97 protein-coding genes, 1 tRNA gene and 1 pseudogene are annotated in these 92,387 nt (G+C 63.6%); 32 read left to right on the plus strand and 67 right to left on the minus strand.

The annotated features are described in order from the left end of the window. Positions 1-243: 243 nt before the first annotated feature. Together IVB31_RS18440 and IVB31_RS18445 are read right to left on the minus strand one after the other, a co-directional pair. A complete protein-coding gene (locus IVB31_RS18440; RefSeq protein ID WP_247324901.1) occupies positions 244-522 on the minus strand; it encodes a twin-arginine translocation signal domain-containing protein in 279 nt (92 codons plus the stop codon). A gap of 127 nt (positions 523-649) precedes the next feature. Beyond that, positions 650-967 (minus strand): annotated as a pseudogene (locus IVB31_RS18445) (hypothetical protein). A 129-nt stretch (positions 968-1,096) separates the two neighbouring features. On the opposite strand from IVB31_RS18445, the gene IVB31_RS18450 reads away from it, so the two are divergent. Beyond that, positions 1,097-1,747 carry a glutathione S-transferase family protein gene (locus IVB31_RS18450; protein ID WP_247324903.1) on the plus strand — a complete coding sequence of 217 codons (651 nt, stop codon included), beginning with the start codon at positions 1,097-1,099 and terminating at the stop codon, positions 1,745-1,747. A gap of 94 nt (positions 1,748-1,841) precedes the next feature. Then, positions 1,842-2,009 carry a hypothetical protein gene (locus IVB31_RS18455; protein ID WP_247324905.1) on the plus strand — a complete coding sequence of 56 codons (168 nt, stop codon included), beginning with the start codon at positions 1,842-1,844 and terminating at the stop codon, positions 2,007-2,009. A gap of 16 nt (positions 2,010-2,025) precedes the next feature. On the opposite strand, the gene IVB31_RS18460 is transcribed toward IVB31_RS18455, so the two are convergent. Together IVB31_RS18460 and IVB31_RS18465 are read right to left on the minus strand one after the other, a co-directional pair. Then, positions 2,026-2,370 (minus strand): hypothetical protein, encoded by a 345-nt coding sequence (locus IVB31_RS18460; RefSeq protein WP_247324907.1) that lies wholly within the window; start codon positions 2,368-2,370, stop codon positions 2,026-2,028. A gap of 139 nt (positions 2,371-2,509) precedes the next feature. Then, positions 2,510-4,042, minus strand: coding sequence for an acyl-CoA carboxylase subunit beta (locus tag IVB31_RS18465; RefSeq protein WP_247324909.1), 1,533 nt, complete (start codon positions 4,040-4,042; stop codon positions 2,510-2,512). A 149-nt stretch (positions 4,043-4,191) separates the two neighbouring features. Here IVB31_RS18465 and IVB31_RS18470 point away from each other — a divergent pair, with 149 nt between their 5' ends. The 3 genes from IVB31_RS18470 (at position 4,192) to IVB31_RS18480 (ending at position 6,402) form a co-directional block, all read left to right on the plus strand. Then, a complete protein-coding gene (locus IVB31_RS18470; RefSeq protein WP_247324911.1) occupies positions 4,192-4,596 on the plus strand; it encodes a DUF4260 domain-containing protein in 405 nt (134 codons plus the stop codon). Between the two features lie 141 nt (positions 4,597-4,737). Further along, positions 4,738-5,331 carry a hypothetical protein gene (locus IVB31_RS18475; RefSeq protein ID WP_247324912.1) on the plus strand — a complete coding sequence of 198 codons (594 nt, stop codon included), beginning with the start codon at positions 4,738-4,740 and terminating at the stop codon, positions 5,329-5,331. A gap of 78 nt (positions 5,332-5,409) precedes the next feature. Beyond that, positions 5,410-6,402, plus strand: coding sequence for a dienelactone hydrolase family protein (locus tag IVB31_RS18480; RefSeq protein WP_247324915.1), 993 nt, complete (start codon positions 5,410-5,412; stop codon positions 6,400-6,402). A 149-nt stretch (positions 6,403-6,551) separates the two neighbouring features. On the opposite strand, the gene IVB31_RS18485 is transcribed toward IVB31_RS18480, so the two are convergent. The 5 genes from IVB31_RS18485 to IVB31_RS18505 form a co-directional block, all read right to left on the minus strand. Continuing rightward, the gene (locus IVB31_RS18485; protein ID WP_247324916.1) at positions 6,552-7,208 is read right to left on the minus strand and encodes a carboxymuconolactone decarboxylase family protein; all 657 of its coding nucleotides are present in this window, start codon (positions 7,206-7,208) and stop codon (positions 6,552-6,554) included. Positions 7,209-7,269: 61 nt separating this feature from the next. Continuing rightward, positions 7,270-8,088, minus strand: coding sequence for a class D beta-lactamase (blaOXA, locus tag IVB31_RS18490; protein WP_247324917.1), 819 nt, complete (start codon positions 8,086-8,088; stop codon positions 7,270-7,272). Positions 8,089-8,160: 72 nt separating this feature from the next. Next, the gene (locus IVB31_RS18495; RefSeq protein ID WP_247324918.1) at positions 8,161-8,421 is read right to left on the minus strand and encodes an EscU/YscU/HrcU family type III secretion system export apparatus switch protein; all 261 of its coding nucleotides are present in this window, start codon (positions 8,419-8,421) and stop codon (positions 8,161-8,163) included. Next, positions 8,418-10,025 carry a flagellar hook-length control protein FliK gene (locus tag IVB31_RS18500; RefSeq protein WP_247324919.1) on the minus strand — a complete coding sequence of 536 codons (1,608 nt, stop codon included), beginning with the start codon at positions 10,023-10,025 and terminating at the stop codon, positions 8,418-8,420. Before IVB31_RS18500 ends, IVB31_RS18495 begins: the two co-directional genes overlap by 4 nt. Before the next feature lie 55 nt (positions 10,026-10,080). After that, the gene (locus IVB31_RS18505; RefSeq protein ID WP_247324920.1) at positions 10,081-10,875 is read right to left on the minus strand and encodes an ATP12 family protein; all 795 of its coding nucleotides are present in this window, start codon (positions 10,873-10,875) and stop codon (positions 10,081-10,083) included. Between the two features lie 74 nt (positions 10,876-10,949). Between IVB31_RS18505 and IVB31_RS18510 the strand changes: the two genes are divergently transcribed. After that, the gene (locus IVB31_RS18510) at positions 10,950-11,396 is read left to right on the plus strand and encodes a hypothetical protein (RefSeq protein ID WP_247324921.1); all 447 of its coding nucleotides are present in this window, start codon (positions 10,950-10,952) and stop codon (positions 11,394-11,396) included. A 46-nt stretch (positions 11,397-11,442) separates the two neighbouring features. On the opposite strand, the gene IVB31_RS18515 is transcribed toward IVB31_RS18510, so the two are convergent. The 4 genes from IVB31_RS18515 to IVB31_RS18530 all read right to left on the minus strand — a co-directional run bounded on the left by IVB31_RS18515 (position 11,443) and on the right by IVB31_RS18530 (position 15,785). After that, positions 11,443-12,657, minus strand: coding sequence for an RluA family pseudouridine synthase (locus IVB31_RS18515; RefSeq protein WP_247324922.1), 1,215 nt, complete (start codon positions 12,655-12,657; stop codon positions 11,443-11,445). Beyond that, positions 12,654-12,971 carry a HigA family addiction module antitoxin gene (locus tag IVB31_RS18520; protein ID WP_247324924.1) on the minus strand — a complete coding sequence of 106 codons (318 nt, stop codon included), beginning with the start codon at positions 12,969-12,971 and terminating at the stop codon, positions 12,654-12,656. Before IVB31_RS18520 ends, IVB31_RS18515 begins: the two co-directional genes overlap by 4 nt. Before the next feature lie 76 nt (positions 12,972-13,047). Further along, on the minus strand, positions 13,048-14,382 hold the full coding sequence (locus IVB31_RS18525) for a replication-associated recombination protein A (RefSeq protein WP_247324927.1): 1,335 nt from the start codon (positions 14,380-14,382) through the stop codon (positions 13,048-13,050). After that, the gene (locus IVB31_RS18530) at positions 14,379-15,785 is read right to left on the minus strand and encodes a DegQ family serine endoprotease (protein ID WP_247324930.1); all 1,407 of its coding nucleotides are present in this window, start codon (positions 15,783-15,785) and stop codon (positions 14,379-14,381) included. Before IVB31_RS18530 ends, IVB31_RS18525 begins: the two co-directional genes overlap by 4 nt. A 312-nt stretch (positions 15,786-16,097) precedes the next feature. On the opposite strand from IVB31_RS18530, the gene IVB31_RS18535 reads away from it, so the two are divergent. Continuing rightward, positions 16,098-17,699: an OprO/OprP family phosphate-selective porin gene (locus IVB31_RS18535; protein WP_247324932.1), complete on the plus strand. Its 1,602-nt coding sequence runs from the start codon at positions 16,098-16,100 to the stop codon at positions 17,697-17,699. 41 nt (positions 17,700-17,740) lie between these two features. Here IVB31_RS18535 and IVB31_RS18540 read toward each other — a convergent pair whose 3' ends face one another. Further along, positions 17,741-18,118, minus strand: coding sequence for a helix-turn-helix domain-containing protein (locus tag IVB31_RS18540; RefSeq protein ID WP_247324934.1), 378 nt, complete (start codon positions 18,116-18,118; stop codon positions 17,741-17,743). Between the two features lie 121 nt (positions 18,119-18,239). Here IVB31_RS18540 and IVB31_RS18545 point away from each other — a divergent pair, with 121 nt between their 5' ends. After that, the gene (locus IVB31_RS18545; protein WP_247324936.1) at positions 18,240-19,253 is read left to right on the plus strand and encodes a zinc-binding alcohol dehydrogenase family protein; all 1,014 of its coding nucleotides are present in this window, start codon (positions 18,240-18,242) and stop codon (positions 19,251-19,253) included. 47 nt (positions 19,254-19,300) lie between these two features. On the opposite strand, the gene IVB31_RS18550 is transcribed toward IVB31_RS18545, so the two are convergent. The 35 genes from IVB31_RS18550 to rpsL all read right to left on the minus strand — a co-directional run bounded on the left by IVB31_RS18550 (position 19,301) and on the right by rpsL (position 41,739). Continuing rightward, positions 19,301-19,606: a DUF1330 domain-containing protein gene (locus tag IVB31_RS18550; RefSeq protein ID WP_247324938.1), complete on the minus strand. Its 306-nt coding sequence runs from the start codon at positions 19,604-19,606 to the stop codon at positions 19,301-19,303. A 9-nt stretch (positions 19,607-19,615) separates the two neighbouring features. Then, a complete protein-coding gene (locus tag IVB31_RS18555; protein WP_247324941.1) occupies positions 19,616-20,404 on the minus strand; it encodes an SDR family oxidoreductase in 789 nt (262 codons plus the stop codon). 80 nt (positions 20,405-20,484) lie between these two features. Then, positions 20,485-21,321: a c-type cytochrome gene (locus IVB31_RS18560; protein ID WP_247324943.1), complete on the minus strand. Its 837-nt coding sequence runs from the start codon at positions 21,319-21,321 to the stop codon at positions 20,485-20,487. Between the two features lie 122 nt (positions 21,322-21,443). Continuing rightward, the gene (rplQ, locus tag IVB31_RS18565; RefSeq protein WP_247324945.1) at positions 21,444-21,860 is read right to left on the minus strand and encodes a 50S ribosomal protein L17; all 417 of its coding nucleotides are present in this window, start codon (positions 21,858-21,860) and stop codon (positions 21,444-21,446) included. Positions 21,861-22,060: 200 nt separating this feature from the next. Beyond that, complete coding sequence (locus tag IVB31_RS18570) at positions 22,061-23,092, minus strand: DNA-directed RNA polymerase subunit alpha (RefSeq protein ID WP_247324948.1); 1,032 nt, start codon at positions 23,090-23,092, stop codon at positions 22,061-22,063. A gap of 111 nt (positions 23,093-23,203) precedes the next feature. After that, on the minus strand, positions 23,204-23,593 hold the full coding sequence (gene rpsK / locus IVB31_RS18575; protein ID WP_007603045.1) for a 30S ribosomal protein S11: 390 nt from the start codon (positions 23,591-23,593) through the stop codon (positions 23,204-23,206). A gap of 121 nt (positions 23,594-23,714) precedes the next feature. Beyond that, the gene (rpsM, locus tag IVB31_RS18580) at positions 23,715-24,083 is read right to left on the minus strand and encodes a 30S ribosomal protein S13 (RefSeq protein WP_092034909.1); all 369 of its coding nucleotides are present in this window, start codon (positions 24,081-24,083) and stop codon (positions 23,715-23,717) included. Between the two features lie 187 nt (positions 24,084-24,270). Next, positions 24,271-25,161: an adenylate kinase gene (locus tag IVB31_RS18585; protein ID WP_247324951.1), complete on the minus strand. Its 891-nt coding sequence runs from the start codon at positions 25,159-25,161 to the stop codon at positions 24,271-24,273. Then, positions 25,158-26,369: a preprotein translocase subunit SecY gene (locus tag IVB31_RS18590; protein WP_247324952.1), complete on the minus strand. Its 1,212-nt coding sequence runs from the start codon at positions 26,367-26,369 to the stop codon at positions 25,158-25,160. Before IVB31_RS18590 ends, IVB31_RS18585 begins: the two co-directional genes overlap by 4 nt. Beyond that, positions 26,366-27,697, minus strand: coding sequence for a preprotein translocase subunit SecY (gene secY, locus IVB31_RS18595; RefSeq protein ID WP_247324954.1), 1,332 nt, complete (start codon positions 27,695-27,697; stop codon positions 26,366-26,368). Before secY ends, IVB31_RS18590 begins: the two co-directional genes overlap by 4 nt. A gap of 152 nt (positions 27,698-27,849) precedes the next feature. Further along, positions 27,850-28,335, minus strand: a complete 486-nt coding sequence (gene rplO, locus IVB31_RS18600) for a 50S ribosomal protein L15 (protein ID WP_247324958.1) — start codon at positions 28,333-28,335, stop codon at positions 27,850-27,852. A 73-nt stretch (positions 28,336-28,408) separates the two neighbouring features. Continuing rightward, entirely contained in the window at positions 28,409-28,603 is a 195-nt protein-coding gene (gene rpmD, locus IVB31_RS18605) for a 50S ribosomal protein L30 (RefSeq protein ID WP_247324961.1), read from the minus strand. Positions 28,604-28,628: 25 nt separating this feature from the next. Next, positions 28,629-29,219, minus strand: a complete 591-nt coding sequence (rpsE, locus tag IVB31_RS18610; protein WP_247324964.1) for a 30S ribosomal protein S5 — start codon at positions 29,217-29,219, stop codon at positions 28,629-28,631. 47 nt (positions 29,220-29,266) lie between these two features. Next, on the minus strand, positions 29,267-29,629 hold the full coding sequence (rplR, locus tag IVB31_RS18615; RefSeq protein WP_007603036.1) for a 50S ribosomal protein L18: 363 nt from the start codon (positions 29,627-29,629) through the stop codon (positions 29,267-29,269). A gap of 11 nt (positions 29,630-29,640) precedes the next feature. Further along, positions 29,641-30,174, minus strand: a complete 534-nt coding sequence (gene rplF / locus IVB31_RS18620) for a 50S ribosomal protein L6 (protein ID WP_247324966.1) — start codon at positions 30,172-30,174, stop codon at positions 29,641-29,643. A gap of 16 nt (positions 30,175-30,190) precedes the next feature. Beyond that, on the minus strand, positions 30,191-30,589 hold the full coding sequence (gene rpsH / locus IVB31_RS18625) for a 30S ribosomal protein S8 (RefSeq protein ID WP_247324968.1): 399 nt from the start codon (positions 30,587-30,589) through the stop codon (positions 30,191-30,193). Between the two features lie 14 nt (positions 30,590-30,603). Beyond that, positions 30,604-30,909: a 30S ribosomal protein S14 gene (gene rpsN, locus IVB31_RS18630; RefSeq protein ID WP_247324970.1), complete on the minus strand. Its 306-nt coding sequence runs from the start codon at positions 30,907-30,909 to the stop codon at positions 30,604-30,606. Positions 30,910-30,955: 46 nt separating this feature from the next. Continuing rightward, entirely contained in the window at positions 30,956-31,513 is a 558-nt protein-coding gene (gene rplE / locus IVB31_RS18635) for a 50S ribosomal protein L5 (RefSeq protein ID WP_247324973.1), read from the minus strand. Then, entirely contained in the window at positions 31,506-31,820 is a 315-nt protein-coding gene (rplX, locus tag IVB31_RS18640) for a 50S ribosomal protein L24 (RefSeq protein ID WP_247324975.1), read from the minus strand. The genes rplE and rplX overlap by 8 nt, the downstream gene beginning before the upstream one ends. After that, a complete protein-coding gene (gene rplN / locus IVB31_RS18645; RefSeq protein WP_007603030.1) occupies positions 31,820-32,188 on the minus strand; it encodes a 50S ribosomal protein L14 in 369 nt (122 codons plus the stop codon). Before rplN ends, rplX begins: the two co-directional genes overlap by 1 nt. Positions 32,189-32,271: 83 nt before the next feature. Next, the gene (rpsQ, locus tag IVB31_RS18650; RefSeq protein ID WP_247324977.1) at positions 32,272-32,520 is read right to left on the minus strand and encodes a 30S ribosomal protein S17; all 249 of its coding nucleotides are present in this window, start codon (positions 32,518-32,520) and stop codon (positions 32,272-32,274) included. A 13-nt stretch (positions 32,521-32,533) separates the two neighbouring features. Further along, positions 32,534-32,740, minus strand: coding sequence for a 50S ribosomal protein L29 (rpmC, locus tag IVB31_RS18655; RefSeq protein ID WP_007603026.1), 207 nt, complete (start codon positions 32,738-32,740; stop codon positions 32,534-32,536). Between the two features lie 5 nt (positions 32,741-32,745). Beyond that, positions 32,746-33,159, minus strand: coding sequence for a 50S ribosomal protein L16 (rplP, locus tag IVB31_RS18660; protein WP_247324978.1), 414 nt, complete (start codon positions 33,157-33,159; stop codon positions 32,746-32,748). Between the two features lie 31 nt (positions 33,160-33,190). Continuing rightward, a complete protein-coding gene (gene rpsC / locus IVB31_RS18665; protein ID WP_247324980.1) occupies positions 33,191-33,910 on the minus strand; it encodes a 30S ribosomal protein S3 in 720 nt (239 codons plus the stop codon). An 18-nt stretch (positions 33,911-33,928) separates the two neighbouring features. Next, the gene (gene rplV / locus IVB31_RS18670) at positions 33,929-34,315 is read right to left on the minus strand and encodes a 50S ribosomal protein L22 (RefSeq protein ID WP_092034894.1); all 387 of its coding nucleotides are present in this window, start codon (positions 34,313-34,315) and stop codon (positions 33,929-33,931) included. A 10-nt stretch (positions 34,316-34,325) separates the two neighbouring features. Then, on the minus strand, positions 34,326-34,604 hold the full coding sequence (gene rpsS / locus IVB31_RS18675; protein ID WP_008136357.1) for a 30S ribosomal protein S19: 279 nt from the start codon (positions 34,602-34,604) through the stop codon (positions 34,326-34,328). 12 nt (positions 34,605-34,616) lie between these two features. Then, positions 34,617-35,450 (minus strand): 50S ribosomal protein L2, encoded by an 834-nt coding sequence (rplB, locus tag IVB31_RS18680; RefSeq protein WP_247324981.1) that lies wholly within the window; start codon positions 35,448-35,450, stop codon positions 34,617-34,619. Between the two features lie 12 nt (positions 35,451-35,462). Next, complete coding sequence (locus IVB31_RS18685) at positions 35,463-35,765, minus strand: 50S ribosomal protein L23 (RefSeq protein ID WP_007603019.1); 303 nt, start codon at positions 35,763-35,765, stop codon at positions 35,463-35,465. Continuing rightward, the gene (gene rplD, locus IVB31_RS18690; RefSeq protein ID WP_211399436.1) at positions 35,762-36,382 is read right to left on the minus strand and encodes a 50S ribosomal protein L4; all 621 of its coding nucleotides are present in this window, start codon (positions 36,380-36,382) and stop codon (positions 35,762-35,764) included. The genes IVB31_RS18685 and rplD overlap by 4 nt, the downstream gene beginning before the upstream one ends. Position 36,383: 1 nt before the next feature. Then, positions 36,384-37,100: a 50S ribosomal protein L3 gene (gene rplC / locus IVB31_RS18695; RefSeq protein ID WP_247324983.1), complete on the minus strand. Its 717-nt coding sequence runs from the start codon at positions 37,098-37,100 to the stop codon at positions 36,384-36,386. 53 nt (positions 37,101-37,153) lie between these two features. After that, positions 37,154-37,462 (minus strand): 30S ribosomal protein S10, encoded by a 309-nt coding sequence (rpsJ, locus tag IVB31_RS18700; RefSeq protein ID WP_002712302.1) that lies wholly within the window; start codon positions 37,460-37,462, stop codon positions 37,154-37,156. Positions 37,463-37,547: 85 nt separating this feature from the next. Then, on the minus strand, positions 37,548-38,738 hold the full coding sequence (gene tuf / locus IVB31_RS18705; RefSeq protein ID WP_247324985.1) for an elongation factor Tu: 1,191 nt from the start codon (positions 38,736-38,738) through the stop codon (positions 37,548-37,550). 40 nt (positions 38,739-38,778) lie between these two features. After that, positions 38,779-40,851: an elongation factor G gene (gene fusA, locus IVB31_RS18710; protein WP_247324987.1), complete on the minus strand. Its 2,073-nt coding sequence runs from the start codon at positions 40,849-40,851 to the stop codon at positions 38,779-38,781. Between the two features lie 30 nt (positions 40,852-40,881). Further along, complete coding sequence (rpsG, locus tag IVB31_RS18715) at positions 40,882-41,352, minus strand: 30S ribosomal protein S7 (RefSeq protein WP_247324988.1); 471 nt, start codon at positions 41,350-41,352, stop codon at positions 40,882-40,884. A gap of 15 nt (positions 41,353-41,367) precedes the next feature. Then, positions 41,368-41,739: a 30S ribosomal protein S12 gene (rpsL, locus tag IVB31_RS18720; RefSeq protein ID WP_007603006.1), complete on the minus strand. Its 372-nt coding sequence runs from the start codon at positions 41,737-41,739 to the stop codon at positions 41,368-41,370. Positions 41,740-42,403: 664 nt separating this feature from the next. Here rpsL and IVB31_RS18725 point away from each other — a divergent pair. Continuing rightward, positions 42,404-43,651: an NAD(P)/FAD-dependent oxidoreductase gene (locus IVB31_RS18725; RefSeq protein ID WP_247324989.1), complete on the plus strand. Its 1,248-nt coding sequence runs from the start codon at positions 42,404-42,406 to the stop codon at positions 43,649-43,651. Here the strand turns inward: IVB31_RS18725 and IVB31_RS18730 are convergent. From IVB31_RS18730 to IVB31_RS18795, 14 genes are all read right to left on the minus strand, one after another. Next, positions 43,570-45,603, minus strand: a complete 2,034-nt coding sequence (locus IVB31_RS18730) for an ABC transporter ATP-binding protein (protein ID WP_247324990.1) — start codon at positions 45,601-45,603, stop codon at positions 43,570-43,572. The two genes, IVB31_RS18725 and IVB31_RS18730, sit on opposite strands and share 82 nt — an antisense overlap. 133 nt (positions 45,604-45,736) lie before the next feature. Continuing rightward, positions 45,737-47,803 (minus strand): FAD-dependent oxidoreductase, encoded by a 2,067-nt coding sequence (locus IVB31_RS18735; RefSeq protein WP_247324991.1) that lies wholly within the window; start codon positions 47,801-47,803, stop codon positions 45,737-45,739. Positions 47,804-47,996: 193 nt separating this feature from the next. Beyond that, positions 47,997-52,193: a DNA-directed RNA polymerase subunit beta' gene (rpoC, locus tag IVB31_RS18740; RefSeq protein ID WP_247324992.1), complete on the minus strand. Its 4,197-nt coding sequence runs from the start codon at positions 52,191-52,193 to the stop codon at positions 47,997-47,999. 129 nt (positions 52,194-52,322) lie between these two features. Continuing rightward, positions 52,323-56,438, minus strand: coding sequence for a DNA-directed RNA polymerase subunit beta (rpoB, locus tag IVB31_RS18745; RefSeq protein WP_247324995.1), 4,116 nt, complete (start codon positions 56,436-56,438; stop codon positions 52,323-52,325). 482 nt (positions 56,439-56,920) lie between these two features. After that, complete coding sequence (gene rplL / locus IVB31_RS18750) at positions 56,921-57,298, minus strand: 50S ribosomal protein L7/L12 (RefSeq protein WP_007602994.1); 378 nt, start codon at positions 57,296-57,298, stop codon at positions 56,921-56,923. Positions 57,299-57,352: 54 nt separating this feature from the next. Further along, positions 57,353-57,871 carry a 50S ribosomal protein L10 gene (gene rplJ / locus IVB31_RS18755; protein WP_247324996.1) on the minus strand — a complete coding sequence of 173 codons (519 nt, stop codon included), beginning with the start codon at positions 57,869-57,871 and terminating at the stop codon, positions 57,353-57,355. A 580-nt stretch (positions 57,872-58,451) separates the two neighbouring features. Continuing rightward, positions 58,452-59,408 (minus strand): 2-hydroxyacid dehydrogenase, encoded by a 957-nt coding sequence (locus tag IVB31_RS18760; protein ID WP_247324997.1) that lies wholly within the window; start codon positions 59,406-59,408, stop codon positions 58,452-58,454. 89 nt (positions 59,409-59,497) lie between these two features. Continuing rightward, on the minus strand, positions 59,498-60,190 hold the full coding sequence (gene rplA / locus IVB31_RS18765) for a 50S ribosomal protein L1 (protein WP_151649641.1): 693 nt from the start codon (positions 60,188-60,190) through the stop codon (positions 59,498-59,500). A 6-nt stretch (positions 60,191-60,196) separates the two neighbouring features. Next, positions 60,197-60,625: a 50S ribosomal protein L11 gene (rplK, locus tag IVB31_RS18770; RefSeq protein ID WP_007602986.1), complete on the minus strand. Its 429-nt coding sequence runs from the start codon at positions 60,623-60,625 to the stop codon at positions 60,197-60,199. Between the two features lie 131 nt (positions 60,626-60,756). After that, positions 60,757-61,317 (minus strand): transcription termination/antitermination protein NusG, encoded by a 561-nt coding sequence (gene nusG, locus IVB31_RS18775; RefSeq protein WP_014494486.1) that lies wholly within the window; start codon positions 61,315-61,317, stop codon positions 60,757-60,759. Continuing rightward, the gene (secE, locus tag IVB31_RS18780) at positions 61,317-61,508 is read right to left on the minus strand and encodes a preprotein translocase subunit SecE (protein WP_045008229.1); all 192 of its coding nucleotides are present in this window, start codon (positions 61,506-61,508) and stop codon (positions 61,317-61,319) included. The genes nusG and secE overlap by 1 nt, the downstream gene beginning before the upstream one ends. Positions 61,509-61,887: 379 nt before the next feature. Further along, positions 61,888-63,156 carry a class I SAM-dependent methyltransferase gene (locus IVB31_RS18785; RefSeq protein WP_256464328.1) on the minus strand — a complete coding sequence of 423 codons (1,269 nt, stop codon included), beginning with the start codon at positions 63,154-63,156 and terminating at the stop codon, positions 61,888-61,890. Between the two features lie 84 nt (positions 63,157-63,240). After that, positions 63,241-64,227 (minus strand): lysylphosphatidylglycerol synthase transmembrane domain-containing protein, encoded by a 987-nt coding sequence (locus tag IVB31_RS18790; RefSeq protein ID WP_247325000.1) that lies wholly within the window; start codon positions 64,225-64,227, stop codon positions 63,241-63,243. Positions 64,228-64,276: 49 nt separating this feature from the next. Next, complete coding sequence (locus IVB31_RS18795; protein WP_247325001.1) at positions 64,277-64,864, minus strand: SIS domain-containing protein; 588 nt, start codon at positions 64,862-64,864, stop codon at positions 64,277-64,279. Between the two features lie 161 nt (positions 64,865-65,025). Here IVB31_RS18795 and IVB31_RS18800 point away from each other — a divergent pair, with 161 nt between their 5' ends. The 18 genes from IVB31_RS18800 (at position 65,026) to IVB31_RS18885 (ending at position 83,821) form a co-directional block, all read left to right on the plus strand. Then, positions 65,026-66,051, plus strand: a complete 1,026-nt coding sequence (locus tag IVB31_RS18800; protein WP_247325003.1) for an SDR family oxidoreductase — start codon at positions 65,026-65,028, stop codon at positions 66,049-66,051. Positions 66,052-66,134: 83 nt separating this feature from the next. Next, positions 66,135-67,706 (plus strand): PfkB family carbohydrate kinase, encoded by a 1,572-nt coding sequence (locus IVB31_RS18805; protein WP_247325005.1) that lies wholly within the window; start codon positions 66,135-66,137, stop codon positions 67,704-67,706. Between the two features lie 22 nt (positions 67,707-67,728). Then, on the plus strand, positions 67,729-68,730 hold the full coding sequence (locus IVB31_RS18810; protein ID WP_247325006.1) for an SDR family oxidoreductase: 1,002 nt from the start codon (positions 67,729-67,731) through the stop codon (positions 68,728-68,730). A 5-nt stretch (positions 68,731-68,735) separates the two neighbouring features. Next, the gene (locus tag IVB31_RS18815) at positions 68,736-69,347 is read left to right on the plus strand and encodes a hypothetical protein (RefSeq protein WP_247325007.1); all 612 of its coding nucleotides are present in this window, start codon (positions 68,736-68,738) and stop codon (positions 69,345-69,347) included. After that, positions 69,344-70,372, plus strand: a complete 1,029-nt coding sequence (locus IVB31_RS18820; protein WP_247325008.1) for an aminoglycoside phosphotransferase family protein — start codon at positions 69,344-69,346, stop codon at positions 70,370-70,372. The genes IVB31_RS18815 and IVB31_RS18820 overlap by 4 nt, the downstream gene beginning before the upstream one ends. Then, entirely contained in the window at positions 70,369-71,217 is an 849-nt protein-coding gene (locus IVB31_RS18825) for a transketolase (RefSeq protein WP_247325010.1), read from the plus strand. Before IVB31_RS18820 ends, IVB31_RS18825 begins: the two co-directional genes overlap by 4 nt. A gap of 10 nt (positions 71,218-71,227) precedes the next feature. Then, a complete protein-coding gene (locus IVB31_RS18830) occupies positions 71,228-72,187 on the plus strand; it encodes a transketolase C-terminal domain-containing protein (protein ID WP_247325011.1) in 960 nt (319 codons plus the stop codon). 8 nt (positions 72,188-72,195) lie between these two features. Continuing rightward, entirely contained in the window at positions 72,196-73,302 is a 1,107-nt protein-coding gene (locus tag IVB31_RS18835; protein ID WP_247325012.1) for a DegT/DnrJ/EryC1/StrS family aminotransferase, read from the plus strand. Beyond that, positions 73,292-74,410 (plus strand): DegT/DnrJ/EryC1/StrS family aminotransferase, encoded by a 1,119-nt coding sequence (locus IVB31_RS18840; protein WP_247325013.1) that lies wholly within the window; start codon positions 73,292-73,294, stop codon positions 74,408-74,410. The genes IVB31_RS18835 and IVB31_RS18840 overlap by 11 nt, the downstream gene beginning before the upstream one ends. Next, positions 74,407-75,213, plus strand: coding sequence for a sporadic carbohydrate cluster 2OG-Fe(II) oxygenase (locus IVB31_RS18845; protein WP_247325014.1), 807 nt, complete (start codon positions 74,407-74,409; stop codon positions 75,211-75,213). The genes IVB31_RS18840 and IVB31_RS18845 overlap by 4 nt, the downstream gene beginning before the upstream one ends. Beyond that, the gene (locus tag IVB31_RS18850; protein WP_247325015.1) at positions 75,206-75,598 is read left to right on the plus strand and encodes an LIC12192 family sporadic carbohydrate cluster protein; all 393 of its coding nucleotides are present in this window, start codon (positions 75,206-75,208) and stop codon (positions 75,596-75,598) included. Before IVB31_RS18845 ends, IVB31_RS18850 begins: the two co-directional genes overlap by 8 nt. Before the next feature lie 25 nt (positions 75,599-75,623). Further along, positions 75,624-76,289, plus strand: a complete 666-nt coding sequence (locus IVB31_RS18855; protein ID WP_247325016.1) for a class I SAM-dependent methyltransferase — start codon at positions 75,624-75,626, stop codon at positions 76,287-76,289. After that, positions 76,267-76,845 carry a WbuC family cupin fold metalloprotein gene (locus IVB31_RS18860; protein ID WP_247325017.1) on the plus strand — a complete coding sequence of 193 codons (579 nt, stop codon included), beginning with the start codon at positions 76,267-76,269 and terminating at the stop codon, positions 76,843-76,845. Before IVB31_RS18855 ends, IVB31_RS18860 begins: the two co-directional genes overlap by 23 nt. 59 nt (positions 76,846-76,904) lie before the next feature. Continuing rightward, positions 76,905-77,888: a lysylphosphatidylglycerol synthase transmembrane domain-containing protein gene (locus tag IVB31_RS18865; protein WP_256464329.1), complete on the plus strand. Its 984-nt coding sequence runs from the start codon at positions 76,905-76,907 to the stop codon at positions 77,886-77,888. A gap of 2 nt (positions 77,889-77,890) precedes the next feature. Continuing rightward, positions 77,891-80,179, plus strand: coding sequence for a hypothetical protein (locus IVB31_RS18870; RefSeq protein ID WP_247325018.1), 2,289 nt, complete (start codon positions 77,891-77,893; stop codon positions 80,177-80,179). 188 nt (positions 80,180-80,367) lie between these two features. Further along, complete coding sequence (locus tag IVB31_RS18875) at positions 80,368-81,585, plus strand: class I SAM-dependent methyltransferase (RefSeq protein ID WP_247325019.1); 1,218 nt, start codon at positions 80,368-80,370, stop codon at positions 81,583-81,585. Beyond that, on the plus strand, positions 81,578-82,783 hold the full coding sequence (locus tag IVB31_RS18880) for a class I SAM-dependent methyltransferase (RefSeq protein ID WP_247325020.1): 1,206 nt from the start codon (positions 81,578-81,580) through the stop codon (positions 82,781-82,783). The genes IVB31_RS18875 and IVB31_RS18880 overlap by 8 nt, the downstream gene beginning before the upstream one ends. A 3-nt stretch (positions 82,784-82,786) precedes the next feature. Further along, complete coding sequence (locus IVB31_RS18885) at positions 82,787-83,821, plus strand: Gfo/Idh/MocA family oxidoreductase (protein WP_247325021.1); 1,035 nt, start codon at positions 82,787-82,789, stop codon at positions 83,819-83,821. Here IVB31_RS18885 and IVB31_RS18890 read toward each other — a convergent pair. Next, complete coding sequence (locus tag IVB31_RS18890; protein ID WP_247325023.1) at positions 83,811-85,460, minus strand: hypothetical protein; 1,650 nt, start codon at positions 85,458-85,460, stop codon at positions 83,811-83,813. The genes IVB31_RS18885 and IVB31_RS18890 overlap by 11 nt on opposite strands. Before the next feature lie 178 nt (positions 85,461-85,638). Here IVB31_RS18890 and IVB31_RS18895 point away from each other — a divergent pair, with 178 nt between their 5' ends. The 3 genes from IVB31_RS18895 (at position 85,639) to IVB31_RS18905 (ending at position 87,560) form a co-directional block, all read left to right on the plus strand. After that, positions 85,639-86,145, plus strand: coding sequence for a hypothetical protein (locus IVB31_RS18895; RefSeq protein ID WP_247325027.1), 507 nt, complete (start codon positions 85,639-85,641; stop codon positions 86,143-86,145). A gap of 8 nt (positions 86,146-86,153) precedes the next feature. Then, on the plus strand, positions 86,154-86,660 hold the full coding sequence (locus IVB31_RS18900; protein ID WP_247325029.1) for a hypothetical protein: 507 nt from the start codon (positions 86,154-86,156) through the stop codon (positions 86,658-86,660). Positions 86,661-86,798: 138 nt separating this feature from the next. Continuing rightward, on the plus strand, positions 86,799-87,560 hold the full coding sequence (locus IVB31_RS18905) for a glycosyltransferase family 2 protein (RefSeq protein WP_247325032.1): 762 nt from the start codon (positions 86,799-86,801) through the stop codon (positions 87,558-87,560). A 97-nt stretch (positions 87,561-87,657) separates the two neighbouring features. Here IVB31_RS18905 and IVB31_RS18910 read toward each other — a convergent pair. Then, positions 87,658-87,733, minus strand: a tRNA-Trp gene (locus tag IVB31_RS18910). A 163-nt stretch (positions 87,734-87,896) separates the two neighbouring features. Here IVB31_RS18910 and IVB31_RS18915 point away from each other — a divergent pair. Continuing rightward, complete coding sequence (locus tag IVB31_RS18915) at positions 87,897-89,144, plus strand: serine hydrolase domain-containing protein (protein ID WP_247325035.1); 1,248 nt, start codon at positions 87,897-87,899, stop codon at positions 89,142-89,144. A 196-nt stretch (positions 89,145-89,340) separates the two neighbouring features. Here the strand turns inward: IVB31_RS18915 and IVB31_RS18920 are convergent, their stop codons facing one another. Together IVB31_RS18920 and IVB31_RS18925 are read right to left on the minus strand one after the other, a co-directional pair. Continuing rightward, positions 89,341-90,108 (minus strand): SDR family oxidoreductase, encoded by a 768-nt coding sequence (locus IVB31_RS18920; RefSeq protein ID WP_247325037.1) that lies wholly within the window; start codon positions 90,106-90,108, stop codon positions 89,341-89,343. 69 nt (positions 90,109-90,177) lie between these two features. Continuing rightward, on the minus strand, positions 90,178-90,876 hold the full coding sequence (locus IVB31_RS18925; protein WP_247325038.1) for a histidine phosphatase family protein: 699 nt from the start codon (positions 90,874-90,876) through the stop codon (positions 90,178-90,180). Positions 90,877-91,010: 134 nt separating this feature from the next. Here IVB31_RS18925 and IVB31_RS18930 point away from each other — a divergent pair, with 134 nt between their 5' ends. Continuing rightward, positions 91,011-91,796 (plus strand): SDR family oxidoreductase, encoded by a 786-nt coding sequence (locus tag IVB31_RS18930; RefSeq protein ID WP_247325040.1) that lies wholly within the window; start codon positions 91,011-91,013, stop codon positions 91,794-91,796. The last annotated feature ends 591 nt before the right edge of the window (positions 91,797-92,387 follow it).

The raw sequence follows: 92,387 nt of genomic DNA on the forward strand, positions 1-92,387 counted from the left end.
TCGTTGTGGCGCCCGCTCCTGCCCCGGTCGTCGTGGTGCGTCCGCGCGTGTGCCCCTATGGCTTCCGCTGGTACGCCGGCCGCTGCCGCCCGTACTGATCTCTTTTTTTCGCAACGAAGTGGCCGCGCGGCGAAAGCCTGCGCGGCCATTTTCTTTTTGGACGCCTGACGTCGCACCGGGATGTTTCGAATCAGAACGGGGACCGCGATCGCGGTCCCCGCTCAAAGCTGGCTTGCGCGAAGCTTACCAATGGCGGCGGTGCCATCGCCGGCGATGCCAGCCCCAGTGACGGCGCCGCCAACCCCAATGACGGTGGTGGCCGTGCCAGTGCACCTGCTCCGGCTTCAACTGCGCCGCCTCTTCGCTGCTGGTGACTGCGGGATGAGCATCGGGATTGCCTTGCGGCATGCGGGGATCACCGAGCGGCTGCGGCGCCAGTGGCGCAGCCTTCGCGGTGGTCGTGAACGCGGCAGCTCCGGCCGCGACACCGATTGCAAATTTTAAAAAGTTCCGGCGCTCCATGACTCTTTCCTCTTGGATGGTCGTGCCAGTGATGCAGAGGAAGTGTCGCGGTGACGATATGAACCGAAGCTGAATCGCGCGTTCAGGTTCGTTGCGACTCTAACAATGACGGCCCGTCGTCCGGGCGCTACTTGCCGAACTCCTGCGCCAGCACCAGCAACTCGCGCGTGCGCGTGATGTCGGGCCAATCGCGGTTGAAATCAGCCACCAGTTGCGTCAGCGCGTGGCCCTTCAGCATGGCGTGCAGCGCAGCCTCGTTTCTCGAACGGATACATGGCCTGATGCAGCGAGGGATCGTCGAGGCTCCAGAACTGCCAGGCTTTGCTCACGCCGAACGCGCCTTCACCGCCTCGGGCACATGTTCCGTCTCGTACCCCCTGTCGAAGGCGGCGCGCTTGCCGGCATCAGTGACAATGGCGCGGACGACGAAGAACGCTGACGGCATCGGATTTCCTCCTGTTGTTTGGCGTGAGAATAGCCGGTTACGTCCGGACGACAAAAAAGAGTGGCACCGGTGTCGGAATGTGCGCCCTTCGCTCGTCCTTTGCTTCGAACCAAGACACGGAGACAGCGAATGGCCGACCTCACGCTCACCACCTTCGATTGGGTTCCCGAGCCCCCGCGCGGTTTCGTCCGCGACCTCCGGGTGCGCTGGGCGCTCGAAGAAGCAGCCCTGCCCTATCGCGTTGCGAGAGTGTCCGGCGACAAGGGCCCCGCGCATCTCGCGCATCAACCGTTCGGTCAGGTGCCGTGGCTCACCGACGGCGGCCTCTCGATCTTCGAAAGCGGCGCGATCCTGCTGCATCTGGGCGGGCTCAGCGCGAAGCTGATGCCAACAGATCCGCGCGGCCGCAGTGAAGCGACGGAATGGGTGTTTGCCGCACTCAATTCGGTGGAGATGGCGAGCCTGCCCTGGGGAATGTCGAAGTTCATGGGCCATCCGACCGATACGGCGGCGTGGAAATTCGTGGACGACTTCCTCAAGCTTCGCCTCAAGCATCTCGAGCCAGTGTTGGCCGGTCGCGAATGGCTGGCGGGGTCGTTCTCCGTCGCCGATATCCTGATGTCGGACGTGCTGCGCGTCGTCGATAGCTTCGACGGGCTGGCGGACAGTCCCGCCTGCCGCGCCTACGTCGCGCGCGCCATAGGCCGCCCAGCGTTCGCGAAAGCCCACGCAGACCAGATGGCGCATTTCGCCGCGGCAGATAAGGCACGATCTGCGTGAGGCGCCTCACATAACCGACCCGACATCTGCCATACGCTCATGGCCATCGAAGCGAAGCAGATGGCTTCAGTTTATCAGGGCGGAAAGGTGAAACATGGCCCGCATCGAATATCTCAAAGACCAGCTCGCCCGCGCCGAACGACTGGCAAAGGCGATCCTCGACCGGCAGACCGCCGAACGCCTTCAGGCGTTCGCAGCCGAATGCCGCACGGAGTTGCAGGTGCTGACGCACAGGTCTGCCGCGCACAGGCCTGCCGCGTAAAGCGTGCGTCGCGCGGTTACACCAGCTTCATCGGCGTATCGGCGACCACGCGAAGGTCGAAGCTCCCGATCAACGCCGAACGGCGCGCCTCCGCTGCACTGATCGCATCATCCGTCTGCCGCAACGTGCTGACATTCGAGCCGAGCGACACGATCCCGCCCAGCACCAGCGCGATCGACCCGAGCGCAGCAGTCTGACCAAATCCAAACAGGCCGAGGATCGTGATCAACAACAGCGCGGCGCCGCCGCCGATGGCGATCTTGGACGCCAGGATGTACTTCCGGCATCGCTCAGCGATCGCGGCGAGCCGCTCGATCCGGGCTTCGATGTCGGAGATTTCGTCGGTCGGATCGTCGGTCATGGGAATCAGATCGAACCCGTAGGGTGGGTTAGCCCCGCAGATGCGAAGCGCATCGCTCGGCGTAATCCACCAAGATCGTGACGCGTGGTCGGTTCAGCCGGTGGGTTACGGCTTCGCCTAACCCACTCTACAACTCTCTCTACAACGGCAAATTGTCGTGCTTCTTCGCCGGCATCTCGACCTTCTTGTCCTTCAGCATCGCCAGCGCCCGCGCGATCCGCTTCCTTGTCGAGTGCGGCATGATGACGTCGTCGATGTAGCCGCGCTCGGCGGCGATGAAGGGCGACAGGAAGCGGTCTTCGTATTCCTTGGTGCGCGCGGCGATCTTATCGGGGTCACCGATGTCCGAGCGGAAGATGATCTCGACTGCACCCTTGGCGCCCATCACCGCGATCTGGGCGGTCGGCCAAGCGTAGTTCATGTCGGCGCCGATTTCCTTCGAAGCCATGACGTCGAAGGCGCCGCCATAGGCCTTGCGGGTGATGATGGTCACCAGCGGCACGGTGCACTGCGAATACGCGAACAGCAGTTTTGCGCCGTGCTTGATCAGGCCGCCATATTCCTGCGCGGTACCGGGCAGGAAGCCCGGCACGTCGACGAAGGTGACGATCGGGATGTTGAAGGCGTCGCAGAAGCGGACGAAGCGCGCCGCTTTCCGCGAGGCATCGCTGTCGAGCACGCCGGCCAGCACCATCGGCTGGTTGGCGACGAAGCCGACGGTGCGCCCGGCGATGCGGCCGAAGCCGGTGACGATGTTCTTGGCGAACAGGTCGGCGATCTCGAAGAAGTCGCCCTCGTCGACGACCTTCAGGATCAATTCCTTCATGTCGTAAGGCTTGTTTGGATTGTCGGGGATCAGCGTGTCGAGCGACATGTCGAGGCGGCCGATGTCGTCAAAACTCGGCCATTCCGGCACGCCGTCGGTGTTGTTGGACGGCAGGAAGTCGATCAGGCGCCGCATCTGCAACAGCGTCTCGACGTCGTTCTCGAAGGCGCCATCGGCGATCGAGGAGCGCGTGGCGTGCACCGAGGCACCGCCGAGTTCTTCCGCGGTGACGACCTCGTTGGTGACGGTCTTCACCACGTCGGGGCCGGTGACGAACATGTAGCTGGTGTTCTTCACCATGAAGATGAAGTCGGTCATGGCCGGCGAATAGACGTCGCCGCCGGCGCAGGGGCCCATGATGACGGAGATCTGCGGGATCACGCCGGAGGCGAGCACGTTGCGGCGGAACACGTAGGAATAGCCGGCGAGCGCGGCGACGCCCTCCTGGATGCGGGCGCCGCCCGCGTCATAGAGGCCGATGATGGGCGCCCTCGCCTTCATCGCCATATCCTGGAGTTTCGTAATTTTCAGCGCGTGCGTTTCCGAGAGCGAGCCGCCGAACACGGTAAAATCCTTGGCGAACACAAAGGTCTTGCGGCCGTTGACGGTGCCCCAGCCGGTGACGACGCCGTCGCCGGGGACCTTGTTCTTCTCCATGCCGAACTCGGTGGAGCGGTGCTCGACGAACATGTCGAATTCCTCGAACGATCCCTTGTCGAGCAGCAGCTCGATACGCTCGCGGGCGGTCAGCTTGCCGCGGGCGTGCTGCGCCTCGATGCGCTTCTCCCCGCCGCCGAGCTTGGCGCCGGCGCGACGGTCTTCGAGGGCGTCCAGGATATTCTTCATTTGCTCCCGCCAGTTCTTAGCCTAAATGCGATTGCCGGGGGTTCTAACACGCCATTTTACGGGCCGGGAAGCGGCTTTCGGCGTCGCAAGGCTGCCTTGCCGCAGCGCCAAAGCGCAAGGAATTACAAAGTATTGACCGGGAGGCGAGCATGACCGAAGGAACGGCCGAGACGGGCGCTGCGACCGGCGGCGTCAACATCCTGCTGCGGCTGGAGGGCCTGACCCTGTTTGCGGGGATGGTGATGCTCTACTGGACCTGGGACGGCTCCTGGCTGGTGTTCGCCCTGCTCTTCTTCGTGCCCGATTTGAGCTTTCTGGCCTACCTCGCCGACGCCAGATTCGGCGCATTGGTCTACAACGCCGTCCACAGCTACATGGCCCCCGTGACGCTGCTGACGCTGGGTTTTGGTCTCGCCTCCCCCCTTACCTTGTCCATCGCCATGATCTGGCTCGCCCATATCGGCTTCGACCGGGCGCTGGGCTATGGTCTGAAATATTCGGCCGGGTTCGGCTTCACCCATCTCGGCCGGATCGGCCGGCAGAAGGACGGCTGACACAGCCGCAAATCTGGTCCTGCCCGGTTGACCCGGCCTGCCGATTCAGGCTTGCTCCAGGCTTACGATCAGGCGCCGAATGTTGCGTGAGCCCAGTCGGTACGGCGGCGGTCCATCACGTCTGGCTGCAAGCATCACCTCATGTCCGCGACGGTCGTCCCCCTGCCGCCGAGCTCGTCGTCCGAAACCGTCGATTTCCTGCGGCGAATGGCCAGCATGGTGTCGGGGCGGAACGGCGAGATGCTGCTGCGCGCGGCCGCGCTGATCGAGTCGCTGGCGCAGCGGGCGATGTCGGCGGAGCGCCTCTATCACAGGGAGCACGAAGAGAACACACGCAACACCGAGCTGCGCGAGGCCGGTGAGATGGCGTCCGACGCCATGGTCAAGCAAATTGACGGCCTGCGCAGCCAGCTTGCCGAGGTCACCGCGGCCGCGGCCGCCGAGCGCGCGGCGTTCGACGCCGAGCGCGGCAAGCTGCTCGGCCTGATGGAGCATGCGGAGGGCCATATCGGTAAGCTCACGAGCGAGCTGGAGACGCTGCAAGCCTCCGTCGACAGTTTCAACGAGACCGTCGTCTCCGTGCCGATCGAGGTGCTGCGGCTGGCCCGCACCCAGTTCGATTTCCTCTCCGCCGGCTTCGCCCGCAAGGGCGACGTGATCTCGCAGGCGATGAGCGAGATCGGCGGCTTTGCGATCGACCAGGCGCTGACGGTGAAGAAGACCGATCGAGCCTGAGGCGGGCTGCTTGCCGTGTCAAATTGACAGGGCACGGGCCTGTTGCTCTACTCTGCAAAAATCATAGGGGAGGATCCCATGCCGGCGGCATTCCGCGTCGCTATGGCGCTCATTGCGCTTTGCGTTTCAACCGTGCTTGCCAACGCACAATCCCTTCCAAGGGAAGTCGCCACCCGCGCCGAAATCTACCCAATCCCTTCGCTGACCCTCTCCGACCAGCAATTCCTCAGCGGCGACGCCGCGGCCGGCAAGCCGGTGACGGTCGCGGGCGAATTCCGCGTCGCGCAAGGCAGCGGCAAGCTGCCCGTCGTGGTGCTGATGCACGGCTCCAGCGGCGTCGGCGCCACCACGGAAGCCTGGGTGCATGCGTTCAACGCCATGGGCATCTCGACCTTCGTGATCGACGGTTTTACCGGCCGCGGGCTGACGGTGGTCGGACCGAACCAGGCCCTGCTCGGCCGGCTCAACCTGATCGTCGACATCTACCGCTCGCTGGAGATTCTTGCGAAGCACCCGCGCGTCGACCCTGAACGTATCGTGTTGATGGGCTTTTCACGCGGCGGACAGGCGACGCTCTATGCCAGCCTGGAGCGCTTCAACAAGCTCTGGAACAAGTCCGGCGTCCAGTTCGCCGCCTACATTCCGTTCTATCCGGATTGCTCGACGACCTATCAGAAGGACACGGACATCGCCGCGCGCCCAATCCGCATCTTCCACGGCACGCCCGACGACTACAATCCTGTGAAGAGCTGCAAGGCCTTCGTCGAGCAGCTCAAGACGGCCGGTCGCGACGTGGTGTTGACCGAATACCCCGACAGCGCGCACGGCTTTGACAGCGGCCTGCTCGGCGTCAACATTGTCTCCGTCTCCACGGGCGCGCAGACCGTGCGCAACTGCCAGATTAGAGAAGGCGACGGCGGCGTGTTGATGAATGGCGAGACGAAAGCGCCGTTTACCTACCAGGATGCTTGCGTCGAGCTGAACCCGCATGTCGGCGGCAATCCAGCGACAGCCGCCGAGTCGCGCAAGGCCGTGCAAGAGTTTTTGCAGGCGTTGTTCAAGCTGGGTTGAGAAGCAGCGCGGCCTGCATGGTTCGAGACGCCCGCTTTGCGGGCTCCTCACCATGAGGGTCTGACTTCTCTCCGCGCAGCAAGACCTCATCCTGAGCAGACCTCCGAAAGCGGGCGCGTCGAAGGATGGCCGCAAAAAAGCTGCGCGCCCTACGGCTCGCCGGGCTTGAACGGCTCCTGCTTGTCCGGCGGCACGGTCTCCTCCGCCATTGCCAGCAGCATCGCGACCATCACGTAATTGCCGGCGACCGCAGTGAGGTCGACGATCTGCTGGTCGTTGAACACCTTCTTCGCGCGCGCATAGGTTTCGTCGCCGACCTTCTTGGCCGTGGTGAGCTCGGTGACGAAATCGTAGACCACGGCCTCGTCCTCGGCCATCTTCGACGGCCGCTTATTGGCCTTCAGCTCCGCGATAATGTCGGGCGACAGGCCCGCCTTCGCCGCGAGCGGCGCATGGGCGTACCACTCGACCTGCGAGCGCCATTGCCGCCCGATGATCAGGATCGCGAACTCGTTGAGTTTTGTCGGGACTGAGCTCTCCCAGCGCAGATAGTGGAACAGGTCGAACAGGCGCTGGCCGAGCACGGGGCTGCGGATCATCGGATTGTAGGGACCGCCGATGCCGACGCTCGACACCTTCATGATCTGCTCGCCGAGCGGCTTTTGCTTCGCGTCGAGCTGGTCCATCGTGAGCTGCGGAAAGCGCGGCTCCTTGCTGGTGGCGGGACCGGCAAACATGGTCGCGGCAAGCCAGCCGCCCGCTGCGGCCAACGTGAGCGACGACAGCCAGAGTGGCGTTGAATTCATCGTGTCCTCCCGGTTTCCCTTGGCCGGGGAATGCTAGTCGAGCGGCACCAGCGCCGTCACGCTAGATCGCGCCGATCTCGGCAAGGCAGGCTTGCGTCAGCGGCATGCGCTCCCCGACCAGACGCTGTTCCTTGCAGTCCATGTTGAGCGCGAACACGGTGTGCGCCTCGCCCTTCTCGGCCCAGCCCACCATCCAGCCAAGCGACGGCTCGCCGCGCTCGGCGCCAAGCAGCCCGGACTTGGCGCGAATGACGCTGTCGCCGACCTTGGTCACCGGCAGGATGTCAGCGACGAGATCCTGGCTGCGCTTCGAAATCGGCAGCGTGCGGCGGCGCAGCCGGTCGACGAAATCGACCTGCTCGACCGGGTCGATGCGCAAGGCGCCCGTCAGCCAGAACTGGTCGATGCCGCCGCCGATGTCGCGATTGCCGTAGTCGAACAGATCGACATATTTCTGCATGCGCTCCTGCCCGATCCGGCGCGCGATCTCCTGATAGACCGGCACGGCACTGACAGCGATCGCGCTACGCAGCGTGTGGTCCTTGTTCCAGGCCTCGATCGGTCGCTTCACACCGTCCCACGGAAATACGTCCTTGTCGGGATCGACGACGACGCCGGTCTCCAGCGCAATCAGCGAGTTCGGAATCTTGAACGTGGAGGCCGGCAGCTTGGCCTCGCCCGACCGCTCCTTGTCGCTCGCGACGATCAGATAATCCTCGACCTTGTAGCCGACGAAGGTGCCTGATGTGCCGAGATCGGTGAAACGTTTGGCGAGGCTGTCGCGGATCTCATTGCGCGGAGGCGCGACATGGGCGAACGCACGCGACGGCATGGTGACGGCTGCGGCGAGAAGACCGAGGGTGGAACGGCGGGTCAGCAAGGGCGATGTCCGTTGTGCGATGAGGTCGCGGCGACCATGCAGCCGCTATCGTGGTGAAACGATGACAGCGCGCTATCGCCGCCCCGACAGCCGCAGCACGAACACCAGGACTTCCGCGACGGCCTTGTAGAGGTCCGGCGGGATCTCCTCGCCGAGCTCGACCTTGGAGAGCGCGCCGGCCAGGATCTCGTTTTCCTCGATCGGGATGTCGTTGGCCTTGGCGATCTCGACGATCTTTTCGCCGATCGTACCCTTGCCCTTGGCGACGACGACAGGCGCGCCAGAGCCCTTCTCGTAATGCAGCGCAATTGCGAGCTTGGATGGATCGCTCATGTGGCGCGATCCAGGAAGTGGCCGGCGCGGGCCGGTGCGGGCTGTGGCGGGGTGCCGTCGCGGACCAGGATATCGCCGGGCTTGAGTTCGGCCCTGGTCAGCGCCTGGTTGAGCTCACCGATTCCGGCGCGGAGCTGCTGCGCCGTCGCTGGCCGCTCCGCCCACATCCGCACAAAAGTCTTGTCGCCGTTCAGAGTGATCAAGGCGTGCACGGGGCCGGCCGGCTCGACATTGAGCGTGAACCGCGCGCGCCAGGCGCGCTTGGCGGGATCGGCGGATTCGTTGCCGCCGTCGCGCGAGATCTCGAACTGCGCCATTGCGGTGCCCTGCGGCGTTGCAAAGGGGATCTCGAAATTCCACTGCGGCGTGGTCTGATCGATCCTGTGACCGCTGGCATCGACTCGATCGGGGAGCGAAGCGACCTGGAGCAAGGTCTGGCGCGCGATCGCGGCATCGGTGTCGTCGAGCAGGCGATGCACGGTCGCAGCGAGCGGCGTATCCGGTGCGAGTGACGGCGAGGCGATGGATTGCGGCGAGGGCAACGCGCCGCGAACCGGCGGTGGCGTCGCGTGCGCGGCAGCTTCGAAAATATGTCCGTCGGGCACGGCCTTGTTCGAGCCCGGCAAATTGCCCATCATGCGCGGCAGGTTTTGCGTGATCTCTTGCAGTAGGCTCGCGGCAAGGCCTGCGGTCATCGTCCTCGGCATCGCGGCCTGCGGAGCACCGCCAGCGATGTCCGCCAACACAGAGGCCGCGAGATTGGCGCTGCGCGGCATTTGCGGCGGTTGGGCGATCTCGGGGTCGGTTGACAGCAATGCGCCCTGGGCAGCCTGCGTCTGCGCGGCAGCGACCTGCGGTGCCGCCACGGTACCAGCTGGAAGGGCGGCACCTTGCACCTGTGGCGCGGCGGCCTCAAGCGTCGTCAGCGTCTGCCGCAGCACCAGCAGCGCGGCTTTCAAATCCGGCATCGTTCCGGAGGACGGCGGCGCGCCTGCGGCGAGCGAGGCTTCGAGGAGCAGCCCGGACTTCTGAAAGGCGGATTCGATGTCGCCGCCATCGAGTCCGGCGTTGAGCGGCGTCTGTTGCGCCAGCACGCCCAGCATCGCCTGCTTCAGCCCTGCCGGAAGATCGCTGCCGGTGACCACCGCGGCCAGATTGGCGAACAGCGGCGCCTGGCTGCCCTGTTTCGTCGCGGCCTCGGCAGAGGCCGTCGCGACGGCAGCCTGTTCGGACGGAGTCAGGGTATTGCGCGCCGTGCCCGCTGACGGCGCAATCGGTGGGCTATCCACCAGGGAGGCTGCAGCTGGCGTCAGCGTGACCTGATCGGCAGCCGCCTCACCTGCCCCGCCCATGACGGCGAGCCGGATGGTGCCGCCGTTCTGCGACACCGCAAGCTGGAGATTTTGGCCTGGTGTCAGCGCCACCTCGGACATCACATCCATCGAGAGGTTGGCGATCGCGATCCGCACCAGATTATCGGCGAGCAGGCTGACCACTCTGGCGTCGACCACGTTGCCGGCCTGCAGCACAAGATCGGGCGTCGCCGCGTCAGCAACAGGGCTGGCGGCACTGACGGGGAGAATCGAGCTTATCGGCGTCGGCATCGCGAGGGGCCCCAGGAGCACGGGCCACCCTAACGCCTGCGTCGTAAACCTCTCGTTAAGGACCTTCGGCCGAGGGCGGCTTTACCGCCGCCAGGACCTGGACCGCAGCCTTGAAATCCCTCAGTCGGGCGGCGCGGCGCGCGGCCGCTTCTTCGTCCTCGCCCCATTTCTCGGCGTTCCAGTCCTCATCGACATAGGCTGCCGCCCAGACCTGGTCGGCGTCGCGCACGCCATGGGCAAGCGCCAGCGCCAGCAGCGCCGAGCCGGTCAGGGTGGTGATCACGTGGAGGGCGGCGACCGACCAGGCATCCTCCGGCAGTGCCGCACGCGCGGCTCGGACAGCCTCATCCGGCTGCTTCACATGCATGATGCCCTCGGACAGGATGAAATGCGCCCCCAGCGTCTGCGCGGCCCAGAACAGCACGGGGTCCCAATGCGCGGCTTCTCGGGCAACCAGCCCCTCTGGATCACCGGCGCGATAGAACAGCATGTCAGTCTGGAAGTATTTTGCCAGGTCCTCGCTGACGAGATCGACGCGCTCCACGACGCCCTCGACCACACTGTTGGCGATCCGCGTCAGCGGCATGGTCATGGGATTGATCGTCTCGCCTTGGGCCGCCCATTCCGCGGCCACTGCGTCGGCTAGCGCGCGCGAAGGGATGACCACCTGGCGCCTGGACGGCGTGCGGATCGGCTTGCCATCGAGGTTGATGGCGAAGCCACCTTCGGCCTCGGCGACCCCCACCTCCTTGTAGAAGCGCTTGCGCAACGGCACGCGCGAGGCCTGCCGGACCGCCTCCTGCGGATCGAGCGGAGACTTCCCCGCCATCTCATCGAACAATTCGCGCATCTGGTTTTCGGCCCCGATCACTCAATGCTAGGCTTGTAAGGTAAGACCGGCGGCCGATAAAGCGAGCGGGAGGCATGAGGGAACTTGCGGGCATCGTGGCCCTGCTCGCCGGGTTTGGGCCGGGCCCGGCGGAGGCCGACTTTCGCACCCCGGAATCGCTGGTCCGCAACGTCTATGCCCATTACGGCCAGGGCGCGCCGGAGCTTTCAAAGGGCCTGCCGCGGGATGCCGCCACCGCCCGGCAATTCTTCGACCCCTCCTTACGCAAGATGTGGTCCGCGCCGCGGGTCGAGCCCTACGATTTCCTGGTGCAGAGCCCGAGCTGGAAGCTCGGCCCCGTCGCCATCGCGGTCATTCGCAGGCAGTACGACAAGACCTACGTCGCGGCAAATTTCGACAACCGCGGCCGGCGGGTCACGTTGAGCTTCATCCTGGTCAACGGGCCGGAGGGCTGGCTGATCACGGACATCGAGAGCCCGCATGACAGCTTGCGGATGTTTCTGGAGCAGTTTCGGAATTGAAGCGGCGACCGCCGCTGCCTCGCCGCCGTCATTGCTGCGCTCGCCGCTACTCCTCCGGTGCATTCTCGATCGGATCAAACCGGCTTGCATCGAGCCCGAGCAAATTCCACGACTGCTGCATGTGCTGCGGCAACGGCGCGGTGGCATCAATGACGCCGCCGCGCGGATGCGGGATGACGATGCGGCGCGCCAGAAGGTGCAGCCGGTTTTGCAGGCCGCCCGGCAGTTGCCAGTTCTCGATGTTGAAATATTTGGGATCGCCGACGATGGGGTGGCCGATGTGCTCCATGTGAGCGCGGAGCTGGTGGGTGCGCCCCGTCACCGGCTTCAGCGACACCCAGGTCAGCTTGTTGCCGGCGGTCTCGACCACCGCGTAATAGGTCACCGCGTGGCTCGCGCCCTCGTCGCCATGCTGGGCGATCCGCATGATGGTGTCGTCCTCGCTCTCCTCCTTGGCGAGGAAGGTCGAGATGCGGCCCTGCTTCGGCTTCGGCAGTCCCGGCACCAGCGCCCAATAGGTTTTTCGCGCCGACCGCGAGCGGAACGCGCCGGTCAGATGCGAGGCGGCAAAGCGGGTCTTCGCGACCAGGAGACAGCCGGACGTGTCCTTGTCAATCCGGTGCACCAGCCGCGGCTTCTGCCCCTTGGAATCGCGCATCACCTCCAGCATCTGGTCGATGTGTCGCGTCGTGCCTGAGCCGCCCTGCACGGCAAGCCCGAACGGCTTGTTCAGCACGAGAACGTCATCGTCCTCGTAGATCGTCATCTCTTTCAGCGCGGCAAGCGTCTTTTCCGCGGCCTCCGAGAGCGGGCTGGCCGCCTTCGGCGTGTCGAGCTTCAGCGGCGGAATGCGGACGCTCTGGCCTTCCTCCAGCCGATCCTTGCTGTCGACGCGCTTGCCGTCGACGCGCAGCTCGCCTTTGCGCACGACGCGCTGGATGTGGGAGAACGACAGGCCGGGAAAACGCGCCTCGAGGAAACGATCGACGCGCATGTTGTTCTCGTCGGCGGTCACCTTGACGGTCTCCACCTTGGTCGGGAGCAGCACCTCGACGGGCTTTGCCGGCGCAACCTTTTCCAGCGCAGGTTCTGGCGCACGCCGCTCGGCGCGTTCGGCAGCAAAGCGCGGCGGCCTGCCGCCCAGCTTGGCGCCGGGACGCGACCCTGCCTTCTTCGCACCGCCCGCCTTGAACGGACGTGCCTCCTTGCGCTCATCGCGCTCACGGGGCTTTGGGTTCATTCTCTTGATGCGGCGGCTCATGCGGTTTTTCCAAGCTTTCGTGTCGACTGCGCGCTGGCACGGCGGGGCAGCGACGCAACCTGCGCGCCGATCTCCTTCTCCGCCAGCCGCAGCTCATATTGCTGTTGCAGGTTCATCCAGAATTGCGGACTGGTGCCAAACCAATGGCCAAGGCGTAGCGCCGTATCGGCGGTAATGCCGCGCTGCCCGTTGATGATGCCGGTGATGCGATTGACCGGCACGTCGATCTGACGCGACAGCTCCGCGGCCGTGATGCCGAGCTCTCGCAATTCTTCGGCAAGCTGTTCGCCGGGATGTGTGGGTGCGTGGGGCATGGGAATTCCTCCGCCGAGTAGCAAGATTTACGGGTTACGTAAACCGTAAAAGTACTCACGCGGTGGGTCAAAAGCCCTACTTCCCGTCCCGCTCCTTCCGCAGCTTGGCCCAGTAATCCAGCCGCTTCCTGATCTCCCGCTCGAAACCGCGCTCGGGCGGGTCGTAGAAGGTCTGGCGGCCGAGCGCCTCCGGAAAGTAGTCCTGGCCGGAGAAGGCCTCTGGGGTGTCGTGGTCGTATTCGTAAGCTGCGCCGTAGCCTTCCGACTTCATCAGCTTGGTCGGGGAATTGAGGATGTGTTTTGGCGGCAGCAGTGAGCCGGCCTGTTTGGCGACCCGCATTGCCGTGCCGAAGGCGGTGTAGACCGCGTTCGATTTCGGCGCGGTGGCGAGATAGACCACGGCCTGCGCGATGGCGAGCTCGCCCTCGGGATGGCCGAGGAAGTCGAAGGCGTCTTTCGCCGCATTGGCAATGACGAGCGCCTGCGGATCGGCAAGTCCGATGTCCTCCACCGCCATGCGCACGACGCGACGGGCCAGGAACAGCGGGTCCTCACCGGCATCCAGCATGCGCGCGAGGTAATACAGCGCGGCATCGGGATCGGAGCCGCGCACCGATTTATGCAACGCCGAGATCAAATTGTAGTGGCCGTCGGCCGACTTGTCGTAGATGGGCGCACGGCGCTGCAAAATCTCCTGCAACTGCGCGGCGTCGAAAATCTCGTCCTTGCGTGCAGCGCGCCAGACCTCCTCGACGAGCGTCAGCGAGGCGCGGCCATCGCCATCGGCCATGCGTACCAGCACCGCGCGCGCCTCCTCATCGAGCGGTAGCTTGCGGCCCTCGACATCCTCGGCATGCGCGAACAGCTTTTCGATCGCGGCGGCATCGAGCGAGCGAAACACCAGCACGCGCGCGCGAGACAGGAGCGCCGCGTTGAGCTCGAAGGACGGATTTTCGGTGGTGGCGCCGACCATGACCACCGTGCCGTCTTCCATCACGGGGAGAAACGAGTCCTGCTGGGCACGGTTGAAACGATGCACCTCGTCGACGAAGAGCAGCGTGCCCTTGCCCATCTCGCGGCGCCCGCGCGCGGCCTCAAAGGCTTTCTTCAGGTCGGCGACGCCGGAGAACACTGCGGAGATCTGCTCGAAATGCAGATCCGTCGCATCCGCAAGCAGCCGCGCCACGGTCGTCTTGCCGGTGCCGGGCGGTCCCCAGAACACCAGCGAGCCGAGCGTGCGCGTCTCCAGCATGCGCGTGAGTGCGCCGTCCGGGCCCAGGATATGATCCTGGCCGACGACCTCCGAGAGGCTGCGCGGGCGCAAACGATCCGGCAGCGGATGCGGAGCCTCGTGCTCCAGCCCCGCCGCGGCGAAGAGCGATTGTGACTCCTGTGGCCGCTTCGGACTCATCCGCCCAGCGTGACGTTGATTTGCTGGCCGCCGCGCACCAGCGTGATACGCCAGACCCGCGGGCGCTCGCCCGTGGCCTTTTCGAGGTCCGCTGTCTTGGCGATCTTCTGGCTGTTGACCGTCTGAATGATGTCGCCCTTCTGGAACCCGACATTCGCGGCGGCGCTGTCGTCACCGAGATCGGTGATCACGACGCCTTCGGTGTCGGCGTCCAGATGCAGCTCGTCGGCGACCGCCGGCGTGATGGTCGAGACCTTCGCGCCCTGGAACGGCGAGCGCGCGGTGACGACGAGCTCGTTGCGGCCGTTGTCCGGCGCTGTTTCCAGCGCCACTGTCAGCTTGACCGGCTTGCCGCCGCGCTGCACGTCGATCTGCGCCGTGCCACCGAGCGGGCGGGTCGCGAAGCGATAGTCGAACGCGTTGGGATCGTCCACGGTCTGGCCGTCGATCCCGATGATGAGATCGGAGGATTTCAAACCGGCCTTCGCCGCGGGGCCGTTCGACACCACGCTCGCGACCAGCGCGCCGGTCGGCGAACGCAGGCCGAGGCTCTCCGCGATCTCGGGCGTCACCGCCTGCAATTTGGCGCCGAGCCACGGCCGCTTCACGGCCTTGCCGCCGCCCTTGGCAGACGCGACGACGACGCGCACCATATTGGCGGGGATCGCGAAGCCGATGCCCTGCGAACCGCCGGAGCGCGAATAGATCGCGGTGTTGATGCCGGCGAGTTTGCCACCCATGTCGACCAGCGCGCCGCCGGAATTGCCAGGATTGATCGCGGCATCGGTCTGGATGAAGAACTGGTAGTCGGTGATGCCGACCTGCGTGCGCGCCAGCGCCGAGATGATGCCGTGAGTCACGGTCTGGCCGACGCCGAAGGGATTGCCGATCGCCATCACGACGTCGCCCACCATCAGCTCGTCCGAATTGGTGAACTCGAGAGCCGGAAACTTCTCTTTGGTGTCCTTCAGGCGTAGCACTGCGAGATCGCTGCGAGAGTCCTTCAGGACGATCTCGGCCTCAAACTCGCGCTTGTCCGACAGCGACACCTTGACCTGGTCGGCGCCTTCGATGACATGGACGTTGGTGACGACGAGCCCGGATGCATCGACGATCACGCCCGAACCAAGCGAGCGTTGCACCTGCTCCTGCTGCTGGCCGGGCACGCCGAAGAAGCGGCGGAAGATCGGATCATCGAGCAGCGGATTGCGGTTCTGCACCACCTTGGCGGCATAGACATTGACGACCGCCGGCTGCACCCGCTGCACGATCGGCGCATAGGACAGCCGCAGCTCGGCCGGCGAGGACGGCACACGACGATCCTGAGCGCCGGCCGCATTGAAGTGGGCTGAAAACGCTATGCACAATGCCGTGGCGACGGCGGTCCGGGTCGATCGAAACATTCCTACCTCTCGGAAAAGACGCCGGAATATAGGCGCGTTCGCCTCCCAATAGAAGGGCGCCGAGCGGCATTATTCGACCCCGTTTGGTGTGTCCGGCATGCACGCCCCGCGTGCGAAATCGCGATTTGCTGGGCCGGTGGATTGGCATGATACGCATCATCTTGCATTGTGGTGGCGAGCGGATTCGGTTGCGACGAATTTGCATCAATGGGAACCCACGCAACCGGGCGCAGCGTCGCGGGACAGTCATCGATCATACCTAGGCTCTCTCGTAGCGACTTGGGGAAGTTGGTCAAACGATGGAGTCATGACGTGAGCAGGACAAGAATTGCAGCCACGGCGATTGGTCTCGCCGGCGCGCTGGTGGCCTCGCAGGCCCAGGCCCAATCGACGAGCAGCAGCGAGCAGGAGATCGCGCTCCTGAAGCAGCAGTTGAAGATGCTGGAACAGAAGCTCGACAAGATCCAGAGCCAAACCGCCGCGAATACCGCGGCCGCGGCGAAGGCCAGGACCGAAGCGAAGGCGGAGGCGCGTTCCGAAGCGAAGGCCGTTGTCGCCAATGCCAATGCGGCGATCCCGCTCAAGGGTCCCGCGCCGGCATCCGGCGTCGTCGTGACCATGCCGAACAATCGGCCCACCATCTGCACCGCCGACCAGGCGAACTGCGTCGCCATCACCGGCCGTGTGCATTGGGATGTCGGCGGCTACGACTATCGTCCCAACACGGCGGCGACCGTGCCGCAAAAGCTCGACAGCGGCGAGAACGTCCGCCGCGCGCGCATTGGTCTGGCCGGCAAGTTCTTCAACGATTGGAATTTCGCCCTGGTCTACGACTTCGGCGGCTCATCCGACGGATTTGGTGGGGCAGCACCGGGATCGCTGCCCGGTGGCGGCCTGTCGGGCCTGGAGAACGCCTATCTGAGCTACACGGGGTTGAAGCCGTTCGGCGGCAAGATGGCCATCGAAGGCGGCATCATGGACCTGCCCTACACGCTCGATGAAGCCACGAGCTCCAATGACATCATGTTCATGGAGCGCGCCTCTGCGGGCATCGTTGCCACCAACATCGCCGCCGGCGACTTCCGCTCGGCCGTCGGCACGCGCTGGTACAACGACGTGTTCTGGGCCGGCGCCTATGTGACCGGTCCGGCCACGGGTGCAATCCACTCGGCGTCGAGCGTAGCGCCGAACGGCGCGACCGAGCAGTATGGCGCGGTCGCCCGCGTTGCCGGCCAAGTCGTCAGCGGCAAGGATTATTCGGTCCATCTCGGCGGAAACGCCGAATGGCTGATCCAGCCGTCGCGCAATATGGTGACGGGTGCGCAGACGGTCACGCTCAGCGACCGCCCCGAGCTGCGCATCGATCCGACGGTACTGACTACGACCGGCGCGATCGCCAATGCCTCCGGCGCGCAGGTCTACAGCGTCGAAGCGGCCGCCACCTACGGACCGCTGATCCTGCAGGGCGAATATTTCTGGTACAACATCGATCGGGGCGCCAACACTGGCCTACCGCCGCTGGGGGCGCCGAGCCTCAAATTCCAGGGCGGCTATGCGCAGGCCGGCTACGTGCTGACGGGCGAGGGCCGCAGCTACAACGCGGCGAACGCGGCCTATGGCGGCGTCAAGCCGGCGCACCCGTTCTCGCTCGAGGGTGGCGGCTGGGGTGCGTGGGAAATCGCGGGGCGCTTCTCGACGCTCGACCTCAACGATCAGTTCGGGACCGCCACCGGCATCGCAGGCGGCCGGCAGACCGTCTACACGGCGGCGCTGAACTGGTACGTCAACGGCAACGTCCGTTTCATGTTGGACTATTTGCATGGCACGGTGTCGAGGCAGGCCTCGCCGGTCTCGACCGCCGATGTCGGCTCGAAGTTCGACGCGGTCGCGATGCGTACGCAGTTCGCGTTCTGAGGTGATCTCTTCCGGGAGCGGCACGGTCCGCTCCCGGATATCTATGCAGCGCGCTTCGGTTTCCTGACGACGACCGGGGGCGGCGCGCAGGATAGCCGCTGCTGATGGCTCTCGCCCCAGGCCTTCAGGATGTCGATCACCGGCCGCAGGCTCTCGCCGAGTTCGGAGAGGCGATACTCGACGCGCGGCGGCACCTCGGCATAGACCTTGCGGATGACGAGCTTGTCCTCCTCCAGCGCGCGAAGCTGTTTTGTGAGCATGCGCTGGGTGATGCTGGGCATCCGGCGACGCAATTCGCCGAAACGCTGGGTGCCGCCCTGGAGGTGGTACAGGATCACGCCTTTCCACTTGCCGTCGATCAGGTCTAGCGTCGCCTCGACCGAGCAGCCGGGACGATGGGCAAAATTGCGCCGTTTCATACGTGTTTTCCCAATAGTATCCAAACAGGGACTATATCCCCGAATTTACAGTACTTGCCAAATCGGAGCCGTGGCGACAGTTAGGACGGCAGGCGAGCACGCCATCTGATGGAGACAAGCCATGAAGGCCGTCGGCTACAAAAAATCGCTTCCGATCGAGGATCAGAACGCGCTGATCGATTTCGAGACCGCAAAGCTGGATCCCAGCGGACGCGACATCCGCGTCGCCGTGAAGGCGATCTCGGCCAATCCGGTCGACTACAAGGTGCGCAAGCGCGCCGCGCCCCCCGAGGGCGAGATGAAGATTTTGGGCTATGACGCGGCCGGCGTAGTCGATGCCGTCGGCCCTGATGTCACGCTGTTCAAGCCGGGCGACGAGGTGTTCTACGCCGGCTCGATCCTGCGCCAGGGCACCAATGCCGAATTCCATCTGGTCGACGAGCGTATCGTGGGCAACAAGCCGAACAGCCTGTCGTTCGCGCAAGCCACCGCCCTTCCCCTCACCTCCATCACCGCCTGGGAATTGCTGTTCGACCGGCTCGGCGCGGTGCCGGGCAAGAGCGTCGATCCGCGCACGCTGCTGATCACGGGCGGCGCCGGCGGCGTGGGCTCGATCCTGATTCAGCTCGCCCGCCGCCTCACCGGGCTGACGGTGCTCGCGACCGCGACACGTCCGGAGTCGCAAAAATGGTGTCTCGATCTCGGCGCGCACGCGGTGATCGACCACGGCAAGCCGATGAAAGAGCAGATCGAGAAGCTGAAGCTGCCGCCGGTCGCGCTGGTGGCGAGCCTCACTTTCACCGACCAGCACTACAAGGCGATCGCCGAATTCATGGCGCCGCAGGGCCGGTTCGGCCTGATCGACGATCCCCCGGAGTTCACCATGAGCACGTTCAAGGGCAAGGCGATCTCGGTGCACTGGGAATCGATGTTCACGCGCTCCTCGTTCCAGACGCCCGACATGATCGCGCAGCATCATCTGCTCAACGACGTCGCCGACCTCATCGACAAGGGCGTGCTGCGCACCACGCTGGACCAGACATTTGGGACGATTAACGCAGCCAACCTCAAGCGCGCGCATGCGCTGCTCGAGAGCGGGAAGTCACGCGGAAAGATTGTGCTGGAGGGGTGGTAGCGGCATCGTTGCTGCGTAGGGTGGATTAGCCGAAGGCGTAACCCACCCTACGATTCCGCGACCGGCGCCACGCCCTCGACGAACAACAGCCGCCGCTCCAGCGCCGTCTGCCGCAGCTTCAGCGCCTCGGCATATTCCGCCGAGGAATACCACTCGCGTGCCCGCGCCATCGAGGGAAACTCCACGATGATGATGGTCTTCGCCGGCGAGCCGCCTTCCACCACTTCGGCGGCGCCGCCGCGCACGAGATAGCGCCCCCCATATTGCACGATGGTTTGTGCGGCCAGCGTGCGGTAGGCCTCCATCGCGGCTTGATCGCGCACCTCGACCTCGGAGATCACATAGGCCGGCATGCACAGGCCTCAGGCGATGGTGTTGACGATGCCGCCCTCGGCGCGCAACGCCGCGCCATTGGTCGCGGACGCCTCTTTCGATGCGACGTAAACCACCATGTTCGCGATTTCGTCGACACTCGCAAAGCGCTGGATCAGCGAGCTCGGGCGGTGCTGCTTGACGAAATTGGCCGCGGCCTCGTCGAGCGATTGGCCGTTCTGCCTGGCGAGATCCTTCACGAACGTCTCGACACCTTCGGACATGGTCGGTCCCGGCAGCACGGAGTTGACGGTCACGCCGGTGCCGCGTGTGAGCTGCGCAAGGCCGCGCGCGACCGAAAGCTGCGCGGTCTTGCTCATGCCGTAGTGGATCATCTCGACAGGAATGTTGAGCCCGGACTCCGAGGAGATGAAGACGACGCGGCCCCAGTTACGCTTCAGCATGCCCTTCAGATACGCGCGCGAGAGACGCACGCCGCTCATGACGTTGACCTCGAAGAAGCGGCTCCAGTCCTCGTCCGGTATGTCGAAGAAGTCTTTCGGCTCAAAGATGCCGGCATTGTTGATGAGGATGTCGACGTCTGGTAGCGCCGCGACCAGCGCCTTGCAGCCCGCAGCGGTCGAGACGTCGGCTGCAATGCCGCGGACCTTGGCCCCCGCCGTCTCCAGCTTGCGCACGGCGGCATCGACCTTGTCCTGGCCGCGGCCGTTGATCACGACGCTCGCACCCGAGCCGGCAAGGCCCCTGGCGATGGCGTGGCCGATGCCGGCGGTCGAGCCGGTCACTAGGGCGGTCGTTCCGGAAAGGTCGATGTTCATGCGATATCTCCATTGATGTTGGCGGAGATATCGTGCGCTGCATGAGCGGGTGCAATCACCGCTCACCGACGCGTGAGAATTCAGTTGCGCGGCGGCAGCGTCCTGAGAAAGGCGACGATGGCGTCGAGGTCCTGCGCCGTCATCGTCGCATAAGCAGCATAGGCCATCGGCGGCTTGAGCTTGAGGCCGTCGCGCGCGATGCCTTGCGTAATCGCACGTTTGATTTCGTCGTCGCTCCATCCGCCGATGCCGACGGCAGGATCCGCGGTGATGTTGGCGGAGACGGATTCGCCCCACGGCCCCTTGAACGTCCGTCCCCCCTTGCCGCTCGCTGCTGCGAAATCGTGTACGGCGGACGCGCCTTCCGGCGTGTGGCATTCCAGGCAATGAGCGATGGTCAGGAGATAGCGCCCGCGCGCGAGCTTGTCGGTTAGTTCCTGCTCGCTCGCCTGCTTGCCAGCATAGGTCGGTGCTTCCGGCTTCAGCGCGATCTTGTATTCCGCCGCCGGCGTCTCGTGGCGCACCGGCGGCACGGAGCGCAGATAAGCCACGAGCGCGTCGAGATCGCGGGCCGTGAGCACGGTGTAGAACTCGGTCGGCATGATCGGCGCGACCTTGGTCCCGTTCGGTCTGTTGCCGCTGACCAGAAACCGCTTCAGCTCGGCATCGCTCCAGTTGCCGATCCCGGTGTCCTTGTCCGGCGTGATGTTGGAGCCCGTGACCTTGAATGCGGGTTCGTCAAACGTCTGTCCGCCCGACAGCGCGCGAGAGAGATCGAGGCCCTGCGGTCCGCGCGGCGTGTGGCAGTTGTGGCAAACCATCACGCTGTTGACGAGATAGGCCCCGCGCTCGACCGGCGTCTCGCCAGAGGCCGCCGACATCAGCAGCGCCAGCGCAAACCCAAACACTGTCCTCATCTAGAGCCCCTCGGCCGGAATCGCGCTCAAACAAAACGATGCGCGGCGTGAGAAATCGCCGCGCCATACAAAAAAGCGGCGCCCAAGGGGGCGCCGCTTTCTCAAATTCAGTACCGGTCGGCTTACGCCGCCTCGGCTTCCTTTTCCTGCACCGGACCGGAGTCCAGGCCCTTGGCATCGACGTCGCGATCGACGAACTCGATCACGGCCATCGCGGCGTTGTCGCCGTAGCGGAAGCCGGCCTTGATGATGCGGGTGTAGCCGCCCTGGCGGTCCTTGTAGCGGGCCGCCAATACGTCGAACAGCTTCCTGACCTGATCCTTGTCGCGCATCTCGGAGATCGCCTGGCGACGCATGGCCAGCCCGCCCTTCTTGCCGAGGGTGACGAGCTTCTCGACGATCGGGCGAAGCTCCTTGGCCTTGGGCAGCGTGGTGACGATCTGCTCGTGCTTGATCAGCGCGGCGCACATGTTGGCGAACATCGCGCGGCGATGCTCGGCGGTGCGGTTGAGCTTGCGATGAACCTTGCCGTGACGCATTTTTCTATTCCTTGAATTTCATTCGTCGCGACGGTTCGTCGGACATTTGCTCAGGTGGGCTGCCTGCGTTCGCCCGCGGAAGCGCGATGCGCTTTCGCTTCTTGGTTCGAGCATGATCTGATCGGAAAACCGCTTCGCACTTTTCCGGATCATGCTTGAAAATCGTGGCCGGAAATCTCCGGCCACGACAGTGAAGTAGATCAGTAGTGATCCTCGAAACGCTTGGCGAGCTCGTCGATGTTCTCCGGCGGCCAGCCCGGCACTTCCATGCCAAGGTGCAGACCCATCTGGGCCAGCACTTCCTTGATCTCGTTCAACGACTTGCGACCGAAGTTCGGTGTGCGGAGCATTTCGGCTTCCGACTTCTGCACGAGGTCGCCGATATAGACGATGTTGTCGTTCTTCAAGCAGTTGGCCGAACGCACCGACAACTCGAGCTCGTCCACCTTCTTGAGGAAGGCCGGGTTGAAGGCGAGGTCCGGGATGATCTCCTGGGCGACTTCCTTGCGCGGCTCTTCGAAGTTGACGAACACGTTGAGCTGGTCTTGCAGGATGCGCGCGGCGTAGGCCACGGAATCATCCGGCGTCAGCGCGCCGTTGGTCTCGATCGTCATGGTCAGCTTGTCGTAGTCGAGGATCTGGCCCTCACGGGTGTTCTCGACCTTGTAGGAGACCTTGCGGACCGGCGAGTACAGGCTGTCGACCGGGATCAGGCCGATCGGCGCGTCCTCGGGACGGTTGCGCTCGGCGGGCACGTAGCCCTTGCCGGTGGCGACCGTGAACTCCATGCGGATCTCGGCGCCCTCGTCGAGGGTGCAGATCTGCAAATCCGGGTTGAGCACGACGACGTCGCCGACAGTCTGAATGTCGCCGGCGGTGACGACGCCCGGGCCGGACTTCTTGACGACCATGCGCTTGGGGCCTTCGCCCTGCATCCTGATCGAGATGTCCTTGATGTTGAGGACGATGTCGGTAACGTCCTCACGAACGCCCGCGATCGAGGAGAACTCGTGCAGCACGCCGTCGATGTGCACCGACTGCACCGCCGCGCCCTGGAGCGAGGACAGCAGGATGCGGCGCAGCGCGTTGCCGAGCGTCTGGCCGAATCCGCGCTCGAGCGGCTCGGCGACGATGGTCGCGAAACGGGTCGAATCGCTGCCGGGCTGTACCTGCAGCTTGTTCGGCCGAATCAGTTCTTGCCAATTTTTCTGGATCGTCACTGTTTCACCCATACCGGCCAGTCAAACTGCTGCTGCAGACACTGGCGTTGGAGAAAGGCCGCAGATCATTCCCACGGCTTTGCAAAAAGTCATCGCGGGCGCCAGTGCGCCCGCAACTTCGTATCAAACGCGCCGACGCTTGCGGGGACGGCAACCGTTGTGCGGGATCGTGGTCACGTCGCGGATGGAGGTGACGGTGAAGCCCGCGGCCTGCAGCGCGCGGAGCGCCGATTCGCGACCCGAACCGGGACCGGCAACTTCGACTTCCAGCGTGCGCATGCCGTGCTCCTGCGCCTTCTTGGACACGTCCTCGGCGGCAACCTGCGCGGCATACGGGGTCGACTTGCGCGAGCCCTTGAAGCCCATCGTGCCGGCGGAAGACCAGGCAATCGTGTTGCCCTGCGCGTCGGTGATGGTGATGGTCGTGTTGTTGAACGACGAGTTCACATGCGCGACGCCGGAGGCGATGTTCTTGCGCTCACGACGACGAACGCGGGTGGCTTCCTTGCCCATTGAATACCTTTCCTGAAGATCTCAAACGCCGCCGTAATGCCAGCGGCTACACCTGTGGAACGAAAGGCGTGTGGCGAACGGGTCATCCCCTTTCGCCACACGCCGCGATTGGATTCGAAACTTACTTCTTCTTGCCGGCGATGGCCTTGGCCGGACCCTTGCGCGTGCGCGCATTGGTGTGGGTGCGCTGGCCGCGCACCGGCAGGCCGCGACGATGACGTAGGCCGCGATAGCAGCCGAGGTCCATCAGACGCTTGATGTTGATGCCGACCTCACGACGCAGGTCGCCCTCGACGAGATAGTCGCGGTCGATCACTTCGCGGATCTGGAGCACCTCGGCGTCGCTGAGCTGGTTGACCCGACGATCCTCGGGGATCTTCACCTTCTCGATGATCTCACCGGCGATCTTCTGGCCGATGCCATGGATATACTGAAGCGCGATCAGCACGCGCTTGTTGGTCGGAATGTTCACGCCGGCAATACGGGCCACGGCCTTCTCTCCTGTCGCCGATCCCTCGTCAGGAATCCGGCTTTAAGTGCTTGGTTTCTCGGGCAGGTGTTCACAAACGCGAACACGACGCCCACCCCTGGTCTTCCTGGGGCCCGGCATCGTTTGAAACTATCCGACTTGGATGCTGGGCTTATTAGGGGATTCAGGGGGCTTTCGTCAACCGCCGCTAACGCTTGGCTCGCTTTTTCGTGACCTTTTTTGGTCCCTTCTTCGAACCTTTTTTGACAGCCTTCTTGGCGATCGTTTTGGCTGCCTTTTTGACCATTTTCCTGGTCGCCTTCTTGGCAACCTTCACGGCTTTCCTGGCGGCCTTTTTAGCGGTTTTAGCCGATTTGGCGGGCTTTTTTACCACTTTTGCCGGTTTTTTAGCCGACTTCTTCGCCGCCTTCTTAGTTCCCTTGTTAGTTCCCTTGGCCTTTTTGGCCGGGCCCGCCTTGGCCGCGCTCCGCGCGCGGGTCTTGGGCTCGACCGCCCCAAGCGCCAGGAGCAGGCGATGGATGGCGCGGGTGACCTCGTCGATGGCCATCATGCCGTCGATTGTCGAGAGCTTCCGTCGCTCGGAATAGTAGTGAATCAGCGGTTCCGTCTGGTTGCGGTAGCTGGCGAGTCGCTTGGTCAGGACCTCCGGGGTATCGTCGAGCCGGACCTCCTCCCCGCGCTCCCGCATCTGGGCGACGCGAGTCTCGACACGGTTCAGGAGCGCGCTCTCGTTGACGCGGAGCTCGATCACGGCATCCAGCTTGAGGTGCTTGTGCTTGAGCAGCCCGTCCAGCGCCTCGGCCTGCGGCACGGTCCGCGGGAAACCGTCGAGGATGAAACCGTTTCTGGCGTCCGGCTGATCGATCCGGTCGGAGATGATTCCGACCACGACGTCGTCGGGCACGAGGCCGCCGCTGGCCATGATCTCCTTGGCCTTGAGCCCGACCGGCGTTCCGGCCGCCACGGCCGCACGCAACATCTCGCCGGTCGAGAGCTGGACGATGCCATAGCGTTGCACCAGCAGCTGTGCCTGGGTCCCCTTGCCCGATCCCGGCGGTCCCAGAAGTATAATTCTCATCGGCGTACGCCCCCCGGATTGGTGAGCGATACGTCGCGCACCTGTGTTTTGATATCAAGAGCGGTACACACCACGACCAGCGCCGCACCACCATTGATGATCATATTATAAGGCAGCCCGATCCCGTAAAGCTCGAAGACCTCCGGAATCAACTGCAATGCCGTCAGGTAGACGGCTCCGACGACCGTCGTCAATGACACGACGCGATCGAGATGGTCGGCGGTCGCCTCGCCGGGAGCAACACCCGGAATGACGCCACCGTGCCGGGCGAGCGATTCGGCGGCGTGCTCGGGGTCGACGACATGAGCCGTGTAGACGAAGGCGAGTATCAGCACGGCGATCGACACGAGGACGACGTGCGCCGGTTGCCCCAGTTGGAGATGCCGGTAGGCCGCGGCGACCAGGGGGTGATCGCCGCCCAGAATGAGCCCCGCAAAGGCGAGTGGCAGAAAGAATATCCACGCCGCCACGGTGACTGGAATCAGAAACCCGGCGCTGTTGAGCTTGATCGGCAGTACGCCCGCGCGCACTGGCAGCTGCCGGGCGCCGACATAGAGCGCGCCAAATTCGACCTGAATATTTCGCCGCGCACCTTCGACCAGCACGATCACCGCGACGGTCACGACCCAGAAAACGGCACAGGCGAGCACGAGATTGCTCGAGACGGCGCCTGTCCGCATGAGCTCCAAAATGCCGGCGACGTCGCGCGGAATGGAGACGAGCATGCCGACGCTCAAGATCAGCGCCAGACCGTTGCCGATGCCGTGGCGGGTTATCTGTTCGCTCAGCCACACCAGCACGCAGACCCCGCCGACCATCGTGGCGGTGGCCGTTAACACAAACCAGCCGTCAGGATCTCTGACGATGCCCGGGATGGTGGTCAGCGCGGAGGCGATGCCATAGGCCTGAAAGGCCGCCAGACCCAGCGTGAGTCCGAGCGTGGCACGGGCGACCTTGCGCCGACCGCCCTCGCCCGACCGTTCGAGCGAATTCAGGCCGCGCCACACCACGGACAGGAGCCGAATGAGGATCGCGGCGGTGAGATAGGGAATCAGGCCAAGGGCAAAGAGCGAGAGGCGGCCGATGACGTGCGACGTCGGCGGGAGGCTCGAAATGTTCAGTCCCGCGATCGGGATCTGAGTGCCGAGCCTGAAAAGGAGCAGCGCGCCAATCGTGAAAGCGATCCGGCGCGCGAGCTCCCCGCTCATCTACGGCGGCCGCGCAACTTCGACTTCCGGATCAGGCCCTCATACTGATGCGCCAGCAGATAGCCCTGCACCTGCGCCACCGTATCCATGGTGACGCTGACGACGATCAGCAACGAGGTGCCGCCGAAGTAGAACGGCACCGAAGCGTAGGAGATCAGGATTTCCGGGATCAAGCAGACGATCGCCAGATAGATCGCGCCGAGCACGGTGATGCGCGACAGCACGTAGTCGATATATTCCGCGGTCCGCTCGCCGGGACGAATGCCCGGAATGAAGCCGCCGTGCTTCTTCAGATTGTCCGCGGTCTCGGTCGGATTGAACACGATCGCGGTATAGAAGAAGGCGAAGAACACGATCAGCGCCAGATACATGATCAGGAACAGCGGACGGCCGTGGCCGAGCTGCGTGGTGATCCACTGGAACCATTCGGGCCCGCTGCCGGCGTTAAAGTTCGCAACCGTGGTCGGCAGCAGCAGCAGCGAGGACGCGAAGATCGGCGGGATCACGCCCGAGGTGTTGAGCTTGAGCGGCAGATGCGAGGACTGGCCTTCGAACATCTTGTTGCCGACCTGGCGCTTCGGATACTGGATCAGCAGCCGGCGCTGGGCGCGCTCGACGAACACGATGAAGGCGATCACGGCAACCGCCATGATGATGACGACCAGGATCAGGCCGGTTGACATCGCACCCTGACGGCCGAGCTCGAGCATGTTGGCGAGCGCCGCGGGCAGCTCGGCGACGATACCGGAGAGAATGATCAGCGAGATGCCGTTGCCGATACCGCGCGAGGTGATCTGCTCGCCGAGCCACATCAGGAACATGGTGCCGCCGGTCAGCGTGATCGCCGTGGACAGGCGGAAGAACATGCCGGGGTCGCTGACGACGTTGCCGGCGCCTTCGAGGCCCACCGCGATGCCATAGGACTGGAACGCGGCCAGGATCACCGTGAGATAGCGGGTGTACTGGTTCAGAAGCTTGCGGCCGGACTCGCCCTCCTTCTTCAGCGCCTCGAGCTGCGGCGAGACGGTGGTTAGGAGCTGGATGATGATCGAGGCCGAGATGTACGGCATGATGTTCAGCGCGAAGATCGCCATGCGGTGGATGCCACCGCCGGCGAACATGTTGAACATGCCGAGGATGCCCCCCGCCTGGGAACGGAACACCTGCTCCCAGATATTGGGATCGATGCCGGGCAGCGGGATGTAGGTCCCGAGCCGATAAACGAGCAGCGCACCCAGGGTGAACCAGATGCGCTTCTTCAGTTCGTCAGCCTTGGCGAACGCACCGAAATTGAGATTGGCTGCCAGTTGTTCCGCTGCAGAGGCCATCTTGGACTTTCTCCCGCCGCCTTTTGCGCCGTCATGCCCGCGGCCGGGCTACATTATACCGGACACCGGACATTATCTGGGGCTACGGCTTCGATAAGTCCATCGTCCCGCATGCGTAAAGGCCCGCGAGGCGCGGGCCAATGACGCAGTTGTTACGCCGCCTCGCCTTCTTCCTTGGCAGGCGCGAGGATCTTCACCGAACCGCCGGCCTTCTCGACCGCTTCGATCGCGGTCTTGGTGGCGCCGTGGACTTCGATGTTGAGCTTCGACTTGAGCTCGCCGCGGCCGAGAAGCCGCAGGCCGCCCTTGGGGCGGCGCAGCACGCCGGCCTTCACCAGCGATTCGACGTTCACGACGCTACCCGCGTCGATCTTCTTGGCATCGACCGCGTCCTGGAGCCGATCGAGATTGATCTCGGCGAACTCGACGCGGAAGATGTTGTTGAAGCCGCGCTTGGGCAGCCGGCGATGCAACGGCATCTGGCCGCCTTCGAAACCCTTGATGCGCACGCCCGAGCGCGCGGTCTGGCCCTTGCCGCCGCGGCCAGCCTGCTTGCCCTTGCCCGAACCGATGCCACGACCGACGCGCATACGCTTCTTGCGCGAGCCGGCGTTGTCGGCGATATCGCTGAGCTTCATCGCCCTGCTCCTTGTTTCTTGCGCATGACCTTCACCGAAAACGGGTTCCGCTTTCGGGATCGTGCGCCTTTGCTTACTTCTCGTCGACGATGCGAACGAGATGGTGAACTTTCAAGATCATGCCGCGGACCGCCGGGGTGTCCGGCAGTTCGCTGGTGCGGCCGATCTTGTTGAGCTTGAGCCCGATCAGCGTCGAACGCTGCGAGTGATGACGGCGGATCGCGCTGCCGGTCTGCTCGAGCTTGATCGTCTTTGCGGCCTTGGCCATCGTGGTCTACTCCGAAAAGCTTCCGTTATTCGGCAACCGCCTCGGCGTCACCACCGATACGGCGGGACTGGAGGGTGGACACCTTGATATTGCGGCGGGCTGCGACCGAACGCGGCGAATCCTGATGCTTCAGCGCGTCAAAGGTCGCGCGAACCATGTTGTACGGGTTCGACGAGCCAATCGACTTCGCGACCACGTCCTGGACGCCGAGCGTCTCGAACACGGCGCGCATCGGGCCGCCGGCGATGATACCGGTACCGGCCGGAGCTGCACGCAGGTAGACACGGCCCGCGCCATGACGGCCGGCGATGTCGTGATGGAGCGTGCGGCCCTCGCGCAGCGAGACGCGGGTCAGGTTGCGCTTGGCGGACTCGGTTGCCTTGCGGATCGCCTCGGGCACTTCGCGCGCCTTGCCGTGACCGAAGCCGGCGCGGCCCTTCTGGTCGCCGATCACGACCAGCGCTGCGAAACCAAAGCGCTTGCCGCCCTTGACGACCTTGGCCACGCGATTGATGTGGACGAGCTTGTCGACGAACTCGCTGTCGCGCTCCTCCCGGCGGTCACGTCCGCCGCCGCCGCGTTGATCGCGTCCACCACGTTGTTCGCGTTCTGCCATGGTTTTTCCAATCCTTCAGAGGCTTACGCCTCAATCCTCAAATTCTGTTAGAAGCTCAGCCCGCTCTCACGCGCTGCGTCGGCAAGAGCCTTGACGCGACCGTGATAGAGGTAGCTGCCGCGATCGAACACGACTTCCTTGACACCCTTCTCGGCGGCGCGCTCGGCCAGCAGCTTGCCGACCGCCTTCGCCGCATCGATGTCGGCGCCGGTCTTGCCGCCGTCGCGCATCGACTTCTCGAGCGAGGAGGCAGAGGCCAGCGTCTCGCCCTTCAGGTCATCAATGACCTGGGCGTAGATGTGCTTGGACGAGCGGAACACCGACAGGCGCGGACGGCCGCCACCGGAACGGCGCAGCTTCAGCCGTACACTGCGCTTGCGCCGGGCATTCGTAACCTTGGCTTTCGACATGACCGGCTCCGTTACTTCTTCTTGCCTTCCTTGCGGAAGATGAATTCGCCAACATACTTCACACCCTTGCCCTTGTAGGGCTCCGGCGGACGATAGGAGCGAATCTCGGCGGCGACCTGGCCGACGCGCTGGATGTCGCTGCCGGTCACCGTGATCTCGGTCGGCTTCGGCACGGTGATCGTGATCCCTTCCGGGATCGCGTAGACCACGTCGTGGCTGTAGCCGAGCGCGAGCTGCAGGTTCTTGCCCTGCATCGCGGCGCGGTAACCGACGCCGGTAATCTCGAGCTTCTTCTCGAAGCCCTTGGTGACGCCTTCGACCAGATTCGCGACCTGGGCGCGAGCGGTACCGTACAGCGCGCGTGCGCGGTTGGTCTCGACCCGCGGGTTCACCTTGACCTGGCCGTTCTCGAGCTTCACCTCGACGTCGCTATGGACGACGAACTGAAGCTGGCCTTTCGGCCCCTTCATCTTGACGGTCTGACCGTCGACGGTCGCGGTAACGCCCGAGGGCACCGCTACCGGCCTTTTGCCAACACGTGACATGGATCAAAAATCCTTCTCAGAACACCGTGAAGAGAACTTCACCGCCCACGTTCGCTTCACGCGCACTGTGGTCGGCCATGATCCCCTTCGGGGTCGACAACACCGAAATACCAAGCCCGTTATTAACCCGCGGCAGAGCCTTCACCGAGGCGTAGACACGACGCCCGGGCTTGGAGACCCGTTCGATCTCGCGGATGACGGGCTCGCCGTCGAAATACTTCAGCTCGATCTCGATCTCGCTACGGCCCGAAGAGTGCTCGAGCGTGGCGTAACCGCGGATGTAGCCTTCGGACTTCAGGACCTCGAGCACGTTCTCGCGCATCTTCGAGCCAGGCGTGGAGACCTTGCTCTTCGAGCGCATCTGCGCGTTGCGGATACGGGTGATCAGATCGCTGATTGGATCGTGCGTAGACATCTAACCGACCCTCCTTACCAGCTCGACTTCACGAGGCCCGGGACCAAGCCCTTGGAGCCAAGGTCGCGCATCGCGATGCGGGACAGTTTGGTCAAGCGATAGTTCGAGCGCGAACGGCCCGACAGCTCGCAACGCAGACGGATGCGGGTGGCCGAGGAGTTGCGCGGCATTTCCGCCAGCTTCAACGTCGCGGCGAAGCGCTCCTCCATCGGCAGCGTCTTGTCGGCGATGATTGCCTTCAACCGCTCGCGCTTCGGGGCGGCGTTCTTCGCCATCCGCTTGCGCCGGTTGTTCTTCTCGATTGAACTCTTCTTTGCCATGCTTGGCTCCTGGGTATCCGCGTTTGAGAGGCTTTAGGTCAGCGTCTCACTGCCGGAACGGGAAATTGAAAGCGGTCAACAAGGCCCTCGCCTCGTCGTCGGTCTTGGCCGTGGTGCAGACGGTGATGTCCATACCGCGGGCTTCCGTGACCTTGTCGAAGTCGATCTCGGGGAAAATGATGTGTTCCTTGAGGCCGAGCGAGTAGTTACCGCGGCCGTCGAAGCTCTTCGGGTTCAGGCCGCGGAAGTCGCGGACGCGCGGCAGCGCGACCGTCACCAGGCGATCGATGAACTCATACATGCGAGCCTTGCGCAGCGTGACCTTGCAGCCGATCGGCTGGTTCTCACGCAGCTTGAAGGTCGCGATCGCGACACGCGAGTAGGTCACGATCGCCTTCTGGCCGGCGATCTGGGTCAGCTCGGCGGCGGCGTTCTCGGCCTTCTTGCGGTCGTTGACGGAATCGCCAACGCCCATGTTCAGCACGACCTTGTCCAGGCGAGGAACCTGCATCACGTTGTCATAACCGAACTTCTCGGTCATCTCCGTGCGGATCTTCGCGTCGTATTCCGCGCGCAGGCGCGGCGTGTAAGCGGCCTCAGCCATCGATCTCAGCTCCCGAGCTCTTGGCGATGCGGACCTTCTTGCCGTCCGCCAGAATCTTGAATCCTACGCGGGTCGGCTTTCCGTCCTTGCCGGCATACGCGATGTTGGACAGTTGGATCGGCGACTCCTTGGAGATGATGCCGCCCTCCTGGGCCTGCGTCTGCTTCTGGTGACGCTTGACCATGTTGATGCCGCGCACGAGCGCCGTACCGGCATCGGGACGCACTTCGAACACCTCGCCGGTGCGGCCCTTGTCGCGGCCGGTCAGCACGACGACCTTGTCGCCCTTGCGGATCTTCGCAGCCATCACAGCACCTCCGGCGCGAGCGAGATGATCTTCATGTGGTTCTTGGCGCGCAGCTCGCGCGGTACGGGCCCGAAGATACGGGTGCCAACCGGCTCGGACTGATTGTTGATCAGAACGGCGGCGTTGCGGTCGAAGCGGATGACCGAACCGTCGGCGCGGCGGATGTCCTTGCGGACGCGCACCACGACGGCCTTCATCACGTCGCCCTTCTTCACCTTGCCACGCGGAATCGCTTCCTTGATCGAGACGACGATGATGTCGCCGATCGTGGCGTAGCGGCGCTTGGAGCCTCCGAGCACCTTGATACACATGACACGGCGTGCGCCAGAATTATCGGCCACGTCGAGGTTGGTCTGCATCTGAATCATTGATGCACCTCGTCCTCTTCTATTTGCGCCAGCCCAGCCGGCGCTCAACATTTCCCTGAAGTCAGTCGGCTAAAGCCGGCAGATCAGGCGCTTTTCTTGTGTTCGCCCCGGATCACGACCCAGCGCTTCAACTTTGAAATCGGCTTCGATTCCTCGATCCACACCATGTCGCCCGGCTTGAACTCGTTGCTCTCGTCGTGCGCGTGGTAGTTCTTCGAACGGCGGATCGTCTTCTTGTAGATCGGGTGCGTGAAGCGGCGGTCGACGCGCACCACGACGGTCTTGGCTTGCTTGTCGCTGACGACCACGCCCTGCAAAGTACGTTTCGGCATCTTCGTAAGCCTCTTACTTCTTCTTCGCGCGCGTCTGCGCGGCGACGGTCTTGATCCGGGCGATGTCACGGCGGGCCTCGCGCAGGCGCGAGGTGTTCTCGAGCTGCCCGGTGGCGCGCTGGAAGCGCAGGTTGAAGCGCTCCTTCTTCAGGTTCAGGATGGCGTCATCCTGCTGATCGGGGCTCAACGCGCGGATGTCTTCGATTTTCATCTGGGCCATGGCCATTACTCCGCAATGCGCTCGACGAAGCGCGTCTTGATCGGCAGCTTGGCTGCCGCCAGGGTCAGCGCTTCACGCGCGGTCTGGGTGGTGACGCCGTCGATCTCGAACAGCACCCGGCCCGGCTTGACGCGCGCGACCCACAATTCCGGCGCGCCCTTGCCGGAGCCCATGCGGACTTCGGCAGGCTTCTTCGACACCGGAACGTCGGGGAACACGCGGATCCAGACGCGGCCGGCACGCTTCATGTGGCGGGTCAGCGCGCGGCGAGCGGCTTCGATCTGGCGCGCGGTGACGCGCTCAGGCTCGGTCGCCTTCAGGCCGAACTGGCCGAACGCCAACGTCGCGCCCGAAGACGCAACGCCGTGGATGCGGCCCTTATGCGCCTTCCGGAACTTCGTTTTCTTAGGTTGCATCATGGCTTCAAGCCCTCAAATTCTATGTGCTGGCTCAGGCCGCGTCACGGCGCTGACGGCCGCCGCGATCACCACTGCCACCCGTCTCGCCTTCGGCCATTCTCTTGTCCTGGGCCATCGGATCGTGCTCAAGGATCTCGCCCTTGAAGATCCAGACCTTGACGCCGCAGGTGCCGAAAGTCGTGAACGCGGTCGCAACGCCGTAGTCGATGTCGGCGCGCAGCGTGTGCAGCGGCACGCGACCTTCGCGGTACCACTCCATGCGCGCGATTTCCGCACCGCCCAGACGACCCGAGCAGTTGATGCGGATGCCTTCCGCGCCGAGACGCATCGCCGACTGCACGGCGCGCTTCATGGCGCGACGGAAGGCCACGCGGCGCTCCAGCTGCTGCGCGATCGACTCGGCCACCAGCGTCGCATCGAGCTCCGGCTTGCGGATCTCGACGATGTTGATGACGACGTCGGACGAGGTGATGTCCGCGACCCTCTTGCGAAGCTTGTCGATGTCGGCGCCCTTCTTGCCGATCACCACGCCCGGACGAGCCGAATGGATGGTGACGCGGCACTTCTTGTGCGGACGCTCGATCACGATGCGGGCGACGGCCGCCTGCTTGAGCTCCTTGTGCAGGATCTCGCGGATCTTGACGTCCTCGTGCAGGAGCTTGCCGTATTCCTGCTTGCCGGCGAACCAGCGGGAATCCCAGGTCCGGTTGATGCCGAGACGCAGACCGATCGGATTGATCTTTTGACCCATCGTGTTCTCCTGCGTCCCTTAAGCCGCTGCTTCGGCTTCGACCTGACGAACAATGATCGTCAGCTGCGAAAATGGTTTGTAGACACGACCCGAGCGGCCACGGCCGCGGGCGGCAAAGCGCTTCATCACGAGGCCGTTGCCGACGAAGGCCTGCGCCACGACGAGATCGTCAACGTCGAGGTCGTGGTTGTTCTCGGCATTCGCGATAGCCGATTCCAGGCACTTCTTCACGTCGACCGCGATCCGCTTGCGCGAAAACTGCAGATCGGCGAGCGCAGAAGCCGCCTTGCGGCCGCGAATGAGCTGGGCGACCAGGTTGAGCTTCTGCGGGCTCACCCGCAGCATCCGGGCGACCGCCTTGGCCTCGTTCTCGGCGAGGCTCCGTTCGCGCTTAGGTTTGCTCATCGTTTAATCCTCAAGCCTTCTTGGCTTTCTTGTCGCCGGAGTGGCCATGGAAGGTCCGGGTCGGCGAGAACTCGCCGAACTTGTGACCGACCATTTCCTCGTTGACCGCTACCGGGACGTGCTTCTGACCGTTGTAGACGCCGAAGGTCAGGCCGACGAACTGCGGCAGGATGGTCGAGCGACGGCTCCAGATCTTGATGACGTCGTGACGGCCGGACGCGCGGGCGGCATCTGCCTTCTTGAGCAGAGAACCCTCGACGAACGGGCCTTTCCAGACTGAACGAACCATGTCCGGCGTTCCTTACTTCTTCCGCTTGTGGCGGCTTAGGAGAATGAATTTGTTGGTCGACTTGTTGGTGCGGGTCTTCTTGCCCTTGGTCGGCTTGCCCCACGGGGTGACCGGGTGGCGACCGCCCGAGGTACGACCCTCACCACCGCCATGCGGATGGTCGATCGGGTTCATCGAAACGCCGCGGTTGTGCGGCTTGCGGCCCAGCCAGCGGTTGCGGCCGGCCTTGCCGATCGAGGTATTCATGTGATCCGGGTTCGACACCGCGCCAATCGTGCCGCGGCAGCGGCCGTGCACAAGGCGCTGCTCGCCCGAATTCAGGCGGACGATCACGTAGTCATGGTCGCGACCGACGAGCTGGGCATAGGTGCCCGCGGAACGGGCGAGCTGGCCGCCCTTCCCGATCTTGAGCTCAATGTTGTGGATGATCGTGCCGACCGGCATGTTACCGAGCGGCATGACGTTGCCCGGCTTCACGTCGACGTAGTTGCCGGCGATGATGGTGTCGCCCACGGCCAGGCGCTGCGGCGCCAGGATGTAGGCCTGTTCGCCGTCCTGATACTTGATCAGCGCAATGAAGCCGCTGCGGTTCGGATCGTATTCCAGCCGCTCGACGGTCGCGGGAACGTCGATCTTCTCACGCTTGAAATCGACAGTGCGCAGCGTCCGCTTGTGACCACCGCCACGGAAGCGCACGGTGATGCGACCGGTGTTGTTGCGGCCGCCCGAGGAATGCTTGCCTTCGGTGAGCGCCTTGACCGGCTTGCCCTTGTAGAGCGCCGAACGATCGACCATGACCAGCTGGCGCTGGCCCGGCGTCGTGGGATTGAATGTCTTCAGTGCCATCGTCGTACGACCTTACAGACCGGTGGTCACGTCGATCCGGTGACCCTCTTCGAGAGTCACGATCGCGCGCTTGGAGTTCGACTGCGAGCCGAGATTGCCGCGGAAGATCTTGGTCTTGCCCTTGCGGACCAGCGTGTTGACGCTCTTGACCTTGACGTCGAACAGCTTCTCGATCGCTTCCTTGATCTGAGGCTTGGTCGCCTTCGCGGCCACCTTGAACAGCACCTTGTTGTGCTCCGAGGCGATCGTCGCCTTTTCGGTCACGACCGGCGACAGGATCACGTCGTAATGGCGAGGCTCGATGTTCTTCGTCATTTGAAGCGCGCCTCCAGCGCATCGATGGCGGCCTTGGTCAGAACAAGCTTCCGACGGCGCAGGATGTCATAGACGTTGATGCCCTGGATCGGCAGCACGTCCATGTTCGGGATGTTGCGGGCCGCAGCGGCGAAGCCGTTGTTGAGCTCGGCACCGTCGATGATCAGCGCGTTGGTCAAGCCCAGGCCGGAGAAGTGGCCGAGCAGCGCCTTGGTCTTGGCAGCCTCCAGCGCGGCCTTGTCGATCACGACGAGATCGCCGTCCTTGGCCTTGGCCGAGAGCGCATGCTTGAGAGCGAGCGCACGGACCTTCTTCGGCAGGTCGGTGGCGTGCGAACGCACCACCGGACCGAAGGCACGGCCGCCGCCGCGGAACTGCGGCACGCGGGCCGAGCCGTGACGAGCACCGCCGGTGCCCTTCTGCTTGTACATCTTCTTGCCGGTGCGCCAGATCTCGGCGCGACCCTTGGCCTTGTGCGTACCGGCCTGACGCTTGTTGAGCTGCCACTGCACGCAACGTGCAATGATGTCCTGGCGCGGCTCAAGGCCGAAAATGGTGTCGGAAAGCTGGACCGAGCCGGCTTCCTTACCCTCGAGGGTGGTGACCTTCAGTTCCATCTCACGCACCCTCTTGCTGGGCCGCAGCCTCGGCTTCGCCGCCCGCAACCTTGAACTTGCCGGGCTTCGGAGCTTCCTTCGGCAGCGGCTTCTTGACGGCGTCGCGCACGCGAATCCAGCCGCCCTTGGAGCCGGGAACGGCGCCTTCGACGAGGATCAGGCCGCGCTCGACATCGAGCTGAACGACGCGAAGGTTGAGCGTGGTGATGCGGTCGACACCCATGTGGCCGGGCATCTTCTTGTTCTTCCAGGTCTTGCCGGGGTCCTGACGGCCACCGGTCGAACCGATCGAGCGGTGCGAGACCGACACGCCGTGGGTGGCGCGCAGACCGCCGAAGTTCCAGCGCTTCATACCGCCGGCAAAACCCTTACCGACCGAGGTACCGGTGACATCGACGAACTGGCCGACGACAAAGTGGTCGGCCAGGATCTCGGCACCGACGGGGATCATCTGATCCGCGGAGACGCGGAATTCCTCGACCTGCCGCTTCGGCTCGACCTTGGCGACCGCGAACTGGCCGCGCTCCGCCTTGGGCATGTACACGGTCTTGCGGCTGCCAGAACCAAGCTGGAGCGCGACATAACCGTTCTTCTCTTCGGTGCGGTGGCCTAAGACCTGGCAATTGCCGAGCTTCAGCACGGTCACGGGGATATGTTCGCCGGCCTCTGTAAAGACCCGCGTCATCCCGACCTTTTGTGCGATCACTCCGGAGCGCATCGGCGTGCTTCCTGTTCTTTCTGTCCGCTAGGTGCGAACGTGATCCAAAAATCTTAGAGCTTGATCTCGACGTCGACACCGGCGGCCAGGTCGAGCTTCATCAAAGCATCGACGGTCTGCGGGGTCGGATCGACGATGTCGAGCAGGCGCTTGTGGGTGCGCATCTCGAACTGCTCGCGGCTCTTCTTGTCGACGTGCGGCGAACGGTTGACGGTGAACTTCTCGATGCGGGTGGGCAGCGGAATGGGTCCGCGGACCTGCGCACCGGTGCGCTTCGCCGTGTTCACGATCTCGCGGGTCGACGTATCGAGGATACGATGGTCGAACGCCTTGAGACGGATACGTATGTTTTGGCCGTTCATTGCCGTGTCTTTCTTAGTGAGTGGCGAGTAGCGAATAGCGAATGGTTTCTAGTCCACTCGCTACTCGCCATTCCCTATTCGCTTGTTACTCGATGATCGAGGCGACGACGCCGGCACCGACGGTGCGGCCGCCTTCGCGGATCGCGAAGCGCAGATTGTCTTCCATCGCGATCGGCACGATCAGGTGCACTTCCATCGAGATGTTGTCGCCCGGCATCACCATTTCGGTGCCTTCCGGCAGATGCACGACACCGGTCACGTCGGTGGTGCGGAAGTAGAACTGCGGACGGTAGTTGGTGAAGAACGGGGTGTGACGACCGCCCTCTTCCTTGGTCAGGATGTAAGCCTGAGCCTTGAACTTGGTGTGCGGCTTGACCGAACCCGGCTTGCAGAGCACCTGACCGCGCTCGACGTCCTCGCGCTTGGTACCGCGGAGCAGCGCGCCGATGTTGTCGCCGGCCTGGCCCTGGTCGAGCAGCTTGCGGAACATCTCGACGCCCGTGACCGTGGTCTTCTGCGTGGCGCGCAGACCGACGATCTCGATTTCCTCGCCGACCTTGACGATGCCGCGCTCGACACGACCGGTCACGACGGTGCCGCGGCCCGAGATCGAGAACACGTCTTCAACCGGCATCAGGAACGGCAGGTCGATCGGACGCTCCGGCTGCGGAATGTACTCGTCGACGTTCTTCATCAGCTCGAGGATGGCTTCGTGGCCGAGCTTCTTGTCGGAATCTTCGAGAGCGGCGAGCGCCGAGCCCTTGATGATCGGAATCTTGTCGCCCGGGAAGTCGTACTTCGAAAGCAGTTCGCGGACTTCCAGCTCGACGAGCTCGAGCAGTTCCGGATCGTCGACCATGTCGCACTTGTTGAGGAACACGACCAGCGCGGGAACGCCGACCTGGCGGGCGAGCAGGATGTGCTCGCGGGTCTGCGGCATCGGACCGTCAGCGGCCGACACGACCAGGATCGCACCGTCCATCTGGGCGGCGCCGGTGATCATGTTCTTCACGTAGTCGGCGTGGCCGGGGCAGTCGACGTGCGCGTAGTGGCGGTTCTTGGTCTCGTACTCGACGTGCGCCGTCGAGATCGTGATACCGCGCGCCTTCTCTTCCGGCGCCTTGTCGATCTGGTCGTACGCGGTGAACGTCGCGCCGCCGGTTTCGGCGAGAACCTTGGTGATCGCCGCGGTCAACGACGTCTTGCCATGGTCGACGTGACCGATGGTGCCGATGTTGCAGTGCGGCTTGTTACGTTCAAACTTTGCTTTGGCCATTTGACTCTCCGTTCAATCGTCAGTTCAAGACCGACGACAATCAGGCAAACTTCTTCTGGACTTCTGCCGACACGTTGGCCGGCGCTTCTGCGTAGTGGTCGAACTGCATGGTGAAGGTCGCGCGACCCTGGCTCATCGAGCGCAGGTTATTCACGTAACCGAACATGTTCATGAGCGGCACCATCGCGTTGATGACGTTGGCGTTGCCGCGCATGTCCTGACCCTGAATCTGACCGCGCCGGGAATTCAGATCGCCGATGACCGAGCCGGTGTAGTCTTCCGGGGTCACCACTTCGACCTTCATGATCGGCTCGAGCAGGACGGACTTGCCCTTCTGCAAGGCCTCGCGAAATGCAGCACGCGAAGCGATTTCGAAGGCGAGCGCCGACGAGTCGACGTCGTGATACTTACCATCGACCAGCGTCACCTTGACGTCCACCACCGGGAAGCCGGCGACCACGCCCGAACCCATCACGCTGTTGAGGCCCTTTTCGACGCCGGGGATGTATTCCTTCGGCACCGAACCGCCAACGACCTTGGATTCGAACTCATAGCCCTTGCCGGGCTCGTTCGGCTCGACCACGATCGACACTTCAGCGAACTGACCGGTACCGCCGGTCTGCTTCTTGTGTGTGTACTTGACTTCGGCCTTCTTGGTGACGCGCTCCCGGAACGCAACCTGCGGCGCACCGATGTTCGCGTCGACCTTGTAGGTACGACGGAGGATGTCGACCTTGATGTCGAGATGGAGCTCGCCCATGCCCTTGAGGATGGTCTGGCCAGACTCCTGGTCGGTCGACACGCGGAAGGACGGATCCTCCGCGGCGAGCTTCGCCAGCGCCACGCCCAGCTTTTCCTGGTCGGCCTTCGACTTCGGCTCGATCGCGATCTCGATGACCGGCTCGGGGAATTCCATCTTTTCGAGGATCACCTGCTTGTCGGGATCGCACAGCGTGTCACCGGTGCGCGCTTCCTTCAGGCCCGCCAGCGCGACGATGTCGCCGGCATAGGCTTCCTTGATGTCTTCGCGGTTGTTCGCATGCATCAGCAGCATGCGCCCGATGCGCTCCTTCTTCTCGCGCGTCGAGTTCACGACACCGGTGCCGCTCTGCAGGACGCCCGAGTAGATGCGGCAGAAGGTGATGGTGCCGACGAACGGATCGTCCATGATCTTGAACGCGAGCAGCGCGAGCGGCTCCTTGTCGTCGGCCTTGCGCAGGACCTCGTTGCCACGGTCGTCGGTACCCTTGATCGCGGGCACGTCGACCGGCGACGGCAGATAGTCGACGACGGCGTCGAGCAGCGGCTGCACGCCCTTGTTCTTGAAGGCCGAGCCGCACAGCACGGGATAGAACGCACCGGTGAGCACCGCCTTGCGGATCAGCCGCTTCAGCGTCGCCTCGTCCGGCTCGTTGCCGTCGAGGAAGGCGGCCAATGCGTCGTCGTCGAGTTCGACGGCGGCTTCCACCATCTTCTCGCGATATTCCTTGGCCTGCTCGACCATGTCTTCCGGAATGTCGACATAGTCGAACTTCGCACCGAGCGATTCATCGTTCCAGATGATGCCCTGCATCTTCACGAGGTCGACGAGACCCTTGAAGTTGTTCTCGGCACCGATCGGAAGCTGGATCGCGATCGGCTTGGCACCGAGGCGGTCGACGATGTCGGCCAGGCACTTGAAGAAGTCGGCGCCGGTCTTGTCCATCTTGTTGGCGAAGACGATGCGCGGAACCTTGTACTTGTCGCCCTGGCGCCAGACCGTCTCGGTCTGGGGCTCGACGCCTTGGTTCGAGTCGAGCACGCAGACGGCGCCGTCGAGCACGCGCAAGCTGCGCTCAACTTCGATGGTGAAGTCGACGTGACCGGGCGTGTCGATGATGTTCAGACGCTTGCCGGCCCAGAACGCGGTGGTCGCGGCCGAGGTGATCGTGATGCCGCGCTCCTGCTCCTGCTCCATCCAGTCCATCGTCGCGGCACCTTCGTGCACTTCGCCGATCTTATGGCTCTTGCCGGTGTAATAGAGGATGCGCTCGGTGGTCGTCGTCTTGCCGGCATCGATATGCGCCATGATACCGAAGTTGCGGTAATTCTCTATGGCATGAACGCGGGGCATGAGGTGTTCCTTAGATTCCGTGTGTCGCCGTTACCAGCGATAGTGCGAGAAGGCGCGGTTGGCTTCCGCCATCCGGTGCACGTCTTCACGCTTCTTGACGGCGTTCCCGCGATTGTTCGACGCGTCCAGGAGCTCGGCAGAGAGCCGCTCGGTCATCGTCTTCTCGTTGCGGTCGCGCGCAGCCGAGATCAGCCAACGAATGCCCAGCGCCTGACGGCGCACCGAGCGAACTTCGACCGGAACCTGGTAGGTTGCGCCACCGACGCGGCGGGAGCGCACTTCGATCGTCGGCATGACGTTCTCGAGTGCCTGCTCGAACACGCCGAGCGGGCTCTGCTTGGTCTTGCTTTCGATGAGGCCGAACGCACCGTAAACGATGCCTTCGGCGACCGACTTCTTGCCGGCATACATCACCGAGTTCATGAACTTCGTGACGATGATGTTCCCGAACTTCGGATCGGGAAGGACTTCACGCTTTTCAGCAGAATGGCGACGAGACATGGACCTGTTTCCCGCTTACTTCGGACGCTTGGCGCCGTACTTCGAACGACGCTGCTTACGGTTCTTGACGCCCTGGGTATCCAGAACGCCGCGGAGGATGTGGTAGCGCACGCCGGGCAAGTCCTTGACGCGACCGCCGCGGATCATGACCACCGAGTGCTCCTGGAGGTTATGGCCCTCGCCGGGGATGTAGCCGATCACCTCGAAGCCGTTGGTCAGGCGCACCTTGGCGACCTTACGAAGCGCCGAGTTCGGCTTCTTCGGGGTCGTGGTGTAAACGCGCGTGCAAACGCCGCGCTTCTGCGGCGACTGCTGCAGCGCCGGCACCTTCTTGCGCGACTTCTGCACTTCCCGCGGTTGAGCGATCAGCTGGTTGATCGTCGGCATCCTGGCCTTACCCTTTGTGTTCGCGGCCCCTTTCGGGTCCGCTGTCTTGCCGCGGCCCGTCGCCGGGTCCGCAATTCTTTCGAGCTACCCACCCGACGAGGCCGCCTTGCGCGGACAAACCGCACAAAGCGAAATCGCGCCAACCACTCATCACTGAGCGGAAAGCGCTTCGACGCCACAGAGGACCGCGATATTTGAACCGGTCAGCTTGAAGCTGCGGCCCGCGCACCGAGGTCATGCATCCGAATTCGATCTCAAGAGAACAGGCTCAAGAGACCTAAAATCGCACTGGCATTGCCTAGCTATAATCGACAGCGTTTGAGCGGCATTCGTCGAGGTTGGTGCCCGTCTTGGTGACCCCCTGGGGGATCAAACGGGTGGCCCGTTCCGACGCTGGCGATGCTCACCGCCTGTCGTTAAGTGGCCGCTTTCTATAAGTGGGTGTCGGTCAAGTCAAGGCGAAACGACAGTCAGAAGCGCTTCCCGCGCCTGTCGAAATCGCTTCCGGGCCGCCTCGCTGTGCCCTAACCGAGGCGGGAGCGACTGCATGTGCCGCTATCCTAACCTTTATTTATATCCGGGTGAAATATACTTTTATAACCATCGCTAAGGCTTTTTTTCCTGTTGGGGCGTCAATGTGCCGCCTTCGGCAGAGATTGGCGCCATGCGGTACACCGACATTGCCATCATCGGCGGGGGATTGTCCGGCTCGACCGCCGCCGCGATGCTCGGCCGTGCCGGCATTTCGACCGTCCTGATCGATCCGCATGAGAGCTATTCGGCGGACTTCCGAGTCGAAAAAATCAGCGGTCACACCCAAGTCGAACGATTCTTGCGGACTGGAATCGCCGAATCGGTGCTGCGCCGCGCGACTTTCGTAGGTGAGAACTGGATCGCGCGATTCGGCCGCCTCCTCGACAAAGCGCCAAGCCGGCAGTTCAACATCCTTTACGATTCCCTCGTCAACGCCGTCCGTGACGAAATCCCTGCCGGGGTCGAGCGCATCTGCGCCAAGGCCGTCTCGGTCGAGACGAGCGCGGAGCGGCAGAAGGTCACTCTCTCCAACGACGAGATGGTCTCCGCCCGGCTGGTCGTGCTCGCCAACGGTCTCAATGTCGGCCTGCGCCATCAGCTGGGAATCGCGCGAAAAATCGTCAGCGCCTGCCATTCGATTTCGATCGGGTTCGACGTGGTGCCGGCGGGACGGAATGCGTTCGACTTCCCGGCGCTGACCTATTTCTCGGAACGGCCGAGCGACCGCATCCCCTACCTCACGCTGTTTCCGATCGGGACGCGGATGCGCGCCAATCTGTTCGTCTATCGCGGCTTCGACGATCCCTGGCTGGGTGAGATGCGCCGCGCGCCAGCCGAGACGCTGAACGCCGCGCTGCCACGGCTCAAGCGCATCACGGGCCCATTCGACATCCCCGGTGAGTTGAAGATCCGCCCGGTCGATCTCTACGTGAATGATGCAAGCGGCCAGCCCGGCCTCGTGCTGGTGGGCGATGCCTTCGCGACCTCCTGCCCCGCCGCCGGCACCGGCTGCGACAAGGTCTTCACCGACGTCGAGCGGCTCTGCAACGCCTACATCCCGCAGTGGCTGGCCTCCGACGGCATGGGCGCGAGCAAGATCGCCGCCTTCTACGCGGATCCGGTCAAGCGGGCCTGCGATGAATGGTCGGCGGCGAAGGCGTTCGACTTCCGCTCGGTCTCGATTGCGACGAGCCCCTACTGGACGGCGCAGCGCTGGGCACGCTTTATCGCCTGGTCGGTTCAGGGACTATTGCGGCCGCTCGGAGGAGCCGTCCATCTGGAGCCGAACTTCCTCGGTCACTCCTCGTCGTCGTCCTCATCATCCTCGTCGAGGTCGTCTTCATCCTCGTCGCCATCGTCGCTGTCGTCATCGACGTGAGCCGCCGCGGCATGCGGCTGGTGAGTCTGATCGTTCCACAGCTTGCGGTAGGTGCCGTTCTTGGCAAGCAGCTCGGCATGCGAGCCGCGCTCGATCGCCCTGCCTCCTGAAATCACGATGATCTCATCCATCTCGACCACCGAGGACAGGCGGTGGGTCGACCAGATCATGGTGCGGCCCTTGGCGACCTTCAGCAGCGTGCGGTTGATCGCGGCTTCCGTGGTCTGGTCGAGTGCCGAGGTGGCTTCGTCCAGCAGCAGCACGGAGGGGTTGCGGATGACCGCGCGGGCGATCGCGATGCGCTGGCGCTGGCCGCCCGACAAGGTATCGCCGCGCTCGCCCACCGGCGTGTCGTATCGCTGCGGCAGGCTCATGATGTAGCGGTGGATCTCGGCCTTCTTGGCCGCCTCCACCACCTCCTCGTCGCTCGCGCCCTCCTTGCCGAGCCGGATGTTCTCGCGGATCGACATGTTGAACAGCATGTTCTCCTGGAACACCACGGCCATGCTCCGGCGCAGCGAATCCAGCGTCACCTTGCGGACGTCGACGCCGTCGATGGTGACGCGCCCCTCGTCCGGCACGTAGAGCCGCAGGATCAAATTGAGCAGCGTGCTCTTGCCGGAGCCCGAGGGGCCGACGATGGCGATGCGCTTGCCGACATTGAGCTTGAGGCTGAGATTGTCCAGCACCGGCGTCTGGCTGCCTTCGTACTGGAACGTCACGTGGTCGAAGGTGATGTCGTTGGTGATGCGCGGCAGGTCGGGCGCGCCAGGGCGATCGGCGCTGCGCGTGGGCTCGTCGAGCAGCTCCTGCATGTGGCGGATTGCGGCTGCCGCGGAGATCGACACGGGAATGAAATGCATTACATGGGCGATATTGTAGGACACCTCCCAGAACGCGCTTTCGAAAGTGACGAAGGTGCCGATGGTGATCTGCCCCTTGGTCGCCAGATACGCGCCGATCGCGAGCACGACGAGATGCAAGAGCAGCACCGAGATGGTGACCGTTCGCTCCACCATGGTCGACAGGAACGCCGCCGAAGCCATCCTGTTTCGCGTCTCGTCGTTGCGAAAGGTGAAGAAGCCGAACATCCTGCGTTGCAGGCTGAACGCCTTGATCACGGCCTGGGCCGCCACGTTTTCCTGGACCATGCCGAGCAGCGCGGACTCATTGAGCTTCTGCTCGTAATTCGCCTGCACGGCCTTCGGCGTGAGCATGCGCGGACCGATCAGCGTGATCGGAAACACGAGCAGCGCAACCGCCGCGAGTTGCCAGTTCAGGAACACCATCAGGATGATGCCGGCGATCAACTCCAGAAATGGCAGTGCCGCGCTGTTGGCAAAGGTCTTGACCGAGCCCTCGAAGGCCGCGAGGTCGACGGAAAAGCGCGACAGGATCTCGCCGCGCTTGGTGCGGCCGAAATAGGCCGCCGGCAGGTCCTGGACGTGCTCGAACAGCCGTTTGCGGACGTCGGAGATGATGCAGGCGGCAAGCCTCGCATCCCAGCGCTCGTACCAGACCGCGACGATCGAGGTGAAGATGCCGGCGACCGCGAGCACGCCGAGGATCTTGTACAGCGCCTGGAAATCCTCCTCGCCGAGCGCGTCGTCGATCAGGAACTTCAGGCTGAGCGGCATGATGACGTTGAACAACGTCTCGACGAAGACGCCGAACGCCACGAATGACAGCATCCGCTTGTAGTTCGTCAGGAATGGTTTGACGAAACCCAGGATGGTCGCGAGCGCACCGGCGGCTTCGCGCGCGGTAAAGACGACGAGATCCTCGTCCTCATCGTCGTCATCGAGCTCCAGCTCGTCATCCTCCTCGTCGGTATCTTCGTCCTCGTCTCCTTCGAGGTCCGGCTTGGCCGTGGAAGCGAGCTTGTCGTCGAGCCCGGCCGCGTCTTCCGCGGCGAGCTTCGGGTCGTTGGGCGAGAGAGGCTTGGACGCCATGAAACCAACCGATGCTGACGGCCGGCATGACCGCAGAGAAAGCAGGAAATAGCGACAACCGCTATTGCATCGATTCTATGCGATCAAGATGAATTCGGCAAAACAATTGGCGAAGGGCGCCCGCTTCAAGCGGCTAGTCGTCTTCCTCTTCGTCGTCCTCGACCTTATCGAAAAAGGAATAGCGCAAGGAGTCGGCGTCGGCGTACCACTGGCCCGGACCCTTGTTGGCGGCGAGCGTCGCCTCCCAGAGCGCGTCGGTGCAGTCCTTGCGGTGCATCGACAGGTCGAAGCCGTTGCCGAAGAACAGTTCGGACCATTCCCACCAGGTGCCGAGCTTCTTGACCCCGCGCAAGAGATCGTAGCGGTCGATCACCGCTGAAGCCATGTCCGAGGTGATCGAGCCGAACACGAGACCGGTCTTGACCACGCGATTGAACTCGCGGATCGCACGGACCACCTGTTTCGGGGAAACATGGCAGAGGCTGGTCTCGAACACGAAGTCGAACGCGCCGTCCTTGAACGGCATATCGGTGATCGAGCCGAGCTTGTTGTACTTCTTGAGCGCCTTCGGCGTCTTGGCGTGGATGGCACGGTTGTTCTCGATGCCGAAGGCGTCGATGCCGCGATCGCGCAGCGCACCGACCAGCTCGCCGCTGGCCGAACCCGCGACCAGTAGCTTCGCGCCCTTGGCCTTGCCCCAGACGATGCCGATCAGCTTGGCGAGGTAATCGGGATCGGTGAAGTGACGCCACGCCTCGCTATAGGGGCCGAGGCCGCGGTAGTTCGCGAAATAGTCACGGTCGATCTTGTCGGAAACCGGCTTGTCGTCCTGCGCGCGCTCGCGGCGCAGGCGCATCATCTCGGTCAGGATGATGTCGGTCGCGGCGTCGGACGAATCGAGCAGACCATTCAGCGTCGAGTCGAACAGATAGTCGCCGACCACCACGATGCCCGGATGCTCCTTCGGTTCGGGCCGGTGATTGGTCATGACGTCGCGGACGGGCAGACCGCCCGGAATCGCGTTCACCGACGACAGCCAGCGGTGGATCTTGCCTTCCTTGAAATGCGCGCGGGCATCGCCGAGCGAGGCCGGCAGCGATTTCAGCGCGGCTTCGATCAGCTCCTGGTCCGACAGATTGGCGAAGGCCAGGGCATCGGAGCCGGGAATCAGCCAGTTCAAGACGCCGTGCTTGCCGACGTCGTGGCGTGCGCCCTCGTTATAGACACAGCAGCCGCCGAAGGCCTCCGACATGAACCAGGCGCCGGAAATCTTCTCGCCCCAGAACGGCGTGTCGAACAGGATCGAGACGCGCAGATAGTGCGCGGGACGGTCGAAGTAGGAGACGTGCTTGACCATCGACTTGCGGAGCTGCTCGCCCTCCCAGCCGACGGTGGAAAGCCAGGAATGCGGCAGGCACATCAGCACGAGATCGAAGTCCCGCGTCTCGGGTCCCTTGCCGTTCATCATCTTGAGCTGGTAGCGGCCGGTCGGCGCCTTGCCCACGGTGAGCACGCGGTGATTGAGCTGGATGTCGGCGTTGACCTCCGACTGGAGGCATTCGATCAGCTGCTCGTTGCCGTTCTGGATGGAATAGAGGCCGATATAGCCTTCGACATCCATCAGATAGTTCTTGAGCGCGTTGAGGCCGTTGGTGTTGTGGCTCTCGGTGGCGAGGTCGGAGCGCGCCATCACCTTGAAAAAACGCTTTGCCGTTTCGTCCTCGACCTCCTCGTCGAGCACCTGCTCGGCGGTCTTGTAGGCCCAGGGGTTCTCGTTGTCGTGGGCGCCGACGCCCTCGTAATATTCGATCGGCGACATCGCCTCTGCGCAACGCTCGCGGAACGCCTCGATCGCGGCCGCGGTCTTAGCGCCGTATTTGCGACGCATGCCGGCCACGTCGTCGAGGAGCTCGCCGCCGAACTGCACCTGTTCGGCGTCCATCGGAATCGTCTGAAGTCCGAAATGCTGGATCAGCTCGCGCAGCGGATCGGGCCCGGTCATCGAGTAGTCGTAGATCTCGGCGACGCCGGCCTCGTACATCGCGGGCGCCGAATCGAATTTGCGCGTGACGATCTTGCCGCCCAATCGGTCAGACGCCTCGTAGATAGTGATGCGGCAAAGGTCGCCGAGCTTACGCTTCAGGTACCAAGCACTCATCAGCCCGCCGGGGCCGCCGCCTACGATTGCGAGATCAAGCATGTCAGATCCGTGGTCTCCGGCCCTGCCCCCGTCACGGGACCCACCGGTCTAAACTCCCCTAGCAGAAGCGCTTTTGCGGCTGAAGGAAAGATGAACAAAGGTTGATCCTGCACCGCAACAGGCAAACAAAGCAGCAAAAAGGCCGGCTTACGCCGGCCTTTTCATTGTCCTCGGTATTCCTACGGATGATCGATCATTCCGCGGGCGGGAGCGCAGGAAGCTCAGCTTCCGGCGCGGGCGACACGACGGCCGCCTGCTTCTCGCGCTCGTCGAGGATCATCTTGTCGCGCTTCACGGCGACTTCCCGGATCTTGGCCATGGAGGCGCCGGTGCCCGCCGGGATCAGCCGGCCGACGATGACGTTCTCCTTGAGGCCTTCGAGCGGATCGACCTTGCCGTTGACCGCCGCTTCCGTGAGGACGCGGGTGGTCTCCTGGAATGAGGCCGCCGAGAAGAAGGAGCGGGTCTGGAGGCTCGCCTTGGTGATGCCGAGCAGAACCGGCGTCCCAGTAGCGATCTTCTTGCCCTCTTCCTTGGCCTTCTCGTTGATCTGGTCGAACTCGATCTTGTCGATCTGCTCGCCCGAGATCATGTCCGTGTCGCCCTGGTCGGTGACTTCCACCTTCTGGAGCATCTGACGGACGATCACCTCGATGTGCTTGTCGTTGATGAGCACGCCCTGGAGCCGGTAGACCTCCTGGATCTCGTTGACCAGATAGGCCGCGAGCTCCTCGATGCCCTTGACCGCCAGAATGTCGTGCGGCGCCGGATTGCCTTCCACGATGAAGTCGCCCTTTTCGACGACGTCGCCGTCCTGAAGGTGGATGTGCTTGCCCTTCGGGATCAGGTACTCGCGTGCCTCCTCGGTCTTGTCCATCGGCTCAATCGAGATGCGACGCTTGTTCTTGTAGTCGCGCCCGAACCGGATGGTGCCCGCGATCTCGGCGATGATCGCCGCATCCTTCGGACGCCGAGCCTCGAACAGTTCCGCCACCCGCGGCAGACCGCCGGTGATGTCACGCGTCTTGGCGCTTTCGGTCGAGACACGGGCGAGGATGTCGCCCGCCTGGACCTTGGCTCCGATATCGACCGACAGAATGCCGTCGACCGACAACATGTAGCGAGCATCGCCGCCACGAGCGAGCTTGAGCACCTTGCCGTCCTTGCCCTTGATCACGATGGCCGGACGCAGGTCCCCGCCGCCGCGCATCGAGCGCCAGTCGATGACCACGCGCTTGGCGATACCGGTGGCTTCGTCCAGCGTTTCCGAGATCGACTGTCCTTCGACCAGATCCTCGAAGCCGATGGTGCCCTCCACCTCGGTGAGAAGCGGACGGGTGTAGGGATCCCACTCGACGATACGCTGGCCGCGCTTGACGGTGTCGCCTTCGTCGACGTGCAGGCGCGAACCGTACTGAATACGGTGCGTCGCACGCTCGGTGCCGTCGGCATCGACGATCGCGATCACCATGTTGCGGACCATCGCGACAAGGTGGCCTTCGCTGTTGCGGGCGATGGCCTTGTTCCTGATCGCGATCTTGCCGTCGAAGTTGGATTCGACGAACGACTGCTCGTTGAGCTGCGCCGCACCACCGATGTGGAAGGTGCGCATGGTCAGCTGGGTGCCCGGCTCTCCGATCGACTGCGCCGCAATGACGCCGACGGCTTCACCGTGGTTGACCGGCGTGCCGCGGGCGAGGTCGCGGCCGTAGCACATGCCGCAGATGCCGTTGACGAGTTCGCAGGTCAGAGCCGAACGGATCTTCACCTCCTGCACGCCACCCTGATGGATGGCGTCCAGATGGCTCTCCTCCATCAGCGTACCGCGCTTGATGATCACCTTGCCCGAGCTGTCACGCACGTCTTCGCAGGCCGTGCGGCCCAGGATGCGCGAGCCGAGCGAGGCGACCACGGTGCCGGCATCGACGATGGCGCGCATCTTGATGCCGAGCTTGGTGCCGCAGTCGTTCTGCGTGATGATGCAGTCCTGCGCCACGTCGACGAGACGACGGGTCAGGTAGCCCGAGTTCGCGGTCTTCAACGCGGTGTCCGCGAGGCCCTTGCGGGCGCCGTGGGTCGAGTTGAAGTACTCGAGCACCGAGAGGCCTTCCTTGAAGTTCGAGATGATCGGCGTCTCGATGATCTCACCCGACGGCTTGGCCATCAGGCCGCGCATGCCGGCGAGCTGGCGCATCTGGGCCGGCGAACCGCGGGCACCGGAGTGAGCCATCATGTAGATCGAGTTGATGTCGGCGTCGGCTCCACTCGCCGTCTTCTTGGTGGAGGAGATCTCCTTCATCATCGCCTTGGCGATTTCTTCCGTGGCCTTCGACCAGGCGTCGACGACCTTGTTGTACTTCTCACCATGGGTGATCAGGCCGTCGTTGTACTGCTGCTCGAAATCCTTCGCCAGCGTACGGGTGGTGTCGACGATCTTCCACTTGGAGTGCGGCACGACCATATCGTCCTTGCCGAACGAAATACCGGCCTTGAACGCGTTGTAGAAGCCGAGCGCCATGATGCGGTCGCAGAAGATCACCGTCTCCTTCTGGCCGCAGTGACGGTAGACCTGGTCGATGACGCCGGAGATCTCGCGCTTGGTCATCAGCTTGTTGATGATCTCGAACGGAACCCGCGGATTCTTCGGCAGCAAATTGCCCAGCATGACGCGGCCAGCAGTGGTCTCGATCCAGCGCTTGGTGATCTTGCCGGTCTCGTCGATGCCTTCCCACCGATACTTGATCTTGGTGTGGAGGTGGATGACCTTCGCGTGCAGCGCGTGCTCGAGCTCTGCCATCTCGCCGAAGATCTTGCCCTCGCCGGGCAGGCCTTCGCGCATGATGGAGACGTAGTAGAGACCGAGCACGATGTCCTGCGACGGCACGATGATCGGCTGGCCGTTCGCCGGATGCAGGATGTTGTTGGTCGACATCATCAGGACGCGCGCTTCCAGCTGCGCTTCGAGCGACAGCGGAACGTGCACGGCCATCTGGTCGCCGTCGAAGTCGGCGTTGAACGCGGCGCAGACCAGCGGGTGGAGCTGGATCGCCTTGCCTTCGATCAGCACGGGCTCGAACGCCTGGATGCCGAGGCGATGCAGCGTCGGTGCGCGGTTGAGCAGCACCGGATGCTCGCGGATGACCTCGTCCAGGATGTCCCAGACCTCGGGCCGCTCCTTCTCGACCAGCTTCTTCGCCTGCTTCACCGTGGTGGACAGGCCCTTGGCGTCAAGCCGCGAATAGATGAACGGCTTGAACAGCTCGAGCGCCATCTTCTTCGGCAGGCCGCACTGATGCAGGCGCAGTTCGGGACCGACCACGATCACCGAACGGCCCGAATAGTCGACGCGCTTGCCGAGCAGGTTCTGACGGAAGCGGCCCTGCTTGCCCTTGAGCATGTCGGCGAGCGACTTCAGCGGGCGCTTGTTGGCACCGGTGATGACGCGGCCGCGGCGGCCGTTGTCGAACAGCGCATCGACCGCTTCCTGAAGCATGCGCTTCTCGTTGCGGATGATGATGTCAGGCGCGCGCAGCTCCATCAGCCGCTTCAAGCGGTTGTTGCGGTTGATGACGCGGCGGTAGAGGTCGTTGAGGTCCGAGGTCGCGAAGCGGCCGCCGTCCAGCGGCACCAGCGGACGCAGGTCCGGCGGAATCACCGGGACCACGGTCATGATCATCCATTCCGGCTTGTTGCCGGAGTGGCGGAACGCTTCGACGATCTTCAGGCGCTTGGCGAGCTTCTTGTGCTTGATGTCGGAGTCGGTCTCCTGCATCTCCGCGCGCAAGGACAATTCGAGCTTCTCGAGGTCCATGCCCTTGAGCAGCTCGCGGATCGCCTCCGCGCCGATCATGGCGGTGAAGGAATCCTGGCCGTATTCGTCCTGCGCCTTCAGATATTCGTCTTCCGACAGCAGCTGACGGTCCTTGAGCGCGGTGAGGCCCGGCTCGAGCACGACGTAATATTCGAAGTAGAGGATCCGCTCGAGATCCTTCAGCGTCATGTCCAGCAGAAGGCCGATGCGCGAGGGCAGCGACTTCAGGAACCAGATGTGGGCGACGGGGGCTGCCAGCTCGATATGGCCCATGCGCTCGCGCCGGACGCGCGACAGCGTGACCTCGACCGAGCACTTCTCGCAGATGATGCCCTTGTACTTCATGCGCTTGTACTTGCCGCACAAGCACTCGTAATCCTTGATCGGCCCGAAGATGCGGGCGCAGAACAGGCCGTCGCGCTCGGGCTTGAAGGTGCGGTAGTTGATGGTCTCCGGCTTCTTGATCTCGCCGTAGGACCAGGACAGAATCTTCTCTGGAGACGCGATCGAAATCCGGATCTGGTCGAAGACCTGAGCCGGCGTCGTCGGGTTAAAGAGATTCATAATTTCTTGGTTCATCGTCTTCTCCTCGCGTACCGGTCGCCTCCGGCAGCAAATTCGAAAATCACTCGAGCGGGGCGCCCTGCCCTCAAGGCCTCGGGAGGGGCGCCAATGCCCGGCCGTGAAGGCCGGGCATGAAAGGTCGTATTACTCGGCCGCTTCCGCCGTCCCCGGCCCGACCTTGGAATTGTGCAAGTCGACATTGAGGCCGAGCGAACGCATTTCCTTGACCAGCACGTTGAACGATTCCGGAATACCGGCCTCGAACGTGTCGTCGCCGCGCACGATCGCCTCGTACACCTTGGTGCGGCCGGCGACGTCGTCCGACTTCACCGTCAGCATCTCCTGGAGCGTGTACGCCGCGCCGTAAGCCTCGAGCGCCCACACTTCCATTTCGCCGAAGCGCTGGCCGCCGAACTGCGCCTTGCCGCCCAGCGGCTGCTGGGTGACGAGCGAGTACGGACCGATCGAACGCGCGTGGATCTTGTCGTCCACGAGATGGTGCAGCTTGAGCATGTAGATGTAGCCCACTGTCACCTTGCGATCGAAGGCATCGCCGGTGCGGCCGTCATAGACGGTCGACTGACCCGAAGCGTCGAGACCGGCAAGCTTCAGCATCTCCTCGATGTCGGCTTCCTTGGCCCCGTCGAACACCGGCGTCGCGATCGGCACGCCGCGGCTCAGATTGTGGCCGAGCTCGATCAACTCGTTGTCGTTGAGCGACTTGATCGTCTCGTCCTCGCCGTAGACCTTCTTCAAGGTTTCCTTCAGCGGCCTGATGTCCTGCTTCGACAGATAGGCATCGACCGTCTGGCCGATACGCTTGCCGAGGCCGGCGCAGGCCCAGCCGAGATGGGTCTCGAGGATCTGTCCGACGTTCATGCGCGAGGGCACGCCGAGCGGATTGAGCACGATGTCGGCGTGCGTACCGTCTTCGAGGAACGGCATGTCCTCGATCGGCACGATCTTCGACACCACGCCCTTGTTGCCGTGGCGGCCGGCCATCTTGTCGCCGGGCTGGATCTTGCGCTTCACCGCGACGAAGACCTTGACCATCTTCATCACGCCGGGCGGCAATTCGTCGCCGCGCTGAAGCTTCTCGACCTTATCGAGGAAGCGCTGTTCCAGCCCCTTCTTCGACTCGTCGTACTGCTTCCGCATGGCCTCGATCTCGGCCATCAGCTTGTCGTTCGGCGAAGCGAACAGCCACCACTGCGACTTCGGGTACTCCTCGAGCACCGCACGGGTGATCTTGGTGTCCTTCTTGAAGCCCTTCGGACCGGCAATGCCCTGTCGTCCCTCGAGCAGCTCGGCAAGACGGTTGTAGACGTTGCGGTCCAGGATCGCCTGCTCGTCGTCGCGGTCCTTGGCCAGACGCTCGATCTCCTCCCGCTCGATCGCCAGCGCACGCTCGTCCTTGTCGACGCCGTGACGGTTGAACACGCGGACTTCCACGATCGTGCCCTGCACGCCCGGGGGAACGCGCAGCGAGGTGTCGCGAACGTCGGAGGCCTTCTCGCCGAAGATGGCGCGCAGAAGCTTTTCTTCCGGCGTCATCGGGCTTTCGCCCTTCGGCGTGATCTTGCCGACCAGGATGTCGCCGGCGCGCACTTCCGCACCGATGTAGACGATACCGGCTTCGTCGAGGTTCTTCAGCGCTTCTTCCGAGACGTTCGGAATGTCGCGGGTGATTTCCTCGGGCCCGAGCTTGGTGTCGCGGGCCATCACCTCGAACTCCTCGATGTGGATCGAGGTGAACACGTCTTCCTTCACGATCCGCTCGGAGAGCAGGATCGAGTCTTCGAAGTTGTAGCCGTTCCACGGCATGAACGCGACGAGCACGTTGCGCCCCAGAGCGAGCTCACCGAGATCGGTCGACGGACCGTCGGCGATGATGTCGCCCTTCTTGACGATGTCGCCGACCTTCACCAGCGGACGCTGGTTGATGCAGGTCGACTGGTTGGAGCGCTGGTACTTCATCAGCCGGTAGATATCGACGCCCGACTTGGTCGGATCGAGATCTTCGGTGGCGCGGATGACGACGCGGGTGGCGTCGATCTGGTCGATCACGCCCGAACGGCGCGCCGCGATCGCGGCACCCGAGTCACGCGCAACCACACCTTCCATGCCGGTGCCGACGAACGGCGCCTCGGCGCGAACCAGCGGCACCGCCTGGCGCTGCATGTTCGAGCCCATCAGCGCGCGGTTGGCGTCGTCGTTCTCGAGGAACGGGATCAGCGCCGCGGCAACCGAAACGAGCTGCTTCGGTGACACGTCCATGTAATCCACCTTGTCCGGGGTCACCGGCAAGACTTCGCCGGCGTGACGGCAGACCACGAGATCTTCGGTGAAGCGGCCCTTCGGGTCGAGCGGCACGTTGGCCTGCGCGACCGTGTAGCGGCCCTCTTCCATCGCCGAGAGGTACACGACCTCGTCGGTGACGCGGCCGTCCTTGACCTTGCGGTAAGGTGTCTCGACGAAGCCGTACTTGTTCACGCGCGCGAAGGTCGCGAGCGAGTTGATCAGGCCGATGTTCGGACCTTCCGGCGTCTCGATCGGGCAGATGCGGCCGTAATGCGTGGGATGCACGTCGCGCACCTCGAAGCCGGCGCGCTCGCGGGTCAGACCGCCCGGTCCAAGCGCCGAGAGGCGGCGCTTGTGGGTGATCTCCGACAGCGGGTTGGTCTGGTCCATGAACTGCGAGAGCTGCGAGGAGCCGAAGAACTCGCGCACGGCGGCAGCCGCCGGCTTGGCGTTGATCAGGTCCTGCGGCATGACCGTGTCGATGTCGACCGAGGACATGCGCTCCTTGATCGCGCGCTCCATGCGCAGGAGGCCGATGCGGTACTGGTTCTCCATGAGCTCGCCGACCGAGCGCACACGGCGGTTGCCGAGATGGTCGATGTCGTCGATCTCGCCCTTGCCGTCGCGCAAATCCACCAGCGTCTTGATGACGGAGAGGATGTCTTCCTTGCGCAGCGTGCGCTGGGTGTCGGGCGCATCGAGGTCGAGGCGCATGTTCATCTTGACGCGGCCGACCGCGGAGAGGTCGTAGCGCTCGGCGTCGAAGAACAGCGACTGGAACATCGCCTGCGCCGAATCCAGCGTCGGCGGCTCGCCCGGACGCATCACGCGGTAGATGTCGAACAGCGCGTCTTCACGCGTCATGTTCTTGTCGGCCGAGAGCGTGTTGCGGATGTAGGCGCCGACATTGACGTGGTCGATGTCGAGCAGCGGCAGGTCCTTGTAGCCGTGCTCGTTGAGGGCCTTCATCGACTTGTCGGTGATCTCCTCACCGGCTTCCGCGTGGATTTCGCCGGTCTTGGGGTTGACGAGGTCCTCGGCGATGTAGTTGCCGACGAGTTCCGCATCCGACAGGCGCAGCGCCTTCAGCCCCTTCTCCTGCATCTGACGCGCACCGCGAACGGTGAGCTTCTTGCCGGCCTCGAGCACGACCTTGCCGGTGTCGGCGTCGATCAAATCGTTGATGGTCGAGTAGCCGCGGAAACGGTTGGCGTCGAACGGAACGCGCCAACCTTCCTTGGTCCGCTTGTAGAGGATCTTCTTGTAGAACGTGCTGAGGATCGCCTCGCCGTCGAGGCCGAGCGCGAACATCAGCGACGTTACGGGAAGCTTGCGGCGACGGTCGATACGCGCATAGACGATGTCCTTGGCATCAAACTCGATGTCGAGCCAGGAGCCGCGATACGGGATGACGCGGGCGGCGAACAGCAGCTTGCCCGACGAATGGGTCTTGCCCTTGTCGTGGTCGAAGAACACGCCGGGCGAACGGTGCATCTGCGAGACGATGACGCGCTCAGTGCCGTTGACGATGAAGGTGCCGTTCATCGTCATGAGCGGGATATCGCCCATATAGACGTCCTGCTCCTTGATGTCCTTGACCGACTTCGCGCCGGTTTCCTCGTCGATATCGAACACGATGAGGCGCAGCGTCACCTTGAGGGGGGCGGCGAAAGTCATGCCGCGCTGGCGGCACTCGTCGACGTCGTATTTCGGCGGCTCGAACTCGTAGCGGACGAATTCCAGCATCGAGGTGCCCGAGAAATCGGAGATCGGGAACACCGAGCGGAACACCGCCTGCAAGCCCTCATCGGACCGCCCGCCCTGGGGTTCGTCGACCATCAGGAACTGGTCATAGGACGCCTTCTGAACCTCGATGAGGTTCGGCATCTCGGCAACTTCCTTGATGTGTCCGAAGAACTTGCGAACGCGTTTGCGACCGGTGAATGTCTGCTGCGCCATCGTGGCCTCTCATTTCGGCACCCTCTCCGGGCGCACCATCCGGGACTCGGCTGCCGCCGCTCCCCGGGTTGAATTTTTCGAGTTCGCTTTGGGGACCGGAAGTCCAGTTTCAGGCCGTCATGTCCTGAATCCGTTCTTCAGACCTTCAAAACGCAAAACGACGCGCGGGGCGCATGGGCACGCCCGCCCGTCACAACCATCCTCTTCACGGACTGCAAAAGCCCGAAATAGCCTGCTCTCCCAACGGCTTACAGGGAAATCGCGCATCCCTGCCCACCGCGCTTTCGTGCTGTCGACCCGATATGGGGCAACAGTAGTGCAGATTCGAGGGGTAAACCCTCCAATCCCCACACTTTTTCGTGTTCGGCCTGCGTCGGAAGGTTCCGTCGCACGCCTTTTGCATCTGGCCCACCCTCGCTGTGAGTGGACCGAGATCCCGGTTTCGCTGATGCGCACCGGGATCTCACGCCAGCAAGCGTTGCTTACTTGAGCTCGACCTTGGCGCCAGCCTTCTCGAGCTGGGCCTTGAGCTTCTCGGCCTCGTCCTTGTTCACGCCTTCCTTGACAGGCTTCGGCGCGCCCTCGACGAGGTCCTTTGCTTCCTTCAGGCCCAGGCCGGTGATGGCGCGGACTTCCTTGATGACCTCGATCTTCTTGTCGCCGGCGGCGGCAAGAACGACCGTGAACTCGGTCTTCTCTTCGGCCGGAGCGGCGGCAGCGCCACCACCAGCCGGGCCGGCGACGGCGACGGCCGCGGCAGCCGAAACGCCCCACTTCTCTTCGAGGAGCTTCGCGAGTTCGGCAGCTTCGAGCACGGTGAGGCTCGAGAGGTCGTCAACGATCTTCTGCAAGTCAGCCATTGTTCAGTTTCCTTGAATGTAAGTCTGGTTCGGGTTTGAGTTTTGCGAAGGGCGTCAGGCCGCTTCGCCCTTTGAGGCATAAGCCTGGATGACGCGCGCGAGCTTGCCCGCGGGCGCGTTGGCGAGCTGAGCGATCTTGGTCGCCGGGGCCACAAGCAGGCCGACGATCTTGGCGCGCAGTTCGTCAAGCGACGGCAGCGAGGCAAGTGCCTTCACGCCGTCGACATTCAGGACGGTCGTTCCCATCGAGCCGCCAATGATGACGAACTTTTCATTCGCCTTGGCAAATTCGACGGCGACCTTTGGCGCCGCTACCGGATCGTCCGAAGTGGCGATCACGGTCGGTCCCTTCAACATGGAACCGATGGCAACGACGTCAGTGCCTTCAAGAGCAATTTTGGCGAGACGGTTCTTCGAGACCTTCACGGAGGCACCAGCCTGCTTCATCTGCATGCGCAGCTTCTGCATCTGGGCAACGGTCAGGCCGGAATATTGGGCAACGATCGCGACGCTCGTGGCCTTGAAGACCCCATTGAGCTGTTCGACCGCTTCCTTTTTTGCCGCTCGTTCCACAGCAAGCTCTTTCCGGTTGGCGGTCATCGCAAAAAGCGGGACCGCCGGGTTGCACCCATCGCCCCACCCAAAACCTGAACCTCGGGGTCAAAACCCTTCGGACACGCGCCGGGCGAGACGACAATTCAAAGCCTGCCCTCCGGGAGCCCGCTAGAGCCCACGGCGTGTCGAGGTCCGAACCAAACCCATTCCGCGACCGACCCTAAGGCGGCACGAAGTGAAATCCGGTCTTCACCCGTCTATGCAGGCCATGCGATTAAGCCGTTGAGAAATCGAAATTCCCCGCGGGCGCCTGCAGTCTTGGACAGGACAAGGTCAGCCGGCGAACCGCCCGACCTCTGCCCGCATTCCTCCAACAGACGGGTTTTCCTTCCTTTTCCGGCAATCCTCACGGACGTCCTGAAAGGGAATGATCTCCTGTCTTGTCGGGTTTTCTGAATGCGTGCACGAACGCGCCAGCCGAGGCCGGCACGTCCGGAGGCGGTTCTTTAACCGCTCGGGGCCTGCTTGCCAAGAGCAAAATTCACACCAGTTCCAATCCGTTGCGGTGAGGGCGTGACCCGGCCCGACAAGGACCGATTCAGGCCGATTTGACCCCGTAGGGCAGCGGCTTGCCCGCGAAGAACGACGTCAGATTGTCCAGCACACAGTTCTGCATGGCGACGTGCGATTCGAGGGTATGGCCGCCGATATGGGGGGCGAACACCACATTGGGGAGCGCCGTCAGCGCGTCGGGGGCGTGCGGCTCCTTCTCGAAGACGTCGAGGCCAGCGCCGGCGATGGCCTTGTCGGTCAGCGCCGCGACCAGGGCCTTCTCGTCAATCACCGAGCCCCGCGAAATGTTGACGACATAGCCGTCCGCGCCGAGGCGCTTGAGGATATCGGCATTGACCGCGTGCTGGGTCTCGGCCCCTGCCCGGACCGCGATCATCAGCACGCTGCACCAGTCGGCGAGCGCCTCAAGCGACGGGAAATATTGATAGGGCGGAATGTCGTATCTGGTGCGGCTGAAATAGCCGACCTCCGCCTCAAAAGCCGCGCAGCGCGCGGCAATCTTGCGGCCGATCTCGCCCATCCCGTAGACGCCGATGCGGCGGCCGGGCATGCCGGCCTGCGGACGCATCATCGGCGATTGCTTTGAAGCCGCCCAGTCGCCGCTGCGGACATATTGGTCGGCGATCAGGATCCGCCGCGTCGTCGCCAGCATCAGGGTCATCGCGATGTCGGCGACCGAGGCCGCATTGGCGCCGGGGCTGTGGCCGACCGCGATGTTGCGGCTGGCTGCCGCCTTCAGGTCGACGCCGTCATAGCCGGTGCCGTAGCAGACGACGGCGCCGAGCTTCGGAAAGAGGTCCATGGCTTCCGCATCGAGGGGCGAGCCGCCCGCAGTCAGCATGGCGCGGACGCCGCCGAGCTCCTCGGCCGAAAACACCTCCCGCGGCGGCTTACCGCCAGTGTCGAGCAGTTCGAACCGTTCAGCGAAGCGCGCCATCATCGTCTTGGGAAAACGCGAGTAGATCAGGACCTTGTCAGTCATTGTTCTTGTTTCCAGTGAACGCCGCCACAAACGACGAGGGGCGGAATCGGTTGCCCAATTCCGCCCCTCGCCTCATGCAAATTCCAACCTCAGCCGAGAATGGTGCCCGGCTCGACCTTCACGCCGGGACCCATCGTCGAGGACACCGCAACGCGCTGGATGTAGGTGCCCTTGGAACCAGCGGGCTTCGCCTTCGAGACAGCATCGGCCAAGGCCTTGATGTTCTCGACCAGCTTCTCCTCGGTGAACGAGGCCTTGCCGACGCCGGCCTGCAGGATGCCGGCCTTCTCGACACGGAACTCGACCGAGCCGCCCTTGGCACCCTTCACCGCGCCGGTGACGTCCATGGTCACAGTGCCGATCTTCGGGTTCGGCATCAGGCCGCGCGGGCCGAGCACCTTACCAAGACGGCCGACTAGCGGCATCATGTCGGGGGTCGCAATACAACGGTCGAAATCGATCGTTCCGTTCTGCACCTTCTCGACCAGGTCTTCGGCGCCGACGACGTCGGCACCTGCAGCCTTGGCCTCGTCGGCCTTGGCACCGCGGGCGAACACGCCGACGCGGAGCGTACGGCCGGTGCCATTCGGCAGGGTCACGACGCCACGGACCATCTGGTCGGCGTGACGGGGATCGACGCCGAGATTGATCGCGACCTCGATGGTCTCGTCGAACTTCGCCTTCGCGCGTTCCTTGACCATCTTGATGGCGTCCGCGAGCGGGTAAAGCTTTTCGCGATCAACGCCTTCGCGGGCTTTGTTCAAACGCTTTCCGATTGCCATGAGCCCTTACCCCGCCACTTCCAGACCCATCGAACGGGCAGAGCCCTCGACCATCTTCATGGCCGATTCGATCGAATCGCAATTGAGATCCTTCATCTTCTTCTCGGCGATCTCGCGCACCTGCGCCTTGGTCACCGCGCCGGCCTTGTCACGGCCCGGCGCCTTCGAGCCGGACTGGATCTTCGCAGCCTGCTTGAGGAAGAAGGACATCGGGGGCGTCTTCATCTCGAACGTGAACGAACGATCGGCATAGATCGTGATCACGACGGGAATCGGGGTGTTCTTCTCTTCCTTCTGGGTCTGGGCGTTGAACGCCTTGCAGAACTCCATGATGTTGAGACCGCGCTGACCAAGCGCGGGACCGATCGGGGGCGAAGGATTCGCCGCACCGGCCGGGACCTGAAGCTTCAGGTATCCGGTCACTTTCTTTGCCATGTATCACTCCTGTTGTGCCGGCAGCGCCGGCGGTTTCAGGTTCCGTGGTTGGGATCGAGCGCGGCTGGCGACCGCCCTCTTCCTCCCACGGCCTCTTGTCGCGTGAGACCTGAGGCCTCACGCTCGTCCGGTCAGACCTTCTCGACCTGACCGAATTCCAGTTCGACCGGCGTGGCGCGGCCGAAGATCGACACCGCGACCTTCACGCGCGAACGCGCCTCGTCGATTTCCTCGACCACACCCGAGAACGAGGCGAACGGGCCGTCGGCCACGCGCACGTTCTCGCCGATCTCGAACGACACCGACGCCTTCGGCCGCTCCACGCCCTCCTGCACCTGGTGCAGGATGCGCATGGCCTCGGCTTCCGAGATCGGCATCGGCTTGTTCTCGGCGCCGAGGAATCCGGTCACTTTCGGCGTGTTCTTGATCAGATGAAACGCCTCGTCGGTCAGCTTCATCTTCACCAGCACGTAGCCCGGGAAGAACTTGCGCTCGGCGTCGATCTTGCGGCCGCGGCGCACTTCCGTGACCTTCTCGGTCGGAACCAGCACCAGCTCGAACAGCTCCTCGAGCCCGCGCTGCTTGGCCTGCTCGCGGATCGATTCGGCGACCTTCTTCTCGAAGTTCGAATAAGCGTGGACGATGTACCAGCGCTTGTCGGACGATTGGGTTGCAGCGGCTGCTGTTGCCATCAGTGAATGCCCAGAAGGAAGGTAATGAGGTAGCGGATGACCTGGTCGGCGGCGAAGAAGAAGATCGAGGCCACGGCGACCATGACGAACACCATGATGGTGGTGATGGTGGTCTCGCGGCGGGTCGGCCAGGTGACCTTGGCGGTCTCCGAGCGTACTTCCTGCAAGAACTTGAACGGGCTGACTGCCATCGTTTGATGTCCAACGTCCGTCGACAGACGCGAATGAATTTCAGGGATCCGAACAGCCGCCGTTGGCCCAGCCCTCTGTCTCGAAGGATGAGCCGGAAACCGGACTCGATTGTTCGGGGATTTCAAAGCCGCGCCGGATATCCGCGTTTAACGGGCCGGCAGCGAGTGCCGGGTATCTACTGCGGATGGGGCCAAAGGTCAAGATAGAGCGGGTTCGCGCGGGCAACCCGGCCTCCCCGGGCGACAGAGCAGAGCCTCGGTCGATCAAGGGCTTATACGCCGCTGCAAAGCGCGGTCCCAGGGCTTCAGCCGGATTCCTGCGAAACGATACCAACCGGGGCGCCCCCTCGCCTGCGCCCCCTTCAGCGACCTCGCCCGGTCAGTCGGCCCGCTCGACCATCGAAATGCCCGGCAACGGCACAACGAATTTTCCGCCCTCGGCGAAATAGCGGGCATGCTTGGCCCGGATCGGGTCCACGTAGCGCCAGGCGAAGACGACGACGAACGCCGGCTTGCGCTCGTAAAGGGCGGCCGGCGGCAGGATCGGAATGTCGTAGCCCGGGCCGGCCATCACGTTCCCCTTCTTGAGGTCGTCGTCCACCAGGAAGTCGATCTTGTTCTCCAGGCCGAACTGCGGCAGCAGGGTCGTGGTGCCGACAGAGACGCCGTAGCCGGCCACGAGTTGACCGCGCGCATGGGCGGCATCGGCCATCGCGACCAACTCGTCGCGGATGGCGGCGATCCTCTTCGCATAGGGCGCATAGTAGGCCGACTGGTCCACGCCGAGCCGGTCCTCCTCGGCGATGAAGCGCGCGACCTCCGCTGACGGCTTCTTCGCGCCGCCGGCACGCTGCACTGTCACGCGAATCGAGCCGCCTTTGGTCTCGATGTGCTGGACGTCGATCACTTCCATGCCGAGGCGCGCGAAGAAGCGCGTCAGCGGCTTGATGTTAAAATACGACAGATGCTCGTGATAGACGGTGTCGAGAAGGTTCTTCTCGGTGACGTCGACGCCGTACTGCGTTTCGAAAACGAACAGCCCGTCCGGCGCAAGCACGTCGCGAACCCCGATCACCAGCGGATCGAGATTGTCGACATTGGCGATCATGTTGTTGGCGATCACGACGCTGGCCGCACCATGGCTTTGCAGGATGCGGTGACCGATGGCATCGGTGAAGAAATCGCCGATGGTCTCGATTCCCGCTGCCGTCGCACGCCGGGCGATGTCGACCGCGGGATCGACACCCAGCACCCGCATGCCGCGCTCTTTGAAGAAGCCGAGCAGCGATCCGTCATTGCTGCCGAGCTCGACGACCAGCGAGCCCGGCGCGATTCCGAATCGGCTGACGACGTCGTTGGCATAGCCTGCGAAATGCTCCCGCAGGCCGAGCGAGAGCGAGGTGGTGTAGACGTAGTTTCGGTACTGGATCTCCGGATTGCCGACATGGAGAATCTGCAGGTGGCCGCAATCTGCACACAGGTGCAGCGCCATCGGCACCGCGGCCCGAAAGACGGGATCGTCGACGCTGGCGTCCGGTACCTGGAAATTTGGCGTGCCGATGGGCATGCCTGCCATCGGGACGACCAGCTCTTGCTTGTCCGAATGACAAAGGCGGCAGGTTTGGCGGACGTAGAACAGGTTTTTCATCGTGGAACCGGAAAACGGAGAGATGCGGGCGGGTGAGGCAATCTCACCCCGTGAAGATCAGATCGACGGCAATGGTCAAGAGAGTCAAGGGTGGCTCGATGCCTCCCCGGCCTTCGCCAGCCCGTAGTTCGGCGATTCATCCGCTGCCTTTGCCGCCTTGTCCGCTGAATACAAGCCGCGCTCCGGACTGACCAGCCAGATCACGCCCCCTGCGAGACCGACGATCACGCTGACGGCCCCCAGCAGGAGCGAGACCGACAGCGCCTCCTCGGAAGGAACGCCGGCGAGGCCCAGACAGCCGACCATCGCCCCCTCACGGACGCCCCAACCGCTGATCGAGATCGGAACAGCCGTCAACAGCACCACCGGCGGAATCAGGATGCCGGCATCCAGCAGGGAGAGCTGCGCCCCCACGCCGCGCGCCAGGGCGTAACAGGCCACCGCCGTCACGAGATGGATGAGGAGCGCCGATCCGAACAGCAAACCGCGTCGCTCGGATTGCAGGAGAAGAAACCTGACGAGCGTTCCGAACCGGACGAAGCTTGCGATCGCGGGAAGCGCGATGAGGCGTTTGGGCAAACGATCGAGCGTCAACAAGACCACGGTACCGGCGACGCCCGCCAGCGTCAGCCCGCCGATGGCCAGGATCGCGGCCTGATTCGACACGCGTGACATCAGGAACGGCAATCCGGCCACCATCAGCACGATCAAGCCGATCAAAGCCGTGAAACGGTCTGCCGCAACGCCCTTGACCGCGTCCGGCCACTGCACGCCACGCTGGCGCAGCAGCCACATCCGCACCGCGTCGCCCCCGACCGACGACGGCAGCACCTGGTTGAACCAGAGGCTGATCATGAGTATCCGCCAGCCGGCGAGCCAGTCCAGCGACACGCCGAGCGCGCGCATGATCAGCTCCCACCGGCCGTTGAGCACGAAGGTCTGAAAGAAGATCAGTGCCAGCGCGAGACCAAACATGACGGGATCGACGGAAACGAGATGGGTCCGCAACTGGCGAAGGTCGAGACCGCGCGCGATGTAGACCAGCACGGCGATCGAGAGCAGCAGCTTCACCGAAAACAGGGCCGCCTGCTTGAACCGCGACTGCATCGGATGCCCCGCCTCAGGACGCAGGATATTCCGCGCGACCAATGACGAGGTCGATCGCGGCCATCATCCAGAACTGGTGCGTGGTCTCGACAATGTTGTAGCTGCGGCTGTCGGCGTAATAATTGACGTCGCCGAGATTGCGCAGCGGATTGTCCTCGTTCATGCCCGACAGCGTGATCACATCGAGCTTCATCGTCCGCGCCTGCGCGACCGCATTGAGAATGTTCTTCGAGCGCCCCGACGAACTGATCGCGACCAGGCAGTCGCCGGCGCGGGCGCTCAGCCGTACGGCATGCGCGAGCCAGTCCTCGAAACCGTAATCATTGGCGAGGCACGACATCATGCTGGCATCGCTGAAGCAGAGGGCGGGCACGGATGCGTTCTTCGCCAAGTCGATCGCGAGGTGCGAGGCGATGCCGGCCGAACCGCCATTGCCGATGAAGATGACGCGACCACCCTGCTCGCGCGCGCGCAACCACATCGCGCGGGTCGCGGAAATTCTGGCGAAAACCCCGTCGTCGATCGCGGTCGCGCGATGAAGACGCCCCACATAATCGTCGAGGAAAGCCTTGTGATCGCGATCGACGGACTCGGCAGGCATGGGTTCGCGGCTCGACTGCAACATGACGCCGTCATACCGACTGTTACTAGGGATTGCAAAGGTATATTGCTTGCAAAACCCACGAACCACTGTTAGTCGGCGTCAGGGTTTCACTCAACATTGGCGACGCCCGCAGGGCATTCGCGCTACGGATGTTCCCTATGAAATGCATCGTTACTGGCGGCGCCGGCTTCATCGGCAGCCACCTCGTCGACCGCCTCCTCGACGACGGCCACGAGGTGATTGCGCTCGATAATTTCGTCATCGGGCGCCCCGAAAATCTGGCCGCGCGCGCCGATTCAGGGCGACTGAAGATTGTGCGAGCCGACGTCACCGACCTCGAATCGATTAGGCCGTATTTCCACGGTATCGACTGGGTCTTCCATCTCGCGGCGCTGGCCGACATCGTTCCCTCGATCGAGTCCCCGATCCCGTATCACCGCGCCAATGTCGACGGCACGGTCAACGTCCTCGAGGCCGCTCGGCAGGCGGGCGTCCGCCGCTTCGTCTACGCCGCGTCGTCATCCTGCTACGGAATTCCCGACGCCTATCCGACGCCGGAGAGCGCCGAAATCCGGCCGATGTATCCCTATGCGCTCACCAAGAATCTCGGCGAGCAGTGCGTCATGCACTGGGGCCAAGTCTACAAGCTGCCCGCTGTCGCGCTGCGCCTGTTCAACGTGTACGGGCCGCGCCATCGCACCACAGGCACCTACGGCGCCGTGTTCGGCGTGTTCATGGCGCAGAAGCTCGCCGGCAAGCCCTTCACGGTGGTCGGCGACGGCGAGCAGACCCGCGACTTCACCTTCGTTAGCGATGTCGCCGACGCCTTCGTGACCGCTGCAAGCTCCGAGGTCTCGAACGAAATTTTCAACGTCGGCTCCGACAACACCTATAGTGTCAACCGGCTGGTCGAGCTTCTCGGGGGCGACAAGGTCCACATTCCCAAGCGCCCCGGCGAGCCCGATTGCACCTATGCCGACATCACCAAGATCAAGCGGGTCCTGAAATGGGCGCCCAAGGTGAAATTCGAAGACGGCGTCGCGACGATGCTGACGTCGATGGACCAGTACAAGGACGCACCGCTGTGGACGGTGGACAAGATCGCGGACGCCACGAAGGACTGGTTCAAGTATCTTGGTGACGACAACGACGCGTCGGGCACGCCGCGTAACGCAAGCTATTGAACAGGTTCGCCAGATAACGTCGCCGCGAATCGATCAATTTCGGGCCGGCCGGCTAAGGCGGACCGGCGCTTTGGATAATACACATGGGTAATTTTCCGACCGACAATCCGGCGTCGACCGACCAACTGGCGACGCATGAAAAGATCAAGACAATCGAGGAACTGGGCGAGATCGCGCGGTCCGCGCAAGCGCAAGGCCGGACGGTTGCGCTCTGCCACGGCGTCTTCGACCTCGTGCATCTCGGCCATATCAGGCACATCCAGGCGGCGCGTAACGAAGGCGACGTCGTCATGGTGACGATCACCTCCGACCGTTACGTCAACAAGGGGCCGGGCCGGCCGATCTTCCCCGAAAACATGCGGGCCGAGATGCTGGCCTCCCTCGCGAACGTCGATTGGGTCGGCATCAATCACACCTCCAGTGCCGAGCCGATCCTGGATACGGTGCGGCCGGACATCTACGTGAAAGGCTCCGACTACGAGAACCCCGAAGACGACGTGACCGGCAAGATCCGGACCGAGCGCGACGCCGTCGAGCGTCACGGCGGACGCATCGTGTTCACGCGCGACGTGACCTTCAGCTCCTCGTCGCTGGTGAACCGCTACTTCGACATCTACGATCCTCCACTGCGCGACTATCTGCAGAAGGTCCGAGAAGGTGGCGGCGCCGAGCGCCTGCTGAAACTGATCGACAAGGTGCAGGACATGCACGTCGTGCTGGTCGGCGACACCATCATCGACGAATACCAGTACGTCACCGCGCTCGGAAAGGCCTCGAAGGAAAACATCGTCGCCACGCTGTTCAAGAACGGCGAGCAGTTTGCCGGCGGCGTCATCGCCGCGGCGAACCATGTCGCGAGCTTCTGCAAGTCGGTGGAGATCGTGACGACGCTGGGTGGCAACGACTACCCCGAAGAGTTCATCCGCGCGCATGTCCGCCCGAATGTCACGTTGACGCCGATCCGCCTTCAGGGACGTCCGACGACCCGCAAATTGCGCTACGTCGAGCTGGGCTATCTGCACAAGCTTTTCGAAGTCTACACCATGGACGACACGCCGCTCGACGAGGCCGCGCGGAAGGAGATCGACCGCGTCACCGCAGAACGGGTTCGCGGCGGGGACGTGGTCATCGTCACCGATTTCGGTCACGGCATGATCGCCCCGAGCACAATCGATGCCCTGAACGCAAATGCCAAGTTCCTGGCGGTCAATGCCCAGAGCAACAGCGGCAATCACGGCTACAATCTCATCACGAAATATCCGCGCGCCGATTACATCTGCATCGACGCGCCGGAGGCGCGTCTTGCGGCAACCGACAAGTTCAGCGACATCGCGTCCGTGATCGAGGCCGGCCTGCACAGCAAAATCGACTGTGACAACATGATCATCACGCACGGCTCCTTCGGCTGCTACCCCTTCTCGTCGAAGACCGGCGTCGCGCGCGTTCCCGCCTTCACCAAGACCGTGGTCGACACCGTCGGCGCGGGGGACGCCTTCCTCACCATCACCGCGCCGCTGGTCGCCGCCGGTGGCAATATCGAGGACGTCGCCTTCATCGGCAACGCCGCCGGCGCGATCAAGGTCGGGATTGTCGGCCACCGCAGCTCGGTCGAAAAGGTGCCGCTGGTCAAGTTCGTCACTGCGTTGTTGAAGTAACGGCAAATACTGGAGAACGACAGTGATTGATCAAAAATGGAATGTGATGGTCACCGGTGGTGCCGGCTATGTCGGCAGCGTGCTGGTTCCCCATTTGCTCGCGGCCGGACACAAGGTCACCGTGCTCGACCTGTTCATGTATGGCGAGGGCGTCTTCGATGCCGTCCGCAACAATCCCAATCTGCGCCTGATCAAGGGCGACATCCGCGATGAAGCCGCGATCAACGAGGCCCTGCGCGGCAACAACGCCGTGATCCACCTCGCCTGCATCTCCAACGACCCGTCGTTCGAGCTGGATCCGGGACTCGGCAAATCCATCAATTACGACTGCTTCCGCCCGATGGTACGCGCCGCCAAGAAGGCGGGCATCAAGCGCTTCATCTACGCCTCCTCGTCCAGCGTCTACGGCATCAAGGACGAGGCCGAGGTGACTGAGGAGCTGTCCTGCGAGCCGCTCACGGACTACTCGAAGTTCAAGGCGATGTGCGAGACCGACCTTGCCGAGGAGGCCGCGTCCGGGTTCGTCGCCTGCACGGTTCGTCCCGCCACCGTCTGCGGCTACGCGCCGCGGCAGCGGCTCGACGTCGTCGTCAACATCCTGACCAATCTCGCGGTCAACACCGGCCGCATCCGCGTGTTCGGGGGAACGCAGCGCCGGCCCAATCTGCACATCGAGGACATGTCCGCAGCCTATCTGTTCCTGCTGCAGCAGGAGGACGCGAAGATCGACGGCAAGACCTACAATATCGGCTACGAGAACCACTCGCTGATGAAGATCGCCGACATCGTCAAGTCGGTGGTCGGCAGCAATGTCGATGTCGTCGTCGAGCCGACCGACGATCTCCGCTCCTACCACGTCTCTTCGGAGAAGATCCGCCGCGAGCTCGGCTTCGCGCCGACCCACACGATCGAGCAGGCCGTGTCCGGCCTCGTGGACGCCTTCAAGGGCGGCCGCCTGCCGAACTCGCTCAACGACCCCCGGTACTTCAACATCAAGATGATGCAGAACATCAGCCTGAAGTGAGCGGCGTGCGGATCGGCATCGATTTCGACAACACGATCGTCTGTTACGACAAGGTCTTTGCCGCCGTGGCACGTCAGCGTGGGCTGGTGCCGGAGGGGTGGGAAGGGCTGAAGACGGACGTGCGGGACCATCTCCGGTCCCGCGCGGGCGGCGAGCTTGCCTGGCAAGGGCTGCAAGGCTTCGTCTACGGCAAGGGAATTGGCGGCGCCGAAATCTATCCGGGGGTGCGGGAATTCCTGGCGGCGTGCAGGCAGGCCGGCGCGAAGGTCTCCATCGTCAGCCACAAGACTCGTTTCGGCCATCAGGACCCCGACCGCACCGACCTGCGTGACGCCGCGCGCGGCTGGCTGCGGGGAGCGCGCCTGATCGACGCTGCGGATGCGGCGCTGGCCATCGGCGACGTCTATTTCGAGGACACGCTTGCCGCCAAGGTCGAGAGACTTGCGAGCCTGGAGCTCGATATCTTCATCGACGATCTCGTCGACGTCTTCGAGCAACCGCATTTTCCGAAGGCCACGCGATCGATCCTGTTCACGCGGACGCAGCCTCCCCACCCCGACCATTGCAAGCCGATGGCGACATGGGCCGATATCCGCCGCGAGGTGTTTGCGGCATGAGCGGGACCGACATCAGCGCGCCGGATGCGATGGCGATCGGCAGCCGCCTGGCCGGGGCGCGGGTCGCGGCCGTCCAGCCGGCACGGTCGGGCGGCAACAACAGGGTGTTTCGACTGGAGATGGCGGAGGGACCGCCCCTCGCCCTCAAGCATTATCCGTCCGACGGACGCGACCGTCTGGGACAGGAATATGACGCGCTCTTGTTTCTTTCGCACCACGGCATCATGTCGACGCCGCGGGCGGTCGCGAAGGACGCGGATGCGTACTGCGCGCTATACCAATGGTTCGACGGCGAGGCCGCGGTGCTGCGTCCCCAGGCCGACGATGCCGACCAACTCGCCGATTTCCTGATCGAGCTGCAGAAGCTGCGCAACGCCGAAGGCGCGCAGAATTTGCGGAACGCCTCAGCCAGCATCTTTTCGCCCGAAGCCGCCATCGCCCAGTACGAGCAGCGCCTGGACGGACTGAGGCAGGCCTCGGATGATCATCCCGACCTGCGCGCGTTCATGGAAGGCAGCCTGGTTCCAAGCACTGCTGCGGCGATTGGGCAGCTCCGCCGCCGCTACGCGGAACTGGGGCGGGATCCCGCGGCGGATCTGGCGCCCGCCCATCGCGCGCTAAGTCCGTCCGATTTCGGACTACACAACGCGCTGCGCGGCGAAGACGGCCGGCTGCGATTCATCGACTTCGAATATTTCGGCTGGGACGATCCGGTCAAGCTCGTGTCCGACACCGCTATTCACCCCGGCAGCGATCTGCCCGAGGCGAGCGCGAATCGATTGATCGAACGGCTGTCGCGGACCTTCGAAGCGAGCGATGACGCGTTTGCGATCCGCCGTGACGTACTGTATCCTCTGTTTGCGGCGATTTGGTGCCTGATCGTGCTGAATGCCTATTTGCCGGAAAGCCGCTCCCGGCGCGCAATGGCTGCGCAAGGTAGCGATCTTACAATCCGCCTTGCCGGTCAGCTCGACAAAGCCCGCCGGCTCCATCAAACGATTTGCACAAGCGATTCGCCGACGTGATCCAGATCTCGCCCCACGCTGAAGCCGCCCTCACCTGCACGCTCGACGAGCGCAGTCTTTATCTGCGCCGCCTTGTCCTGGGCTCTGTCCGCTCCGCGGGACGCGGACATGTCGGTCCGGCCTTGTCGCTGATCGAGATGGTCCGCGTACTCTACGACGACGTGCTGCGAATCGATCCGAAGAATCCGCGCCACCCCGAGCGCGACCGCGCCATCCTCAGCAAGGGCCATGGCTGCCTCGCGCTCTATGCGCTGCTGGCCGACCGCGGCTTCTTCCCACTGTCGGAGCTTGACGGTTTCTGCGGCCCCGACAGCATTTTGGGCGGACATCCCGAATACGGCATGGTGCCGGGCGTCGAGGCGTCGACCGGCGCGCTCGGACACGGCCTGTCGATCGGCGTCGGCCTTGCGCTCGCCGCACGCATGCGCGAGCGCTCCTACCGCACCTTCGTTCTGCTCGGCGACGGCGAGATCAACGAGGGATCGGTGTGGGAAGCCGCCATGGGCGCGGCCAAGCACGGGCTCGACAATCTGGTCGCGTTGATCGACTACAACAAGCTGCAGAGTTACGGGCCTACCGACTACGTCCTGCCGCTGGAGCCGCTCGCGGACAAATGGCGCAGCTTCGGCTTCGCCGTGCAGGAACTCAACGGCCACGACGTCGGCGCGCTGCGCACCGTCCTGAAGCAGGTCCCGGCCGTTCCTGGAAAACCCACCGCGATCATCTGCCATACCGTCAAGGGCAAGGGTCTGCCGGCCGCGGAATCCAACGCCGATTGGCATCACAAGAACAAGCTGACCGACAGCGAGCTCGACGCCATCCGCGTCGCCGTCGGCGATTTTTGATCGGCTCCCCATGCGCAACACCGCGATGAACATGGTCCACAAGCTCGCCACGCGCGACGAGCGGGTGCTTTACATCGGCTCCGATCCAGGCGCCGGCACGCTGCGCGCGATGAGCAAGGAGTTTCCCAAGCGCCATCTGATCGAAGGCATTTCGGAAGCGCACATCATCGGCATGTCGGCCGGCCTCGCGATGGAGGGCTTCGTGCCCTACGTCAACACCATCGCGACATTCCTCACCCGCCGCTGCTACGAGCAGGTGGCGGTCGATCTCTGCCTGCACAATCTGCCGGTGCGGCTGATTGCCAATGGCGGCGGGCTCGTCTACGCGCCGCTCGGCCCCACCCACCAGGCGATCGAGGACATCGCCATCATGCGGGCGCTGCCGAACATGACGGTGATCTGCCCCTGCGATGCCGACGAGGCGGCGCGGCTGATGGAGCAGACGCTCGACTGGACCGGGCCGATCTACATTCGGCTCGGCAAGGGCGGCGACGCCGTCGTCTCGAAGGCCGAGCACGGATTTGAGATCGGCAAGGCCATCCTCATGCGGCCGCCCGGCGATGTCGTCATGGTCACGACAGGCATCATGCTCCAGCGCGCACTCGCTGCGGCCGACCTGCTGGCCGCGCAGGGCATTCGCGCCGGCATCCTGCACATGCATACGGTCAAGCCGCTGGATACCGAAGCCTTGCTGCAGGCGGCGCGCGCCACCCGTCTGCTGGTGACACTGGAAGAGCATGTGCCCTCCGGCGGCCTCGGCAGCGCGGTCGCGGAGACGCTGATCGACAAGCTCGGATCAGGTCTGCCCGCAATGCTGCGGTTGTCGCTGCCGGACCGCTTCATGCACAATTACGGCTCGCAGGACTCGCTGCTGAAGAAGCACGGACTTTCCGCCGACGCCATTGCGACCTCGATCGAGCGCACGCTCGCGGCGTCGCACACCTCCTCTCCTCAACTTCATTCCACCTGATGGGCCCCATGCACGACGTTCGATATTCCTATCTGCTCGAGCAATTCTCCGACCCGGCACCGATCCTGGCCGAGATCGGCCGACTGGTGGCGACCGGTGACTTCACCCTGGGCAAGCCGGTCGCCGAATTCGAACGGCGCTTTGCCGAACTGATCGGCGTGCGTCACGCCATCGGCGTCGGATCGGGTACCGATGCGCTCAAGCTGCCGCTCAAGGCGCTCGGCATCGGCCATGGCGACGAGGTCATCACCGCCGCCAACACGTTCATCGCCACCGTCGGCGCCATCGCGGAAACCGGCGCGACGCCGGTGCTGGTCGACTGCGACGATTCCTTCTGCATGAACGTCGATTACGTCGAAGCCGCGATCACGGCGAAGACCAAGGCCATCATGCCGGTGCAGTTGACCGGCGAGGTCGTCGACATGGGCAAGCTGATGGCGATCGCCCAGCGCCACAACATCCCCGTCGTCGAGGATTCCTGCCAGGGCATCCTGTCGGAGTTTGCCGGAAAGCGGTCCGGCACCCACGGCATCGCGGCCGGCTTCTCCCTGCATCCGCTCAAGAACCTCAACGTCTGGGGCGACGCTGGCGTCGTCGTCACCAATGACGACGGGATGAACGAGAAGCTGCGCCTGATCCGCAACCACGGCATGAAGAATCGCGACGAGATCGCGATCCTCGGCTGCAATTCGCGGCTCGATTCCCTCCAGGCCGTGGTCGGCAACTGGCTGATCGGCCAGACCAGCGAGATCACCCGGCGCCGGATCGAGAACGCGGCCTATTACGACGCGGGCCTTGCCGGCCTGCCCGGCCTGCGCGTGCCGCCGCGCCGGCCCAACGTGAAGCACGTCTACCATCTCTATATGGTGTTCGCCGAGCGCCGCGACGAGCTCTACAAATACTGCCTGGACAATGGCATCGAAGCGAAGATCCACTACCCCATCCCGCTGTATCAGCAGGAAGGCCTCAAGCATCTCGGCTACGCGCCGGGTACCTTCCCCGTCACCGACCGCCACGCCACGGAAGTCATCAGCTTCCCCGTCGACCAGCATCTGACGCGCGCCCAGCAGGACCGCGTCATCGAGACCGTTCGGAAGTTCTGCCATGGACGCTGACACCGGCCGCCGGCGCATCGGTTACGTCAATCTTCCCGCGCAGTTCGAGGAAGAGCGCGGCGAGATCATGCAGGCGGTCGAGGGCGTGTTCCAGCGCGGCGATTTCATCGGCGGCGCGGCCGTCGCGAAGCTCGAAGAGGAGCTCACCACCTATCTCGGTTCACCGCATGTCGTGACGCTGAATTCCGGCACCGACGCACTGATCCTCGCCTTGAGGGCGCTCAACATCGGTCCCGGCGACGAGGTGATCACCCCGCCGAATTCGTTCGTGGCGTCAACCGCCGCGATCATCACCGTCGGCGCCACGCCCGTGTTTGCGGACGTGCTGCCGGACCAGAATATCGATCCCGCCGCGGTCGAGGCTGCCGTTACCCCGCGGACCAGGGCGATCATGCCGGTGCACCTGACCGGACGCATGGCCGACATGAGCCCGCTGATGGCGATTGCCGAAAAGCACGCTCTCGCCGTGATCGAGGATAGCGCGCAGGCGGTCGGCTCGACCTATGACGGTCGGATGAGCGGGACCATCGGAACGTTCGGCTGCTTCTCCGCCCACCCGCTGAAGAACCTCAATGCCGCGGGCGACGCCGGCTTCGTCGTCACCGCCGACGCCGAGCTTGCCGCGAGAATTCGCCGCCTGCGCAATCACGGCCTGATCAATCGCAGTGACGTCCAGGAATGGGGCATCGTGTCACGCCTCGACACGGTCCAGGCCGAGGTGCTTCGCATTCGCCTGCGTCACCTGCCCTCTGTCATCGAACGCCGGCGTCGCAACGCCGCCCAATACCGCGCCGAACTCGCCGGCCTGCCCCTGTTCATTCCGCCCTGCCGCAACATCGAGTTCAACACCTTCCACACCTTCGTCGTGCAGACGGACCGTCGCGACGACTTCCAGAAATATCTTGCCGGCAAGGGCATCGAGACCGCGATCCACTATCCGGTCCCGATCCACCTCCAGGAGGCGGCGGCGCATCTGGGTCACGGTCGCGGCGCGTTCCCGGTGACCGAGCGGCAGGCGGATCAGATCCTCACGCTCCCCATCAACCAGTTCCTCTCGGCCTCCGATATCAGCTATGTTTGCGCGACCTCCCGGGAGTATTTTGCATGAGCGACACGGCTTTCCTCGGAGCCGACGAGCAGGCGCTGGCGCAACGCTTCATCGACGACGGCTTCGTCACCACACCGGCCGACGATCGCGCCGGGCTCGACCGGATCCAGCGGCGCGCCGCCGAGCTCGCGGCGGACTATCTGAAGCTGCCGCACGGCAACGATCCCTACGAGATGCTCGACACCGTCCACACGCGGGTGGGCGTGGATGATCTCAACGGCCTGCGGCTGCACGTCTTCAACGGCCTCAACGCCGAACCCTGGTTCCGGCCGACCTATTTCCGCCTGGCGCGCTCGACGATCGAGACCATCGTCGGCAACGAGCTCTGCATGCAGCGCCGCGTCAATCTCAGTATCCAGCTCCCCGGCGACGACTCGTCCCTGCTCGCCACCCATTCCGACGTCTGGTCGGGCGACTCGCCGTTCGAGGTCGTGGTGTGGGTACCCCTGGTCGACGTCCACCGTAGCAAATCGATGTATCTGCTGCCGCCGTCCCTGAACGGCGACATGCAGGACCGGATGGCAAGCCTACGCAGCGCCGAGGAGCTGTACAAGACCATCAAACCGCACGCGACCTTCATCGAGATTCCCTACGGTCACGTGATGCTGTTCAACCAGACCCTGATGCACGGCAATCGAGTTAACGAAGAAGCCGGCACGCGCTGGAGCATGAACTGCCGCTTCAAGAGCATCATGTCGCCCTACGCGGACAAGCGATTCGGCGAGTTCTTCGAACCGATCCTGCTGCGCCCGGCCACGCGCGTCGGCATGCAATACAAGCTGCCGGGAGGCTTCCATGGCTGAGCGAGCCGGCCATCGCGGCTATATCGGCGCCCGGCCGCTGAACGGCAGCCGCACCCCGCAGCACGTCCAGAACATCGTGATTCGCGACTACGCGCGGCGCAAAAACCTGCACTATCTGCTCAGCGCTGCCGAGCACACCATGCCAGGCAGCTACATGGTGCTCGAGGACATCCTGGACGAGCTGCCGCGGTTACACGGCCTGATTCTCTACAGCATCTTCATGCTGCCGCCCGACGAGGCACGGCGGCGGGAGATCTACGACCGCGTGCTGCGCGAGGGCTGCGACCTGCACGCGGCCGTCGAGGAGATCACGCTGTCGTCGCGGGACGGCATCCAAGCCGTCGAGGACATCCTGCTCGTCAACAAATTCGCGACCATCCTGTGACGATGCCGCGGACCGGCTGGGGACAATGACCGAGATCAACCTGCTCCAGCCGATGCACGCATCGACCAAGCGGAACTACGTTCAGCGCGTGGTCGAGCACGACAAGGCGGAATCCGCCACCGTCGCGCGGCAATGGGGACACGACTACTGGGACGGCGACCGCCGCTATGGCTATGGCGGCTACCGCTACGATGGACGCTGGCGCCCGCTCGCCCAGACCCTGATCGATCGCTACGGCATCAAGCCCGGCATGAGCGTGCTCGATGTCGGCTGCGGCAAGGGCTATTTGCTTTATGAGTTCACCCAGCTCGTGCCCGGCCTCACGGTCGCCGGCATCGACATCTCCGACTATGGCATCGCCAATGCCAAGGAGGAGGTGCGGTCGCAGTTGAAGGTCGGCAGCGCCGTCGATCTCCCCTACCCCGACCACAGTTTCGATCTCGTGGTGTCGCTCGGCGTGCTCCACAATCTTCCGCTCGAGGACGTCTTCCGCGCGGTGTCGGAGATCGAGCGGGTCGGGCGCGGCGCCTCGAAATACCTGATGGTGGAATCGTTCCGCGACGAGCGCGAGAAGGCAAACCTGCTCTACTGGCAGCTGACTTGCCTGAGTTTCCACGGTCCGGAAACCTGGGCCTGGATCTACGACAAATGCGGGTACCGGGGCGACCATGGGTTCATCTTCTTCGAATGAAGCAACGGGCCTGCGCCGGCCGAGCTCACTGCGCGCGCAAAATCCGGAAGTGTATTATTCGGACGACGCCATCGTCACGGCCGATGACGCCACGATCGCCGAACTGAAGCGCATCGCCGCCGGCAACCCGCGCCTGCGCAGCCGGCTGTGCACGCATCCCGATCCTTCGTCCGGCCTGCACGAGATGCTGATCGTGCATCATCGCGAGGCCTATGTGCGGCCGCACAAGCATTTTGGTAAACCGGAATCCTTCCACGTCATTGAGGGCACCGCGCAGGTCGTGATCTTCGAAGATGACGGTCAAATTCGCGACGTGCTCGAAATGGCGCCTTACGGCCAAGCCAAGCGCTGCTACTACCGGATGCCCGAACAGGTGTTTCACTCGATCCTGATCACCTCGGAGTGGCTGGTGTTTCACGAAACCACCGCCGGCCCGTTCGATCCCTCCCGCACGGCATTTCCCGATTGGGCTCCCGACGGCAGCGATGCTGCTGCTGTCCGGGACTATGTCGGGAACGTTGGTGCGCTTGCCACGGAGAGGCTGGCGAGACAATAATTTCGGCGACCATCACTGCTCGACTATCCCGCCTTGAACGTTCGAGGACGACCTAGCCGATGAAGCTGCCTGGTACGAAAGCACTGGTTACCCTGCTCAAGTTCATCGTCTCGATCGGCATCCTCGTGTTGATCATGCGTGGCCAGAACTTCTGGTCGCTGAAGGCCGATCTTCTCGCCGTCGATGTGACCATGCTGGCGCTGTCAGTACTGCTGCTGTTCGCCCAAACCTTCATGCTCTGCCACCGATGGATCCTGATTCTCCGGGCGATGGGGGTCTCGCTGGATTGGCTGGCGGGATGGCGCATCCTCATCATCAGCACCTTCTTCAACCAGGTGATGCCCGCGGGCGGTGATGCCGTACGCATCTGGCTGCTGCGGCGGCACGGAGAGCAATGGTCGCAGACGATCAGCAGCATCGTTGCCGATCGTTTCCTCGCGATGCTGGCTCTCGTCGTCATCATCCTGGCGGGAATGCCGTTCCTGCTCCCGCGCGTCAGCGACAGTTCACTGCTTTTCGCCATCATGGCCGTACTTGCCTTCGCATGTCTCGGCGTGATCACCCTGGTTACGCTGAGCTGGTGGCCGCCTCGCGTGGTCGCGGCACTGCCGGCCAAGATCGTGCAATTCGTGATGCTGGTCAGAGCTCCGTTGCTGGCGAGTGAAGGGCGGATGACATTGATCGCGTCCGCCATCGTCATCCATCTGATGACGGTCACAGCCTGTTACGTCCTTGGGATCGGACTGGGCGCGCAGCTGTCCGCACTTGACGCATTCGTCCTCGTCCCGCTGGTCATTCTGTCGTCGGCGGTCCCGATCTCGATTGGAGGATGGGGAGTCCGTGAAGGCGCGATGGTTGCGGCGCTCGGCCTGGCGGGCATCGCGTCCGACAAGGCACTCGCGATATCGGTTCTCCTCGGACTCGGCGGCCTGATCGTTGGATTGTTCGGCGGCCTGGTGTGGCTCGTCGCACCGGAGCGCGCCAACTTCAGCTCGGACAAGGTGCAGGCGGTTGCGGAACCGGCCGACGCCGCGCCGGTTTAGCAATGAGCAGCAGCGGACAAGATCAAGCCATCGGAATTTCGCGCCTCCACTCCCTCATTGGAGCGTTGTGGTGGCGCGTTCTCATCCTTGCGCCGGCCGCGCTGTCCATCTGGTGCTTGAACCGGAGCGGCACTTACCGGGCCCTGATTTTCGACGGTGGCTGGACGACGCGATTTTACATTGTCGCCTGGATTGCGCTGACGCCCTATCTCGGGTGGATCGTGATGGCCACCGGGCGCGTGACGTATTCGCTGATCAAGCACGTGGCCGCCCGGCGGATCGATGAATTCTTCGTCGGCGCGTCGACCCTCATCCTGGCCGGCCTGACATTCGGTGCATTGTCGATCCTGTATGCGCAGCTCGTTCTCGGCGCGATGCTGGCAATCCTGCTGTGGGACACGCGCAGCTTCAGAATGCCGTCGCAGATCGTGACGAACTATGCATTGTGGTTGGTCTCGCTAGTCGGCCTCGCAGTCCTGGCGATGGTATTTCTCGATCGCGCTGCAATGCCTGACGTCATCTCGACCGACGTCCAGCAGCTCTACGCGCCCTATCTCGCGGAAGTCGCGCGGAACCACAGCATCTGGCTCGCCCCCGACAATCCCATCTTCTCCGATTTCGAGATTGGCCACGGCAACGGCCTGCACCTGCTGCTGGCGACATTCCTGCCTCCTCAGCTGACCCAGATCGTTTCGTTTCTCTACTATGCCGCAATCGGGTGGGTCATCCTTGAGCTCTGCCGGATGCTGGTGCCCTTGGAGACGTTCGGACCTCAATGGGACCGCGCAGCAGCGCCAGTCGCGGTCGGCATCGCCGTCCTCGGCCTCGCCTGGGACCCCGGTCTCCACATCATGGAGTTTGGGAAATACCACCTCCAGACGGCGGCATTCTTCTTCTACGCGTTGCTCGTCGTCAGCGGACCTTCCAAGGGCCGCGATGGTCTCGGCGCTGGGATCTGTGGCTTGGCCCTGGCTGTTACCTATCCGCTCTATGCGGCGTTCATGGGCCTGATCGCCGCGCTGGGCGCATTCACCAAAATGCTCCAGCGCGATCGATCCGGTTTCATCACGAGCGTCATGCTCGGGCTGGGAGCGACCGCCGGGTGCATCCTGATCTTTGCCGTCAATTATTTCTACCTCGGAATTCCCGCGACCAATCCATACTCGATCTTCCGGCACGTCGTATCGGAGAGCCGTTTTTCACAGTTCGGCAGCCTCGACATCCTCGATTACTTTGTGCTGTCTCAATCGCTGGGCGTGAGCGACTTCTCCATGAAAGTTGGATGGGGCGCTGCGGTCGTGCTGGTGAAGACAATCGTCAAATCCGCCGTACTTCTTGCAACGATCCTTCTCGTTGTCGCGTTCGTGGACGCGAGGCTGTTTCCCACGCGCTCCTTTGCTTCGAGGCCCGCACCGAAGGGTTTGACGGCGGGGGTCTTTATCCTGGTCGCTTATCTCGCCAGCGTTCGATTCCTCGACTCGACCCTGCAGATTCCGAGCCTGATCAGGTTGTCGATTCATATGAACGCACTTATCCCCATTGCGACCATTGCCATCGCCTTTTGGGGACTGACGGTCGCGTGGCGATTGCTGCCAACCTCGTTCACTGGACGTGCCGCTCCCCACATTGCGGTCCTGACGATCGTCTTGGCCTGCGCTTCGGTCGTTCACGCGGTTCCCTGGCAGAGTTTCGTTGGCGACGGGACCGTAGCTTTTGTACGCGGAAGCCCGCTCGAGCAAATGCCTCGTGTGCGCCTCGACTGGCGTCGGTGCGACGAACTGCAGCAGGCGACGGGTACTGATCGCATTCTCGCCCTCAACGGTTATCGAGCGATGGTGCCCTGCTATTTCTCGTCGCTGCTCACGCGAGGCAAGATCATTCATACTTATCAGAGCGACGTGGCGCGCAACTTTAAGAGCATCGCACTGGGGAGCGCCGATGCTGCGGAAGCCACACTCCGATCGCTGGGCGTGAAGCTGTTCTATGTCCAGAAGGGGAATTGCGACTTCTGGCTCAACGGCTTCTCCGATCTGTTTCAAGCGGACGAGTTGGCGAAACGCTTTGCCGTCTATCGCGAGACCCCCGACTACTGGATGTTGACGTGGAGGAACGGGGATCAATTGGTGAGCCCGGAAGCTACGACGGGAATCGCAACGCTCAGGTTGAGATCGAAGGAGATCTACCGGGAAGCCTATGGCGAGGAGCCATTTGAGGTGGTCAAGCACCGCCTGCCCCAGAACGGCAAGCGGGGAGATCTCGCGGTCCTCGAATATCTGGGCCAGTGCCACTAAGGCTGACGCCCATGGCATTGTGCTCGAGATTGACGAATCGACGCCTTGGGTTGATGCCTTGGATTGAGGCTTGGCAACGCAACTTAAGAATTGTGGCACAGCCTCTAGCGCGATATAGGCTTCAACTACGCCGCGCATCACTCCCGGGGCGTCGATTTCCCTCGCTTTTCCTGCAAAGAGCCAGACCCGTGACCGACCATTGCCGCCTCTGCCATTCGTCCAACCTGCGTCCGGTTATCGACCTCGGACAGATGCCGATTGCACATCGGCTCCGGCACAGCCGGGACGAGCAGGACGAACGCTATCCGTTCGAGGTGCTGGCCTGTGGCGAGTGCGGCCTGCCCCAGATCGTCAAGCCGATCGACCCCGACATCCTGTACCGGCAGTTCAACTACAATTTCAGCAGCTGGAAGCCGGAGCCGCACCAGGTCGACGAGCTCGATACCATCGCCAAATTCTCGAGCCATCAATCCGTGTTCGAGATCGGATGCAACGACGGCCTGTTCATGGACAAGCTTCGTGAACGGGGCGCGAAGGTTTTGGTGGGCGTGGAGCCCAACCCGGTGTCGGGCAAGATCGCCCGCGAGCGCGGCATCAAGGTCTATGCCGACATGATCAGCCCGGCGCTGTGTCACGACGCGGTCGCCGAGGCCGGCAAATTCGACCTCGTCGTCTCGCGCCAGGTGCTGGAGCACATCGTCGATTTCGAGAACTTTTTCGACTGCGTGAAGATCGCACTCAGCGAGGACGGGCTGCTGTTCATCGACGTGCCTGATTTCGCACCCGGCTCGACGGCGGGCGACCTCTCGGTTCTGTGGGAGGAGCACGTCAGCTACTTCACCGAGCCGACGCTGCTCGCGCTGCTGGCGCGCCACGGCTTCGAGGCGGTGTCGGTGAAGAAATACAATTTCAGCGGCGGCAGCCTCGCAATCGCGGCGCGCCGCGCGACGCGTGAGGTGACGCCGCCGCCCGCGCCGTCCGGCGTCGGCGAGAAATTCGGTCGGCTCGCACGGGAGTACGGCGCGCGGCTCCGCCCGATCCTCGCCAAGGCCCGCGCCGACGGCGCCGAGATCGCCATCTACGGCGCCGGCTGCCGCGCCTGCACCTTCACTAACGCCCACGAACTCGCGGATCTCGTCGATCTCTCGGTCGACGACCAGAAGGAGCGCCAGGGGTTGTTCCTGCCCGGCACCGGCATTCCGATCCGCTCCCCGGAGGACCTCGCCGGCAAGTCGGATCCGCTCGTCTGCCTTCTGGCCGTGAACCAGGAGAACGAAGACAAGGTCAGCAGCCGGCTGCGCGAGAACGTGAAGCGTCCGCTCCACATCGTTTCGATCTTCGCGCCCTCGGACATCTGGAGCGAGCTCGATCGTCTCGAGGCGGCCGCAGGGTCGCGGCATGGCTGAGGACAAGCTCTTCAACTATTACGAACGTCAGGACGTCCTGCCCACGTTCGGGAATTTCAAATCCGCCGCCGAACTGGGCGCCTATGCCGGCCTGCGGCGCGAGTTGTTTTCGGACAAGCTGGTGTTGCCGCCGCGATTGTTCCGCGACGCCGATGTGCTCGAATTCGGCCCTGATTCCGGCGAGAACGCGCTGGTGTTCGCGGGCTGGGGAGCGAACATGACGCTCGCCGAGCCGAACCGGCATGCGCACGCGAAAATCCAGGCTTACTTCGCGCATTTCAGCCAAGCACAGCGTCTGCGTGAACTCGTATCGTCCGATGTCGAAGGATTTCGCAGCGATCGTCGCTTCGACATCATCGATGCCGAGGGATTCATCTACACGGTGCAGCCGACTGAAAATTGGCTCGGTATCTTTCACCGGCTGCTCAATCCGGACGGTTACGCCGTCGTTTCCTATTACGAGCGCTACGGCGGCTTCTTCGAGCTCGCACTCAAGGCGATTCATGCGGCCGGCAAGGCGCTGACGGGCCGTCCCGGGCTCGAAACGGCGAAGATGCTTTTCGACGCGAAATGGAACAGCATTCCGCACACGCGCAGCTTCGAATCCTGGCTGATGGACGTGCTTGAAAATCCGTTCGTCCGCTACCGCTACTTCCTCGACGCGGGAGCCTTGTGTACGGCGGCGCACGAGCAGGGATTCGATATCCATTCGGCGTGGCCAGCCTATCGCGACGGCCTGGACGTCTACTGGCACAAGAAGGTCCTGTCCGACGACGAGAAGCTGCGGCGAGCGACGCGCCACCTCGGCCGCAGCCGTTTGAGCTTTCTCGGCGGACGGAAGCTCTATCTGGCCGGCAGGACCGAAGCGGTCGACGCGATCTCGGCTTCGATCGAGGCACTGGTTCTCGATGTCGATGGGATGATCGACGATCCCATCGGCGACAGCCTGCCCCGTGTGATCGCGAGCCTCGCGTCGCTGCGTGAGACGATACGGACGACGGATATCCTCGCCGACGATGCTTCCGACATCGACGCCATCATTGCGACCCTCGACAGTTTCCATCGTATCTTTGGCGCGATCGGGCGAAGGGATGCGTCCGCAGTCACCGCCCTCACCCAATCCGACCAGGCGTTCATCAACACCTGGGGACAGCCGGCGCATTTCCTCGTCATCCGGAAGCGCTTCGAGGGATCCTAGCAAGTGAGGCCAGGCATTGGCATCATCGGAACGGGCATGGTCGGCCAGATGTGCCACCTCGCCAATTTCGCCGCCAATCCCGCCTGTCGCGTTGTCGCGATCGCCGATCTCCGGCCTGATCTCGCTGCCGCGGCGGCGCAAAAATTCGACATCGCGCGGGTCTACGGCACGCACCGGGACCTGCTGGCGGACAGCGAGGTGTCCGCCGTCGTCGTCGTGACGAAGCGTCGCGCCACCGGTCCGATCGTGCTTGATGCGTTGAACAGCGGCCGGCATGTGCTGTCGGAAAAGCCGATGGCCTACACCACGGCGCAAGCCGTTTCACTGGCTGCGGCGGCGCGGCGGCAAAACCTCGTCTACAGCATCGGCTACATGAAGCGTCATGACGCCGGTGTGGCGCGCGCGCTAGCCGAGTTGACGCGCATACGGGCGGATCAGTCGCTTGGACGCGTTATCGGCGCGCGAGGCTGGTGCTTCGGCGGCCACACTGGCCGGGCGCAGGACAACTTCGTCATGACCGGCGAAGCGCGGCCGGACGGGCTCGAGCTCTGGCAGGATGGGCCCGACTGGATGCCGGGCGCGATGCGACCCGGCTACGACAATTTTCTGAACGTGTTCAGCCATATCATCAATCTCGCGCGCTATTTGCTCGGATCGTCCCCGGCCGTCGCCCAAAGCGCCGTCGAGACTTCGGGCGCGGCGACCGTGACGCTCGACTTCGACGGCGTCGCCTGCACGCTGCAACTGGCGAATGGATCCGAAGGCATCTGGCGCGAGGGACTGAGCATTGCGTTCGAGCGGGGCGCACTGACCATCGAATTGCCGCCGCCTTTTGCCGAGCAGGAGGCGGAGGTCATCCTCGATCAGCAGGGACAGCGCACGCAATTGTCGCGTGAAAACAGTTGGGCGTTTCGGCGTCAGGCCGATGCATTCGTCACCGATATGATCGAACAGAGAACGCCGCTGGCTTCCGGCGAAGATTCCGTGGCCGACATCGCCCTTGCGGAGGCGATCTGGAAACTGCCGATCAGCGGCTAGGCTTCGCGCCATCGAGCGGCAGAATCCCGGCGATGGGCCCCACCTTGATGCTCACCTGCGCGATCTGTCCGAGCAGCTCCGAGACCTCGCAGCGTGCCAGCAGCCGGCATGCATAGTACCTCCGCACCAGAGCCTGATTCGGGGCCGCGCCAGGCCCCGGCTGAAGCGAAATCGTCGCCTGCCGGCCCGATGGATCGACATGAGAAAACGCGCTGCTTGGCGCGGTCCGGGCCACCTCCAAATCCCGCAGGACGCTCGGCCGCTCGGCGCGCAAGGCAAATCCGACGAAGGGCTGGTTACCCCAGGCTAGGCGGAGCATGCCAGTGACCTCGGCGAAGCCGAACGGCACGTGGCGCGACGGGTAGTCGAGGAAACCGTCATCGAGCGCGAAGACCGTTGCTGCCGGCTGGGCTTGGTTGGCAAGATGGTGCGTCAACGCCTGCTGCTTGAGGGTCCTCGCCTGCATGAAGGCGTAGTCGGTCCACAGCATGCCGATCGACAGCATTGTCCCCAATCCGAACACGACCGCGAAGGCAGCGCCCGGGCGTACCCAGCGTTCGGCCCCTCGCTTGACGGCGAGAAGCATCAGCGCCGACGGCAGGCCGAACATCAGCAGATGACGGCTCTCGTAGAAATGCGTGGAGGAAGGCGGAATGCCGACGATCAGATAGGGGAGCGACAATGCCAGGAACAGTATCACGGCGAGCGCGAACGGCAGGACATTGGCGCGTCGCGTCGCGGTCGCTTCCATTTCGGCGCGCAGCAGGAGCAAGGCGATGCCGACCAGGAGCGCGGCCGCGATGAAGGGCATCGGGGCCTTGCCCGCAGCCTGGTACGCGTGGAGTACGACGTCTTTGTAGCCGGTGACGTAGAATGCCTCCCATCCCTGCAGCAATTCGCCGGAGGTGAGGAAATGAGCATTGTAGTACTGCGCATACACGCCGCTGCGCTTGAACCAGAGGTTGAGCGCGCCCCAATAGACCAGGGGGAGCACCGCCAGTTCCGGATAACGGGTCGCGCAGTACCAGGCTGCGCGCCATGTCCGCTGGATCGGCCCCTGCGCAGCGTCGCGGCTGCGCCACACCGCGATGAAGAGACCCAGCATCACGAAAGCATACAGCACGATCGTCGAGTTGAGCGCGAAGCTGAGCATGAACACGAGCACGCAGGCCAGGCGGAGCAGCGCGCACCGCATGCCGCGCGCACCGTGGGCCAGCATCAACAACCAGGTCCCGAAGAACAGCAGCCCGAAGCTGAGCACGTAGACCGCGTTCGCCTTGCCCGCCCACAGCTGGTAGCCGGGATAGGTCCAGACGATCAGCGCGAAGCCGACCGCCTCGGCGCGGTCGAGCAGATCAAGTCGCGTCGCGGTCAGCGCCATCGACATCGCGCCGAGGACAATTCCGGCGCATGCCAGCGACACCATCACGGCGACCGGCGCGCCGGTCCAATTGGCGAACCTGTCGTAGCTGAAGAAGATCGGATGGCCCGCGCCGCGCAGCAGGAAATCGATGTCGACGATGAAGTCCGGACGCGGCTTGAGCACCAGCCAGTCGTCCATGAAGAGGCCGTCGTTCAGGAGCATCGGCGCATGCGCGATCAGCAACAGCGCCAGCAGAATTGCTGTCGCGCGACGCATTGCGGATGTGCTGGAACGGCGGAACGATGGCATCGGCGGCAAGAGTTCGCACGCCCCTTCGACCGCCGCAAGAGCCGGATGGCGAACTCCCAATTGATCATTTCCCCCAAAAATGCGACCTCCTATAGACCCCCCCAAGGCTGGGGCAGTACCGAGGCGTCCGAGGCGATTTTCCGCGATGAGCTTCCTACCGGGTCCGGCGCAGACCGCTGCAATCTGCCTGAGTGCCGTACTTCCGCTGCTGCTGTTGTGCTACGCGCGTATCGCTGCCATTCGCGGAGCCGGCCGCCGTTTTCGACTGGGCTGTCTCAGCGTCATCGCCCTTTTCGTGATCGCCTGCATCGCGCTTCCGGGTCAACGGCATCTCGACGACGTGGTTGGCGGCCTCTTCCTGCTGGCGACGGCGATGATGCTTTGCTACGTGCTGTTCAGCCTGCTGGCTTGGGGCTTTACGCTGACGCTGCTCACGGCGCTGGTCCAGGCCGGACGTCCCCTCACCGCGGAACAATGGGCCGCGGCCTACATGCAGGGCGGAGATCTCGGCACCTTCGCGCATAATCGATTGAAGCTCCTAATCGGTTCGGGAATGGTGACGACGGCCGACAGCAAATTGACCCCGACGGCCAAGGGGCTCGCGGTCGCCCGTCTCGTCAAGCTCGTTCGTGTCTTAACGGGTCTGGGATAACAGTCGCGATGTCATTCGCCGTCGGTCTGGTCGCGGTGGTCGCTTTTGCCGTGCTGGCGCCTGCCATGCAGTTCATGGCTCGTGTCCGAGCCTGGCCGCTCGCACCGGTGATCCTGCTCGCGCTTGCCGCGGTCGTGTCGCATCTTCTCGGCGTGCTGCTGGGCGTCTTGACGCTCCCGCAATTCCAGTATTGGGACGCCGCGTCGATTTTCGGATTTGGCGTCATGGGCTATGTTTTCGCCTTCGGCGCAGTCTACAAATCGGTCTCGCTCGAGATCCTGCTAGGGCTTGTCGACCGGCCCGGCCGGACGGCTCCGCTTTCGGATGTCGTCGACCGGCAGGTTCCGGATCTGTTCCTGGGACGGACCAAAATCCTGATCGAGGGCGGCTTGGTCGAACAGGTCGATTCGCGCTTTGCCGCGACGGCCGCGGGGCAGTCCATGGCCGGCCGGATCGGGGCGCTGCGCCATGCGTTTGGCATCGGGAACACCGGCCTCTACGAGTTCACCGACTAGTGGCCCGAATGCAACTCTCCCGTTCGATCGCACCCAATCGGCCCTGAGCTGCGGGACCGATATTGTTTGCCGTGCCCCGATCACTTAGAGTTGCAACCAGGTTCCACCAGTAGAGTGGCCGGCAACGGCGGGCGTGCGATGACAGCTTCCAGGGCGGCAAAAAGGCTTACCATCGTCATTCCTGCGCTCAACGAGCAGGACAAGATCGCCGACACCATCGACGGCGTGCTGCCGCTCGCCCGCGAGCTGCTCGACGATTTCGAGATTTTCCTGATCGACGACGGCAGCACGGATGCCACCGGTGCGATCATGGACGAGTACGCGACCAGAGAGCCGCGGATCGTCGTGCATCACAACGCCGTACGGCGGGGCGTCGGTGCCGGCTTCGAATATGCCCTGTCGCGCGCGAAGTTCGATGCCATCACGCTCATTCCCGGCGATCACGCTTTTCACAACGAAGGCATCGCCAGGATGTTCAAGGCGGTGGGCGCCGCCAACCTCGTCATCACCTATCGCGACAACCAGTCGGACCGCTCCGTCAATCGCTCGATCCAGTCGCATTCGCTGCGGTTCATCCTGAACTGCCTGTTCGGCTTCTGGCTGTCCGACTACCACAGCATGATCGTCTACCCCGTGAAATGGCTGCGCCAGATCGCGGTCAAGGCCGACGGCTACGGCTATCAGATCTGTGCGTTGATCTCACTGCTCCAGCTCGGCCTTACCCACGTGCAGGTGCCGGTCAGCCTGAACGCGGAGCTGAAGGGGTCGTCCCGCGCCATGCGGCTGCGGACCTATTTCGAGCTCGGCGGGACCATCTTCGCGCTGCTGCGCCGCGTTCCCATCCGGGACGTCGATCTCAGCCGGGTTCCCGTCGACGCCGGGCGGACCTCTGCACGCTAGGCGACAGCCGGGCCCGCGTCGCAGTGAACGACGGGCCGCCCAACGGGGATATCTCGTCCCCGTTCCGTCCCTATTTGATCTAACTATTTGATTTCGCTGGCAGGAGTGGCAGGGCTCGAACCTGCGACCCCCGGTTTTGGAGACCGGTGCTCTACCAATTGAGCTACACTCCTACAGACCCTGCGTTACCGCCCGGATCAGGCCGCTTTGAAGCACAAGGGGCGGCTGGATTGCAAGGGCGGATTGCAAGGGTGAAGCGCGCTGGCTTCGCTTGTTTGTGCCGCGCCTTCCGGGCCACACTCCGTTCCGAATAATAACAAGCAACCGGGAGTGCCCATGACTGGGACAGCCACTGCGACAGCCTCTGCGACAGCCGCCCCTCGCCCCTCGACCTCCCCGAACACCCCGCCTTTGCCGGAAGCCCGCCCCGAGACGCTGGGGCTGTCGCGTCCCCGCCTCCAAGCCATGTCGGATGCCTTCAAGCGCGAGATCGACAAGGGAACCATTCCGGGCGTCACCGTGCTGGTGGCCCGCCGCGGCCAGGTCGGCTGGTTCGAGGCGCTCGGCAGGCAGAGCCCGACGGGCGCCGCGCCGATGGCGCATGAGTCGCTCTTCCGCATCTTCTCGATGACCAAGCCGATCGTGTCGGTCGGCATCATGGCGCTGGTCGAGGACGGCCACCTGCTCCTTGGCGATGCGGTCGCCAAATTCATCCCGGAGTTCGCGGAGCAGAAGGTCGGCGTGGTCAGCAGCGGCAGGCTGGAACTGGTTCCGCCCAAGCGGCCGATGACGGTGCAGGACCTGCTCCGCCACACCTCCGGCCTGACCTACGAGCACCAGGGCGACGGCCCCGTGCACAAGCTCTACCAGGACTCGCGGGTGCGCAGCCGCAAGATCACCAATGCCGAGCACGCCGCGCTGGTGGCAAGCTTCCCGCTGGTCTGCCATCCCGGCGACGAGTTCAACTACAGCCGCTCCACCGACATCCTCGGGCGCATCATCGAGGTCGTCAGCGGCAAGTCGCTCGGCACGTACCTCGCTGAGCGCATCCTCGTGCCGCTTCAGATGACCGAGACCGCCTTCTCGACCTCTGAGGCCAATGCCGGCCGGCTCGCCGAGCCGTTCGCGGCCGATCCCTGGACCGGCGACAAGGTCTCGCTGTTCAACATGCTCGAGCAGCCGATCATGGAGTCCGGTGGTGGCGGCCTCGTCTCGACAACGATGGACTATGCCCGCTTCGCGCTGATGCTGCGCAATGGCGGTACCCTCGACGGCAACAGGATCATCGGTCGCAAGACGCTGGAACTGATGGCGTCCGATCACCTCGACCCAGCGGTGAAGATCAACGGCACCCTGCTCGCGCCCGGCCATGGTTTCGGTCTCGGCTTCGCGGTGCGCCGCGAGGCCGGCATCGCGCCCTTCCCCGGCAGCGTCGGTCAGTATTTCTGGAGCGGCATTGCGGGGACATTCTTCTGGATCGATCCGAAGGAGGATCTGTTCGTCGTGTTCATGAGCCAGGGCCCGGGCCAGCGCGATTTTACGCGGACGCTGGTGCGGGATCTGGTGTACGCGGCGGTGGATTGAGCAGACCACGTCAATTGAACGATCGAGCGGCAACCTCGGTGCAACCTCTCCCGCTTGCGGGGGAGGTCGGCGCGAAGCGCCGGGTGGGGGCTTTCTCCTCGTTGGGAATCTCTCTGCGGAGACACCCTCTCCCCAACCCTCTCCCGCAAGCGGGCGAGGGAGCCCACCGTCCGTCGTGGCTACACCTCGACTACCCTCAACTGATCGTCGCGCCGCCGTCGATCACCATGGTCTGGCCGGTCATGAAGTCGCCGGCCTTCGAGCCCAGGAACACCGCCGCGCCCGCGATCTCGTCGGGGATGCCGATGCGAAGCAGCGGCGAGCGCGCGGTCGAGGCCTTCAAATTCTCCGGATTGTCCCACAATGCTTTCGCAAAGTCGGTCTTGATCAGGCCGGGCGCGATGCAGTTCACGCGGATGTTGTGCGGGCCGTATTCGCAGGCGAGGTTGCGTGCGAGTTGCATGTCGGCGGCCTTGGAGATGGCGTAGGCGCCGAGGATGGTCGAGCCTTTCAAGCCGCCGATCGAGGAGACGATGATGATCGAGCCGTCCTTGCGTTCGATCATCTGCGGCACAACCATCGAAATCAGCCAGTTGTTGGCGACGATGTTGTTGTCCAGAATCTTCCTGAACTGATCGTCGGAGATGCCGGCGAGCGGACCATAATACGGGTTCGACGCCGCGTTGCAGACCAGCACGTCGATCTTGCCGAAGGTGCGGTTGCTCTCGTCGATGAGGTTTTGCAGATTTTCCTTCGACGAGATGTTGGCGGCGATCGCGACCGCGGTACCCTTGCCGAACTTGTCGTTGATGGACTTCGCAACCTGGTCGCAGACGTCGGCCTTGCGCGAGGAGATCACCACCTTGGCGCCGTGCTCGGCCATGCGCTCGGCGATCGCAAGCCCGATGCCGCGCGTCGAGCCGGTGATGACGGCGACTTTCCCCTTCATGTCGAACAAGGTCATGTTTCTCTCCCAGAGTACGATTTGATTTTCTTGAATCTTACGCCGACGCCGCGCGAGCGGATAATTGCTTCAGGCGAGCTTCTTGACTTCCGGTCCCGCCGGCTGATGCATTTCCGCATGCGCATCATCCGCGATCCACGGCTGCTGGTTCACCATCGGCAAGCGCCAGACGCTGCGTTCCGGACTTGCGAAATGATCGAGCCGCGTCACCGAGCAATTGTCGATGTCGAACGACAGCCCCCGCTCCGGCTGGCCGTCGAGCGCGAGCCCAAGCGCGGCCTTGATGGTGCCGCCGTGGGCGACCGCGATCACGTCCTGCCCGGCGGCCTCGACGTTGATCCGCTCGATGGTGCGGCGGGTGCGGTGATAGAGGTCCATGAAGCTTTCGCCGCCGGGCGCAGGCTCGTTGATGTCGGCAAACCAGCTCGAGCCCACCGGGCGGTTGGCGATGAACTCGGCGCGGTTCATGCCCTGCCAGCGGCCGAGATCTTGCTCGGCGAGGTCCGCTTCCCATTTCATCGACGCAGGTTTTGGGAAACCGGCCGCCCAGATCGCTTCCGCGGTCTGGTGCGTGCGCATCAGATTGCTCGAATACCAGACCGCCTTGCGTGGCAGCACCTTGGCAACAGCGTTGAAGACGTAGGTATCGCTGGTGTCGCAGGCGATGTCGGACTGACCGTAGATATTGCCGCCGTCGTTGCGCACCGGCGCGTGACGGACCCACCACCAGCGTGTCGTGACCACATTGGGCTTGTCTGCGCCTGCCATCGAAACCCTTCCCTCCCGTTTGATGTCGCTGTACGTCAGTAGCCAACGTGTCTCAAGACACTTTACCGTTTGAAATCTTGTTTGAAATTCCGTCGCGCGGCAAGCGTCGCGAGCGAGCCAAAGGGAGAAAACGCATGGGCCGTCTGCAAGGCAAATCCGTCGTCATCACCGGTGCCGGCAGCGGCATCGGCCGCGCGGCCGCGCTGCTGTTCACCAGAGAGGGCGCCAAGCTGATCGCGGTCGATCGCACCGAGGCGGTGAAAGAGACGGTCGACGAGGTGAGGAAGGCCGGCGGCGCCGCGGAAGCCATGGTGGCGGACGCGGGCTCCGAAACAGATGTCATCGCCATGATCGACAAGGCGGTGAAGACGCACGGCCGGCTCGACGTAATCTGGGCCAATGCCGGCGTCTCCGGCGGACTCGTTCCGCTCGGCGAGCAGACCGTGGAGCATTGGCAGGAGGTCTTGCGCGTCAATCTGATCGGCCCCTTCCTCGCGGTGAAGCATGCCATGCCGCACATGGTGAAGCAGCAGTCCGGCGCGATCGTGCTGACCGCGTCCGTCGCAGGCCTCAAGGCCGGTGCCAGCGGTCATCCCTATGCCGCCAGCAAGGCCGGCGTGATCTCCCTGGTGCAGACCACCGCCTATTCGCTCTCCGGCACCGGCGTGCGCATCAATGCGGTATGTCCGGGCCTGATCGAGACCGGCATGACCAAGCCGGTGTTCGACCGCGCCAAGGAGCGCGGCACCCAGGACAAGATCGGCCAGCTCAATCCGTTGAAGCGTCCCGGCCAGCCGCACGAGCTCGCCGCGATGGGACTGTTTCTGGCCAGCGATGAGGCGTCGTATGTCAACGGCCAGGCGTTCCCGGTGGATGGCGGTCTGACCGCTTCGATGCCGTATACGGGCAAGCCGGTTTAGCGAGAGAGGTCTAGTGTCCCGGACGCGCAGCAGCGTTCTTACGCTGCTGCGCAGAGCCGGGACCCAGAAGGCCACAGGGATCGCCAACGCATGGGCCCCGGCTCTGCAGCGCACCGTCGAAGAGACGCTGCGCTGCGTCCGGGACACGAGAGCGGAATTTTTGCACGTCCCTTGCATCAACACCGTCATTGCGAGCGCAGCGAAGCAATCCAGAGTCTTTCCTCAGAGACAACTCGTAGGATGGGTAGAGCGAAGCGAAACCCATCACACTTTTATTTGCGCGGAAGCATGATGGGTTTCGCAAGTGCTCTACCCATCCTACGGCCGCAGACACACCTTCGCATCCTCGCGGCTGGTTTCGCCCGAGCTTTGCTTCGTCGGCTCACCCTCGAATGAAAGAGGGCGCAGGGAAGACCGGGTGCCGGCTGGCACCCACGGTCCACTGTGCGAAGTTGTGGTACAAAAATCTGCACAGCGGCATACAGGTGAAGCCAAAACAACCGGCCTTCCCTGAGCAGTGGTTTTACGACTTATGTCGTGCTCTCCCCGGGGAGCGATGCACTATTGCCCCCGTCGCCTTGCCGATGACTG

Origin of the sequence: Bradyrhizobium sp. 21 (genome assembly GCF_023073335.1) — a bacterium.
Lineage (GTDB): Bacteria > Pseudomonadota > Alphaproteobacteria > Rhizobiales > Xanthobacteraceae > Bradyrhizobium.

Coding starts and splice junctions, on each gene's coding strand:
- IVB31_RS18735 (WP_247324991.1), bottom strand. CDS start 47,803: ATGCTTGATCTCGCAATCGTAGGCGGCGGCCCCGGCGGGCTGATGAGT.
- rpsS (WP_008136357.1), bottom strand. CDS start 34,604: ATGGTTCGTTCAGTCTGGAAAGGCCCGTTCGTCGAGGGTTCTCTGCTC.
- secY (WP_247324954.1), bottom strand. CDS start 27,697: ATGGCCTCTGCAGCGGAACAACTGGCAGCCAATCTCAATTTCGGTGCG.
- rpsE (WP_247324964.1), bottom strand. CDS start 29,219: ATGGCAGAACGCGAACAACGTGGTGGACGCGATCAACGCGGCGGCGGC.
- IVB31_RS18495 (WP_247324918.1), bottom strand. CDS start 8,421: ATGAGCGATCCATCCAAGCTCGCAATTGCGCTGCATTACGAGAAGGGC.
- IVB31_RS18530 (WP_247324930.1), bottom strand. CDS start 15,785: ATGTTTCGATCGACCCGGACCGCCGTCGCCACGGCATTGTGCATAGCG.
- IVB31_RS18880 (WP_247325020.1), top strand. CDS start 81,578: ATGGCTGAGGACAAGCTCTTCAACTATTACGAACGTCAGGACGTCCTG.
- rplL (WP_007602994.1), bottom strand. CDS start 57,298: ATGGCTGACTTGCAGAAGATCGTTGACGACCTCTCGAGCCTCACCGTG.
- rplP (WP_247324978.1), bottom strand. CDS start 33,159: ATGATGCAACCTAAGAAAACGAAGTTCCGGAAGGCGCATAAGGGCCGC.
- rplX (WP_247324975.1), bottom strand. CDS start 31,820: ATGGCTGCGAAGATCCGCAAGGGCGACAAGGTCGTCGTGCTGACCGGC.
- rplC (WP_247324983.1), bottom strand. CDS start 37,100: ATGCGCTCCGGAGTGATCGCACAAAAGGTCGGGATGACGCGGGTCTTT.
- rpsK (WP_007603045.1), bottom strand. CDS start 23,593: ATGGGCAAGGAAGCCACCCGCGTTCGTCGTCGTGAGCGCAAGAACATC.
- IVB31_RS18830 (WP_247325011.1), top strand. CDS start 71,228: ATGCGCAACACCGCGATGAACATGGTCCACAAGCTCGCCACGCGCGAC.
- IVB31_RS18900 (WP_247325029.1), top strand. CDS start 86,154: ATGTCATTCGCCGTCGGTCTGGTCGCGGTGGTCGCTTTTGCCGTGCTG.
- IVB31_RS18870 (WP_247325018.1), top strand. CDS start 77,891: ATGAGCAGCAGCGGACAAGATCAAGCCATCGGAATTTCGCGCCTCCAC.
- tuf (WP_247324985.1), bottom strand. CDS start 38,738: ATGGCCAAAGCAAAGTTTGAACGTAACAAGCCGCACTGCAACATCGGC.
- IVB31_RS18510 (WP_247324921.1), top strand. CDS start 10,950: ATGAGGGAACTTGCGGGCATCGTGGCCCTGCTCGCCGGGTTTGGGCCG.
- IVB31_RS18930 (WP_247325040.1), top strand. CDS start 91,011: ATGGGCCGTCTGCAAGGCAAATCCGTCGTCATCACCGGTGCCGGCAGC.
- IVB31_RS18845 (WP_247325014.1), top strand. CDS start 74,407: ATGAGCGACACGGCTTTCCTCGGAGCCGACGAGCAGGCGCTGGCGCAA.
- IVB31_RS18460 (WP_247324907.1), bottom strand. CDS start 2,370: ATGACCGACGATCCGACCGACGAAATCTCCGACATCGAAGCCCGGATC.
- IVB31_RS18485 (WP_247324916.1), bottom strand. CDS start 7,208: ATGAATTCAACGCCACTCTGGCTGTCGTCGCTCACGTTGGCCGCAGCG.
- fusA (WP_247324987.1), bottom strand. CDS start 40,851: ATGCCCCGCGTTCATGCCATAGAGAATTACCGCAACTTCGGTATCATG.
- IVB31_RS18920 (WP_247325037.1), bottom strand. CDS start 90,108: ATGACCTTGTTCGACATGAAGGGGAAAGTCGCCGTCATCACCGGCTCG.
- IVB31_RS18795 (WP_247325001.1), bottom strand. CDS start 64,864: ATGCCTGCCGAGTCCGTCGATCGCGATCACAAGGCTTTCCTCGACGAT.
- IVB31_RS18505 (WP_247324920.1), bottom strand. CDS start 10,875: ATGCGCGAATTGTTCGATGAGATGGCGGGGAAGTCTCCGCTCGATCCG.
- IVB31_RS18560 (WP_247324943.1), bottom strand. CDS start 21,321: ATGAGGACAGTGTTTGGGTTTGCGCTGGCGCTGCTGATGTCGGCGGCC.
- rplF (WP_247324966.1), bottom strand. CDS start 30,174: ATGTCACGTGTTGGCAAAAGGCCGGTAGCGGTGCCCTCGGGCGTTACC.
- IVB31_RS18590 (WP_247324952.1), bottom strand. CDS start 26,369: ATGAGCGGGGAGCTCGCGCGCCGGATCGCTTTCACGATTGGCGCGCTG.
- rpsN (WP_247324970.1), bottom strand. CDS start 30,909: ATGGCAAAGAAGAGTTCAATCGAGAAGAACAACCGGCGCAAGCGGATG.
- IVB31_RS18725 (WP_247324989.1), top strand. CDS start 42,404: ATGCGGTACACCGACATTGCCATCATCGGCGGGGGATTGTCCGGCTCG.
- IVB31_RS18800 (WP_247325003.1), top strand. CDS start 65,026: ATGAAATGCATCGTTACTGGCGGCGCCGGCTTCATCGGCAGCCACCTC.
- rplE (WP_247324973.1), bottom strand. CDS start 31,513: ATGGCTGAGGCCGCTTACACGCCGCGCCTGCGCGCGGAATACGACGCG.
- rplB (WP_247324981.1), bottom strand. CDS start 35,450: ATGGCACTGAAGACATTCAATCCCACGACGCCGGGCCAGCGCCAGCTG.
- rpsJ (WP_002712302.1), bottom strand. CDS start 37,462: ATGAACGGCCAAAACATACGTATCCGTCTCAAGGCGTTCGACCATCGT.
- IVB31_RS18860 (WP_247325017.1), top strand. CDS start 76,267: ATGGGTTCATCTTCTTCGAATGAAGCAACGGGCCTGCGCCGGCCGAGC.
- rplD (WP_211399436.1), bottom strand. CDS start 36,382: ATGGAACTGAAGGTCACCACCCTCGAGGGTAAGGAAGCCGGCTCGGTC.
- IVB31_RS18470 (WP_247324911.1), top strand. CDS start 4,192: ATGACCGAAGGAACGGCCGAGACGGGCGCTGCGACCGGCGGCGTCAAC.
- IVB31_RS18865 (WP_256464329.1), top strand. CDS start 76,905: ATGAAGCTGCCTGGTACGAAAGCACTGGTTACCCTGCTCAAGTTCATC.
- IVB31_RS18840 (WP_247325013.1), top strand. CDS start 73,292: ATGGACGCTGACACCGGCCGCCGGCGCATCGGTTACGTCAATCTTCCC.
- IVB31_RS18545 (WP_247324936.1), top strand. CDS start 18,240: ATGAAGGCCGTCGGCTACAAAAAATCGCTTCCGATCGAGGATCAGAAC.
- rplA (WP_151649641.1), bottom strand. CDS start 60,190: ATGGCAATCGGAAAGCGTTTGAACAAAGCCCGCGAAGGCGTTGATCGC.
- IVB31_RS18555 (WP_247324941.1), bottom strand. CDS start 20,404: ATGAACATCGACCTTTCCGGAACGACCGCCCTAGTGACCGGCTCGACC.
- IVB31_RS18475 (WP_247324912.1), top strand. CDS start 4,738: ATGTCCGCGACGGTCGTCCCCCTGCCGCCGAGCTCGTCGTCCGAAACC.
- IVB31_RS18835 (WP_247325012.1), top strand. CDS start 72,196: ATGCACGACGTTCGATATTCCTATCTGCTCGAGCAATTCTCCGACCCG.
- IVB31_RS18450 (WP_247324903.1), top strand. CDS start 1,097: ATGGCCGACCTCACGCTCACCACCTTCGATTGGGTTCCCGAGCCCCCG.
- nusG (WP_014494486.1), bottom strand. CDS start 61,317: ATGGCAACAGCAGCCGCTGCAACCCAATCGTCCGACAAGCGCTGGTAC.
- IVB31_RS18585 (WP_247324951.1), bottom strand. CDS start 25,161: ATGAGAATTATACTTCTGGGACCGCCGGGATCGGGCAAGGGGACCCAG.
- IVB31_RS18895 (WP_247325027.1), top strand. CDS start 85,639: ATGAGCTTCCTACCGGGTCCGGCGCAGACCGCTGCAATCTGCCTGAGT.
- IVB31_RS18550 (WP_247324938.1), bottom strand. CDS start 19,606: ATGCCGGCCTATGTGATCTCCGAGGTCGAGGTGCGCGATCAAGCCGCG.
- IVB31_RS18465 (WP_247324909.1), bottom strand. CDS start 4,042: ATGAAGAATATCCTGGACGCCCTCGAAGACCGTCGCGCCGGCGCCAAG.
- rplQ (WP_247324945.1), bottom strand. CDS start 21,860: ATGCGTCACGGCAAGGTTCATCGCAAGCTCAACCGCACCGCCGAGCAT.
- rpsL (WP_007603006.1), bottom strand. CDS start 41,739: ATGCCGACGATCAACCAGCTGATCGCTCAACCGCGGGAAGTGCAGAAG.
- rpmD (WP_247324961.1), bottom strand. CDS start 28,603: ATGGCCAAGGCCGCAAAGACGATCAAGCTCGAGCAGACCGGCAGCGCG.
- IVB31_RS18915 (WP_247325035.1), top strand. CDS start 87,897: ATGACTGGGACAGCCACTGCGACAGCCTCTGCGACAGCCGCCCCTCGC.
- IVB31_RS18540 (WP_247324934.1), bottom strand. CDS start 18,118: ATGAAACGGCGCAATTTTGCCCATCGTCCCGGCTGCTCGGTCGAGGCG.
- IVB31_RS18525 (WP_247324927.1), bottom strand. CDS start 14,382: ATGAGTCCGAAGCGGCCACAGGAGTCACAATCGCTCTTCGCCGCGGCG.
- IVB31_RS18520 (WP_247324924.1), bottom strand. CDS start 12,971: ATGCCCCACGCACCCACACATCCCGGCGAACAGCTTGCCGAAGAATTG.
- rplO (WP_247324958.1), bottom strand. CDS start 28,335: ATGAAGCTCAGCGATATCGCCGACAACGCCGGCTCGCGCAAGAAGCGT.
- rplV (WP_092034894.1), bottom strand. CDS start 34,315: ATGAGCAAACCTAAGCGCGAACGGAGCCTCGCCGAGAACGAGGCCAAG.
- rpsQ (WP_247324977.1), bottom strand. CDS start 32,520: ATGCCGAAACGTACTTTGCAGGGCGTGGTCGTCAGCGACAAGCAAGCC.
- IVB31_RS18820 (WP_247325008.1), top strand. CDS start 69,344: ATGAGCGGGACCGACATCAGCGCGCCGGATGCGATGGCGATCGGCAGC.
- IVB31_RS18785 (WP_256464328.1), bottom strand. CDS start 63,156: ATGAAAAACCTGTTCTACGTCCGCCAAACCTGCCGCCTTTGTCATTCG.
- IVB31_RS18500 (WP_247324919.1), bottom strand. CDS start 10,025: ATGCCGACGCCGATAAGCTCGATTCTCCCCGTCAGTGCCGCCAGCCCT.
- IVB31_RS18905 (WP_247325032.1), top strand. CDS start 86,799: ATGACAGCTTCCAGGGCGGCAAAAAGGCTTACCATCGTCATTCCTGCG.
- rpsC (WP_247324980.1), bottom strand. CDS start 33,910: ATGGGTCAAAAGATCAATCCGATCGGTCTGCGTCTCGGCATCAACCGG.
- IVB31_RS18440 (WP_247324901.1), bottom strand. CDS start 522: ATGGAGCGCCGGAACTTTTTAAAATTTGCAATCGGTGTCGCGGCCGGA.
- IVB31_RS18855 (WP_247325016.1), top strand. CDS start 75,624: ATGACCGAGATCAACCTGCTCCAGCCGATGCACGCATCGACCAAGCGG.
- IVB31_RS18850 (WP_247325015.1), top strand. CDS start 75,206: ATGGCTGAGCGAGCCGGCCATCGCGGCTATATCGGCGCCCGGCCGCTG.
- rplN (WP_007603030.1), bottom strand. CDS start 32,188: ATGATTCAGATGCAGACCAACCTCGACGTGGCCGATAATTCTGGCGCA.
- rpoB (WP_247324995.1), bottom strand. CDS start 56,438: ATGGCGCAGCAGACATTCACCGGTCGCAAACGCGTTCGCAAGTTCTTC.
- rpmC (WP_007603026.1), bottom strand. CDS start 32,740: ATGGCCCAGATGAAAATCGAAGACATCCGCGCGTTGAGCCCCGATCAG.
- IVB31_RS18925 (WP_247325038.1), bottom strand. CDS start 90,876: ATGGCAGGCGCAGACAAGCCCAATGTGGTCACGACACGCTGGTGGTGG.
- IVB31_RS18805 (WP_247325005.1), top strand. CDS start 66,135: ATGGGTAATTTTCCGACCGACAATCCGGCGTCGACCGACCAACTGGCG.
- IVB31_RS18730 (WP_247324990.1), bottom strand. CDS start 45,603: ATGGCGTCCAAGCCTCTCTCGCCCAACGACCCGAAGCTCGCCGCGGAA.
- rplK (WP_007602986.1), bottom strand. CDS start 60,625: ATGGCAAAGAAAGTGACCGGATACCTGAAGCTTCAGGTCCCGGCCGGT.
- IVB31_RS18455 (WP_247324905.1), top strand. CDS start 1,842: ATGGCCCGCATCGAATATCTCAAAGACCAGCTCGCCCGCGCCGAACGA.
- IVB31_RS18760 (WP_247324997.1), bottom strand. CDS start 59,408: ATGACTGACAAGGTCCTGATCTACTCGCGTTTTCCCAAGACGATGATG.
- rpsH (WP_247324968.1), bottom strand. CDS start 30,589: ATGTCTACGCACGATCCAATCAGCGATCTGATCACCCGTATCCGCAAC.
- IVB31_RS18480 (WP_247324915.1), top strand. CDS start 5,410: ATGCCGGCGGCATTCCGCGTCGCTATGGCGCTCATTGCGCTTTGCGTT.
- IVB31_RS18515 (WP_247324922.1), bottom strand. CDS start 12,657: ATGAGCCGCCGCATCAAGAGAATGAACCCAAAGCCCCGTGAGCGCGAT.
- IVB31_RS18570 (WP_247324948.1), bottom strand. CDS start 23,092: ATGGGTGAAACAGTGACGATCCAGAAAAATTGGCAAGAACTGATTCGG.
- rpoC (WP_247324992.1), bottom strand. CDS start 52,193: ATGAACCAAGAAATTATGAATCTCTTTAACCCGACGACGCCGGCTCAG.
- secE (WP_045008229.1), bottom strand. CDS start 61,508: ATGGCAGTCAGCCCGTTCAAGTTCTTGCAGGAAGTACGCTCGGAGACC.
- rplR (WP_007603036.1), bottom strand. CDS start 29,629: ATGTCGAAAGCCAAGGTTACGAATGCCCGGCGCAAGCGCAGTGTACGG.
- IVB31_RS18685 (WP_007603019.1), bottom strand. CDS start 35,765: ATGACGAAGAACATCGAGCCTCGCCATTACGACGTGATCCTGTCGCCG.
- IVB31_RS18890 (WP_247325023.1), bottom strand. CDS start 85,460: ATGCGTCGCGCGACAGCAATTCTGCTGGCGCTGTTGCTGATCGCGCAT.
- rpsG (WP_247324988.1), bottom strand. CDS start 41,352: ATGTCTCGTCGCCATTCTGCTGAAAAGCGTGAAGTCCTTCCCGATCCG.